The following is a 115343-nucleotide window of genomic DNA, read 5'->3' on the forward strand; positions in this document are numbered from 1 at the left end:
TCGGTGTATCGTATATCTTGATTTTGAGGACCCCAATAATGAATAAAAAATATGGGGGTATTGGAGGACGGAAAGAATCCCTGTTTAACAAAGCCAAAACTTGCAAAAGCAATAACGGTGATAAGTACCAATGATATTAAGGTAACCCATCTAAACCTCAACGCTTTATGTAATATGTGCAAGAACCCTTTTTGAATTCCACTGAGGCTCTGCTGCGTACCCACAACCTTTTCGGATTTGTAAACATAGCCGCCCAGCACAGGCACAACAGTTACGGCTAATACCCAGCTCAACAAGAGTGACACTAATACCACCACAAATAGTGAATATAAGAATTCACCAGTGGCATCATCAGATAAACCGATCCCAGAAAACGCGGCAATACCAATAACCGTAGCCCCAAGCAAAGGCCATTGGGTGCGCTTTACAACGTAACTTGCGGCATCTTCAGGTTTAGTCGCGCCTCTAATTTTCAGCATCATACCTTCAGCCACTACAATAGCGTTGTCGACCAACATCCCCATTGCAATGACCATAGCGCCTAGTGAAATGCGCTGTAGCTGAATTCCCATCAGCCACATTATCATCACAGTACCTAACACGGTGATAACAAGTACTGAACTCACTACCGTTGCTGAACGCCAGCCCATAAACAACCAAAGAGTCAAGCTTACAACTACCACTGACATAATAAGATTGGTAATAAACCCACCAACAGAATCATCCACGATTTTGGCTTGGTCATAGATGGGTGTCAGTGTCATTCCCAGCGGCAGTTCATCGAGCAAACCATCTACGGTTTTGCGTACATGTTGCCCAACCTCTACGATATTCACACCATCAATAGCAGATACCGCAAGTGTGATGGCTTCGCTGCCTTGATAACGGATCATTGAAGGTTGGATTTCAGCTGGTTCTAATTCTAACCTTGCAATATCTTTAATACGCACGGAACGATTAGTACCAGGTATGACTAAAGACAAGTTACTGAGCTCTTCAAGTCGATCCGCTGGATTCTCCACAAGAAGTCGAATTTTCTTGCCGTCCACTTGAATACGGCCACTATTGAAGGGTTTTAAGTTATCTTCAAACAGACTGATGATGTCTGGAAAGCTCATCCCTAATCCGGCAATAAGATAAGGGTCGATATAAGCAACGACTTGTTCTTGCATTACACCATTCACTTCCACTTTTGCCACACCTTCAGTGGTCAACAATTGTCTGCGAATAATGCGGGCAAATTCGCGCATTTCAAAAGGCGTAAAATCTGGCGCAACCAAGGCATAATATAAACCGTATACATCACCAAAATCATCGAACACCTGAGGTTCTTGCGCACCAACAGGTAGTGAACCGCTCATGTCACCTAGTCGTTTTCTTAACTCATCCCAAATTTGCGGTAACATTTTGCTGTCATAGTGACGTTGCACTTCAACCGTAATTTCAGACTGTCCAGGCGAAGAAATAGAGGTCAATCGATACAACTGAGACATCTGCTGTATTGCTATTTCAAGGGGCTCTGTGACCTCTTCTTCAACTCGTTGAGCACTTGCTCCGGGAAATGCAGTAATGACTTTGACTTGTTTAATAGTAAACGCAGGATTTTCAAGACGTCCAATTTCAGACAGCGCAATTAAACCACCTAAAATGAAGACTACAATAAACAGCCAGATATTGACTGGCGTGCGCATAGCATAGCGAGCAATATCCATATTATTTTTCTCCGTGGTAGGGTTCGACCTTCATACCCGCCTTCACCAATGTAGCCCCAGCCGAAATAACAAAATCATGCTCATTTAGTTCACCATCAACGACCACTGTAGCGTCCTCGATGCTGTGCACATTGACCTGCACTTTTTCAACAGTTTGGGATTCAGCGACATAACGCCATACAAAAAAGCCATCAGCGTCATTGCCGACAAGCGCTCTGAATGGGATAAGCAAACTACCACTGTTATTCGGCGTTTCCACTGTCACATTTACCATCGCTCTTGCGCCGGGAGTTACCTGAATTTGATTTTGACCTTCCAATGCGAACACGGCTTGGTAGGTTTGCGTAACCGCATCAGGCTGAGTGGAATGCTCTACGTAGACTAAGTCGTACCACTTATCCGGATTACCAAGTATCGACGCCTGCGCTTTAATTATTTTGCGTCCTTCATTGGCCGATAACACACGTTCTGGAACATTAATATTAAAATAGATACGGGATACATCTTGCAGTTGAGCTAAGGATTGACCGGCTGTGACAAAACTATTGTTATCAATTAAACGGTTCGCAACCAGCGCGTCAAATGGCGCACGTAACTTAGTGTATTCAAGATCTTGTAGTGCGTTGGACAAATCGATTTCAGCCAACTCGTATTCTGTTTTTGCATCATCTAGATTACTTTGGGATACCAGCTTTTTATCAAACATTGACTCAATTCGACTCAACTCTCGATCGGCCTGTTGCAGTCGAGTTTGTTGCTCTTTTACTCTTCTTTCAAAGGGTTTTGGATCTAAACTAGCAAGCAAATGTCCTTTTTCAACATTTTCCCCGGTAACAATATCTGTTTGAATTAAGCGCCCGGTAACTTCAAAACTCAAGTCGATGGTTTTCACTGGCGAGACGACGGCAGGAAACGTAGATTGGTTTTGAATGGATGCCGATATAACTGGAGTCAGTTTCACCACGCGGGGTTTTTCGGGCTGAAATTGTTGTTGGCTTTCTTCACCACAAGCACTCAGCAACACCACTGAAAGCGCTAATAAAAAACGGGCAGGCAGTGCACGTAAAAATAATCTCATTGCAGGAACTTCTCTATTTAATATAACTGATCGGAACTATTGATAAATGCATAGCTTAAAAGTAAACTACTCGGTGTAGTTTACATTATCAATTAGTTGAAAGTAAACTACAAATGTATGATGCATATTTGAAAATAGTAATATTGTTAAAGTAAGTTGCAGAGGTTTATGAAGACAGCAAAAAAAAGCCGTAGTGAAATAAAACGTGAAGCAATTGTGGAAGCTGCCAAAAGCGCCTTTCAAGAGTTTGGCGTACAAGCTACAAGCATGGACCGGCTTGCTGAGATTGCCGGTGTGTCGAAACGGACTGTATATAATCATTTTGCCACTAAAGCCGAATTAGTCATGCATCTGTTAACTGATAAGTGGGAAACATCATTTCTCAAAAGCGCTGTGGTTTATCAGCCAGATAAGCCGATGTATGAGCAATTTGTGAAATTAGTTGAAGAACAAGTGAACTCGATGAGCGACGAACAACACATAGAATTAGTTCGTGTTGCCATAGGAAGCTTTTTTTATGAACAAGACACCCTAAAAAAAGGAATCGACAGGCTTGTTAGCTTGGAGACTGCTGTTCACCGTTTTATTAAAGCTGCCGTAAAAGACAATACACTGATTATCAAAGACATAAATTTTGCAGTTGATCAATTAAACGACTTAGTCAAAGGACGGTGTTTCTGGCCCTTGGTGTTTAAGTTACAATCGCAACTTAGCGAAGATGAAAAACGTTTTGTAATAGAGCAAACCGTCGACATTTTTTTAGATCATTATTCAAGCTCACGACAGCAAGCTCAATAACAATGAAAAATTTTGCAAGCCTTACTAAACAGCTACTAGCCTTAACACTAATCATCTCGTTTCAGACTTTTGCACATCAACATGCAGGCATGGCCGAAACACCCCAATCTTCCGCATTTGAACTTATCGTTTTAGGCGATAGTGGTGGCATTGAGGATGGTAATTTAAGTGCATTTTTATTACGTTCACTCAATAGTTCTCACTATGTCGCGTTAGATGCAGGGACAATAGTGAACGGTATTAATCAAAGTGTTCAACAAAACGCTTTCGCTGACTTACCTATTAAGCAAAATGACAACTGGACAACAGCGGGAACCATTTTAAGAGAACATGTTAAGGGTTACTTAATCAGCCATGCCCACCTTGATCATATAAATGGCATGTTGGTCGCATCCCCCGAAGACACGAGTAAAAATATCTATGGGTTGGCATCGGTGAACAATATGATTGGCGAAACCTACTTTAACGGTAAAGCTTGGGCGAATTTCACCGATCGTGGTATTCCACCAATGTTGAACAAATACCATGTTGTTGATCTGCCTGTTGGCAAACCCATAAACATTGAAGACACAGATCTTGTGGTAACCGCCTTTAGTCTTAGCCACCCTGTTGAATCCAGTGCATTTGTAATTGAAAATGGCAGTGATATGTTTGTGTATTTTGGTGATACCGGACCCGATGTTGTAGAGAAACAGGGTAAACTCGAAGCAATTTGGACATACCTTGCAAAGCAAATAAAGCATAAACAATTGCGCGGTATGGTAATTGAAGTATCTTTTGAAAATGAACGTCCACACAACTTATTATTTGGCCACCTAACCCCGAAATTGTTAATCCAAGAGTTACATAATTTTGCCTCCAAAATTGATGGCGAAACGCCGCTAAACAACCTTAAAGTGGTGATTAGTCATATTAAGTATACTCTGGCTAAAGGTGTCAATCCTCGTCATAACATCAAACAACAACTCGATGAAGCAAATGACTTAGGCTTGGAAATTATCATTCCTCATCAGGGGCAAAAACTGCTGTTTTAATTTTTCAGAGCCGCTGAGTAGTTATTTACTGAGTGATTTGACTGCTGAGATTTGCGCTGTACTAAAGTACTAAGGCGAAATTTCAAACAAGCCCCTAAGCTACGTTTACATTTTTTTAACAAAAAAGGTAAACACATGTTATTAAAAAATATTCGAATCCTGAATGGATTATTTTGGCTTACATTAATCTTGTCCTCAGGTGCAAATGCCGGTAGTTGGCAAAATAATCAATCTGTAGGTGGGTTTAGTCAGGTACATATCTATACCCCCGATAGCATCTCTTCCGTGGGTCAAGGACGAGCATTGTTGTTAGTTTTGCATGGCTGCACTCAGTCAATAGATACTTATTTAAATGCAAACTTGGAACAAGCAGCTGAGGCTTATGGAATGGTAGTTGCTGTGCCCAACGCCATGAATAAAGCAGGTTTTGGTTGCTGGTCATATTGGCAAGGGACCAAGTCAAGAACAGCCGCTGATTATCAAAACCTAATTAATCTAGCCACAGCATTGCGCAGTGACCCTACTTATAACATTGATGATGATCAGGTATATATTTCAGGACTTTCTTCAGGGGCATCATTTGCGAATACGACAGCGTGTTTAGCCCCAGATATTTTTGCAGGAATGGGGATTAGCGCGGGCCCCAGTATTGGCACGAGTTCCAGTGGCGCACTAGGAAGTTGCGAGTCGGCCAATGTAGCCAGTCGCTGCCAAACTTATGCTGGCGCTTTTGCTTCTCATTTCGATACACAGATTGCGTCAATAGCACATGGAGATGCTGACACCACGGTTGACACCTGTTACAACCAACAAAATGCACAAGGAATGGCCGCTGTTTATGGCGTACAACAAATCCCTAGCAGCCAACAGATTACCCTAGCCGGCAGAACCGCCGATGAAACTTTATGGCAAGACAACCGGGTTTCAATGTTGTGGTTAAATGGGGTTGACCACTCTTGGTCTGGAGGCCAAGGAGCGAGTGGCTCTTATATCAGTGGCGCAGGCATTAACTATGCGATGTATTTAGGACAATTTTTTGCTGACAACAATCAGCGAGTAAGCCGCAATTTAGCGCCTGTGGTAGATTCCTTAAATACTCAGGAAAATAGCGGAACAATTCTGATTACCGGCACAGTCAGTGACCCTGATGGACAGGTAATACAGGTTGATTTCGAGATAGAAGATTCGGTTGGGAATAATTATTCTAGCAGTACTCAAACCTTCTCTAATAACAGCTTTTCTATTTCAAGCGCAAGCCTTGCAGATGAGCTATATCTGGTGACGGCCGTTGCGACAGATAACCTAGGAGCGCAATCTGAGGCGACTTCGAGTACCGTTAGAATTGGACCTGCGCCCCCCGCTACAGCTCCTGTTTTAACTGAAATTATTGCCACTGTGAATAATCAATGCGCCACGGTTTCTGGCAAAGTGGTAGACGTTAATCAGAATTTAAGTAGTGTAATTGTCAGCTTCTCAACTGGAAATGAAACGGCTCAATTGCAAGGGAACACCTTTAGTGCTCAGGCATGCAGTTTAGCCGGAGGTCAGCAAAGTGCCACTATTGTGGCCACCGATTCTACAAACTTACAAGCAACGGATACTGTCAGTTTCAGCATTGATGCTGGCCAAACAGCCACATTAGATCAACATATAAACGCTGGCCGATTAAACTACACAAATTATGCAAATTGCTATTTAGAATACAGTACCAATGCATTTAAACTTAATGAAATAACCGCTTCAGCACAGCAATGTCAGTGGCAAGATGATGACGCCAGTTGTACTGGACCAGTTCAGGCATGCAGTACTTCAAATGATGATGGCGGTGGCAATAATGATGGCGGTGGAAATGGTGACGACGAACCAACTTGTGAGCAATTCACTACTTACAATTATTACCATAAGACTGCAGGCAGGGCTTATAGCTCAGGTAATCCGTACGCACCTAGCTATTTTGCGCAAGGTAGCGATGAAGCACTGACTGGCTCTACATGGGGAAATACCAGTTTATACAGCATAGATGCACAGAACTGGCATCTGGGTTCTTGTCCTCAGTAGTCATTTACATAAAAAACTGTCGCTGAGCCTTTCGCTCACCGACAGTTTAGTTTGATGCAAAGCGATGGCTACTTACAAAGTTTGGCGCTTTTCAGATCTAGGAAAAAAGACTGAGCAACTTTTACTGTTTCGATTGGACGTTCAATATTAATATAGTGACCGCCACTTTCAAAAGTAACTAACTTGGTTAAACACGCATTAGGTAAAGCATCAATAAATGCACTAGCGGTTTTTGTATCTAACGCTTTATTTGCCGTTCCCCACATTATCAAGCTTGGGGCTTTTACATGGGATAAGACTCTTTGCGGATCGCCTTTTTCATAAAGTTTAAAGGTTGCGATGGATGTTTTATCGCGCTCTTGAATATTCAAAAAGTCCAATTTCCGTTGTACAAATTCAGGCGTAACTTTACTTTTGTCATTAATATAGTTGTCGTAAAAAGAGACTATGTCATCTTTTTCAACCACCGGTGAGTACATAAAGATACTAGTACGTTTGGGTTTTTCACCCGGAGTTTTTGGTTTTCTTTTAACTGCATTAGCGGTCTGAATACCTGCAGAATTGATAAGTACCATGGACGTTACTCTATCGGTGCGGGTTGCGGCATATCGAAAAACAACCATGCCACCATAAGAGATACCAGCTATGCCAAATTTCTCTGCGCCAACATGGTCCATTAAGCTATCAATCAGGGTGTGGGTGCGATCAACGGAATAGTTACCATTAGCAATATTGCCCGACAAACCAAATCCAGGAATATCAAAACGAACTACACGGAAACCAGATTTCAATAGCTCCTGCGTCCAAACATCCCAATCAAATAAATCGCCTAATGTTCCGTGGACAAGCAGTATAACGGGGCCTTTTCCTTCGTCTTTGTAATGAACATTGATACCGTCCAAATCAACAAATTTCGAGTTACTATCAGCATACTTTGCTCTAACATCATCCATGGATAGCGTGCGAGTTGTATGAGTTTCAGTTGCGTTTTCATCACTGTGACTAAATGCAGAGGGTATATTGACTAAGTACAAGGTGGCACTTAGTACTGCGACTATTATCTTGTTGCTAATTTCCATTTATTATTCCTCTTTTATTCTTTTGATAGCTCAAATTTACCTGTCCTTGTTATCGAAAACCCTGTGGTTTGAATACTTGGGGGCTGGGTAATATGCTTTTATCGCCTATGAAATAGTGCTCTATTTGATAGCCTAAGAGCTTAACTTAACTGCAGAAAACCACCCATGCATTAACAAATGTCAATAATCAGATTTTTTTGATGTTAAATCAGTATATAAGCACCAAAAAATGCGTTTATTTAAGCTTGTTGTTGAATGATTTGACAGTTATCAAATTATTCAAGATATAAGAGTGATATACCTAGGTAATCACTCGTATCGTTAAACTAGAACTGCTGACAGGAGTATATAAAATGTTTTTTCCCCCCCACAAACAACGGATATTTAATCGGCTGTTATTTGCACTAACGATACTGTTCTCATTGTGTACACAGGTTCTAGCGCTTGAAGCGCAGACAACAACATTAAAAGTAAATGATAGAGACGTTTCCGTTTGGAAGTGGCAGGCTAAAGGCGAACAAAAAGGAGTAATACTATTTTCTCATGGCGCATTGTCTGCCCCTTGGAAATATGATCCGTTAATCGAACCATGGATAGAACAAGGTTTCACTGTGTATAGTGCATTACATATGGATTCAACAGATCACCCTTTGCGTGACAAATTTGAACGCAGTATGTCTTGGCGAGCTCGACTTGAAGACATGCAATTATTGGCTGATACCTATGGCGGTGATCGTTATATTGCCGCAGGTCATAGCTATGGCGCATTAACTGCGTTAGTAAAAGGTGGCGTAAACGCTACTATTCCAGACGGCATGAATGCATCACAAGCAGACCCTCGTGTGGCATTGGTATTAGCCTATTCTCCTCCACCAGCGATGCCTGGATTAATTGATAAACAAGGTTTTTCTGGCTTAGCCGTCCCAGCTTTAATTCAAACCGGCACTAATGACATTCCAATGGGTGCCTCGTTAGACTGGTCAGCGCATCTTGATGCTTATGAGATGGCGGCATCGACAAACGACCATTACGCACTGGTGCTAGATGATGTGGATCACTATTTTGGAGGTGCCATTTGTCGTCCAGAGTTACCTGGTCCAAAACAACTAGCCGAACTTACGCAAGTCAGTAAAATTTCTGAATTAATGATTAATGGCTACTTTTTCGCACAATCTGACGGGATAGAGCAACTAACCTCATTACTTTCTACTGAAGGACCCACTGCCCTAAGCAGAAAATAGAACAAATCAAAATAAAAGCCTGATTTTTATCATCTAAATCAGGCTTCCATACACTCAATATCGTTTATTGTTCACTTAAAATCACTTCTCGAATCCAAAAACCTAGTTAGCAAGCAATACCCCAACACAGATTTACCAGATGAAAGTGTTTCAACATTGATATTTGTCATTGCGTGAAAAACAACGCCCGCTACTCTAGTTCGCAAATATCCATCGTTACAAATATGCATGGCGTGTTTAGCGAGTTAACACCAGATAGCAATAAACCAGATAAATTAAAAACCTGAGTTTAGTAAACTTGAGGGAATGAAAAGATGACTCATCTTTTAGCTGTTGACATTTCTGACAACAAGGATGATTTAAACGCCATAGCAACAGTACGAGAAACGCTTTGTGTATAAGGTGGCCAAATTTCACTATCCAATCACGGTGACAGTATTGACGAAATTGAAGCCCGTTGCATAGAAGAAATCCATCTTCGAGCATCTATTACGCCTGCATTCCAACACGCTTAAAGTTAGGTAACGAAAAGATAAAATCAAATCAAGCATGGCTGCAAAACCGGCGGTTGGTTTCAGTCATTTAAATGCAAATTGCCAGTAAACGAAATCCGGAGAATAGATTAAATGGTTAAACAAGATAACCCTAAAACCCTTTACGACAAACTTTGGGAACGTCGCTGTATAACGACTTCTGAAGATGGCATGTCGTTGATATACATAGACAGGCACATAGTACATGAGGTTTCCTCAGCCCAGGCTTTTGAAGGATTGCGCGCAGCAAACCGGCAACCATGGCGTCGTGACTCAGTTATTGCTACACCAGATCATAATGTACCTACCACTGGTCGCGAAGAAGGCATCGAAGGTATTGCCGATGACATATCGCGAATCCAAGTAAAAACCCTTGATGATAACTGCCATGACTTCAATATTCAGCAATTTGATCTTAAGGATATACGTCAAGGAATAGTGCATGTCATCTCGCCAGAACAAGGGCTAACACTGCCTGGCATGACAATAGTCTGTGGCGATTCTCACACCGCAACTCATGGTGCATTTGCCGCATTGGGAGTGGGTATAGGTACGTCCGAAGTCGAGCACGTATTAGCCACCCAATGTTTACTGCAACGCAAAGCCAAAAATATGCTGGTAGAAGTAAACGGTGAACTGCATCCTGGTGTTACTGCCAAAGACGTTGTGCTTTATGTTATTGGTAAAATAGGCACTGCCGCTGGCACTGGATTTACCATAGAGTTTGCTGGTTCAACCATCCGCGGCTTAAGCATGGAAGGCCGCATGACAGTATGCAACATGGCCATCGAAGCTGGCGCTCGAGCGGGACTAGTTGCTTATGATCAGGTTACCGAGGATTACATTGAAGATCGTCCTTTTGCGCCTAAAAACGAACAATGGCAAGAAGCGACGACTATGTGGCGAGAATTGCATAGTGATGCAGATGCCAAATTTGATGTGGAATTTCAATTTAATGCGCAAGATATAAAACCGCAAGTAAGTTGGGGAACGTCACCAGAGATGGTGATATCTGTGGATCAGTTAATCCCCAACCCAAACCTGTTCAAAGGGAAATCTGAAGACTATCAAAAAGCCCTTGATTACATGGGATTAAGCGCCGGACAACCAATAACTGATATTAACTTAGATCGTGTTTTTATTGGTTCTTGTACCAACTCTCGCATCGAAGATATTCGCGCTGTTGCGCAAGTAGTTGAAGGTAAGCAGGTTGCCAAAACAATCAAACAAGCTTTGGTGGTACCTGGATCTGGTTTAGTCAAACAACAAGCTGAAGCTGAAGGTTTAGACAAAATCATTCTGGCTGCCGGTTTCGAATGGCGTGAGCCTGGCTGTTCTATGTGCTTAGCGATGAATGCCGATCGTTTAATGACGGGAGAACATTGCGCTTCTACCTCAAATCGTAATTTTGAGGGACGTCAAGGCAGTGGTGGACGAACCCACCTTGTAAGCCCGTCGATGGCTGCGGCTGCAGCTATTGCTGGTCATTTTGTCGATATCACTGAAGGTGGAGTCCAATAATGGAAAAATTCTTATCTCACACAGGTACTGTTTTACCTTTTGATCGCAGCAACGTCGATACTGATGCAATCCTGCCAAAACAATATTTAAAGTCGATTAGTAAATTTGGCTTTGGCGATTGGTTATTTGATGATTTACGTTATTTAGATCCTGGTGATGTCAGGACAGACACTAAAACCCGCAGACCTAACCCAGACTTTGTTTTGAACAACCCTCTATATACTGATGCCAGCATTCTTATTGCGCGGGAAAACTTTGGTTGTGGTTCAAGCAGAGAGCACGCAGTTTGGGCGTTAAAAGGTTATGGAATCAAGGCGGTAATTGCGCCTAGCTTCGCTGACATCTTCTATAACAACTGTTTCAAAAACGGCGTATTACCCGTTGTTTTACCTTCAGATGTAGTTGATAAGTTATTCAAGCTAACGGCACAACATGACGCAATTCAACTTACTGTTGACTTAGAAAATTGTAAAGTGAGTTATGGAACTGAGCACAGTTGGTCATTTACTGTTGATGAATCTAGACGCCAAAATTTGTTACAAGGGCACGATGAAATATCAATAACCCTGCTGCAAAAAGGTGCCATCCAAGGTTTTGAAGACCAATTGAAAACCACTGAAAAATGGTTGTTTAGCAACTAACAACAATCAATTAACCTAGCGTCTAACACAGATGCTAGGGCAATTAAAAAAGCGGATATTGAAACATCAATATCCGCTTTCTGATTTACTACAGAGTGTAAATTAACACTACAAAACGGCGCACACCGTTTTCCACTCCAAATAGTTATCCATGGCTTGCTTGCCGCTGTCACGACCATAACCAGAGTTTTTCATTCCACCGATAGGCATCGCTGGGTCAAACATAGAATGGGTATTAATCCAAACGGTTCCGGCTTGTATCTGACGAGACAAACGATGAGCAGTCGATAAATTTTCAGTCCAAACACTCGCTGCTAAACCATATTCATTGTCATTACTCCACTGCAACGCTTCGTTAATGTCATCATAAGGTTCTGCAACAATTACCGGACCAAAGACTTCTTGGCAATGAATAGGACTGGTGGTGCTTGTACCTGTAACCACAGTGGGCTGTATAAATGTCCCAGCACTGCCGAAACGTTCACCACCGGTTAAAATAGTCGCACCTTCAGCTTTCGCCCCTTTAATATACTGCTCAATTTTTTGCGCTTGTTGAGCAGAAACAACAGGTCCCATTTGCGTATCTTGGTTTAACCCATGCCCTACTTTCAAACCTGCTCCATAAGCTGCAATACCTTCAACAACTTTGTCGAAAATAGAACGATGGATATAGGTTCGCGAATTCGCCACACACACTTGACCGCCATTGAAAAAGATACCATTGGCAATGCCTGGAATAGCTAAATCTAAGTCAGCATCTGGGAGTACAATGGCTGGCGATTTACCACCTAGCTCTAGCGTAACACGGGTTAAATTTTGCTTACTGGCTTCGACTATTGCGCGACCAGTAGCTGTTGAACCTGTAAAAGCCACTTTATCCACACCCGCATGACTGGCTAACACACTTCCACACTGCGCACCGTCACCGGTCACAACATTCATTACCCCAGGTGGTACGCCCGCTTCAGTAATTAACTCGGCCAAACGTAATGCTGTGAGCGAAGTTAGTTCTGCGGGTTTATGCACTATGGTGCAGCCTGCGGCGAGCGCTGGAGCTAACTTCATGGCAGTAAGAATTAACGGTGAATTCCAAGGGGTAATGGCAGCGACCACTCCCACAGGTTCGCGCACAGTCCAGGCATGAACTTGTTTACCTTCAGGTTGGTAATTCACTGATGGGTTCAACGTATTGCCATCAAGGGTCAGTGCTTGTCCGGCAAAAAAGCGAAACTGTCCCGCGACAGCTGGCACTTCCGCCCAACGTGCCACAAACCATGGCTTACCTTGGTCAAGCACCTCTAATTCGCATAATTCATCCATATGCAGATCAACTAAATCAGCGATACGATTTAGAATCATGCTGCGTTCCATAGGTGTCATCGTTGCCCAAGGACCCTTTAATGCTTGTTGTGCAGCGGCGACCGCATTATCCACATCAGCCTGATTCGCATTGGCGATGCGCGCTATGATTTTACCCGTAGCAGGATCGCAGGTTTCTAAATACTGGCCACTTTTAGGCGAGCAATACTCTCCGTTAATGAACAGCTGCTTATCAGGTGTTGTCGCAAGTAAATCGCGTACTGCTTGAGTTTGCGGTTCTGGAATAACGCCGTCGTTTAGTATTGCATTCGTCATAAAAGGCTCCTTATTGGATTTCAGTTCGACTTATATTTGACCAGGAATATGATGTTCTTGCTGATGTTCTAAATACCAATCAGCAATCTCTTCTCGTGTCGTCCACCAAACATCAGGTAAGGTTTTTGCGTATTCAATAAACTCTCGAATCGCTCTAATCCGATAAGCTCGACCGGTAACATGAGGGTGTAATCCAACGTTCATGATACGAGCCTGAGTTGCACCTTCTTTATACAGTACATTCAATTCTTCAATCAAAATATCTCTATACTCGTCGGTAGTGTGTCCACGGCGAGTTATGATAGTGAAATCATTGATTTCATTAGAGTAAGGAACTGACACTATTGGGCCGTTATCAGTGCGGATCATAAAGGGTTGATCATCGTTCATAATGTCGCAATAAAACTTGTAGCCTTCTTTAGCAAGAATAGCTGGCGTATTTAGCGTACCGCGCAATGACGACGACAACCAACCAACCGGACGTCTACCAACATATTGTTCAAACATATCGATTGAACGAGAGATAACTTCTTGCTCTTTTTCTGGCTGATGTGCGAAATTAGTAAGTAATTCACCTTGCTCGTAGTTATGGGTAATCAATTCCCACCCACGATCTAAACAAGCTTGCACCATAGCAGCACGACGCTCAAAAGTGACTGCATTAGTCGTACAACTGGCTTTTACTTTAAGTTCATCAAATAGCTCGTATAAACGCCATATGCCAACACGCTGACCGTATTCACGCCAGCTGAAATTTGGAAAATCAGGAATATTACCAGGCAAAGTATCCGGCAATACTGCTGGACCACCAGCATAGTAAGGCTCGTCGGTGTCCTTAGTCAGATCCCATGTTTCAAGATTGAAGGTTAAAATCAAAGCGACTTTTTTACCATCGGGCCATTTTAATTGACCACGTTCGCTAATTGGTACGTAATCATACTCCATCTTAAAACTCCTCTAACAAACGTCCAAAACCGCTAACCTTGTCGGTTATGCCGTATGCACGTAATGCATGCCAATAAGTGGACGTATTAATCGCAATAACTGGTTTACCTAATTCAAGTTCTAATTTAGGCGCAAGTCTTGCCATACAAAGGTTAGTACCAACTTGTATAATTGCATCAACATCATCGCTATCAAGTTTCTTCACAGTATCGCGAGACATTGAAAACGGTGTTTCAGCAATACTCAACCAGCTAGGACGTTGTAACGGAATATCACGCACAGTTTCGTATCCGTAATCGCTCAAATAGTTTTCAACTTCTTTGTTTGCAACTGGGAAATAAGGCGATAAAAAGGCTACCTTTTTAATTCCACCAATAGCTTCCATCGCAGCAATAAGTGACTCTGACCCCATTGAAATTCTTAAGCCTGAAAACGTTTCAATGCGTTTTTTCCAGGCTTCTGCGCCTTTAGCACCACCATAAAAAGTCACCGCAGACATACCCATAACTAAGTAGTCAGGTGCACAAGTTAATACGCCTCTTACCGCTTCCTCGGTACCTTCATCAATCATCTTGGTGCCGGCCATAAAACTATCATTTGAAACAGCTTTTGCATTTTCAATTACGATACGGCTGTAGTGATTTGTGACACCAGCAGGGCGCATTTCATCAAATTCAGGTTGCACAATTGTATTAGTCGAAGGACCTAATACGCCAAATTTAGCTCTGTATCCAAGTGCGTCTTTCATTATTTTTCCTATTTGATTTTGTTAGCTTCTTCAAGACTGGTAAACATGGCTTGTCGTCTCAGAAAAGCTAAGCGTTTTTCGTCGTCATTGCAGATATCGTGCATTTCTTGTAAACGCATCGCATGGTTCTCTTCAGGACTATGCTCTAACAGCTTTTTGTTTTGCATCGTCTGCGCTTGAATAAAACTATGGGTTACTGGACGACGTTGAGCGTCATATAATTCAAAATTAGCGTCATCATGACCTTCGGTAAGGTTTAACTTGATTTTGTCGGCTAAATTCCAACCGTCATGAATACCGCTATTCATGCCAAAACCACCTAGTGGATTGTTCATATGACAAGCATCACCGACCAAACATACTCGTCCGTGATTGAATTTTTTAGCTACCCGTTGATGTACCCGGTAAATGGTTCTATGTTCAGTCTCAACATCATCACGACCGATTAAATCTCGGAATACCTGGTTTTTCTTCTCATCAGACAATAAGTACTCGTCTGGTTGATCTTCACTAGCAGGTACCAAAATTCGCCAAACACTTGGCACACGTAGCAGTACCATCCATTCTTTTGGATCGGACACGTAACTAACGTAAGCAAGGTTATCGATGTAGTCTTTTAACTCAACTTTTGTAGATAGGGTTAAGAACTTTTCAGGGTAGGTAAAGCCTTCAAATTCAACGCCTAACCATTTGCGAATAATTGAATTACCACCGTCCGCGGCGACCAAATATTTGGCTTTTACTTTTTCAATCGAAAAAGGCCCTTCTAGTGCCACTTCAACCCCATCGTCGGTCTGTTCGAAGTGGACCACTCGGTGACTAAATCGAACTTCAGCTTTAGGATGATTATTTAATTTTTCGGCAACCATACTGGCTAGTACATGTTGTTCGCACTGCAAGCGGTAAGGGAATTTTTCCTTACCTTCTAATTCAGATAAATCAAATTCAACAACCTCTCCGGTTGCCCGTTCACGGAAATGATAAATCGGCGCTTTCAGTCCTCGTTCGATTAGTTCGTCGGCCATGCCTAGCTCATCAAGCATTTCTAAAGTAGGCGGATGGAAGGTCGATGCGCGCAAATCAACAGCACAATTAGGGCCGGCTTCACACAACATGACATCAAACCCCATACTTGCTAGACGATATGCGGTAACCGTCCCTACAGGGCCTGCACCTGCCACAATAATCTGTGTAGATTTCATATTAATTTCACCTTTATTCAAAAAGAGTAAGTGCTTACATCAAACACCACATCAAAGACATTTAGATGTTGAGTGTTTAAGCGTTATAAAGGGACAATGTGGTTCTCACATTGTCCTAACCTTTCCAGATGATTTTTCTATAATTCGTACGATACACTCAATCGCCACGTCATCGGGTCGGCCATAAAACGAGGTTGAATCAAACTAAAGCCAAAGCCGGTAAACGCGTATTTTTCATTACCAAGGTTTTTACCCGATAAAGTGAATTTCCAGCGTTCATAGGCGTAAGCCGCGTAAGCATCGATTAATGTTACTGGCTCTATATGACCAATCTCTGAGTTATCTGCTGTTGAATAATAATCATCACGATGATTAACATTCGTGCCTAACATTAAGGTTCCGTCACCAATGTCTTGTGTATAGTCCAATCCTGCTGCATATTGAAACTCAAACACATTGGTCATTTTGTTGCCGACCAAGCCACCGTTTGACGAAACGCCATTAACACTGACAGCGGTATATTCGCTATCTTGGGAAACACCGTTAGCCCATAAATTCAAATTAGAGGTTAAACGAACATTAAGTTCGACCTCGATACCCTTATGCTCGGCATCGTAATTTTCAGTAATAAATGAACCAAATTCGTCTACAGATTGTTGTTGTAAACTAGAATATTCATTGAAAAATCCGGCGACATTGATACGTAAACGGTTGTTCCACCATTCACTTTTCAAACCCGCTTCATAAGCATCCATCACTTGCATCTCAAAGGGCGTATTAAGACCTTCTGGTGTAGACGCCAAACTATTGTATCCGCCAGCTTTGAAGCCTTCGGTGTAACTTGTGTAAAGCAACAAGTCGTCGTTGGCTTGATAGTTTAAGGCCACTTTAGGCGTGAATTTTTTGAAGGTATCCTCACGGTTTACCGGACTTGTTTCTAGGGTAGCGTCAAGGGATTTTTCATCTCGGGTATAACGGGCACCAACAATCAAACCAAGTTTGTCTGTTAAGTTGACATTAGCCTGACCGAATACCGCATAACTTTTTGTATCTATGTCAAAATCGCCATAGGAAGGGGCGAAGAAAACCGTTGAATTGACAATTTGTTCGCCTGATTCGTTAAAATAATACAAACCGGCAATATAACTTACTCGGTTTTCCCAAGCCTCGCCCTGCAATTGTAACTCTTGGCTAAAACTGTTTTGATCACTGACGGAATCCCGTGAAAATAATTCCACGTAACCATCACCTTCTATGCCTAACAACGCATTTGCCACACCGCCACTGAACCCAGTAGACCAATCATTCTGCAACTTTGACCATGAGGTAACCGATAACAGCTTCATGGAATCACTGATTTGTTTGGTTAGATGGACACTGGTACCATATTGTTTATCTTCAGTTGAGGATTCAAAAGGCGATAAAACCGTATCGAATTCGCCAGAGGTAAAGGGTATTTGGTCGTATTCATTATCAACTTGAAAAGGGTCAAGGGAGGATGCATATAGGCCGTCACTTTCATAATTGGTATAAAAGTACTTCCACCTTGCGGTGTACGTTTCACCTTCATAAAATAAGTCGCCCTGGAAACCTGCGTAGTCTTCTTCACCAACCTCTTTATCTAATGTTGCATTATACTGGCGGCCACCATCGCGCTTGCGCAGCATGCCTGTAATACCACCGCGCAGCTTTTCGTCATCACTTAGCGGGCCACTGATACTAAATTTGTCATATATTTCGTTCCAGCTACCAATCCCTACTTCGTTTTTAAAGCGGAATAAATCATCTGGTACCCGGGAAATAATTTTCAGGGCACCTGACGAGCTGTTACGTCCGTAAAGTGTTCCTTGCGGCCCACGAAGTACTTCAATGCGTTCTAGTTCTAGGGATTCAATGAAAGACGCCGCAGATCGAGGTTGATAAACATCATCAATGTAGATACCCACTTCTGGCTCAGAAGTAATAAGTGCACCATCGGTCACCCCTCCACCACGAATAAAAGGCGTAATCCCGGCGCTACCACCAGTAACCCCCTTAATCATGACATTGGGCATAACCTGACTTAGATCTTTTGTATTATCAATTTGTAGTCGTTCAATATCTTCGGGACCCAGTGCGGAAATGGAAACAGGAGAGCTTTGGATACTTTCCTCTTTCCGCTGTGCCGTCACCGTAATCTTTTCTAGGCTTAAATCAGAGGTTTGACTGTCTTGCCCAAAAGCGACACCTGAGGAAGCTAAAACACCCCCCAAGGCCATTTTAATCATGAGGCTTATGTTCGCTTTTTTCATAGTGCTTTCTCCGAAGTTACATTATTATTAGTAAGATTTTATGTGTATATCTTCTGCTATTTTCTAAACTAAACTTCACCCTTACTCAGACAAGAAGGGGTAAATTCGTATGACTCTGCACTGCAAACACAAGTGTTTGATGTATATGGGATTACAGCTAAACTTAATCAGATATAATCGCGCCAAGATGGATTTAATCTACCGTTAACTCACTCACTTCACTATGACAATTGTCAATATTTGCGCACTAATATTCGGATTTCTGCAACTGCTGAAATAAGCGCTTTTTACTGAATCGGGCAAGTCTGGAAGTCTGTGAACATTTTCGGTTAGGACAAAAGAACGGCCGAAGTAAACCGACATTGATCGCAAACTTATTCACAGGTTGCCTGTGAAAAAAAACGTCTAGGATTAAGAGCATGCTGGCTTAATACTTTTTGTGCATGCTCTAACTTAAAAGCAGGACCAGTGGCATACACATCAGCATTGTGCATTTGGGGTTGCATACCCAACATAACATCTTGCGCTTCACCCAATTGACCAGACCAAGCGGGACAAGCTGAAGACAACGTGCGAATAAATCGAATATCACTATCCATTTGCGCTACATCAAAATAGAAATCTTCTGGCTGTTGACCTTGCCAAATCACGGTAATACTTGCAGCTTGCTTGTCTTTTGCTAAATTTGCATGGGCTTCTAGCATGGCTGTAATAGCAGCAATACCAGCCCCAAACGCTAGAAAGAACAGATCTCGATGGGCAGTATCACGCAAGAAGTGGGTACCTTTAGGTCCTTCAAGTTTAAGAAGGTCTTTGACTTTGGCTTGAAGAAACCAATATTGATGCATAGGATCTAGTTCATTGTGCGCAATATGTAGTTCTATTTTTTGCTGCTCTACACTCGCTTTACTCAACCAATAGCTGCTTGATAGTCCCTCTGATGTAAATACATCCACGTATTGCCCAGCTAGATACATAAATTTAACTATCAATGGTAGCTGTAAAGTTACCATTAACATTGTCGGGCTCAACAACTCAATTGCATCAATCGCACAGGGAATCGAACAAACTTTAGGAATGATTACTTGAGTAAGATTACCGGCATCAATTTCAATATCAGTCAACGCGGTATGGCAACATGAGAGTATCCAATTGTCATCTCTGTCTTGCTGTAAAAGTTGCTCTGCACGATACGCAGAAGTTTCGCCGGAAAGTAATTGCACCTTACAAAAACCACAGCGACCAGAACGGCAACTGTGATTAATCGGATAGCCAGCATTGATACTGGCATCAAGAATTGTTTCGCCACTATTTTGCTGGAAACTAGTTCCATTTATTGTACTAATTTTCATAGTTGCAACTTCATGCAGAAACACATTGTGAAATCAATTAATATTGTGCTGTGGCCATCTGAAACCCCTTCGGCAATCCAGCTTCAGGTGTAAAGCCATACAAATCAACTTCAACAGGTAAACTGTCACGCAGAATTTTTCGAGCTAACAATAAACGCTGATAGTTGATTCCTGTTTTTAATCCCATACCCTCAAGTAGAAAAACCAAGTCTTCAGTGATTATGTTACCTGAAGCACCGGGAGCAAATGGGCATCCGCCGATTCCTGCCATTGAAGAATCTATGGTTTTTAAGCCGACCTCGAGGGCGGTCATCACATTAGCGAGTCCCTGACCACGAGTATTGTGCAAATGAATACCTGTAAGTCTGTCTTTGCCCACTAGCTCCCAAATCCCGAGAGTTAATCGCTTCACTTGATTTGGGGTACCGAAGCCTGTGGTATCCGATAAGCCCACTTCGTCACAACCAGCTTCAATTAATTTCTCAGCCATCTCGAAAACTTTAGACTCAGGTACATTTCCTTCTAAAGTGCAACCAAAGGCAGTAGATAATCCACCTTCCAATATCGGTTTTTGCGGATTATCTGATTGATTAATCAATTCTCGAATTTTTGCAACTTCTTGAATTACTTGAGCGTGTGTCCGGCGTACATTTTTTAAACTATGGGTTTCAGACACCGACAAAGGAATAGTTATTTTATGTGCACCGGCTTTTATTGCATCTTGAGCTCCCCGATAGTTCGGGACCAACACAGCCACATTTAAGCCCGGAATTGTGCGCGCATGAGCGACTATTTCAGCGGTATCAGCTAACTGAGGAAGAATACTCGCTGGTACGAATGAACCGACTTCAATTTCAGGAATGCCAGCCGCGGCTAACGCACTAACCCAGCGTTTTTTATCATTAGTAGACATAATTGGTTTGATACTTTGCAAACCATCTCGTGGGCCTACTTCACTAATTTCCACATCTATATCTGGATTCATAACATAACACCGACAAAATAAAGATATAAATATATATCATTCGGTCTTTTTCTTCAAATAAATTAGTCTTGGTTCATTTTAAGCCATTAACAAAGCATAATTTGTGCACCTCAACGAAATCCTAAGGATATGATTTAGATAAATTTATTTAAGTTTAATATGATTATGTTGGAAGAATCAGTTAGCTTGTTGAACTATGCCTGCAGATGGACACCTAACTTTTCGATTCTAGTTTTATCGCTGGTTTAATCTCTTGAACACATTGCTTTATTGTTATATTAATAGTACTTTACTAATTAGGTTTAGCATGCGACCAATAGATTTATAGTGTCAGGTTGAAACTGAATATCACTAACAAACACGCATACTAGCTCAGTTGAATAGACTTTTTTGGAGACGAAGAGTGAATAGCAGAAGTGATATATCACAGGTTTTAGAAAGCTTAGTAAAATTTGTTGGTCAAGAACACGTTTTAACCGATTCCTATTCTTGTAGTCTCTATGCGCAAGATGTTTTTACTAAAGAAAAACCTGCTATTGCCGTTGTTCAGCCAGGCTCTACTAGCGAATTAGCTGACGTTGTTAAAACAGCTACAGCACACAAATATATCACTATCCCCCGCGGTGGAGGTATGTCGTACACCAGTGGATATGTGCCGCAACAAGACAATTCTATCATTATTGATATGAGTAGAATGTCTAAAGTGCTAGAAATAAATGAACAGGATATGTACGTCACAGTTGAGTGTGGATGTACATGGAAAGCGCTTTATGAAGCATTGAAAGGTACCGGTTTGCGTACTCCATGCTGGGGAACATTGTCAGGAATTTACGCTACAGTAGGTGGCGGGTTATCACAAAATGGTATGTTTTGGGGATCCGGTCACTTTGGAGCTATAGGTGACTCTGTTATCAGTATCGAAGTCGTACTTGCTGACGGTTCAATAGTAGAAACCGGATCAGCAGCTCAAGTCAATGGCACTCCTTTTTTCCGCCATTTTGGACCAGATTTAACTGGCTTATTTGTTGGCGATACTGGCTCGTTAGGATTTAAAACACGGGCAACATTTCGCTTAATGCCCGAATTAACTGCCAGAGAATACATTTCGATGGACTTTAAGAGTTCGGATGATGCATTAACTACGATGAGTGAAATTTCTCGTCGTGGTTTAGCCATGGAATGTTTCGGATTCGATCCGTTTTTGCAAGCGCAGCGCAAACAACGGGAGAGTTTAGCCTCTGATGCTAAAGCACTAGTTGGTTTTATGAAATCAGCAGGGTCTATTGGCCAAGCCATCAAACAAGGATCTAAGATAGCGTTTGCTGGCAGAGGTTTTATGGATGATGTTGATTTTTCAATACATGCATTTGTAGAAGAGCGTTCACCACAAGCGGCAAAACAATGTCTTGATGATATCCGCGCCATTGTGAAAAAAAATAACGGTAAAGAGATTGAAAATACGATTCCCAAAATCCTCCGAGCGAACCCTTTTGGTCCAGTAAATAATATGGTCGGCCCAAATGGTGAGCGTTGGGTACCCGTTCATGGTCAATTCCCTCACTCAAAAGTCATCCCTGCGTTTAATGCTGCTGAAGCCATTTTTACTAGTCACAAAGCTGAAATGGAACGATTGAATATTGGTGTTGGTTATTTATTTGCGGTTATTTCTACCAATGCATTCGTCATTGAGCCGGTATTTTTTTGGCAAGACTGTCTCAACGAATTGCACGAAAAAAGCGTAGAGTCGGCCCATTATAATAAATTGAAAAAGTTTGACGAAAACATCGAAGCCCGTGACGCCGTTACCAAGATAAAAAAAGAAATAGCGGCAAAATTCAGTGAGATGGGTGGTGTGCATTTCCAAATAGGAAAGAGTTATGCCTATAAAGAAGGTCTGAAACCAACAGCTTTACAACTCATTGAACGTATCAAAAGGCTAGTTGATCCCGAGCGACTTGTTAATCCAGGCTCTTTAGGATTATAACTTCCCTTTTATTAGGCTAAATGCAGTGCGCAAGCATCCGCGAAAGGAACAGAATACAATGACAAATAGCGTTAAAATGTTAGATGGAAATGCAATCCCCAAATTGGGTTTGGGTGTATGGCAGGCCAGTAACGAACAGGTTGTAAGCGCCATTCACGCTGCTTTCGATGCGGGTTATCGCTTAATTGACACAGCTTCTGTTTATGAAAATGAAAGTGGTGTTGGCACTGCCATCAAGTCGAGTAATTTAGCCAGAGAAGACATTTTTGTTACCAGCAAGTTATGGAACAAAGATCAGGGTAATGTCCAAAAAGCCCTTGAGAAAAGTTTAACGCTTCTAGAACTAGATTATTTAGATTGTTATCTGATCCATTGGCCCGCACCTTCTTTAGGTCAATATACCAATGCATGGAAAGAGTTAATTAAAGCGCAACACAGCGGTTTGATAAAATCCATTGGGGTGAGCAACTTTTTACCTGAACATATCGACACTCTCATCCAGCAAACCGGCATCACACCAGTAATAAACCAAATCGAAAAACATCCCCTATTTAGCCAACAATCCTTATCTAAATGGTGCACTGAACGGGATATATTGGTCCAAGCATGGAGTCCTTTAGCACAAGGTGGTGAAGGTATTTTTGAGCGTCCAGAAGTGATGGCCATCGCAGCAGCGCATCAAAAGTCTCCAGCACAGGTAGTATTGCGTTGGCACATACAGAAAAACACCTTAGTCATACCTAAGTCTGTTACTCCATCTCGTATTGCTGAAAATATTGATGTTTTCGATTTCGTTTTGACTCCGGATGAACTCAAAACAATAGATGCGTTAGATAAAAACCAGCGACTCGGACCAGATCCACTCGACTTCGTTTAAGCAGAACCTAATACCTAAAACACAATGACTAACATTGGAAATAATATGAATAAACATTATCCATGGCTAATCGCCTCTATTGCATGTATCGCGTTACTTGTTAGTAACGGTATGGGCATTTCCGGTTTATCTGTTTTTGATGAATCCCTAATAAAAGAATTCGGATGGAGCCGAGGAGAACTAAAGTTCAGAGATATGGTGACCTTTGCCACTAGTGCTTTATTAGCTCCCTTCGGTGGCATGATAATCGACAAGATAGGTGCTAAACGTGCGTTACTTATGGGTTGGGTATTATTAGCCACAGCTTATTTTTCATATAGCCAAATAGATTCATTGCAAGGATTGTATGTCGTCCACGCATTACTAGGCTTAGTATTGATTCTATGTGGTCTTAATCCTGCGGTTATTTTAGTTTCCAATTGGTTTACCTCAAAACGTGGCGCGGCCATTGGTATTACCTTAGTTGGCACTAGTTTAGGAGGTGTTTTATTCCCTCAATACGGTTTATATATGAACGAATTGTTCGGATGGCGAGAAACCATGCAATGGGCCGTCGCATTTCCTTTAACTATGTTGATTGTAGTCGCAGTTTTAGTAAAAGATCGCCCTTCACAGATGAAGCAGAAAGCCAACCAAACAGCGGAGCAAAGCAAACCTCAACCATTAACAGGTATGAGCTATATAGACGCTCTTCGCACCCGCACTTTTTGGGCACTTACTTTAGTTGCCATGACCACCTTTTATACGGTCTTAGGTGTTCAAGCTCATCTATTCCTATATATGCGTGATTTGGGGTTTGAAACTAGCACTGCCGCAAACGCAATTAGTTTATTTTTTATGTGCGCGTTGATTGGTAAATTTGTTTTTGGCTTTGTCGCTGACCACATACATTTCAAAAAGGTTTTCATTGGTAATATTGCGATAATGTTGACCGGGTCGTTATTATTAGCATTGATGAATAAAGCTGTTTTGTGGGAAGCAATCGTATTGTTCGGCCTAGGCTGGGGCGGCGTGTACACGACCATTCAATTGTCTGCAGTTAATTGTTTTGGATTAAAATCAGCAGGTAAAATACTAGGGACAATTACCGTATTAGATTGCTTAGGCGGCGGATTAGGTATTTGGCTTACCGGGGTATTTTATGGAATGAACTCAAGCTACGATTTAGCTTTTTGGGTATTCTTTGGACTTATTTTGATAGCCATTCCGTGTATTACCCAAGTAAAAGAAACTGCCTATACTAAATTAAGTAAAACGGCTGCTTAGCCAACGATATTGAGCTAAGGCCTTAACGTATTTTGTTAGGGTCTTGGCGCCCTCCCCCTTCTCTGATTGATTACATCTTTTTCATCCCACTTGGTTTCTCTTAATACAATTTTGCTACTTTTAAACTAGCACCTTCCTGCAAACATCTTGGAAAATGCTAATAATATTAAGTATTTACCGCAGTTCAACAGGTTTAGATAAATTAAAACACAAAAATCACTTGGTTTTTGACATTTGTTAAGGCGGCGAAAATTCAAGCTGCTTATGCTGGTAGCACATAAGCACAAAGGTTGCGAGTGTCGGTTAACTTTTAAATGTTACAGGTTATTTAAAAAACACAAAAATCACAAAAGAACGTTTCATTTTTCGTAAAAGTTAATCGCTGCCTAGATAAACACTAAAAAAGGAATGGTTATGATCAACTCTAAATTACGCAAATACGTGTATATTGCGGGAACCGCATTCGCGTTATCTCCAATTGCTACAACGCTGGTACACGCTCAAGATGCTGGCGCAGAAACTGAGGTTAACAGTAATTCACTGGAAAGAATTACGGTTAGTGCGCGTAAAACAGATGAATCCATTATAGAAGTACCTCTTTCAATCCAAGCATTTACTAGTGCAGATTTAAAAGAGAAAGGAATTGCAGACATAGAGACCTTAGCTAATTTTGCCCCTAATTTGGATTTCCAAAACGTGGGTAACTCCCAACCAGGTAGATATAATCCAGGTATTCGCTTTAGAGGAATGGATATCGCTATTACCACACCGACCACACAAACAGGTGGTTTCTTGGTAGACGGTGTTGCCATGCTCGGCGGTGCAAGTTCAGTTTCATTTAGTGATATCGCACAGGTAGAGGTAATCCGTGGGCCACAACCAGTCTATTTTGGCCGTGGTACTTTTGGTGGTGCAATTAATTACACTACAGTCACCCCAACTAGTGATTTTAATGGTGGCGTTTCGGTTAACTACAGTCCTACATTTGGTAGCCAAGAGCTAGAAGGTTATGTAGAAGGTGAAGTTATTGAAAATTTAAATGCTCGCCTAACTGCATTTTCTCGTAAACAAGGGGCCCCTTTTACAGCCAATGATGGCGGTGAACTTGGAGAAGAAAAAACCACAGGTGTTTCGTTAATAGTGTCATTTACACCAACTGATGACTTAAGTATAAAAACACGCTTTGCCTATTCCGAAGATGATGATGGCGCGACAAGTGGTACATTTGTGCCTTTCTCTATTTATAACAATATTTCAGCTGGTGATGGAATTACTATTCCAACCAACAACGGCATTCAGGATGTTACCTTTACCCAGCCTTGGCTTACTGGTTCCCTACCAACAATAGATGTGAGCAACAACGCAACGTTTTACGACCTTGTAGTTGCAGGGCAACCAATGTTTGACCAAATACTTGCCGACGGCACTTACAATACCTTAGATTTACTAAACCAACGCCCCGACTCAGGCGATACTCCAAGCCTTAATAAAATTGGCCTAGCTGCTGAGTTAGTGGTCTTTTCATTAGATGCTGAATACCTAATCTCAGATGACTATACCTTGTCAATATTAGCTGGCTACAATAAAAGAGATACCACGCAAATTCGTGATAGCGACCAAACAGACAGTGAAGCTTGGATAACGGCAACTTGGTTAGAATTAGAGTCTTGGTCAACCGAAGCGCGTTTCACATTCGATAATGCAGGCAAGTTGCGTTGGATGGTAGGTGTAAGTAAATCAGAAATTGACCAAATGGGCGACGTTGACGGCGGTTGGAATGTATTTAACGGTTTGTTTGGTGGTCTAGAATTTGGTTATGGTTCAAGCTCACTTGATGCTACCAACATTGCTTCTACGGGCGTTTTTGGTGCCATTGAATATGATTTTACTGACGAATTTACAGCAGTATTTGAAGGTCGCTATCAAGAAGACACCTCAATTACCCGTGGTGGTGTAAGCGAAGCAACGTTAACTGATGCAGTTGAACAAGACTACGACGCTTTTTTACCTCGAGTGAGCCTTCAATACAAACCAAATGCTGATACCAATGTATTCCTTACTTATTCAGAAGCGCTATTGCCTGGTTCGTATAATGCGCAACTTGACTCTATAGACCAAGACGACGCGGCAGCATTCCTAGCAGAAAACCCGAATGTACAAAAGACCACAGGTGAAGAAAGTTTAGCCAGTTATGAGCTAGGCTTAAAACAGGCTGTATTAGATGGCAGCGTGTGGTACTCATTAGTCGCATTTTATCAAGAATGGGAAGGAATGAAGTCTTCTGGTTTATATACATTTTTTGGTGCAAGTACGGGAACCCCTTATTTCTTAAACCCAACAATGGAAGGTTCAAGTACACAGCAAGGTATCGAAGCTGAAGGTCGTTGGCAGGTTAGCCAAAACCTAAATGTTCAATTTGCTTATGGTTATACAGAATCTGAATACGATAGTTACTACAGTAACTCGTTCCGTAGTGTATTAGGCTTGCCATACGGTACTTTCCTCGAAACTGCTGGCAACACGCTCCCTCGTTCACCAAAACACAGTGGTGCAATAGGTGTTAGCTGGAAAGATACGTTAAATAGCGAGTGGGATTATTCTGCACGTGCAGATTTAACCTACAGAGGTAAAACCTATACTGACGAGCTCAATTTGACCACAATTGATTCATACTCACTATTGAGTCTCTCTTTGGGATTCCAACATGAAAGTGGTATCGATGTAGAACTGTACTGTAAAAACTGCACAGACGAGGATGGTTGGGCAACTGGACGTCGAAACACTGACTTCAGTGCTATCCCTAACTTCTTCACTTCACAAGGTGCGGTAGTTGACCCTATCATGCCAAGAGAAGTTGGCGTTAAAGTCGCTTACGCATTTTAATTTGTAATTGGTTATTCGAGGGCGCCTAATCTAGGCGCCTTTTTTTATTGCATCACTTAACACACTCATTGGCTTAATTATGTTACTAACTCTGCCCCCAACTATGCGCTTATTGCATAAAACGACTAAATCTTTAGCCCCCATACTAGTTTGTAAAATATTGGCTGGCACTATGTTGCTTGGTACGGCAATCACTAGCTATGCAGAAGATTTAAAATCTGTGCCATTTTGGACTGTCCAACAGGGCCATTGGCTTAGTGAAAATACCTACATGGATGGTAAATTTAATACTAAGATAAAACACTACGGCACTATCTTCTCTATTGATGTGAATGCAACAGAGGCCAGTATAACGGAAAGGAAATTCTACCCACCTGGTTATTTTCCAGGTAGCGCCGTTGGGCTCGAAATACCCGAATCAATGGGTGTACAACTGGTGCAAATTAGCAAAGCCCATTCTGTCAATAATCTGCAAGCACCTGGCAGTGTGGTCTTCTCCCCTCTCAATGCCTATAGAGCTGGAACAGAAGACAAAATACAACCGGTTACGCAAAATAGTGCTCTTTTTACCTCAACCAATAAATCAACTAAGCAACTCGCTTACCAAATGCTAATCTCTTTACCCAATCCCAATACGCGTATTGTGGTTAATTTAGGACTTAATCCAGAAGATAAAATATATGAACTCGGGCCATTGCGGGGCGTTTCTGTATTTTCGGCAGTTCGAATTCAACACGCTGAGATAGAAAAACAACAAAAGTTATTACGCCAGCGCTACAACACCGGTGTTGTGGTGACAACCGATGAGCAAGGAAAATATAAAGCAACATGGTTAGAAAACCAGTAAGTAGCTGTATACCTCCTAGCTTGTAAATGGCAATAAAGCATCAACCAGCACTTACTATTGGCGCACCTTAGTGGATGAATAGCAGGCATTAAAAAAGGCTTTAACATAAAATGTTAAAGCCTTCTGACTATCTGAAGTGACATACCTTAGAAAGGTTTAGTCGCTCCCAAGAAGCCTACACCAGCAATAATGATCCAATATAGATATGCTAAATAGCGAGAGATTCGAATCGAGTTCTCAAGTTCAGCTTCTAAAGCGTCATCTTGTTTTTCAGCTAGTTGTCTGAAAATAGTTGTCCATTGGCGCATAACAAATCTTAGGTACAAACCAATACACAACAAAACAGAAAACAATAAAATCTTTACTGAGAACCATCGCATTCCTTCTACCGCAATAAAAGGACCGTTTCCTGATAGAGAAGAAATAGCACAGATAGCGATTACAGGAATAAATATATAACGTAGCTTTTCGTCTATTTTTGTCAGCATCACACCACGATCCGTTTCGCGGAAGAAAAAAGCCGTCCAACAAAGTGCCAACCAAAGCGCAAAAACAGACCAAACTGCTACCAGTGCCCAACCACCATAGGGCTGTATTCCCCAGATATTTCCCATGTGGAAACCAAGGGGAAATAATAATAAAATGCCTGTTCTAGCGAGTATATCTATGCGATATGCGGTTTCTAAATGTCGTTTCCTTTCGTCCATAGATAACTTTCTATTAACGACGTTAAACGAGATTTGGAATACCCCCCACTCACCACCTAACCAGTAAACCATTGCAATAATATGTGCCCATTTTAGAACGGAAAGTTCTACGATACCCATTTGTTAACTCCTCTTTTAAGCTGAGTTTACAATACAGTGAGAATTTGTACCGTCCTTAACAAAAATCAAAATTGCTAAAGAAAACCCAAAAACAGCTATAAATACATTTCAAATTCGAGGGCCATCAATGATTATCGATGACAGATGTCTTATATGACAATTATCAAAGTACCTTGCAGCTAAACAAACTAAACTAATATCAAATTACATTGTCAGTCGAAGTTGACTGCATATTTGCTGATAAGAAGAGAAAACATGATCAATACAATCGTTCAATTAAGTGAAACGCCTGTAGGCGTGCCAAAACCATCTGATTTTAAATTAGCGACAGCTGAAGTAGCTAATTTGCAAAACGATGAGGTGCTGTGCCAGATTATGTATTTGTCGTTAGACCCTTATATGCGCAGTCAAATATCAGGATTACATATTTCCGGTTCGGTATTGCCAGGAACAATGATGAACGGTGAAACAGTAGCACGTGTCATCGATAGCAAATCTAATGAGTTTAAAAAGGGTGATATCGTACGAGGTTTTGGAGGCTGGCAGCAATATGCAGTTTTACCGGCTAAAGCGCTCACTAAATTGCCTGCAGATGCCTCGTCTTATTCTGCTTATTTATCTGCTTTAGGTTCTACAGGTTTAACAGCTTACGCTGCTTTAATTCTTAAAGGTGCCCCCAAACAAGGTGACACAGTAGTTATTCCGGCAGCAACTGGTGGAGTAGGTTCTACAGCCGCTCAGCTTGCCAAAATATACGGATGCAAAGTTATCGGCATCGCCGGCGGCGAAGAAAAATGCCGCTTGGCCGTTGAAAAACTGGGCTACGATGCTTGTATTGACCGCAAAAATGAAAATGTCGCAGAGAAATTGAAAGAGTACTGCCCTGACGGTGTAGATATTTATTTAGATTTAGTGGGTGGTGAAACATTAAATATCGTTTCAACCCAATTGGCCATAGGCGCTCGGGTTATTCTGTGTGGCATCATGTCTGAAGTGAATAAAACCGAGCGTTCTGGTGGCCCTATGCCAGCAATGTGGATAAAAAGCCGGGCTACTGTATATGGCTTTGTGGTTTATGATTTTGAAGGACAACGAGCCGAGTTCATCAAAGAATGTCAATCATACATCGACGATAAACGATTAGTGTTGTTTGAAGAGATTACTACAGGCATTGAAAATGCGCCCGACGCTTTCTGTCGACTAATGAACGGTAAAAATATCGGTAAAGTTATAGTCAAAGTTTCAGAATAGAAGGGGTAGGTCATGACAGCAGTGAAAAGACACTATATTGATTTACCCAACGGCCAAATTCACTTTGTTGTGGCTGGTCAAGGACAGCCTGTTTTCTTATTGCATCAATCGCCAATGAGCAGCGCTGAGTGGGATGACATCATCCCACTACTTGCCAAGGACTTTATGATAATTGCACCAGATATGCCTGGACACGGTCAATCTTATGATCCAGATTATCCGATGCAAATAGAGGATTTTACCGATGTAACCGTACAGTTTATCGAAAAACTCGGATTTGAGTCGGTAATGTTAGTTGGCAATCATTCAGGTGCTGCCCTTGCCACCTCAATTGCCACTCGATATCCAAATAAGGTGTCTAAGTTAATCATTTCCTGCGAAATGCTGGCATCTAAGGAACAAATTCACGCGTTTATCGAAGCATTGAAAAAGAAGCCTTTGAGCCGAGAAATTCCTATGGATTCAGAAGGACAGTTCATTGCCGACGCTTGGAAACGCTATCAAATGCTCGCACCTACAAGTTCATTAGAAACCCGTTATAAGCCCTTTATAATTGGCCAGGCTGGACGATTGCGCCCCTACGATATACATCATTGTGTCTTAGAGTGGATGGAAAAAGAAGATTGGATGAGCCGCATTGAATGCCCTACGTTGGTATTCGGGGCAGAAAACGATTTATTTTACTCTGAACAAGAGCTTGAAAAAGCCTTAGAGCGCATTAAACAGTGTGAAATAACCACCATTAGTAATGCGGGAGCCCTTAGCACTTTTGAAAATCCGCAACAAATGGGTAAAAAGTTTCGGGCTTTTCTGAACCACTAATTATCCCTCAACTATCGACAGGGCTATAAATAGCCCTACTGACTATTCCGGCCCACCTTTGTGGGCATAACTAATTCAGCGTCACAAACAAAAAACCTCAGAGGTATTGATGAAAATACAACTGAGGTTTTATCCAACGCTGATAATAATTAATATCAGCTTGTTAGGTGATTACCAATTAAGAGTAATACGGGTCTTTCATTGGACCTAGAGACTTAGAACGTACTGGCTGCAATGGCGCAGGATCTTGCGTTCCAGGATAATCTGGCCCCCAGTTTACAGGGTCACCGTGCATTTCCATTTTCGCATTATCAGTATACCAATCAACCAAACGACCATCACAACGTAGTAACCAAGTAGCGCCTTCAGGACCCGCTTTAAAGTCACCATGACGAATCAACGGAGGACGGAAGAAGTAAACACCTGGCCACTGTTCACCGAAGTTGAATTCAAATGTTCCCTGAAGAGTATAGGCTTCTTCATATACTGGGTGATGAGCCAATGGATGCTCAACCCAATCTGGCTTAGCTTTAATTAAACGGGTATAAAAGTCGGTTTTTTCATCACGGAACAATAATTTAATGAACAAACCTGGTACCGGTGTACCACCAGCAGAGAAATCCATAGGGCTACCAATTTCAACAGGAACCCAATCCATCAAATTACTGTGCTTAACAACTAGTTTTTGGTCTTCGCGAACGCCTTCTTTATCTGCACTGGCTTCTTCAAATTCCCAAGTACCAAATTCGCGGAAGTACAAAATTTCTGTACCTGGTTTAACTTCAATTGCCGGACACAATACACCAGGAGGAGTACACCAGTAGCCACCTTCGATAAGAACTTCATCACCAATTTTCACTTCACCACCGAGGACATACCATTCGGTTTGTGCCACATGAACACCAGCGGGACGAGCCCAGTAGGTGTCGAACAAAATCTTGGCTGATACTGAACCATCTTCTTCGTCATAAGAAAGGTTGCGTTGTCTAGCTTCGCCTTCGGTAGCACCTTTTAATTCTGAAGGATGCCAAATCAAGTCCTTTTCGTCGATCATTTCTACATGAGGTCTCATGATTTCTCCAATTAGTTATAGTTAAAATTATAGTTTTAAAGGGCTACAATTACTTCAGTCCTTTAGTAATTTTGTTCCACTAATTCATTACAATATTAGCGAAACAACGTAAATTTAGAAGTCAACGATTTTGATGCCACAGCTTCTACCATCAAACATCGATTGCAGAGCATCAGGGGCAGATTCCAACCCTTTAAAAACATCTTCTGTTGGTTTGAGTTGACCAGATTTGTACCAGTCAATGAGTTCCTTTTCGGCCGCAGGGAATTGATTAAAGTAGTCCCATACAAAAAAGCCTTCCATCCGCGCTCTTTTGTAAATCACGTTGTAATAATAACGAGGACCTGGCAATGGCGGCTCTTGATATTCGGTAGAAATCATTCCACAAATTACGGCTCGACCTTTTAGCGCAATATTTTTTAGTGCAAGGTCGAGAATATCGCCACCGACATTATCAAAATAAACATCTATGCCTGTTGGACAATATTGTTTAAATTTAGCGTCAATATCGTCATTTTTATAATCTATCGTTTCGTCAACACCAACAAACTCTTTTAGCCATTGGCACTTATCTTTGCCGCCAGCGATACCAACAACTTTGCAGCCTTTAATTTTAGCAATTTGGCAAACGATTGAACCAACACCACCAGCTGCAGAAGAAACTACAACCGTCTCCCCTTTTTGAGGTTTACCAATATCTAGCAAACCAAAATAGGCAGAAAATGCGGATGAGCCTAAGATACCTAAATGAAGATACTGGGGTTGTTGTGGGTTATCGACTTTTTGTAAGGTTTTAACTAACAATTCACCGATATCGCCGCTTTGAACCGAATAGTCTTGCCACCCTGTAGAGCAAGCTACAACATCACCGACTTTATAGTCTTTGTTTTTAGACACTAATATTTCGCCGACACCACGTCCTCGCATGACATCGCCTATCTCGATTGGCTCATGAAAGCGGCTCTCTTCACCCATTAGATAAGCTCGTTGCGCCGGAGAAAAACCCAATGCAGAGGTTTTCACCAAAAATTCACCTTCACCCGGCTCTGGAATCGGTGTTTCTTTGATCTCAAATAGTTCAGAAGTGACTGCTTCACCCTGACGAATATTTCGACTCAAACAAAGTTGCCTATTTAATGTCATTGGTTCGTCCTCAATTGCTTTACAAAGAACCGTTATTTGTATTCAAAGTTTAATAAAGCGAATTCGCTTCAATGAAATAACCGTTCGATTAATCTGTTGACTGTTGATATGGTCTGTTTGCAAAAATGCAGGCTAACTGAATATGCTCTCGCAAATTCAAAGTGTCGAAACGTCGAATTATCGTCACTCTTGAGTATTGACCGATAATTTAGGGTAAATCTTTAACGCAGGTCTATCGTAAAAATGTTTTCTGTGAAAGCCCGTATTCATACAGTAATTGGATAATAGCGTTCAGTCGATGGGTATTAAAATGATAATTGTCAATAAACGAAGAATTAAATCTAATTTTTCGACAAATTGTAATAAAAAACAATAAAGAAATACTAAACGAATATAAGCATTTTTTGCTAAAGCATTAATTTTAAAGAGATTAACGATCAGATGATTGTTTAATATGCAACGACCAAATGAAAAGGTATAATGACTTACGTATAATTCTTTTGTGAGTTAAACACCGTTTAAAATACACGACAGCTTAAGGAAAGAAATTTGTCTAAGTTAACTATTATTAAAACACTTAAACAGTATAGCCAACACATTGGCTTAGAATGGAATGGACCTACTCCCCTGTATCACAAGTTGTACAGTTTATTGAAAGACCAAATCGTCGATGGCACCATCAGTTACGGGGCTCAATTACCCACAGAGCAAGAGCTGGGTGAAGCTTTTAAATTGTCTAGAATAACTGTAAAGCGCGCCATGGATGAGTTAGCTGCAGAAAAATTAGTGGAACGTCGTCGTGGACGTGGCACTTCGGTTACCTATAAATATAAACCTAAACCAGCCAAATCTCCGTTAGTGGGGTTACTCGAAAATATCGAAACCATGGGTCGACATACGCTATCTCGAACCATCGAAATTTCACAAACTGTACCACCAGCTGATATTCGTGAAGCGCTTGATTTAAAAGATGGTGAAACAGCCTGTCGCTTGCTTCGTGTTAGGTTAACAGAAGACGAAAAAGTACCTTATGCATACTACATAAGCTGGACTTTGACGCCAGCGAGTACCTTTAATGCAGAGGCATTAAACAATCACACACGGATCGAATTACTCAGACAAATCGGTATCGATATTTCACGTATTGATCAGATAATTAGTGCTGAGGTGGCTAGTCCCGAAGTTGCTAGGGAGCTCAATATTCGTGAAGGAAGTCCATTGTTAGTACTTGAGCGTCGTTCTTATGATAGCAATGACAAACTCGTCGACATTCTGTATTGCCGATATAACCCGTCTATTTTCCAATATCAAATGACGATGGATTTAGATGGCTATAAAGAAAATGCACAATAGTTCTACATTAGGAATGGTTGTTGCTGACAGCCATTTGAACAAGGTATCGTTAACCACGATATAGTTGTGAAGAGTAGCGCCAAGCTAATCGAAATTAACTTGGCGCTTTTTTACTTTAAGATTTTTTAACAGGTGCTGGGGTTTGTTCGTTAGCGTAATGCTCTAAACTAGACCAGCTAGGCTCTACCCATTTGGTTGGAGCTGAAAAGTACTTAGGATAGTGTTTTTTCGCATAGGCCAAGACCTTTGGAGAAACCATATCCATGTTGTCATAACAGCCCATGATACAATTATAATAAGCATGACCTTCTGCCTGACCCATCAACATCCACGGTAACCATGGGGTAATTCGGTTCCAACTACCAGAAAACAGTAAACTGGTTACTTTAGGATCTGCTAAGTCTTCTTTATCAAATACATATGTGAACATCTCAGAAACGCGATTCATTTCACCTGATGATTCACGTGGCCATTTGTCTGGTTGTAGTGCATTTTTATAAAACAAATGCGTACTATTTTGCAGCATGACTTTATCATCGCCTACTTCAGTCCAAGGTAAAATCATTGGAATGTCAGGCATCTCAACTTTTTTATTCAAACCGCCGTATGAAGGTGGTTTTGGATAGAAGGGGCCAATTTTAAAGTTGAACGGGTCATTGGCGATATGCACCACTTTAACCGTTTCATCAGTATATGGATTTTCCCACTCTTCTAAGACTTCACCAGTTTTTAAATCGGTATAAAAACCAACTTCACGGAGTAATTTTTCATATACGCCAGTTCCAGTGTCTTTCAGTCTTGCAAAAGAGAAACCTTCAAAACCACATAGTTCGCGATTTTTTTCACCTTTTCTAACACCAATAACCGTACCGCGATACCAACCAAACTTCTCTTTACCGAAGTCCATATCACCCATGATTCGCGCCAAGGCGTCACGGTTCCAATAGTTGTCGCTATATTTAAGGGTATCACTATCTTTGGGCAATTTAGCTTTTACACTCGGATCTATAGTAATGGCTTGAGCTCTGCCAACGGCCAAACCAAGACCAGCAGTTGCTACACCAGCGCCAATAAGATTCTTTGCTGTTTTGCTTAAAAATTCTCGACGAGAATTACTCTCTTCGATTTCATTGTCTTTCTTATCACTTTGCATATTTATCTCCGCATTTAATAATTAAGTCGCTTCTGCCAACAAACTTCATAATCTAGAGTGAAGTTCTGATCACGCTTTCAAGCATTGATCTGGTTATTTGTTACTTAAGTGCCTTGCTTCACACAATACTGACCTGCCCTCGCCGTAAGGTTTAATCGCCTCAGCGGCAGAACAGATTGGATATTTACTCACCTAAATGATTTTGAGTTAATCAATCTTGCCACTAGCGATATCATCAATAACTTGATCAAATCGACTTTTACTATCTCTGGCTTTTAGTTCAGCAGATTCTTGATTCATAACACTGAAAAGATTACCTAGGAACACCTGACGCCTAGCTTCACGCTGTTCAAGTGTGGCTTGATCTGGCGTGTATTTCTCAACATCATCAGCACTAATCTGGTTCTTTTCTATGGCTAGCTTTTCCAAGGTATCAAGACGATCCCTTGTAGCTGAAAGTTCTTGTGCAAGAACCATCACCATATGCATTAAATAGTCAGATTCTGGAGCTGCGTAAAAATTTGGGCGTTTGCCTTTAATAATTTTATTTTGATTCATGTTTTCACCTTTTAGACTTTATTATTGGGTCGTGTGTAGAGTTAACGTTAGACAGCTTTTTGCGCTATCAACACTTCCCAACCACCACCAGGTGCATACTCTCCAGCCGTAAACTCTCGATCCGCCAGCTCCTGCGCTTTTTCTTCAGAATAGGACTCACTTTGCGCCATTAATTCCATAATAGCCATTGGTGCTGTATCAAACTTAATGTCTTCTCGCTTAAATCCAGCTTCAACTGCTGTAGCAATTTGATCGGTATTTCGCATAGCCGTCCAAAACGGCTCGTTGTTGTACCAAGTTTCGTTATCTAAGATAAGTTGAGTGTAAACGTCCATATCATCAAATGGCGGTAAATCAGCGTGGATCATAATTCCACCAGGCTTAAGCAAACGCATACATTCTTTGAATATCTTAGGCATGGCATTTTTGGAAGTTTCATGCAGTAAAATGTGAGAGACAATCAAGTCAAAACTCTCATCTGGATAATCGGTTTTTTCAGCATTAGCAAGCTTAAAATGAACCGGCAATCCTAACCCTTCAGCACGGTAATGGCCGTAGGTGACACAGGCTTCAGATACATCAATAGCGTGTACTTCAGCCTCTGGAAATAATTCAGCAAAAGGTAATGTTGAGTGACCAATTGTGCAGCCCATATCCAAAATACTTGTGGGGTTAAAGTCTGGATAATTACGCTTTATATAGTTACAAACCGACCTTCCCATGTCGTCATTGTTTGGGCCCATATAACCTAGGGCGTAAATATAAACGCCTCTGTCATACAGTGCGCCACTATATAACTTGCTTACATCTTTAGGTCCACAATATCCCCCAGGCATACAATGAATATCCAATTCAGAAATATATTTAGGAACAACGAAACCTTCATCAATTTTTAACGAACCGCCCGCTTTGGGTAAATTTTTCGCTTTCTCTTCTAAGTCATCCATTCTCTGTTCAATGCCATCAATTACTGAAAACCACTGTAATTCTTGACTGGAGCGATTCACGCTTAAATAGGTTTTAAAAATGGGGTCATCGGCGAAAGCTTGTCTTGCTTCTTTGAAATCTTGAGGATCACGCTTATGGGTTTTGTTAAACTTTGCGATAGCGCGAGTTTGATAGGTATTTTGTACCAAAGGTAATATGTCTTGCTGGATATACCCCTTTAAACTTTTCACAAACTCTTGACGAGCACGATCGTCGGCATCACCAACAACCAGCATTGGATGTTCATTCTGTTGAAATGTATTCAGTAAATTCGATGACATAATTTTTCTTCCACATGTCTAATGTTTAAATATATTGGTATCAAAGCAAATGCCGTGATTGAAAATTTATTGTAAATTGACCCAACTTTAAGATGACGCACACTTGTTCCAATCGAGTTAGACAAATAAAAGTCTGTTAAGCATCAAATGACCAAACTGATAAAATCAAGTAATAAACTAAAGTGATGCAAAGTACGCTGCTAGATCCGTTATTTCTTTGTCATTTAACGGCTTTGCTAACAAGTTCATCATCGGATCTTTACGTTCACCACTACGAAAAAGTTTTAGTTGATTTTCCATATATGGACCGTGCTGACCTGCTAAATTCGGCCAAATAGGGCCATAACTAATACCAGCACTGCCATGACAACCAACACACCCATCTTTAATTGCGAGCTTTTTTCCAGCTTCGACATCACCAGCTAAGGCGTCTAAAGAGGGGACTAACGCAATCAATAACACTAGGATGACTTTAAATTTTATCTGCATATCAAACTCCAACATTTACTCATTCGGTATTCATTATTTTCTAAAAATCGAAATTGGTTTATACCAAACGAGATAAAATCTCCTGCGTGACGCGCTCACTTGATTCAAGCGCACCTTCCATACCTGATGACCACTGAGCAGTATGCTCGCCTGCAAAGTGGAGGTTGCCAGCCGGTTTAGCCATAGATTCGCTATAACGACTAACCTGACCAGGATGCCAAACGGCAAAAGAACCTTTTGACATAGGCTGTTGCTGCCAAGAATTCACTTTAACGAACCGCACTGATCCTTTTGCCTCAGGTAATGCTCTGTAAAATTCTTTTTGGATTAATGCGCTGGCTTCGGAAATCGACATTTTGTCTAAGGCCTCAACGGATTGACCATTTATCCAAACCGTAAGGTTGGTGATACGCCCCACCTGACTAGGGTCGGTTGCCATAACACGCTCAATGACAGTGTCAGCCCATACATTTGGTAATATGCCTGAGCCTTCCCAGAACGGTTTTTCAACTTCGAAATAGGCTTGATACACCTGACTGTAAACAAGCTTATTAATTGCTTCATTTTGCAGGGCTGGTAGACCAGGAATAGATACGTCTCGCAATGTAGAAAACGGTAAAGAGCTAATCACATAACTTGCTTGATGTTGGGAGCCATCGGCACAAGTCACATGCATTTTATTGCCTTTTTGAACAATCGATGTAACCACTTTATTCTTTAAAACTGGAGCTTTAATTGCTTTCGCCATAGCTTCAGGTAAACGCTGATTGCCATTTGCAACCATTCTCACACCACCGGGAGTTTGCATTGATTGATACAGTAATCTGTTAGTCCGATGTTGAAATAGTAATGAAGTATCTTCTAAGGTACGGCCGTAGTTATTAGTGCGTCCGATAATATCAATGGCTTCGGGAGAAAAACCTTTTTCAGCTAATAGGTTAGCCACCGGAACATCCAATCCAAAATTAGCTTTTTTGAGCCAATCATCAGGAGAACTTAAAGGCGGTCTTCCCAATACAGTTAACAACGCTCTATCTGGCGGTAATGAACGGTACTTTTCGGGAAAAGGATTATATTTTGAGGTTGGCCAATCAGTTGGCAAGACTCTTTGACCTTTGACAAAGAAAGTTTGTCTTATAGGCTCGTTGCCTAACATAAAGTCGACTTGATTTAATGGAACGCCTAGACGCAAAGCCGTGTATAAAGTACGTCCATAATTAGAACCAATTGTTTGACCACCAGCCTCTGGTTTGCCCGGCACATCATCTAAGGTGAATAAGCGACCACCAATTCTATCCCGGCCTTCTAAAACAGTAACGGATAGTCCCGCTTGCTCTAACAAATGGGCAGAATTCAAACCTGATAAACCTGCTCCAATGATTATAACATCGGTTTTTCCATTTCCCCATGAAAGCGGCGGAAACATCGCGGCTCCAGCCAATGTGGCAGTGGATTGGAGAAATCGTCTTCGGTTCAACTTCATATCAAATATCCTATATATGATTGGAGCGTGCTAATTGGTTTTTCAACATAGTTAGCTTGAGCCTATCCCAGGGTTTTGCGACTAGCATTGATATTTGTCAATACAAAAAGAAAAAGATTAAATCGAATTAGACAGGAGTTTTTGATGATTTTAAAAGAGCGCTGGGCGTGTCCTTGCCCAAAATGACAGTCACATTTAATGAACTAGCATTCAGCCAATTCGCTTAACGCAGGTAAATTCAAAATTTGTAGGTGATTTAGTTTGGGGAAAGCGACCAAACCGTCGGATTTTAACTTAGCCAAACAACGACTCACCGTTTCTATGGTTAACCCCAAATAGTCAGCCATATCTTGACGGGACATATACAATTCAATGCGATCAACACGGGCACCGGGTAATCGTTCTAATAATTGCATGAACAAGAAACATAATCGTTCTAGCGCTTTTTTCTGACCTAAAACATAAAGTTGTTCCATCACTCTAGAAAATATGGCCGATTTAATCTGTTCCATATTTTGCTTAAGGTGACCGCCTTCTTCACTAAGGCTATTTAGTTTTTTGCGACTGAATTTGTATAGTTCAACTTTGGTTAAGCAGCGAACCGCACAATCATAATTTATTGAATGGGTTAATCCAATGAAATCACCGGGAAATAAAAAACCAATGATTTGTCGTCTGCCATTACTGAAGATTCGCTCAATCGCTACAGTTCCGGAGATCACGTTATAAACAAAATCAGCAGGCGTATCTTGGCGAAATAAATACTCGCCTTCATCGCACTTGGATTGTTCAGCATAGGAATCCAAACGGTCCAATTCATTAGGTGTCATGCCATGAAATAACAGGCAATCGTTAAGCACTGTATTGGTATAAGTAGGACGTATATGTTTAGGTATAAATATTGTTGACATATCATTATTCCTTTTTAACAAGATAATTACATGAATTTTGATTACTAGCAAGTACTTAGCTGCATTTTTGATCAGCAACTTTTAAAGCAAACAGCATACCAAAATCCTGATTTTTGATATTTATCAATATTTTTCAAAGACTTATTTGGCAGTTTTAGTTCAGATAATGAACAAATGATATATCATTAGTATTAAATTTAGTTTATTTGGTACATAATGATGCATAGCGTTTACCTATTTTGGTAACTTATTCTGAGTACGTATTATTAACAAGCGGATTAAGCTCAGGAGGGATATGGGCAATTACACAGCAAAATTGGTCAATTCATCAGCGAACCAACACATTGTGTTTGTCCGATTTCTTGTCTTTGACATTTGTCATGGCTGATTTAACTAAAGCATGCAAAATAGTTAAGGGGGAGTTCTGTTCACCAGCGTTGTGAAAATATAAGTAGTAAGTGAAGCATTCCATCAGTTGCGTAAACAAAGTTGTAGTTTGGCAAAATCAGGTTAGTTTCCGTCTTTAGATGTGTTTGATTCTCGACTACCGACAAATTGGTCTTCTCACTCAGATCAGTGTTAGTTAGATAATTTTTTTAATCACTACCAATCATCAACAGCCCACAAAGCGATAGGGCGCAAGATATAGACAGTAAGTTAAACAGCGCAGCTTAAAACCATGGAGTTAACAGGCGGTGCATTAACATTACAGTAATAAAGGAGTCACCCATGACGAGTACCGTCGAGTTTATTACCGCAAATAAGATTATTTGTAACATTGGAGCTATTGAGCAAATCGCTGAGCATTGTCGCGCCCTTGGCATTAAACAGCCTCTTATCGTCACCGATCCTGGATTGGTAAAAGCGGGCCTAGTTACCCATATAACCGCGCCTTTAAACAAAGCCGGAATCACCGCCGTAATTTATAGTGATATTCAGGCAGATCCACCAGAATCATTGGTATTGTCTGCTGCAGAATTTGCAAAACAACTTCATGTAGACGGGGTAATAGGCTTTGGTGGAGGTAGCAGTTTAGACGTCGCTAAACTACTTGCTGTGTTGGTAAACTCGAAGCAGCCTTTGAAGGATATGTACGGGTTGGACAAAATTAGAGATAAACGTTTACCGCTAATTTTACTTCCTACTACTGCTGGGACAGGATCGGAAGTTACTCCCATCTCAATTATAACTACCGGAGAAACCACAAAATCCGGTGTCGTTTCGCCCTCTTTATTACCTGACATAGCGATTTTGGATGCCACCTTAACAGTAGGGCTTCCACCGGCAATTACAGCTGCTACTGGTATCGATGCCATGGTGCATGCAATAGAAGCTTTTACCGGAAAAATTAAGAAAAACCCTTATTCAGACATGTTAGCAAAAGAAGCGTTGCGCCTAATGTCGCAAAACTTGTTAGAAGCAGTGAATAATGGCAGTAACCTAGAAGCTCGTTCAAACATGCTGCTAGGCGCACTAATGGCAGGACAAGCTTTTGCCAACTCACCAGTGGCAGCGGTCCATGCCCTAGCCTACCCATTAGGCGGTAATTACCATATTCCCCATGGCCTGAGTAACTCATTGGTTTTACCCCACGTGTTACGTTTTAACGCACCTGTAGCGGCCGATTTGTATGCTGAACTGCTGCCTAGTGTCACCTCGGGGCAAAATCATCAAACCGGTCAAAAAGGCTGTGATGCATTCATTAATGTCATCGACAATTTAATTACTGACGTTAGCTTGCCCAAAAGTTTACAGGCATTAAATGTTCCCCGTGAAGACCTAGGAATGTTGGCCGACGAAGCGATGCAACAGCAAAGACTACTAGTTAATAATCCCCGCGAGGTGACTCGCGAAAATGCCCTCGACATATACGAATCGGCCTATTGAAAATGCAATAAACAGCAACGTTGTTTTAGTTCGAGATTTTATTAAATATTAATGGAGAAAAGTTAAAAAATGGCTAGTCCAATACTGAGAGAAAAATTAGACAAAGGTGAATTTATATTTGCCCCTGGAATTCAAGACATGATCACAGCGGTAGTTGCGAACAAGGTTGGATTTGAAGTAGTTTATGGCACTGGCTACTGGTTAACAGCTTCAGCTTATGGCATAGCCGACGCTGGAATAGTAAGTTACACTCAGATGGTTGACCGTATGCGTACTCTTGTTAAAACCAGTAATGCAGCGGTAATGGCCGATGCAGACACAGGTTTTGGCGGATTATTAAACGTACATCACACTGTCCGTGGTTACGAAGAAGCGGGCGTTTCTGCCATCCAAATCGAAGACCAAGAGTTTCCAAAAAAATGCGGTCACACGCCTAATCGCAAAGTGGTTCCTTGCGCTGACATGGTCGAAAAAATAAAGGTTGCTGTTGACGCTCGTACTGACAGAAACATGTTAATCATAGCTCGAACAGACGCCCGTCAAGCCGAAGGTCTAGACGCTGCTATCGCCAGAGCTCAAGCCTATTACGAGGCTGGTGCAGACGTCCTTTTTGTTGAAGCATTGGAAACCAAAGAAGAAATGCGTAGAGCTTGTAAAGAAGTTGGCGGTCCAATGTTTGCAAATATGTCAAATGGTGGCTTCACGCCTATTTTGACCGTTGAAGAAATGAAAGAGGTGGGATATGCCATTGCTATCGCCCCTTCATTAACCAGTTTAGCGGCAGCCAATGCAGTAGAAAAATCGCTGATTGCAATGAAAGAACAAGGTAGCGCTGAACCAGAAGGCGTGCCAATCAACGACTTCAGCGAATTCTGTTCTTTAATAGGATTCGAAGATGTATGGGCTTTTGAAAAGAAATGGGCAAAATAAACAAGGTAGAGAAAGAGTAATTACATGACTATTAGTGAAGATATTGATCAAAATTACGCAAATGTATACGGCAACAAAGTAGGCTATGGTAAAAAACCAGCGTTACTGCTGATTGACTTTGTAGAAGCCTATTATGATAAATCTTGCGAACTGTATGCCGATGTTGAAGATGCGTTAGCATCCGCGCAACGGGTTCTAGAAGCCGCTCGAAAAGCCGGCATTTTAGTTATCTATACAAACGTTGTTTATCATAAATCTGGGGTAAACGGCGGAGCCTTTTTTAAGAAAGCTAAACCTTTACGATATTTAACAGAAGGTTCGCCTATGGGTGCTTGGGCAGGAACATTGAAACCTACCGAAGACGAGTTGGTTATATCCAAACAATACCCAAGTGCTTTTTTTGGTACATCCTTAAGTTCTACCTTAGCGGCTTATGGTGCAGACAGCGTGATATTAACAGGCTTAACAACCAGTGGTTGCGTACGTGCTAGTTGTGTTGATGCTTGTTCACATGGCTTTATACCGATAATAGTAGAAGAAGCTTGTGGTGATCGTCATGAAGATCCACACAAGGCTAACTTGTTTGACATGAACGCAAAATATGGCGATGTTGTTAGTGAGGCAGATATCATAACTTACCTGCAATCTTTGACCGCATAAAAGCGCTAGTGCAATAAAAAAGTCAATCAACTAAGGTTGATTGACTTTTTTAGTTAAAGCGACTTACCTGCTCTTAACCCCATCTAATTTTGCAAATACAACCAACTATGTTGTTTGCGTACTTGCTGCTCAAATGCACTAATTTCTTTTTCATGTTGCAGAGTGACACCAATACTGTCTAAACCATTTAGCAGCATTTCTTTGCTACCCGTCTCTATATCAAATTCAAATTTTAGACCTTGGGGGCTTTCAACTTTTTGCTCCTGCAAATCTATTTTAAGCTTTAAATGTTGCGGATCTTGTTGAGTTTCAGCAGATAACTGCATGACAGCTTCGTTACTAAGCACAACAGGTAGTATGCCGTTGCGCATACAATTCTGGTAAAAAATAGCGCCAAAGCTAGGAGCAATAATGGCCCGTATACCATATTCAGCCAAAGCCCAAACCGCATGTTCACGTGATGAACCACAGCCAAAATTGTTACCCGCTAGCAACACTGTGGTATTAGCGTATTCTGGTTTATTTAAGATGAAGTCGGGGTTGAGTTCGCGAGAATCGGGCATCACATAACGCCAAGAAGCAAATAGCCCCTCACCCAAGCCCTTTTTAGATACTCGACGCATTTCCCTACTCGGAATAATGGCATCAGTATCAATATTGATTCTTAATAATGGCGCGGCAATACCACAGTGAGTTGTAAATGCTTTCATCGATCACTCCTTGGAACCGCACGCGGATCGGTAATACAACCGTATATGGCACTGGCGGCCACGGTTTCTGGACTGGCTAAATGGGTACGAGTCTCTGGACCTTGGCGAGATTCAAAATTACGATTACTCGTAGATAAAACCCGTTGTTGTTTACCAAAGTGCTCCCCCCCAGCATAGAAGCACATGGAACATCCACTTTCTCTCCACTCAAAACCTGCATCTAAGAAAACCTGATGTAAACCTTCACGCTCGGCAGCCGCTTTTACTTGCTGCGAACCGGGAACACAAATGGCTTTCACATGAGTAGCCACTTTTTTACCTGCTAAAATAGCTGCAGCTTTACGAAGATCTTCAATTCGCGAATTGGTACATGAACCGATAAATGCGCAATCTATCTTGAGGCCGAGCAACTTATCGCCTGACTTTAAGTCTTGATAAGCTAGAGCACGTGTTGCCGCTGTGCGTGCATCTTCAGAAGCTAAGGTATTTAATTCAGGAACGGTTTGGCTGATACCACAAGCATGTTGTGGGCTTGTACCCCAAGTGATGGTAGGTTCAATATCTGCAACGTCTATTTTAATTTCAGTATCGAACAAGGCATCCTCATCGGTGCGCAGATTATGCCAATATTCTACAGCAGTGTCCCATTGCTCGCCTTTAGGCGCATAAGGGCGACCTTGTAAATAGTCGATGGTTTTTTGATCCGGTGCTACTAAACCTGTAAATGCCGCAAACTCTACAGCCATATTACATAGAGTCATTCTCGCTTCTATCGACAGGGCTTCTACTGCAGGACCAGCAAATTCTATTGCATGACCAGCGCCACCGTGGGCACCAAATTTACTGATAAGGTGGAGAATCATATCTTTGGCTGTGACACTTGAATTCAGTTCGCCTTCAAACCAAACCCGCATCAATTTGGGTTTATTAATACGTAGAGTTTGAGTCGCCATTGCATGTTCAGCTTCAGAAGAACCAATCCCCCAAGCAGCCGCACCTAAAGCACCTTGAGTACAGGTGTGACTATCCGGGCAAACTAGGGTTAAACCTGGTTGTACGATACCCAATTCTGGACTAATGACATGGGCGATACCTTGTCGTTCATCACCTATGTCAAATAAGGTAATGCCCGCGGCTTTGGCTTCTTTACGTGTAGCTTGAATAAAGTCTTTCCCTGAAGGCATGACAGTTTCATCACCACGACCTGGAAATGTATCGACAATATGATCCATGGTGCAAAAAACTTGGTCTGGATGACGAACTTTTCGTCCAGTTTCGGCCAAACTTTGCAACGCAATAGAACCTGTTCTTTCGTGTAAAAAGACTCGGTCAATGTAAACTAAGTAAGTCCCATCAGGTAATTGTTTAACCTGATGAGCATCCCATATCTTCTGAAAAAGTGTTTTGGACATTATTATCTCTTGTCTCAAGGATAAGGAGGGTTCTAACGCCCCTACAAATTATTGCTGTGCTTGCCAGCTCTGGTAAATATCACTCGCGCTAGCACTCCAAACTCCATCTTTACTACTGATGTATTCAAGTACTTTCTCGAAGCAAGCAATACGGTGGGGTTGACCCAACATCCATGGATGTATATTCAATGCTAATAGACGCCCACCTTGTGTTTCGGCTTCACTTAACAACAGGTCACATGCATCTTGAATTTGCTCAACATAGCTATCTTCACTGTGCAGATTGTTTTGCAAAATAAAAAAATCATCCAGTTCATTAGATAAAGGCATGTTGCTGAGTTGACCAGTTTCAGTTCTAAAGGCATAGGGCAACTCATCGTTAACCCAATCGCACATGTAGTCGATACCATTTTGCTGCAATAACTCAGGGGTATTTTCTGATTGCAAGCGACCAGGACTTAACCAGCCTTTCACCGGCTGCTCAAAGCGCTCACGTAAAGTTTGCACACTTTTAGCAACCCAACTTGCTTCATCGTTTGGCGAAACTTCGCCATGATGCAACATGTCCATCTGCCAACCATGGGCAATGACTTCATTACCTCGCTCTTTAATGACATCCATCAAATAAGGTGCGCGTTCAACCATGGCGCCATTAATCGCGATAGTTGGTTTGATATTAAATTTATCTAATGCTTTGAAGATTCGAAATATACCGACGCGATTACCGTAATCACGCAAACTAAAGTGGCGTAAATCTGGATAAGGCATTTTCATACCACCAGGCACGGCAACTGGGTTTGCACCCTGGTTCAAAGGAAAAAACTGGACGTTGATATTTACCCAAAGCGCTAGTTTTTTGTTATTTGGCCAGACAATAGGTTTACGCTCTGTCAGCATCGACCAATCATATAAATCGTGGTCCATTCCGTAATGTCGTTTGGGATATTGAAGATAAGAATCATCTAGACTCATGATTATTTCCCTCCTTGCTTGGCAGCTATATCAGCGACACTATCGTCATAACAATGCTGCATGTAATAACTTGCTATTTCGCGCCCAGTAGCTACCCAAACATCACTGTGTCCGGTGATGTATTCCAAGGCTTCTTCGTAGGCTTTTAGACGATGTGGGCAACTCACTTGATAGTTGTGAGTTGGAATACACATGATGGTTCCACTCTCTTCGCCTTCTTGGTACAAACGGTCAAAATTTGCTTTGAGCATTTTTCCATATTGACGAGGTGTAACTTTATTAGATACGTAAGCAATGGTGTCATTCATCTCTAATGAATAGGGAATTGACACAAACTTTTTACCAGAACGAGTATGGATAGGAGTTGGTTGATCATCATGAAATAAATCACAAGTGTAAAAGCCGGCATCATCGCCAAATAATTCCGTTCCCACTTCGGCAAACAAGTCAATAGTATGGTCACTGTGCGATAGTGCTGGGGCTAAGTAACCAGCACATTTCTGTCCGGTATGTTTATAGATGGTTTCAATTGAGTCGCGGATCATTTCTCGTTCCTGCTCCACGCTCATTCCATAAGTATAACGAGTGTTATAGATACCATGACTGAAAAACTCCCAGTCCCGTTCTTTACACAGGCTAATAATCTCAGGATGGTGATCACATAATGCGGTAGATAATGATATGGATCCGCGCACACCATATTTATCCAGAAGCTGCATTTGACGCATATGACCCACACGATTACCGTAATCACGAATACCATATCCGGCAATGGCAGGATAAGGTTGCGGCCAAGCCTTACGAGATGGATTTGCAGGTGGATCTAGCTCATAAAACTCAATATTGGGTGCTACCCAAAATGCGACTTTAGCGCCATTTGGCCAAGTGATTTTAGGACGTTTGTGATAAGGCCAATAATCATAGTAACCGGGATCTGTATGCATTAAAAAAACTCCTTCTACTATTTTTCTAACCAGTCATATACTTCTTGTACGGCTAATACATCAGCATATTTCAATGATAAATCGGTAAGGTTAGCGAAGTGATAGCTTTCATGTTTGTCAGCAACACACTCGATCGGCACTATAGTGCGATATCCGCGTGACAAACTATCTACCGCAGCGGCTCTGATGCAACCAGAAGTTGAACCACCGGTTAATATAACGGTATCCACTTGGTGCCATACGCATAGGCTTTGCAGTTGAGTTTCAAAAAACGGAGAAGGCATTTTTTTACAGTAAAAAACATCTTTTTTACGGTCGACTTGCAAACGGTCATCAAGCTCTGAGCGCTCACTATCAAATTTAATATTCTGTAAACTATCGGGAGTATCTGTGCGGGTTCCCCAGATACCAGCATCTTCACCAGAATCCATATATGCCACATTAGTCCAAACAACAGGCCAACCCAATGCACGGAATTTTTCCGCAAGTTTATTGACATATTCAAGCTGTCGCGGGTCTGTCTCGTAGGCAGTTTTAAAAAGATCGGTTCGAGTGTAGGCCTTTTGCAAATCTATATTGACCAAAATAGCCTTATTTCCAAAACCAAAACGCTTTCGGGCTGGATTAGCCTGAACCTCCGCAAAAATCTGACGGGCCGTTTTTTCAGATAATTCCATAGTCGCTCCTATTTGCCTAAACTTAACTATATGTTTGATTCTAACTCAGGGTGTGACTCGTTTTCGGTCACAACCAAATGATATATCAGCATATCTTTTATGCGTAAGTATTGATACTTTTATGTACCCTTAAACACTCTTATGATTCACAAAAAATGAATCTTGAACATCTCCACTAAGCACTAACTTAAGAGTGTTTGCATAAAACCAAAAAGAGTAAAAAAAAGGGCTAAAACGCCCTTTAAAACAACCACATTTCGGAGTAGGTTGAAAACTTTTATTAATCAGTGGTAAGGGCTTTTACTACTTTTAAATCAATTAATTCTGCTATTTGTTTATCACTGTATCCGGCGTCTTTAAGCACCCGAATGGTATCTTCGCCTTCTTTTGGTAAATCATGATGTAGAACAGTACGTTTACCATCTAATTCAATCGGTAAAGAAGGCAGGTTAGCGATACCTTGGGGTGTTGTAACCGGTAGTAATCCACCACTATTAAGGTGCGGATCATTAAACAAATCAGAGGGAGTATTGATTGGCGCAAAGGGAATACCCGCACGCTCTAGACGGTCCATCAGGGTTTGCTTATCTAAGCCACTAAACAATTCCTTGATTACCGGAATAATTCTATCTTTCTGCTTCACCCTATCATTGTTTTTATCTAGGCTGCTGTCTGCTGCAAATTCGTGTAGTTCAAATTCTTTACAAAAGTGTTTCCACAAAGTGTCACTGACAACCCCAACAAAAACACGTTCGTCATTTTTACAATTGAAAATTTCGTAGATTGACCAAGCACTTCTGCGCACAGACATAGGAGGGGGAGCTTCACCTAGCACCACTTCTTGGGCCATATGCTGACCAACAAAATATGCGGTAGTCTCAAATAATGAACTAGTAACGTGACGACCTTTACCGCTCGTATGGCGTTCATGCAAAGCAGAAAGAATGCCGATAACACCAAACATACCGCCAGTGATATCAATAACAGAAGAGCCAGCCCGCATAGGCTTGTCAGGAAGACCTGTCATATAAGCCAGTCCACCCATCATTTGCGTCACTTCATCCAACGCAGTACGATTTTCATATGGGCCGGTTAAAAAGCCTTTTAATGAACAATAAATAAGTCTTGGATTCAGTTGACTCATTGCTGCATAACCAAACCCAAGCTTTTCCATCGCACCAGGTCTGAAGTTTTCAATCAACACATCCGCTTCGCGAATTAAGTTTAACGCAACCTCTTTACCTTCTGCTGATTTGAGATCTATACACACACTGCGCTTATTGCGGTTATACATGGGAAAGTAACCAGCACCCGAACCTTTTAGGCGGCGCGTTTTATCACCTTCAATAGGCTCTATTTTTGTCACCACTGCACCTAAATCTGCTAGTACCACACCAGTAGCAGGCCCCATAACCATATGTGTAAATTCTACGACTTTGAGGTCTTCAAGTGGGTATGAATTTCCTGATGACATAAATAATAATCCTGTAATAAAGGGTAGGCCAAATGCCCTAATGAGCATATGTTATAGCTTTATACCTTTTATATCAAGAAATTCTACTCATGAGCTAAAATAATGATGAGTTTTAATTACTTAAGTTCTAAAAACATTGATATAAAAGGACAATTTCACTGCAAAGCGAAAAATCTGAAGCCAAGTTGTTATGGTTTTATTTTAAAGACGCGTAATAAGCTGCTAATGCTTTAATATCTTTGTCGCTTAATCCTTTAGCCATTGCCGCCATCGTCGGTTCTTTACGCTCACCATTACGGAATGCTTTAAGTTGCTTTTCTAGATAAGCGGATTTTTGCCCAGCCAAATTTGGCCAAATAGGACTGAGGCTGATACCAGCACTACCATGGCAACTAGCGCAAATCATCGATTTCGTTTTACCCACCGATATTAACGCATCAGCGGCAAAGGTTTGCGTGACAAAAACCATGCTTGATATCGCTATCAAAAAGTAACGTATTTTGAGCATATTCAAATTTCACCTGTATCAATAAATAAGGATTTCGTTATCAATTCTAATTTAACAATGGATAACCCTTTTTTTCATGAGGTAAGATGAAGGATGTAACAACCAAATAACCTCAATCAGTTATTTCAATATACGTTGTATAACCAGGTGCTACATTGACTAAAATCAAAACTGCACACGGCATTCAAATTAATTAAAAATAACCAATAAAAACAAAATATTAGAGAAAAACAGAAGATTAAGGCGTGGTTAAATTTAGTATGATTGTCCCGTTAATTAGGAAAAAACTTTGAAATATAAATATGCAAAGTGAAATGAAAATGGCAAGCCATACTTTATTAAGTGACTGCTTAAAGGGGCTACAGGTTTTTCGCTAATACGCCATCTACTACCAGCGCAGCAATGGCCATCGACGCGGTCAGCCCCGGTGATTCTATACCGTACAGATTAACTAAACCTGCAATACCATGTTGTGATTCAGTCTGAATCATAAAATCTCTTGCCTCTTCACCTTTCCCATGGAGTTTAGGACGAATTCCAGCATATGAAGGCGCTAGAGAACCGTCTTTAAGGTTAGGCCAGTATTTTCTAATTTGCTGATAAAACCCATCGGCTCTAGCAGGATCGACCTTGTAATCCAATTCATTGACCCACTCGACATCAGGACCAAAACGGACTGAATTACCTAAATCTAATGTGGAATGCACTCCTAAACCAGCACTTTCAGGAACAGGATAAATAAGGTGGCTAAACGGCGCTTTGCCAGACAAGGCGTAATAGTTTCCTTTTGCATAATGAATAGCAGGCACGCTACTTTGCGGTAAACCCTCAAAACATCTAGCAATTTTCTGGGCGTGTAAACCTGCGCAATTAATTAAGTACTTTGCGTTAATTTGTATGTTTTGGTCGCCACCAATATCCAGTAGAATTGAATTGTCAGTACATTTAGCTGAACCCAATTCCGCCCCTAGTGCTACCGCGCCACCAGCACTTTCCAACTCACCTTGTAAATTTAACATAAATCCATGACTGTCTATAATGCCCGTTGAAGGCGAAAACAATGCACCGTAACAGGCAAGTTCAGGCTCTAAAGCTAAGGCTTTTTGTCTGCTGTAAAATTCAAGATCTGACACATTATTGGCACGTGCGTTTTGTTGAATTTCAGTTAGCTTTTGCAACTGAAGTTCAGATGTAGCGACAATCAGTTTGCCACATCTTTTATAGGCAATATTGCGTTCCTCGCAATACGCATAAAGCATTTTATTCCCCTGAACACAAAGCCGAGCTTTAAGAGAATTAGGCTGATAATAAATACCAGCATGTATTACTTCGCTATTGCGAGAGCTAATTCCTGTGCCGATTTGAGATTGACTTTCAATGACAATAGTTTCCACACCTTTTTGAGCCATTTCTCGTGCAACAGCTAAGCCAACGACGCCAGCGCCGACAACAATACACTCTACAGACTCGGCCATTTAATCACTCCTAGGCGCATAAATAAGGGGATGGGGAAGTTAAACATTACAGAGATTTCTTAGTCTCAGCCAGCGAACAGCTTTTGAAAACGCTTACATGCTTAGAATTCGATGAATTGTTATAACTTATCGCTTTTTTTTTTGAATGAGTAGTAAGTTGATCTAGTTTTTCCTTTTCAGACCCATTAGTGTTAGGGAGTCTAACTTTAATAACAAAGTTAGCTTAAATACAAAAATAATAATAAAAATATAAAACCCTACGGAAAAATAGTTCATGAATACTGAAAAACTAACCAAATATTTAGACAACAACGGCATTCTTGATGCCACGGAAATTATTCATAATCCATCCTATGAGTTTCTGTTTGAAGAAGAGACAAAAAGTGATTTAGTTGGTTATGAAAAAGGTATTGAAACAGAACTCGGTGCAGTGTCTGTCGACACTGGTATATTTACCGGTCGCTCACCAAAAGATAAATACATCGTTCGCGATGACACCACTAAAGATACGGTATGGTGGTCTGATCAAGGCACAAATGATAACAAACCGATTAGCACTGAAGTATGGCAAGAGCTAAAACAAACGGTTACTCAACAGTTAAGCAGTAAAAGACTGTTTGTTGTGGATACCTTTTGTGGTGCAAATGCAGATACCCGTTTGAAAGTGCGGTTTGTGACCGAAGTGGCATGGCAAGCACACTTTGTGAAGAATATGTTTATACGTCCAACAGAACAAGAACTTGAAGGTTTTGAACCTGACTTTCTAGTTCTGAACGGTTCTAAAACGGTGAATAAAAAGTGGCAGGAACACGGCTTAAATTCAGAGAATTTTGTCGCCTTTAACCTCACTGAAAAAGTCCAAATTATCGGCGGTACATGGTACGGCGGCGAAATGAAAAAAGGTATGTTCTCAATGATGAATTACTTTTTGCCGCTCAAAGGTATTGCTTCCATGCATTGCAGCGCGAATGTGGGTAAAGATGACGATGTGGCAATTTTCTTCGGTTTATCAGGTACAGGAAAAACCACACTATCGACAGATCCACACAGAAAACTCATTGGCGATGACGAACATGGTTGGGATGACAACGGTATCTTCAATTTTGAAGGTGGTTGTTATGCGAAAACGATTAATTTGAGCAAAGAACAAGAGCCGGAAATCTATGCTGCAATACGTCGTAATGCGTTGTTGGAAAATGTGTCTGTAGACAGTAATGGCAAAATCGATTTTGACGATAACTCAAAAACTGAAAATACCCGAGTCTCTTATCCCATTGATCACATAGAAAACATTGTCCAACCTATTTCTAAAGCCGGTCATGCAACTAAAGTTATCTTCTTAACCGCTGATGCTTTTGGTGTGCTTCCTCCTGTTGCTAAGTTAACCCCTCAACAAGCTGAGTACTACTTTTTGTCTGGATTTACAGCCAAATTAGCAGGTACAGAACGAGGAATTACAGAGCCGACACCAACGTTTTCGAGCTGTTTTGGTGCGGCTTTCTTAAGTCTTCATCCAACAAAATACGCAGCAGTTTTGCGTAAACGAATGCACGCAGTGGGTGCCGAAGCATACTTGGTAAATACTGGCTGGAACGGCACGGGAAAACGTATTTCCATTAAAGCTACTCGCGCGATTATAGATGCCATTTTAGACGGTTCAATTAATCAAGCGGAAATGAACACACTTCCAATCTTTAATTTGTCGGTACCTAAACACTTACATGATGTTGAAGACAATATTTTGGATCCTCGTGACACTTATGAACAAGCCGAACAATGGACTGAAAAGGCCACTAATTTAGCAACTTTGTTCACTAAGAACTTTGTGAAGTTTACTGATAACGATGAAGGAAAGGAAATTTCTAATTCTGGACCAAAATTATAAAGTGAACGAAAACTGCTCAACAACATTTTGAGATCAGTAAAAATGAGCAGCAATTTGCATAAGTCAAATTGCTGCTTTTAATTTTCTACTCATAACTGGGGTTGACCGCATTAACAGTAAGAAAGGGCCTTTCTCTAATTCAACTCGATAACAGATAAACGTTCAATAAGTTTGGGTTCGAAAACGCGCTGAATTTCTCTATTTGACTCTTTATAAACATATTTCAAAACCCATTGAGCCGCCATTTTCCCCATTTCTAATACTGGGTTATCAATAGTGGTTAATTTGGGAAACATATGTTTTGCAAATAACACATCATCAAAACCAATCACGGATAAATCTTCTGGCAGCACCAAACCATGCTCTCTAGCACAACTCATTGCACCGGATGCCATTTCATCATTTGAACAGGCTAATGCACTAAAATGTTCACCTGAATTGAGTAAATAATTCATCCCTGCGATACCACCGGTCTCAAGATAATCACCTACATAATGGAGTTTTTCATTAAACACCACGCCATACTCTTGCAACGCTCTTTTGTGACCAATTAAACGCTGCTTAGTATCTTCTTTATAAGTAGGACCGCTAATGTAGGCGATGTCTCTATGTCCTTTTTTCAACAAAGTCTGTGCGGCCATATAACCACCAGCTTGGTTATTAACAATAAAACACTGATCTTGCATGCTTTCGACGACGCGGTTCATAATTAAAATGGGGAGTTTGCTTTTGTTTAGCTCAATTAAATATTCATCAGAGATGGCTTCAGAGTGCACAATCAAGGCATCACATTGACGACTGATCAGAAAATCAATACCGTCTTTCTCTTCCGCCTCTTCATCATGACCGGCAGAAATAATCACGTGTTTACCAGCGGCTCTTAGCTCTGTTTCCACGCCGCTCATCATCTGTCCAAAAAATGAGCTATTAAGGTTAGAAACCAAAAGACCAATGCTATTTGCTTTATTTGATGCGAGTGAACGAGCGAAATTATTTGGCACATAGCCAAGCTCTTTCATGGCATGCATTACTTTGTCACTAGTGCTTTGTCTGACTTTCACATTGCCGTTCATGACTCTGGAAACCGTTGCCAAAGACACCCCAGCATGTTTTGCTACTTCGTAAATCGTTGCCATAAATTTTTGCTAATATTCGCCCTGAGACTAGAGGATAGCTAGCCTACTATACAATCGCCACCTTGTAATGAATAATTATGCGGCATTACAAAACATCCGATGTGTGTAAAGTTTAGGGCAATCAGGCAAGGATACTACTGATTAGAAAAAACTACGCCAATGCTCTTTGCCCCTTGAGTTCTAGAGTAATTTTTTTCTGTTGTTTATCGGTAAGGGGATAAAACAACATCAAAATTGCAGCAGCTATACCAAAAAATCCAGGTATCCAGCTCATCAACAATTTAATACCAGGTAAGCTATCTGCAACTGTCGTTTGGTCCATACCGTCGTAGCCATAACTAGACAATACTACCAGCACTAATGCTCCTGCGAACCCTCCGCCAGTTTTCTGCACAAATGTACCTGCAGAATAGACTAAACCCGTTGCTCTTCGTCCGTTTTTCCATTCAGAATAATCAGCGGAATCCCCTAACATCGAAAAGAACAAAGTAGGAAAAATAGCTGCAAAGAATTCTGCGGAACAACCTAGCACAAACACTAAGGTGACATTTCCTTCAGGCACCCAGTAAAAGCAAATAGTTAGTATACTGCCAATAACTAATGAACCAATAAACAGTACTCTACGACCAAAAACACGAGCGAGAAACGATGTGCTTAATGCACCAAAAATAGATACCACTAACAGGGCTACGAAGAATTGACCTGTCATCAATTCATCACCAATAACGTACTTAAAGTAATAGGCAATCACACCGTATTTGATGCCATTAAACATCATGGTTAAAAAGCCCATACCTAACAAGATTAACCAAGGTTTATTAGTTATCAGGTCAATCATATCCTGTTGAGTCGAGCTAATTTGCTCTCTGGGTTTGGCCAGAAAGCGGTTTATTAGTATCCAAGTCCCAACAATAACAACCGCAAATATCACACCGGTTAATACGTTACGGTAATAGAAAAACAGACTAATACTCATCAAAGGTAATAAAATAAACGGCAGATTTTTAGTCAGATCCCACAGCTCAGTTTTCAACCCTGAGGTGTTATTGACTGCAGGTTTCACTCGCTCTTTAGTGGATAAAAACGTAAAGACCATTAACGCAACCAATATTCCAGCAAACAGATACATCGTTGATTGATAACCCTGTACATCATTACCTTGGCCAAATAAGTCGACGAAATACGGTAAAAACCCCATAACCAGCAAACCACCAAAGAATGCGCCGGCGAAGCGATACGCAGATAAACTGGTCCGTTCAACATCACATTCGGTCATCACTCCCATTAAAGCCGAATAAGGCACATTATTGAGGGTATAACAGAGTGTTAAGCCGATATAAGTGACATAGGCGTAGATTAGCTTGTTACTCGCTGACCATTCTGGTGTGGTAAAACATAGCACCATGAATAGGCCAAGTAATGGCGTAGAAAATAAAATCCACGGTCTGAACTTGCCCCACCGAGTATCTGTGCGATCGGCAATCATCCCCATAATGATATCGGTTATACCATCAGATAGTCTGACCACGAGGAACAACAATGCGGCCGCTGCGGCAGTCAAACCGAACGTATCAGTATAAAAAACAGCTAAATAAGCAAGCGCCCCGCGCCAGACTAAATTAGCGGCGGCATCCCCCATGGCGTAACCGACTTTTTCAATTATTGGCAGTTTGGTTATTTCGCTTTGCATCATTTACTTTGCTACCTACTAGTAATCAGTTGTTTATAGGCAAGTCCACTGTCTTTAATAGTGCGACTCTGGGTAAGATAGTCAACATACACAATACCAAACCGCTTCTCGTAACCTTCTGCCCACTCAAAGTTATCCATCAAACTCCAGGCGAAATAACCGGCGATATCAACACCCTGCTGGGAGGCGTCATCAACAGCATTGAGATGTGATTGAAAGTAGTCAATTCTGTCTTGATCATTCACTCTGCCGTGTTTAATTTCATCCTGCATCGCCGCACCATTTTCAGTGATGTAAACTGGTGGCAGTGTATAACGTTGATGAAGAGATATTAAGAGCTCAGAAAGTGCTTTAGGGTAAACTTCCCACCCCATGTCAGTAGTGACTACACCTTTAGGTTGAAGCTCTTCATACCAGCCTTTGCCATCGCTGCGATATTTTAGTCTGGTATAAAAATTTACTCCTAAGAAATCTAAGCGCTGGCTAATCAAGTCCATATCGCCCGGTAAAATATCAGGTCGGTTTTGTGGTTCAATTAGCTCAACCACATCTGGATAGAGCCCTTCCATAACGGGTCGCATGTACCACTGATTAATATAATCATCGGCTATTTTCGCTGCCTTTATATCTTCAGCCACCTGAGTCTCTGGATAGCAGGGGGTGAAATTAAGTACAATTCCAGCCTTAGTATCGGGACAATTTCGACGCAATGCGCGTATGCCAAGACCGTGAGCTAACAGTAAATGATGGGCTGACTTCCTACCGTTTGCTTGTCCCCTTTTACCCGGTGCGTGCACACCATTTTCATAACCTAGGTAAGCTGAACAAAATGGTTCGTTTAAGGTAGCGTACGCGTATACTCGGTCTCCCAAAGCTTTAGCAACTAAATTCACGTAATGCTCGAAATGAAATGCGGTTTCACGATTCAGCCAACCACCCTTTTCTTCTAAGTGCTGAGGCAAATCCCAATGATATAAAGTGACAAAGGGTTTGATGTTGCGCTTAACTAACTCTTCCACCAAATCAATGTAAAACTGCATCCCTTTATCGTTTAGAGAACCGTCTTTTTTGACCACCCTAGGCCAAGAGATGGAAAATCGATAGGCATCCACGCCTAAAGAGTCAATCAACTCCACATCTTCGCGCCAAAACTTAACATGCTCACATGCCACCAGCCCGTTAGAAGCATCGGAGATTTTACCGGGTGTAGCACAAAAAGTGTCCCAAATTGATTCTAATCTGCTGTCCGCTGCTCCTTCAATTTGGAAAGAAGACGTTGCTACACCGAACACGAAGTCATGGTCCAGTAATTTTGATGAAGATGGTAAGGAAAGGTTGCTCATGATTTGATAATTACTAATTCTGTTAATGGTTAATCGGTATCTTTTTGATGGTCAACAAAGTGTTAAGCGCGAAAACTATAACGAAAACCACCCAAATGAAAGCGCTTACATTTAGAGGTTAGTTGGATTCGCAATAAAAAGCAATGCTTAACGTTAAAAAAATGTAAATGCTGGAATTATTCTATCCCCAATACCTGTTTTGTTGATTTTTACTACAAACTCATCATCGTTAATTGGGTGGGCTACAATATTGTTGAATAAAACGTTGATGACTAGGTAATTGGGAAACCGCCTTAGATATTGATTGTTCCAGTGAAGATAAGAACTTTTCTAACTCCATCGCCGGCATTCCCTGAACACTGGGATGGTATTGTTTCGGCTCAATCCCTTGACCAAGCATAACTTGTGTCCAAGAATCGACTCTAAACAATTCACCATCGGCTTGAAATGCATGGGCGTGATCGGTAAACAGCCGTATTCGATGAGCCAGACTCTCTGGCACCTCCATGCTTTTACAATGTCGCCAAAATTCGCTGTCTTGCCGTTGAGTAACATGATAGTGCAAGACGATGAAATCGCGGATTTTTTCGATCTCGTCGGTGGCTTGTTGATTGTATTCATCAATTACCGAATCGGATATTTCCCCACATGGGAAAAGCCTGAGTAAGCGAATAATGCCCATCATAATGAGATGAATACTGGTTGATTCCAAAGGCTCCACAAAACCGCTAGCCAAACCAAGGGCTAGACAGTTTTTATTCCAATGTTTACGACGCCTACCTGTGCGATATTTTATCACTCTGGGCTCGGTAATAACCTCGCCCTCAATATTCGATAAGAGATACTCTTTAGCTTGTTCATCAGTCATGTACTTGCTGCAATAAACAATGCCATTTCCAACCCTATGTTGTAATGGAATCCGCCATTGCCAGCCACTGTGATGAGCAATAGAACGAGTGATTGGAGATACTTCCCCTACCGACTTAGTTTGTACCGCAATCGCACTATCACAAGGTAACCAATGCGACCAATCTTCATAACCCGTATGTAACGCTTGCTCGATTAGCAAACCTCGAAAGCCGGTACAATCAATAAATAAATCGCCCTCGACTAACTGTCCTGAATCCAATTTTAAGCTAGTGATAAAACCGTTTTTGGGGTCTTTATTTACTGCGGCAATTTTTCCTTCTATCCTTTTCACTCCTCGAAATTCGCTAAACTTACGCAAATAAGCGGCATATTTACTGGAATCTAAGTGGTATGCATAATTGATAGATGACTTATCTGAAAGCGCAAATTTATTGGCCTTAGCAGCTTCCAATTCAAAACAGTATTTACCAAAGTCCTTTGCAACGCCCTGTTCTTTTCCGTATAGCCAGAAGTGATGAAATGGAGCAATAAAGCTTTCTTTACCTGTCATACCGAATGAATGAATATAGCTATCTCCTTGCTTACCCCAATTATCAAATTGAATGCCTAGCTTAAAGGTAGCTGACGTTTCTGCCATAAACTGAGACTCATCAATGCCCAACAGTTTATTGAATACTCGCATGGGCGGAATAGTTGCCTCACCGACGCCAACGGTACCGATTTCTTCAGACTCCACCAAGGTCACATTGATGACGGAAGGCATCTGTTTAGCCAATGCTGCGGCAGCTATCCAACCAGCGGTTCCACCGCCAGCAATAACCACATTTTTGATTTTTCTGTTCACCTTCTGCTCACCTTTGCGATCCATTTATCGATTTAGTTTATTGATTAACATGGCACGAAGTTGGCGTGACATCATTTCATTCATGGGCGCTAAAAAACCATGGGCTTCAGGCGGTAAATGCGCTGTAGGTTGCTCACCCTCACCAAAAATATAGTAATCAAATATATGCTTCCAACCTGCCTTTTCATGTGCCGGTTTATCGCGAAGACTTAGCATCGCGTGGTACAACACATTCATCGCAGCCCCCATATACTTTTCCGCATTACTCCACCAATAATTGACTAACACATTATATGGGCTTAGCGCCTCGACTTGATGCCACCACATACTCGGAATATAGATACCATCGCCCGGTTCTAATTCCGCGACTTGTCCGTGGGCTAATGCTTGTTTAATTTTCGGGTATTTTTCATAATCAGGATTGTGCAAATCCACCATAGTAATCGCCGGGCCACCTGGTGTAGGAGCTAAGGGGCCGGGATATAAGTTCGCAATTTGATCCGGTGGGAAAGTAATAAAACGCCGTTTTCCGGTGACAACGCAAGCAATATTGTCAGAAGCATCGTAGTGACAGCGAGCAATTGACTTGTTGCCAATCCAAATACTGGGTATCGGGGGTTCGGTCGCATGCTGTTTTTGGATAACAGGAATATGCAAATCATTGTCAGCGCGAAGTCCAGGGAAATTCAAATCAATAACATTTGATGCAATGTAATATCCTGGTGGGCGCTGATCGTAAAGATGTTCCATTATAAGGTCGAGCACCTCATCTACTTGTGCCCGTTTAGACTCATAATTTAACTCAGTTGCATTTTCATTGTAGGCGTACTTCCCTTCTATATCAGGATTGCCAAAGTAAGCAAATACTGACTTACCATTATAAAACGACTTTAAATAGTCAACGCTTTTTTGCGCAGATTCCAAACCTACTTCCACCAGCTTCCAATGCTTAACCACACCTTTAAGTACTACAGGGTGGCTATACTGATGAATATCATTAGGCACCTCCCCTGACTGACAATTTTCAATAACTTCAGTTTGTTTGGTGATGTTTAACATAGGTACTCTAAGCTCTGCTTATTAAGCAAATGTGGCGTTTTTACGCTGAATCAATTTTCTAATATTAGTAACAGATGCCACTGCCGCGTACGCAAACTGTAAATATCCCGATTGATTAAGCTCAAAAAGTTGCTCTGCTGACAGCGCTCTTAGTTTCTCCTCATTAATCGTAAAATTTCCAGATACTTTGCACTTTTCGCCGTTGTTTAAATCAAATTCGATATTAACCGGCTCAATCAACTCGCAACTTAGGAAACTATTAAACATTGCATCTTGGATTGCCATGCCCTCGTGAATAGACTGCAATCGGGTAGCGATATGATTCAAATAAGGACTGTTACCGCCATGCTCGAGAAATAATGGCTGCCCTTTGTCGGTGGACACCTTGGGATGTTGCATATCAATGTGTATAACCGGAGACGGATCTGAATGGGGATCTTGTTGCTGAAAACCGATTAAAAAAGGCCCTCGTTCAATCATAGCTGGTATGTAGCTAGCGTCCCAACCTGAAGGAGTTGTATCGCTTAGGAAAAGGTTTTCATCTTTTTGCAAACCAAGCATAACAACACATTGATATTTACCCGTCTGTTGGTCTAATTGGAAAAAGATTGGATATTCTTTTTGTAATTCAACAAATTCTAGTGGGAAAACCAATACGCTGGCTACATCGTCGGCAAACTCTTTAGCATAATGCGCAAGCACCTTAGTATCTTTATGCTGCACATTATTCAAAAGCACATGTTTGGCCATTGTATTTCCTCAATAATTTTTTGCTCGTTGGTTATTTCAAACCAGTAAATTAAAAATGAAAATATTCATATTTAATTGAACAAAATAAGAAGTGTCAGTGTGCTACATCTTCAAATCCTATTCAAATATTTACAAAAACAAAAGCCGCAATAAACAGCGGCTTATGGACGATGGCAAACACCACCACTGGTGTTGTTTGCCGTTTCATACCGCCTTAGAACTTGTAACGAGCCCCCATTTGATAGCGTGCACCTAAATCGGTTGCATACCATAATTGCGTTTCGTTTCGTGCGTGTTCACGGATGTCTTCTTCAGTTATATTCAAACCTTCAAAGAACACTGTGAATTGGTCGTTAATATCGTAGCTAACGTTTACATCAAGTTGAGTATAAGACTCCACATAACGCGGGTTATTAGAACTACCTTTATTCACTTCTGCCAAGTATTTATCACGCCAGTTAAGGGCAACACGTGCTTGGAAACCATCTTTTTCGTACATAGCCACTAAGTTAGCCGTATCACTCAAACCCACTAAAGCAAATTGCGACTGGTTAGGATCCGCTTCGTTATCAAAGCCCACATCTCCGCGTACAAACGTATAGTTAGCCTGCACACCAAAGCCGGTATCACCAAAGAAGTGTTGTACCGCAAATTCAGCGCCATAAATTTTGGCTGCTCGGTTATTGTCTGGTGTATTAGTACGGAAAATGACTTCAGGATCATCCTCATTTGCGACCAAATCCCAACCTTCGGTTTCGGCTAACTGTTGAATTTGTTCTGGCGAACCAGTGTAATCATCAGCTCCACCAGGGAAGGCTTCTGGTTGACTTAGCAATACCATCATGGCGTAAAGTGATGTGTCATCAAGTGCAATACCGCGGTCGGCTAGCGCTTGAACGGCAGCCTCGGCACGGGGACCGCCAGTTACATCACGAATACCTAGTAGTGGTTGGTCAACTTGACGGCTACCTAAGAAATTAACCACATCTTTTTGGAACAAACCGGCTGAAACATAACTTGTTTCATCGTAGTACCATTCCAATGATAAATCGACGTTAGACGACTCCAAAGGTAATAAGGCAGGATTTGACGCATCCGCTGTTGGTTGCGCACCCAACAATGTTGAACCACCACCGCCAGCAAAGTTTGAAGCAGATACACCTAAACTTCCAAACCCTGCTCGAGCAATTGTTTTGCTATATGAGAAGCGACCGATTAAATCATCTTTAATCTCAAGTTTTAAATCCAGGCTCGGTAATAAAAAGTCATAGTCACTTTCTGCCGTAACATAACTGGTTTCTGAACCATCCACATATGACACTACGTCATTATTGTCTTCCCATTGAAAGTAGTTACGACTAATTAATGAAGTCGAAGTCACGTCTGTAGTTTCATAACGCACACCGGTTAAGATGCTAAATGGCATTTCTCCGATTTCACCTTCTAAGGCGACTTGAACGTAAGCGGCTAAGGAATCTTCTTGTATCGTATCGTCGAATGACAATGCGTCCTCGGTTCCAGCTGGAATACCAGGATAAAGAGCTTCTGCTGCAGTATACAAATCAGGCGCGTTAGCAATGAAACCATAACCACCAGAGTTTGTGGTAAAGTCGTCAAACTCACCCGGCAAATCAAACGGTTGAATCAAGTCACCGAATTCACCAGGGTTAGCGACCCCCCAATTACCCAAAGCAATGTTGTTGCCGGCAGTTTGAAATGAGCGAGATTCCATTTCACGAGCTTCCACACCAAAATCAAAATGACCGCTGTCTAGGAAGTAAGTAGCGTCAAGTTTATACTGGGTGATTTTAGACTCTTGGCTGGCGTTTCTAATGCGAGCAATCGACGAACCTACATCACCGGCATCCACTTGCCCGTTATTGTTTGCACCTCGAATGCTGTCGTCATATACATTAGTGTAGGTAGGCAAGTCACCATCCCAAAACCATTCTCTTGAGGTCACTGTTGGCGCCCCTAAACCTACCGCCAGTTCGCCGGAACCTCTTGGACCTGTCCCCCGACTATGCATCGTTGAGTCGTGCGCATCAAACATGATTTTAAAATCATCATTAACATTGTATTCAAAGTTCACACCAATCGAATCTAGTGTATTCGTCTGTTCACGCCACTGTTGCTCGTACCCTTCATCTACACCTCCAGCATAGGTTTCAGATATATAGATGGGTGTTTTCACAGCAGAATTATCGAACTCTACCGTCCCGGTATTTGTACCGATTTGCAGCCAGTTACCAATTTCACCACGTTGCTCAACAATTTCGTTTTCAGCAAAGGTGTAGTCTAATGACGCTTTAAAGTCATCCGTTGGTGCAAACTGCAATGTTAGCTGCATATTGTCGCGAGTTCTTTGGGTATTTGAAAATGCATAACGGATGTCATTGGGACGCGCATAAAGCTGTCCCTGCTCTGGAGCATTAACATAGTTTGCTGTGGTGTTGTTATTCCACATTCTATCCGGATCGGCGATATCATCCCAATAGTCAATATTCCAGTTATTCACAGTGGCGCCGGTATAACCTGAATCACGTTCTTGATGCACAGCAGACAAACTCACACCAAATGTTTTCTCATCATTAGCGTAGCTTACAATAGTAGATAATTCAGGGGTAAGATCATCACCAGTACGGTTGGTAGTATCGTGTACCGCTTTTGCGCCGACAGTAGCCACAAAACCTTCTTGATCAAGTGGTTTAGCGGTGATTATATTAATGGTTGCACCAATTCCACCAGTTGCAATGTTCGCTTTACCTGTTTTGTATACTTCTACAGCTCTGATACTTTCCGATGCTAGGTTTGCAAAATCGAATGAGCGCGTGTTTCCACTTTTAGTTGTACCATCCGCACCTGAGCCTGCACCATAGGTTATTGCTGCAGGCATTGTTCTACCGTTTAAGGTAATCATGTTGTTTCCACCCGCAAAACCGCGGACAGTAACTTCAGAGCCTTCGCCATTAGTACGACTGATCGAAACACCGGTTATACGTTGCAGCGATTCTGCTAAGTTGGTGTCAGGGAATTTACCGATATCTTCAGCAGAAATAGCGTCAACTACACCAGCTGACGAGCGTTTTATGGCCGCAGCCTCTTGTAAACTTCCCCGTAAACCTGTTACTTGGATAACCTCTAAGTCTTCAGCTTCTTGTGCAGCTAGTGGTGCGCACAGTGAAGCCCCTAAAACGAGCGAAAGGCTCGTTGCTAGATGGGTTTTTGCAAACCTTGTTTTAGTCATGTTGTTTTCTCCCAAAAACTACCTTGATTGTACTCATTACTACATTTTTCACCCGCGCACGTCCTGCTTATGCCACCCTAAGGTTGTAAAATTATTGTAATAACAAGCAAAATGTAAGCGCTTTCATTAGAATAGAGCACGAAAATGTGGTCGTCAACTAATAATCATCGAAAATGAAACTTTTATTAACTATTTATTTACACCCTCCAAATTCACCGCTTTACGATGCTTTACTGAAAACCTTTAAACAAAAGGCTTAGCGGCTAACCTGACAATGAAAGGTAGGTCCTAAAAAAGATAGGGGCAATTGAATTAGCATTATGAAAACCGCTATACGCTTAACCAAATATTAACAATTAAGAAATCAAAGACTGTTTGCGCGCTACCAAAGATGCTCTAAGTGCTTGTTAATTATTTGTTCTAGATAATTTTAATACGTAGAGAGCGGATTCAATAATAACGATATCAATACCCGCGCGGTTCGAATTTCCGTTGAGCAAAACTTGTTATTAAACTGACCTAGATCAATGTGACCTTATGAATTACTGATTAAATACAATTCAAAGATTCACATATAAGGGGAAACCATGATGACGAATTCAAAAGTAATGACGTTACTCAAAGTGGTGATAATCTCGGGATTATGTTTAATTATGTTAGGGATTTATTTACATCTTTTTAGTCAAACAATTGATGAGATGGGAATAGACGGAATCATCATCAGTGCAGCCTGTGTGGCAGTGGGAATGATTATGTCACTTCCAACTAAAATGATTATTACCTTTATTTTAGTCAAGCGTGAGTCCGAACAAACAGAGCGCGTCTTGGATAACAGAATATAGCCCCGTTATTTTAAAAATAATTTATTAATCGAAATTATTGACTAAATATCAATCAATATTATACTGTACAAAAACACAGTACAATATTGAGAGGATGTTATGACACGAGAATTAATTAATTTACACGATTCAATATGTGAATCCACTCGCAGTGAAATACAGCAACAAAGAATTGAACAAAAGAATAAAGATAGGGCCGTCCGAGACCAACAATTTGATAGCCTTATCAGGCGTTTGGATAATCTAAGAATGCTAGCGAAATCGAAAAATAAAAACCATAGCACCGAACGCAGAATTCAAACTAGTTTTGCTTTTTAAGTGTTTCCTTTAGCGAGTATTAAAGGCTTACCTGAAAAGTTATTTTGATTAGATTTTGCAGAGCTGGATTAACCAGCTCTCAGGTTTTCAATACGTTTTTCCAATGGCGGATGACTTGAAAATAGCTTTTGTATTTTTCCTGCATTAATCGCAAAAGCAGCCATTTCGTCAGGCATATCAGGGGTTCCCTGAAAACTTTTCAATTTAGCTAGGGCCGCAATCATATTTGCCCTACCCGCGAGTTTCGCACCACCTTCATCTGCTCTAAACTCTCTATATCGAGAAAACCACATCACTAACATCATCGCTAAAAAGCCGAGAATAATTTCAGCAATAATAGAGACGATCCAAAAAGCCGGACCATGACCTCTTTCAACCTTAAAAACCACTCGATCAACGACATGCCCAATGACTCTAGATAGAAAAACGACAAAAGTGTTCACCACACCTTGAATTAGGGTCATAGTGACCATGTCACCATTAGCGACGTGACTCACTTCGTGAGCCAGTACTGCCTCAACTTCATTTTTGTTCATATGTGAAAGAAGCCCAGTACTAACTGCGACTAACGCATTGTTGCGATTCCAGCCTGTCGCAAATGCATTAGGAGATTGACTATTAAAAAGTCCAACTTCAGGCATTCCAATACCCGCCATTTCAGCTTGCCGCCTTACCGTATCTACAAGCCATCGCTGAGTCGTATCTACTGGTTGTTCAATAACATGAACCCCCATTGAGCGTTTGGCCATAAACTTGGAAAGAAACAAAGAAATAAAGGCCCCGCTAAAGCCAATAACTCCAGCATAAATCATTAGCGCAGTTAGGTCTAAATCAACCCCATTTTCTGCCAGTAACCCTTGAAACCCCAAAAGACTAAATGTCACGCTCAATAACGCTATGATGGCTATATTTGTACCTAAAAACAGAAATATTCTTAACATTTACGGCTCCTTTTTTCGGTTTAAAACGAACACTGCTTAGATAGAAATATTAATAATTATAAAAAGCAATCAAACAAGTTCATTTGCATAGTTCAATATGGGTCTTGAAAAAAATTGTGCAATAGAATAATTGCACTTTTTAGCGCTAATTTACGTAAAATATCGATAAGTTTTCTTTGAAACAACTTATCAGCCGTGTAATCTTAGAAAGTTTATCAATGTATTTACGGTTGAAATGATGATTTTGCTGAGTTGAAATCGGCAAAATAGGGTTAAATCCGTAAAATAAGTAGTTTTTGAGTGAAGATAGATGGCAATTGCAAAGTAAATTGTTGTTCAGTATCAATAACTCGCTATAATTTGTTATTCTTTGGTGAGTGACAAAATTTAAATTTAGATCGTTGGAGATTATTGTGAAATTAAAAGCGTTGTTGAGCGTGTTAGTTGGAAGTTTGTTGATGTTTGCCGTACAAGCGCAAAACATGTCTGAGGAAGATATCAAATCCCGTATTGCGCCAGTTGGTTCTGTGCATGTTGCGGGTGCTAAAGCAGACTCGGCTGCAGCTTCAGGTCCTCGTTCTGGTGAAGACATATATAATACCGCTTGTTTCGCTTGCCATGCATCAGGTGTGTTAAATGCTCCTAAACTGCATGATGCCGCTGATTGGTCACCGCGATTGGAAAAAGGAATCGACGAAGTATTGCATAACGCACTCAATGGACTTGGTTCTATGCCTCCACGAGGAACCTGTGGCGATTGTTCAGATGACGATATAAAAGCAGCAATAGAATTCATGATAGAAGGTGTCTGATTTTAGTTAGTTTCGCTGGTATAAGGTTCTTTATGATCAATCATTTATTGGATTAAATTAATTGACTGAAGACTTAAATGCAGGACAGTTAACAGTTGAGGAATTGCGAGAACTAATTCCTCAGCTTCAGCAGTTAACAGAAAAATATAAGCGCTCTGAGCATATCCAAAGAGCGCTTTTTGACATCTCAGAGTTAGCTGGTTCTATCAGCGAACTTTCACGCCTGTATGTAGCAATTCACGAAATCATTGGGCAATTCATGAATGCTCAAAACTTTTTTGTAGCCCTTTACGAAAAAGATGATGAGTTTGTGGAGTTCCCGTATTTCGTCGACCAGTTTGATGAAAGCGTAATCAAGCAAATTCCCGCGAAAGATTTACTCGGTGGTATCGCTGGCTATATTCTCAAAAGCGGCCAACATTTGGTTTTAACCGAAGAAAACTTCGAAAAAGAATCCAAAGAACGTAATTTCAAAGCAATTGGTAAAACGCCTGTAGATTTAATTGGTGTGCCTCTCAAGCGCGGCAATCGGGTTATCGGCGCTATGGTAGTTCAAAGCTACGACAAAGCGGTTCGATACGTTAAAGATGAATTAGATTTATTGCTGTTCGTATCTCAGCACATTGTTAATGCACTCGATAGAGTTAAAAGTCGAGAGCTGACAGAACAAACGATTCGCGAGAGAACAAAACAATTACGCGAAATCAACGATGAGCTTCAAGAAGAGATATTAGAGCGTCAAAAAGTTGAATCTTTACAACAAGCACTTTTTGAAATTTCTGAAATAGCAGCTTCTGTTGAAGGGGAGATGTCTGATTTCTATGCTAGTTTGCATGACATTCTAGCCCGCTTATTGAGTGCTCCTAACTGTTATGTTGCAATTATTGATGAAAAACAAAGCTCGCTGGAATTTCCATATTACAGTGATGAAATAAATGATGTTGTCAATTCAAGGCCATTAAGTAATGGACTCACCGAATTTGTATTGCGTTCAGGCAAAGCAGAATTAATCGATCCAGATCGGGTTAATGATTTAGCCGCTCAAAACGAGTTAGATCAAAAAACTGCAGATAACATGCTAAAGCATACCAATTCTTGGATAGGCTCTCCTTTGTATGTGGATGGTGTTATTTCCGGCGTCATTGCAGTTCAAACCTATGGAAAAGACAGCAAATACACCCTTAAAGATTTGGAACTATTAAAGTTCGTTTCACACCATATTGCGGTAGCTATAGAACGTAAAAGAGCTGCAGAGTCGATTCAAAAATATAATATGCAGTTAAGCCGAAAAGTGCGAGAACGCACTGACGAGTTACATCAAACCAATTTGTATTTAAAGAAACAAATTGAAGAACGCAAAGACATAGAATTAAAGTTAATCCACGATGCCCACCATGACGCGCTCACCAACCTGCCCAATAGAGTCATGTTTAACAGTCGATTAGAATTAGCTGTTGCAAACAAAAATCGTTACCCTGAACATCAGTTTGCTGTGCTTTTTATCGACTTAGATAGGTTCAAGCAAATTAATGACAGCTTGGGTCACCATGCTGGTGATATGTTCTTAGTTGAAGTTGCCAAACGCATCAGTAAATGCATACGTGCCCACGACCTATTAGCTCGGCTAGGAGGCGATGAGTTTGTTATTCTGCTTGATAGCTTCGACGATTTTAATGATGTGGAAGAGGTTGCCAATCGGATTATTCAAACACTTGCAATTCCCTTTCAATTCGACAACAAAGAAATGTATTCAGGGGCGAGTATTGGAATAGCAAATATTGAACAAGGATATAAAACAGCAGACGAATTGATTCGCGACGCAGATGCAGCTATGTACCAAGCAAAAGCACTGGGACGTGGACGCTTTGTCCTATTCGATACCAGTATGCGTCAAAAACTATTGGAAGAACTCGAATTAGAAAATGAGTTTCGTAAAACCCTCAATAACCAACATTTTGATTCTCAAGTTCAAGCGATTGTAAATTTCCAAACTAATAGGATCCTCTATCACGAGTTTTTTGTGCGTTGGATTCATCCTACAATAGGTAAAATAAAGCGGGAACAGTTCTGGAAGGTAGCCCAATCGAGTGGATTGACCGTAGAAATTGATAACTTTATGCTGGATCAGGCCATTAAGGTTTTGCAACATTGGCGCACATTAGGTGAGTCTGAAGCGACTCAAAAGATAGCAATTAACTTGTCAATTAGTCATCTTTCACAAAGTCGCCTAGTAAACCAAATAATTGAACGGGTTAAATCTGCGCAAATTGATCCATCGAATTTAGTGTTTGAGTTTGATGAAAACGAACTAAATCATCGCAGCCAGTTTATGTTACCAGCGATTAAAAAGCTTAAACGTTCCGGGGTAATTTTGGTTTTAGATAACTTTGGAAGTGGTCTTGCTTCTTTAAGTTATTTATACAGCTACCCATTTGATTACGTAAAAATTGATCATAAATTCGTTAAATCGATAACTCGCTCAAAACGCAATTACAATTTGATTCGTTCTGTATTAGCCATATCAAGTCAGTTGTCATTTAAACTGATAGCGGAAGGCATTGAAAATGAAGATCAGTACAATGCACTAGTCGAGGCGGGCTGCACCTTAGGCCAAGGTCATTATATACAATCACCCATCAGTATGACGGCGATTTTGGCACAAGATTCACTTCCCACTAGATAGAATGTTTCTCAAATTTGCTATTCCAGTTTGACCTTTTTGCTGGCGCACTTCTGCACTGTCTTTTACTTTTTTATGTTCCCAAACAATATCATCTTGAGGCAACTCGTAAAGAAAACGACTTGGTTCAGGTTGAATCACCTCACCAAATTGACGACGTTCTTTGCTTAAGGTAAAAAACAACTCCTTCTGTGCTCGAGTAATACCAACGTAAGTCAATCGTCGCTCTTCTTCGATATTGTTTTCATCGATGCTACTTTGATGCGGTAATAGTCCTTCTTCCATACCAACCATGAAAACATAAGGAAATTCCAATCCTTTAGACGCATGTAAAGTCATAAGTTGTACCTGATCTGACTCCTCTGCGTCTTCGTTACGTTCCATCATATCTCGTAAAATCAACCGATTAACAACCTCTTGCAGGGTCATCGGTGGGTCCAGTTCATTGCCTTCGAGCATATCGCTTATCCAACCGAAAAGCGTACTGATATTTGCCATTGCCATTTCAGCTGCTTTGGGACTAGTGCTAGACTCGTAAAGCCATTCTTCGTACTGCATAGCTTTGATCATGCCCCGAATGGCAGCAATACCATCACCACGAACGGCGTTGTCAGAAGCTTCAACAATCCAGCGACTAAAGGCCTCGATATTCTGCTGGGCTTTGCCGCTTAAAACGCTGTGTAATTGCGGATGACACGCGGCCTCAAAAATAGAGCATCCTAACTGATTGGCAAAGCTACCTAACTTTTCCAAGGAAACACGGCCAATTCCACGGGTAGGAGTGTTAATCACTCTAAGCAGCGCATTGTCGTCATCTTGATTAACTAATAGTCGTAAGTAAGCCATCAGGTCTTTGACCTCAGTGCGACCAAAGAACGACATTCCGCCATTGATTTTGTAAGGGATTCGATTACTCATCAATATCTTTTCAAACAACCGAGATTGATGATTGCCACGATACAAAATCGCATAATCTTTAAATTGGGTATTCTTCATAAACTTATGAGCAAGCAGTTCAGCAACAACCCGTTCTGCTTCATGCTCTTCATTCTTTGCAATCAGCACTTTAAGCGGCTCACCGTACCCTAATTCTGAAAACAACTTTTTTTCGAACACATGAGGGTTGTTTTGAATGAGAATATTCGCGCTATGAAGTATTCGCCCTGAAGAACGATAGTTTTGTTCCAGTTTTACTAGTTTCAAGCTGGGAAAATCTTGCTGCAAAAGCACTAAGTTTTGCGGTCTGGCTCCGCGCCACGAGTAAATGGATTGGTCATCGTCCCCTACCACAGTAAACCTTGCCCGTTCCCCAACTAACAATCTAACCAGCTCGTACTGACTCGTATTGGTATCTTGGTATTCATCAACCAGCAAGTATTTAATTTTGTTTTGCCATTTTTGCCGAACGGTTTCATTATTTTGTAAAAGCAAGGTAGGCATCAAGATTAAATCATCAAAATCTAGTGCGTTGTAGGCTCTAAGATGTGTTTGATATTCATGATAAACTTTCGCAAATTCCACTTCTCCGGGCGACAATGCACGCTTTTGCAACTGTTCAGGCAAGATTAGATCATTTTTCCAATTTGAAATACACGACTGCAACAAGCTCAATTGCTCTTTATCACCATCAAGAGAGTCTTCGGTTAGATCTTTTAGCAAGGCCATGGTGTCTTTGTCGTCAAATAATGAGAATCCAGGTTTGATCCCTAAACTACGAAACTCCGACTTGATGATATTCAGACCCATGGTATGGAAGGTAGAAACTTTGAGACCGCGAGCGTCTTTTTTGCCCATAGTTTGGGCCACACGCTCTTTCATTTCTCTGGCGGCTTTATTGGTGAAAGTTACCGCGGCAATTTGACGAGCAGGAATACCACACTGTTGAACCAAGTATGCGATTTTATTTGTAATTACCCGAGTTTTACCACTGCCCGCCCCAGCGAGCACTAAGCATGGGCCTGAGATAAATTTGACTGCTTGATTTTGACCGTCGTTGAGTTTCATGGGTGTATCTTTAAAAAATGGCCGGGAATTGTAAAAAATTAACGACCGAATAGCTAGCATCGTTATATCAATTCAGGACTTTTACTACAAATGCAGTAAGTTCAACATTCGTCTGTTACAATCATATTTTTATTTGGAGGCTCTATCCATGTTGGATCCGAAAAAACTGGAAGATATCGCAAAACAAATAACTGATTCGATTCCCCCTGGTGTGAAAACCATGGCTGAAGGAGCGGAGGCAAAAGTAAAACAGGTTCTTCAATCTCAGTTGAGCCGCCTAGACTTCGTAAGCAGGGAAGAGTTTGATGTACAAAGTCAGGTGCTGATTCGCACACGAGAAAAACTCGAAGCCTTAGAAGTTAGACTAGATAAGTTGGAAAATCCAAGTCCTTCAACTGAAAAGACTAACTAAATTCGGTTTTCGAACGACTATAACCAATAGTGACAAAGCATTCCAATTGCTACGCCCATACCTGCGTAATGGTTGTTTAAAAATGCTTTAAAACAATTCGCTCTGTTTCTATCCTTAATTAGATACTGTTGGTAAACAAAAAATCCTGCCATGGCCAAAAGCGAAATATACATTGGCCATGTCATGTTTAAATAGTAAGCCACAAATCCCAGCAACAGCAAAGTGACTATTTGGGTGATACCCACAGCAAGTTTGTCGGCCTGACCAAATAGCACGGCTGTGGACTTAACCCCAATTTTTAGATCATCATCTCGGTCGACCATCGCATATTCAGTGTCATAACCCACAGTCCAGATCACGTTTATCAAAAAAAGTAACCAAGCAATCCAATTGAGATGTTCGTTGATCGCCATGAAAGCCATTGGAATTGACCAACTAAAAGCAGCACCTAACACCACTTGAGGAAGGTTGGTAAAACGCTTCATAAACGGATAGATAATCGCTAACGCTAACGCCCCAAACGACAAAAGAATTGTTTGATAGTTGAGGGTTAAAACCAATAAAAGAGAAATAAGTACTAACCCGGCAAACAGTAACAAGGCTTCTTTTTCAGATACTTCTCCACTGACTAATGGCCGTGATTTAGTACGTTCAACTTTGCCATCCACATGCCGGTCCGCATAATCATTGATAACACATCCAGCACTGCGCATCGCAAAGACACCAATAACAAAAACAATAACTATCTGTATTGGTGGATTGCCTTGGGCAGCGATGAGCAATGCCCAGACCGTCGGCCACAACAATAAATAGCTACCTATTGGCTTATCCATACGGGCCAATCTGATCAATGCGTGAACTTTACTATTCCCCATATTTAGCCTTGTTTAGAGTAAGCTGGACAATCAGGAAGAAATATCTCTGCGACCATCAACTGTAGTTGCTTAAAATCAAACACCGAGCGACGTCCCCACAATGGACGCTGCGCTGAAATTGCTAGCAAATCAGAAAAGTGACGCGTATCGGGTAACTTTAACAGCTGAAATGGACTGCGTACAAACCGACTATCATTGAAGATAATTTTTCCCAATGGTTGATTTCCCAACTCGACTAAATCCATTTCACAAAGTTGTTGCGGCAAAATCGAACGAGCAAACACCCAAGGCTGGCCATTACCACATAAAATCACTTCTCTAACTTGCCATTGAGTGTCATTTACTAACAGAGAACCTGAACGAAGTTGGGTCAATTCCTCAAGCTCTGGCTGCATCTGCCGTTGACCTATTAATTCAAGCTTAAAATCCGCACAGTGTGATTGCAATCGTTCAGTAAGTGAGCCGGTATCTAAAAGCCAATTTTTTAGATAGGGATCGCTAACAGTAAGATCGTCTGCTGACAACCAATTTGCTGGGATTGAAACGGGAAATTGAGTTTGCTGAATCAAAATTGCGCTAAGTCCATGAAAATATGACGCTATCATACCAATAGCTGCTAACATACTGAAGATAATAGGTTGATAAGATTTATCGCCAAAGTGTAAAGATTATAATCTTCAGTTTGTAATAGGCAAATTGGTTAAATTAATTCTCTACAATTGCTAAACTAAAGACATTTGAATTGGCACTTAATAAAGCCATTAAAATTCGCATTTAAATAATTCGAGATAACAATATGAAATCTGTGCTTTTTGCGTTCATTCTAGCGATTACTTCAAGTCAATTTATTGGAACCGCCCACGGCCAATCAAATTTCGCTTATTATGGATTAGAGCCAGATATCGTTACTAACTTTTTAGGCTCCAACGCGAACAATTTAGGTTTTGTCCGCACGACTATAGAGCTAATGTTGGAAGATGCGGATTATATTGAAGCTGTTGAGCACCATTCGCCACTATTAAGAGCGACAGTCATAGACATACTCGGCAGACAACCAAAAGACAAAGTAAAATCTCTTACCGGCAGAGAAGACTTCCGCAGAAGCAGCCTTGAACGACTTAGAGAGTTAATGGAAAAAGAAACGGGGAAACCGATGATAAAAGACATCATCATCACTAAATTTATTGTGCAAGGCGGATAGCTAGCCTGTTGTAAGTTAGTTTTTACTGTGGTTTTTTTGAGTGAAGTAAACGTAGCACCAAGCAATTGCGCATCCGCATACCAAGCCTAAAGTATGAGCGGTATTGGCAACCGAAACCCATAATACATCGATGTACCCTAAGACCAACCAGACTAACGAAAAACCAATAATGTAGTTAGGTAATGCGAGCCCCCATTGTGGACGCAGCCAGCCGCACCACCACACAAAACCAATAATTCCATATACCACACCAGACAAACCACCAAAATCAGGACCTGACATCAGTAATTGACCAATATTAGGAATAATTGCAGTTATCAAAAAGACTAACAGTAAGGTGCTAGAACCAAACTTCTTCTCAATTTCCTTGCCGGCTAACCACCACCAAAGCAGATTAAAAATAATGTGCATTTCGTCAAAGTGAATAAATGCAGGCGTAATAGCTCTCCACCATTCCCCTGTTTCAATCAGTAAAGACCAGGGCAATAACATCAGGTTCTCTCTGACCCAAATGAAGCCACCCGCGATAGAACCCAAATAAACCAGAATACATATGCCCATTATCAGCCACATGAACGGGGTTTGTTGGAACATACTCCAACGCAGTTTGGGGAATACTGATTTTTGTCTAGAACGTAAGAGTTGTTGCTCTAATTCCCAAGCGTGTTTCTGATACTTAGGATCTGTCGGGTTATCGACAAATTCCTTAACAATAAACGCGGCTTCTTGAAGGCAGGCAGGATCGTCAAGTAAAACTTGATGGTTTAAGTCTCCTTCTGCATAAGCATAACTAGCTGGGATATTCTGGCTAATTAAGTAAGTAACCAACAACATTGCAGGACTTTCATGGCCAAAGCTAACTAACTCGAGAGATTTACTCACAATTTTAGTCTGCTTCCTGAGAAACGAAAGGCATGGCAGCCTTCCAAGCTTCAAAACCACCATCCATGCTATAAACTTGCTCGAAGCCCTGATGAATCAAAAATTGAGCCGCTTGTTGGCTACTAATACCATGATAACAACAAACAATAACCGGGGTTTCGAATTCAGTTTCTGACATAAACTGCTGCAAACTACCATTGGTTAAATGCACCGCACCTTCAATATGACCAGCCGCAAATGACTGTTCATCTCGAATGTCTACTAGTTGCGCTTTTTTGTCTAACAAAAGAGCTTGTGTTTGTTCTACGGAAATATGTTCGAACTGCTCCAAATCGCCCCCTATTTACTATTGTTTAGTTAACGACTACCAATTTAATATCACTTTACCAGATTGTCCCGACTCCATAGCATCAAAGCCTTGTTGGAAGTCGTCGATAGAAAACTGATGGGTAATAATAGGATCTAAGTTCAATCCTGACTGCAAGAGACTAGCCATTTTATACCAAGTTTCAAACATTTCACGGCCATAAACACCTTTAATGGTTAAACCTTTGAAAATCACTTGGTTCCAGTCTATTGCCACATCTTTAGGTGGAATGCCCAACATGGCAACTTTACCACCATTATTCATTTTAGCCAGCATATCTCGTAATGCAGAGGGGACGCCTGACATTTCTAAACCAACATCAAAGCCTTCGGTCATCCCTAATTCAAGCATCACATCTTGCAAATTTTGAGTGGCGACATTTACCGTGCGAGTTGCGCCCATTTTGTTAGCCAAATCTAAGCGATAATCGTTGATGTCGGTGATAACCACATACCTAGCACCAGCATGCTTTGCCACAGCTGCAGCCATAATACCAATAGGACCAGCCCCGGTGATCAATACATCTTCGCCAACCAAGTCAAATGACAAAGCAGTGTGAACTGCATTGCCAAAAGGGTCAAAAATCGACGCTAGCTCATCGCTGATATTGTCGGGAATTTTAAATGCATTAAACGCAGGAATCACCAGGTACTCAGCAAAAGCCCCTGGGCGATTTACACCAACACCTTCGGTATTGCGACACAAGTGGCGTCTACCAGCACGACAGTTTCGACAGTGCCCGCAAGTTATGTGTCCTTCACCAGAGACCCGATCCCCTATGTTAAAACCTCTGACTTCCTGACCAATTTCAACCACTACGCCAACATATTCATGACCTACAATCATCGGCACAGGAATGGTATTTTGTGACCATTCGTCCCATTGATAAATATGCATGTCTGTGCCACATATTGCGGTTTTATTGATTTTAATTAGTAGATCATTGTGACCAACTTCAGGGACAGGAGCATCGTTCATCCATATCCCTTTTTCGGGGTATAATTTCGCAAGTGATTTCATGAGATCACCTTCAATTCACGACCGACATCGATAAAAGCATCGATTGCACGATCAACCTGCTCGATTGAGTGAGCGGCAGACATTTGCGTGCGAATTCGCGCTTGCCCTTTTGGTACAACAGGAAAAGAGAAGCCAACCACATAAATGCCTCGTTCTAACATCTTGTCAGCCATTTCACTGGCTAGCTTCGCGTCACCTAACATCACCGGAATAATTGCATGGTCTTTGCCTGACAAGGTAAAACCGGCACTTTCCATACGGCTTCTAAAATGTTTAGCATTTCGGTTAAGTTGCTGGCGTAATTCATGCCCTTGCTCCAGCATCGAAAATACTTTCAATGACGCGGCAACAATTGGAGGTGCAACAGAATTAGAAAACAAATATGGTCGAGAGCGTTGACGCAACCATTCGACGACTTCTTTTTTACCTGATGTGTAACCACCTGATGCACCGCCAAGCGCTTTACCAAGAGTACCGGTAATGATATCTACCCGCCCCATAACATCATTGTATTCATGGCTACCGCGTCCGTTTTCACCGACAAACCCAGTAGCATGACAATCATCGACCATTACCATGGCATCGTATTTGTCAGCTAAGTCGCAAATACTATGCAAATCGGCTATCACACCATCCATCGAGAAAACGCCATCGGTGGCAATTAATTTAAAACGTGCGCCATCTTTTTCGGCTTGAATCAATTGCTCTTCCAACGCTTGCATGTCGTTATTCGCATAACGATATCGCTTGGCTTTACATAGACGAACACCGTCAATAATACTGGCATGATTCAAAGCATCAGAGATAATGGCATCTTCAGGACCCATAATAGTCTCAAACAAACCGCCATTAGCATCAAAACATGATGGATATAAAATGGTGTCCTGCATTCCCAAAAAAGCACTGATTTTTTGCTCTAACTGCTTATGGATATCTTGGGTTCCACAGATAAAGCGCACCGAGGCCATACCAAATCCATGCTCATCTAAACCGTCTTTAGCGGCGGCAATTAACGCCTCATGATTGGCTAATCCTAAATAATTATTAGCACAAAAATTAAGTACATGTTCACCGCTTTGAACAACTATATCAGCGCTCTGGGCTGAAGTAATTACACGCTCGGATTTATACAAGCCATCTTGTTTGACTTGCTCAATTTGCTGATTGAGATGTTGGTAGAATGATTGACTCATATTGCCCCCAATGAATTAGATGGCGCTATATTAAAAGAAATTTTCGCTAGGTAATACGTTGTGCCACTGCTTTGGCACTAATTATAGGACATGTTGAGGTGTAAGGATTTAATTACACACGGAATTTAGCACAGAAGGCGAAGTGGACATGGCAGTCACAATCGCAATCTTTGCACGCAATTAATGCGACTGACCGTATTGCCAAATTCCATTTTTACAGTACTTTTGTAACTCTTCGAACAACAAATCTTCGGGGATAGGTTTTGCAATATAGAAACCTTGCGCCATGTTGCAATCAAACTGTTTGAGTAAATCAATCTGCAATTGTTCTTCTATCCCTTCGGCAATTACTTTCATTTTTAAGTTTTGCACCATGGACACAGTCGCCGCCACTATCTGCCTATCGGCATCATTGGATAACATACCGTCAATAAACGCGCGGTCTATTTTAATAAAATTCGCGGGCATTGTTTTCAAGTAACTTAAGGAAGAATAGCCGGTGCCAAAATCATCAATAGAAATTAAGAAGCCTTTATCAATTAACCTTTGCATAATCTCGTTGGTACGCTGGATATCAGACACTAAGGTTCTCTCGGTCAATTCCAATTCGATTAAGCTGGGTTTCAACCCAGAACTTTTTATTTTTTCCTCTAAATAGGGGACTAAATCGGGATCAAGAAATTGAATACCGGCCAAATTGATTGCTATTTTTAAATCGGGATATCCTTGTTGTTTAAACGTTTGCAGCAAACTAAACGCATTTTCAATACACCAATATCCAAGGGTCAACATAAACTCAGTGTTTTCTAGGATAGGGATGAAATCGCCCGGTGAAATAGGTCCCCTGTCAGGGTGGTTCCAGCGCAACAAGGCTTCAAACCCCACAAGACGTCCAGTTTTTAGCTCTATCTGGGGTTGTAAGGAAAAACTAAAATTATCGTTTATAAGAGCAATTCGGGCCTCATCTTCTAGGGCTACTTTATCTATGGCATTTTTCGACATAGATTCGATATATAGCTTGATACAGTTACCGCCATCGTTCTTCGCGTGGTACATAGCAATGTCTGCACAACGAATCAGTTCATTGACGTTAGTTTCTGCCGATGATGTGTGAGCAAAGCCGACACTGGTTGATACATAAAAACGCAATTGCGCCACGTTTATCGGCGCTCTAAAGCGATCCAGAAGTTTCTCGGCAACTTTGATGGCACTTTTGATATCCTCTACATTGTTCAATAAAATTGCAAATTCATCACCACCTAGTCGACAAACGATGCCATTTTCATCTAATGCACTTTGGAAACGAGCTGCAGCCTCTCTTAATAATTCATCACCAATTGTATGCCCATAACTATCATTTACTTTTTTAAAGTCATCTAAGTCGAACATCATTAACACGACAAACTTTTCACTCTCGACTAACTTTGCCACCGCCTCTTTAGTTTTACTCACCAACATATTCCGGTTGGGTAGATTAGTTAGCTGGTCATACATAGCCATTTTTTCTAATTCATTGGCTTTGGTTAAAACTTCATTATCAAGTTGCTCAAGGCGATCAGCCAGTTTATTAGCGGAGGCATTTAGGGTGTCCAGCTCATCTTTAAAATAATGTGTAGTCACTCTGTTTCGGAGTCTAAATTGTTGATACTCCCGCAACGCTAACAGCGGCAAGCGTTCGCTGAAATCAATTAAGCGCTGACGTACGCTGTTGGTAATCAAATAGAATAACAACATGGCCAGCACAAACACCACAGATGCAGTGATCAGTATAGTTTGTTGGTAAGCCCGGTGGGCTAACATCATTGGCGTAATATCGTATGCTGCCAAAATATAATCATCATCGGCATTTACAGTCGACATTGGAATAACCACAGCAAAATAATGTTTATTGTTGATATTTAACTGGGCTCCTTCAACGGTAAGTTTATCAATGGTTAGCTTTGCCGGAAACGAATCAATTAAGGGTTCAAATAAGTCAAAATGTTTAACCGCCAATGGTTCTCTTATTCGGAAATCCCGAGCATATTTAGCCTCAGTTTTATTAGACACATAAACTAATGCAAGGGTGGCATCTGTAGACTGATTAAGAAATGCTAGTGTATCAATTAGACTTAGACTCAATGTAATGACTGCTACACTTCCATCTGCCTGAAACAGAGGAATAGACAAAATCTGTGAACACTGAGGTACACAAAATGTGCTTTCTTTAGGTGACTGATTTTCAAAAACATACTCCGTATTTTTCAGAATATGCGGTGGTATATCCGATTCAGAGGAATACATTAGGTTTTTTTGGCTATCGAAAAGCCAACCTTCTTCCACTTGCATGTTCAATTGCAAAAACTCAAAACGAGAAGATAAGGTTTTAGCTAGTGCTTGAATCGGTTCAGGCTCGTTCTGATGTAACTGAACCAACATCTCAACCCAAGACTCAATGCGGGCGCCAAATATCTTGTTTAATAGCAGATATTGACTTTGATTTTGATGCTTGATTTCTTGTTGTTTGAGTATGAAGTCCTGATTGGTTTTTTGTAACCAAAGAAAGGACATAGATATTCCCAAAACCAATAAAAAAACCAGCAACAGTAGGAGCATTTTGTTGGTAAGGCTAAGAAAAGACTTCATGTTAGAACCAATGGGCTAATTGAACACCCCAAATATTCCAATATTTGTGGTCGTTCTGGATCGTATTGGGCATAAAAACAGGAGCTAAACGCCCAGTGCCTTTGACACGATGAAATTCGGCTTGGACTTGCCAATTTTCTGAAAAAGTCCAGCTAGTCCCTAAGGTGAATTGATCTTGATAGCCAAAGTACGCTGGCACAATGCCACCAGATAGCGCCGACCTAGCTTCACCACTTCGATCCTTGCGATCTAAATCAAAAATGTCCAATCTTGCAGTTAAGCTAATGTCTTTACTTACATTGTAACGACCTTGAATATACCCCCCCTCACCGTGGGAGTCGTTATTGAACCCCAAATAAACTAGGTTGCTATAGATACTCCGTTCCCTGAATAATTCCATAGCTAACTGCCAATTTTGAGTCTCATAAGTGCCCTGAAGCATAAAACGTTGGATTTGTGCGTCACCATCAAAAAATGCATCATTTTCGCCACTATTATACTTAAATTTGGAATCCAACAATCCGACGCTAAACTTCACAGCTTGGTTGTGCCAAACGAAATTCCCTTGATGCACAAACTTTTGTTCAATGTCTCCTGTGGCAATCTCTGCAATCAAATTCTTAGTTTGTTCCTGACTGATGGGCGAGCTTCCATAACTCCAATTGAATTCCCAGTCTCCCAAAGTATTTGATGTGTTGGCAACTAACGCCACACCATCAACTCCAAGGGCCACATCTCTGAAGGCGTCAAAATAGATGGACTGAGGTAGAATGATGGTTGGTCTAGTATGGGGTACATCCCGAGTGGATGAGTACAACCAATGATAGTTTTTCACTCTGCCTAAATGCACGTTGACCTGCCAATCTAGTGTACTAATAGCGCGCCAATCTAGAAATAAATAGTCAACTCGGAATCCCTCAGGATAACGATTACCCCCGTTTAAATAAACGACCTGTCCCGCAACTCTAAAGTTGGAATCTAAAGTATAAGATCCATTGAGACCTATCTCTGTCAGTTTCAAGGTGACGTCGCCTTCGTCATCAATGTAATTAGAGTTTTGTGCCTGAATCACTCCTTGAGCAATAAAGCCACGCCAATTAAAGTTGTCTGAACTACTCGCGCTAAACGAAAAAGCGGATAAGGTAAAACCAAATAGAGCTAGCAAATTTACCGATAATTTCATCTGCTATTCTCCTATTACTTTTATTTTTTTGACTTTCTCGGTGCTGCTAACATCGAGTACATAACCTATGGCACCGGGGGTAGAGCGGAGTTTTTTAAGCATTTCTTTGGTACTTTTCAGCTCTTTGGGTTTATCTCCTAATCCAGAATAAGCTAACTTATTCCACAGTCTTTCTATTTGGTAAGGGAACATTTTAAGGACATCTTTACAAAGTGCTTGATGGGCTGGATTATCGGTTTTTAGTACAAACACAGATATAGGCTGTCCATCAGGCCAGACAGTTTGTCGCATCGAAAATATTTTGCGCAATTGAGCGGGGGTCAGTTCTTCCGTTTTTACATCACTGTTAACTAAAACACTGATTGACCTATCCTCTGCCAGAGTTGCAGTTGATAATATGGTCAATAAAATAAAAGTGACCTGAGCCAGTCTACTTAACAATCCTTTCACCTTTCCTCTAAACAGGATTTCTCCTGAGAAATTAAGATTAGTTTATCTTTTTAGAACTTGCGCATGCTTTTTTGAGTTAATATTAGTTTCGTTTACTGTTTTCAGTCACTTTGGCTAAAAAACGACCTTTAAACGCGATTATTCGACTTTTACTAATCATATGCCGACAGAGTATAATAATTACCAGCATGACTCAATCACCCTCTCAACAGTCTTCATTTTTAAATTCTACGAAGCTAGTTTGTAGCCGCTGGCTGTACTCATTAACTTTATCGTTGGTTATTCCTATTTTATTTATACATTGGTTAGTCAATTTTAGTTTGCGCAAAAAACAATTTAATTTACATCGTTTAAGCCGTTTCTCGATTTACACCAAAGCTGTAAAGGGATCGGAGATATTAATTCACTGTGTTTCAGTGGGCGAAGTCGCTGTAGCTGCTAGTTTAATTGAAAAATTATTTCGCGAAGATCCAAACCTAAACGTAACAGTCACGACCACTACCCCTACAGGGGCAGCTAATGTGAAAAATCTTTTAGGTGAGAAAGTGCAGCATTTATATTTACCTTTTGATTTGGGATGGATGATGAAACGAATGTTAAACAAAATTCGTCCAAAACAAGTTTTGGTGGTAGAAGTTGAATTGTGGCCGAATATGATAAGGCAATGTGTGAAAGGTCAAATTCCGGTAATTTTGGTCAACGGCAGAATGACCGATCGCTCTGTTCGCGGATATCAAAAAATGGCTGCGTTGATCAGTCCAATGATGCAATCCATCAAACACGTTTGTGCCCAATCAGAAAGAGATTACCGAAATTACCTTAGCCTGGGCATCCCCGCAGATAAACTGACGATTACCGGCAATATTAAATTTGAATTGGAAAATACTATTAGTGGTGCAGCTGAACCCTTAGTCACGAAATTTAAGCATGAAAAGCGAAAAATACTTATTGCTGGAAGTACCCACGATCCAGAAGAGCAAATTTTAGTTGAAGCCACTAAGTCTCTTATCAAACAGTTTCCTGAATTACTGTTAATGATAGTTCCGCGCCATCCTCAGCGTTTTGATAAAGTTTATGAGTTGCTCAGCGGCTCTGGATTAAGCGTCTCCAGAACGTCTCAAACAAACAAGAGTGTGCGCCATACCGACATTGTTTTAGTTGACCAAATGGGTGTTTTAACCGACCTATATCATTATGCTGATTTTGCGTTCATCGGTGGTAGCATTGCAGCGAAAGGCGGACACAATCCACTGGAAGCGGCAGTGGCTGCAATCCCCACAATGATGGGAAACCACATTCACAATAACCCTGCTATATGTGAATCTTTAAAACAAAGCGGTAATCTATTCTTAGTCACTACTAGCCAAGATATTGTTGATTTAGTTAGTCATTGGCTTGTTGACGATAAAGCGCGTATTTCCGCCGGCCAGAAGGGTTACGATGTTATAAAATCCAATAGAGGAGCGCTGCAAAAAACCATTGAACTAATAAATACTCATCGGCCTTGAGCAGATAACAGCCTGTCAATTTGCTCAACAACCTTTTCCACTTCAATTAACTTCATCAAATCTTGACCTTTTGCCCGGGTTCCCCAAGGAAGCTGCTGCCAAGTTTTACCGGTTTGTTGCAAAATAACCTGGTCGTAAACTGAAACCACATATTGCAAACTTAAATATGGCCCCGTCCGGCGAGGATTACTGTGTGCATACAGGCCAATTACGTCAGTGCCAACAGTAGTCGCCATATGGGCTGGCCCAGTATCAGGAGCAATCACAAATTTCGCGAACTTAAGCACTGCTAGCATTTGTTTTAGCGAGGTTTTACCAATCAAATTTGTAACTTTATGCTTACTATGAGTTTCAATTTGCTGACCTAAACTTTTATCTAAATCAGCTGGACCTCCGCACAAAACAACGTTAATCCCTTTTTCAGTTAAATAATCCGCTATGCTCGCATATCGCTCCGGTAACCAGTTTCTTTCCGCTTTACTGGCAGCGGGGCTGATTACCACATAGGATTTAAGCTCTGCTTGCAGATCTTTAGCCAACTTTTGCTCGTCATCAGCAAGTGGAATGGACCAACTCACGTTGTTAGGTGAAGGCACATTTATGCTATCAGCAAACCCCATAAAGCCCTCTAAAACATGGGCGTGCTGCTGTGCGGCTATGCGCCGATTAGCAAACAACCAATGTAATTCTTTGCTTCGAGCCCAATCAAAGCCTATTTTCGTTGTAGCATTGATTAATCTCGCCGCCCAGTTGGCACGAAATGCCACCTGCATTAAAAACAAGGCATCAAACTTTTCTCCATTCAAATCATCTTTGAGTTTGACATAGGCATCTTTTCCCATTTTTTTATCAAAAATGATGAAACGTACATTTGGCATACCTTTCAATAATTGATACTCAATCTTGCCAATGATCCAAGTAATTTGGATGTTAGGAGCATGTTTAACAATTCGGTCTACCATAGCTGCGGCATGGCAAACATCACCAATCGCTGATAGACGCAGAAGACAGAGTTTTTGGACATTCACAATAGTAGGTTCGATTGCTGCTGTAATATGTGTCCAATTTCATTACAATTCATACCATTACACAAGGGCGAATCAGAATTTATATGACAGATGCAGAGCAAACCAATAAAAAAGGAGAAATAATCTACTTTGATCCGTGTTTTTTGCCTAATTGTCAGTCTGATTACTTTTCACCAATATTTTGGCAGCAAAAAAATGCGATTATCGGCTCAGCAGTTGGTCGCGGTACAACACACTTTATTCAAACCGAACAACATGAATTGGTGCTCAGACATTATCGTCGTGGTGGTTTGATTGGTAAATTGCTCAGCGATCAATATTTATATTTAGGCCTTGAGTCTACTCGCGCATTTCAAGAATATAATTTATTGGCAAAGATGAACGCTATGGGTTTGCCTGCCCCCACTCCGGTTGCCTATCGCATTATTAAAAAGGGCATCTATTATCAAGCCGATTTGCTCACTGTTAAAATTGCAAATGCCCAAGATATTCATCATGTTTTGCAAAATCGGGCGTTATCTGAACAAGAATGGAAAAACATCGGGAAAACCATTGCTCAATTCCACCAGCAACAGATTTATCATCACGACTTAAATATCCACAACATCATGCTCGATGATGCTGGTAAAATCTGGTTGATTGATTTCGATAAGTGCGCAGAAAAAGCCGGGGAGTCGTGGAAACAGAGTAATTTAGAACGACTTCTGAGATCGCTTAATAAAGAGACAAATAAAATCGATAATTACAACTTTCAACAAAGCGATTGGCTATTTTTGCAAGCCGGCTATAAAAACCACTAATTTCACAATCACTCGCTTACTTCTTCCTGTTATTTTTATTCACAAAATGCAATTCGTGTAATTTCGCTTCTTTTAAAAAGCCATACATTGCTGAAATATAGGCATGAACGAGCCCTCGACGACCGGAAAGAAACATTCGTTCAATAAAATAAGCTTTTACAAACATCAGAGGGAACACCAAAAACAATTTTAGCCAAGAAGGCTTTTTGCCTTTATTAAACTTTTCTTGGGCTTTCAAAGAAGAGTATTTATTCTGCTTTTCCATGAGCACTTCAGTGCTTTGATATCCATAATGTATGACCAAGCCTGACATATCTTGTTGTTTCGCGCTTTTACTTACCTTTACGTTTTCATGCACTAAGCGATCGGTTGGAAATTGGACTTTATGTTTGTTGTAGAGCCTAACGATAGAGCGTTTTTTCGAATTGGCGGACATTGGTAATTGCCAAAATATATCTTCAAAATACAATCGATAGGCATCCGCACTTTTTTCATCCACTACCGATTGAATCCGACTAACATATTCAGAGCTAAGAATCTCATCACCATCAACATTTAGTACCCAGTCGTTACGGCATAAAGACATTGCGTAGGACTTTTGTTTAGCAAACCCCAACCAATCTTGGTGATACACTTTGGCACCATATTGTTTAGCGATTTCAACCGTATTGTCAGTACTGCCTGAATCGACAAGTATAATCTCATCAAAATTTCGAAGGTTCTCTAACACTTGGTTAAGGTACTTTTCTTCGTTGAGGGTAATAATAAAAACGCTAATGGGTGTATGAGACATGACGATTAATCTTCTTCGGTTGAGTCAGGTTGTTGATTGACTGCCCACAAAGCGGCGTATTTATGAAAAGCATACTGCCCTAAAATTATCGCCATTAAAAATCCACGTTTTCCGTCCAAAAAACCCAATCGAAAAATATATTGCTGAATGAAGTCGACAAAGAATCGCAGTACAGCAAAGCTCAAAGACGATTTTTTATTTTTCTTAGCTTTATCACCGGCACCTAAAACCGCATATTTCAGGTGTTTTTCTTGAACATGATAATAATCTCGCCAACTATAATGAAGTAACGGCGATTTCAATATGCGGACTTTTTCTACCGGCATTTCTAAAGATTCATGTACACTTCGATGTTTGAAATTAGCGCCCTCTTTGAGAAATAGCTTACCTTGCGGCGATGCATAACGACCGTGTTTGAGGGTTTTGCCGAATAAAAAGGTGTGCCAAGGAAATTTGATAAAAGTAGCATCTAGGTTAGGTTCGCTTAGCACATCATCAATTTCTTGTTTGAGCTCTTCGGTAATAACCTCATCAGCATCAATATTCAGCACCCAATCATGTTCACAATAGGTAAGAGCACGATTACGCTGTGCGCCAAATCCTGGCCAATCGGTCTGATAGACCTTGTCCGTGTATTTTTTGACCAGTTCTACTGTGTTATCTGTACTGCCAGAATCGAGCACTACCAGTTGGTCAACCCAACCCGCTAGGGGCTTTAAACTTGCTTCAATTCTGTCAGCTTCATTACATACGATCATGAAACAGGATATTTTGCGTCTAGTCATTGGCGGCTCTTATTCATTCGAATTTCTAATAGTTACAGGCTGTATTTAATTTCAGAAAAAACTGTAAAGTCGTTTTCAGAGTCCTGCTGATTCACCTTACTTGCATCAAGAACAGCGCCTAGCTTGACTTGCCAGTGTCCCCACACAGTTTGATAATATCCGCTTAGCTGAGTAATTTTTTCAGTAAGTCCGACTTGCTCTACATCAGCACCAGCATCGTCAATTTTAATATAACGAATGGCGGCTTCGAACACATCACCATCGGCAAAGTGTTTTAGAATACCTAAGGATGTCATACGTGCATCGGTTTGGCGATCTTCGCCCAGTTCTCGGGTGTAATAACGATACCCAGAGGAATAGGTGCCACTTTCATAATAGCAATGGGTTACGTCTACAATGGCGTCGTCGCAAGATACGTTGGTATCGCTATTTTCTAGGTAGACTTTTGCATCCCACAGGTAACTAGATATACCAACACTGCGAGCTTGGTTACTGACGTTAAATTCACTGGAGTCTCCTTCATCTACATATTGACCGTAGATACTGACTGGATGTTGTAGAACGCGAAATGTGTATTTAGCATCAAGGCCTGCTAAATGACTGCCGATATGAGTTTCCATAGATGGCTCACATTCATCAGCACCATCAGAACAACGTTTTTGAAAAGTAAGCACTCTGAAAAAGTCATTCATTCGGTCTGGTTGGCCATCACCACCCCATACAGCTAACCAAGAAAGGCCGACTTCTAGTCCTGGAATGGGACGGGAGGTAAAGCGGCTAGCCCATATTTTTGCATCGGGTACATCACGGCTATCTTCTAACTGTCCAACCTGCGCAGTGGCGTACCAAGGACCCAAGAATGACAACCAGTTAGAATCAGACTTTGAGGTTCGAGAGCGAGATAATGCCAATGTGGGTATTGGACGTGCATTGTTGGATAATATTAAGCTATTGCCGTGAGATGGTCCCCACCACTGATCGATAGAGCCTAAACGAAGATTCCAATCACCAAGTTGGTATGCCAAATAACTTTGATCTAAATTCTGCTCGCCATTAGGCTCAAAATTGACTGATAGTTTCCCAGCCAATCTTCCTACTCGCGTTTCAGAATTAATATTGAGACGTCCCTTTTCCCCCTGCTGACCATCAAAACTGGCATAACGGGTGCGTTCAGTCGCACCGTATGCGGTCACCGACGAAAATGTATCTTTATGCTTTTGCAGCACTAAATAGTGTTTTAAGCGATTCGCTGCGATGGCTGCAGACGGATGCATAGAGGCAGTATCAAGCTGCGATAGCTGCTCCGAGATGCCTTTCCAAGGAATAGGAAAAGTCGTGGTAACGCTATCTAAATAACCAAATTCACTGAGTATTTGCACATCATAATGCAATTGCGGATCTGTGGTACCAACCCAAGGAGATGCGGAACTCTGTCCAGAAAAAATTAAAAACAATAAGCAAAACTGAATGCACTTAGGCACTAAAAACGCTCCATAATATAAGTAACCTTAACGCCAGTTAAGTACCAACAAAGCTAATAAGTGAAAAATCACCGGTATATTCTGTTAGTTGATGAATACTCATCATAAACTCTGATGATGAGTTAGGGCTATTCACCCTTGGATTTATGCTTAGGTCTATTATAAGCTGTGTGCTTTAATTATTGAACTTCATTGAGTTGTTAATATGCACACAAAAGCCATTTATCCAGGCACATTCGATCCTATCACTAATGGCCACGCTGACCTAATTGAAAGAGCCGCGAGAATGTTCTCAACGGTGACAGTGGCTATTGCTGCGAATCCAAGTAAAGAACCTCTTTTTACCTTAGAAGAGCGAGTTGATTTAATAAAGCAAGTTACATCTCACTTGGAAAACGTGAATGTTGTCGGCTTCACTGGGCTTTTGGCAGATTTTGCGGATAGTTTAGATACATCGATTTTAATCCGTGGTTTGCGAGCAGTTTCAGATTTTGAATATGAATTCCAGTTAGCAAACATGAATAGACGGTTAAATCCAAAGTTAGAAAGTGTATTTTTAACACCCGCCGAAGAAAATTCATTTATCTCTTCAACATTAGTCAAAGAAGTGGCTAAACATCGCGGTAAAGTGGATGGCTTTTGTCACCCCGTTGTGCAAAAAGCCTTGACTGAAAAGTTCCACAAAGACGCTTAATAGATTGTAGGCGGATGCGTTAGCCCCGCCGCTCTAACCTTGTCCATTTTTGTCAACAATCCATGGCCTAAAGGCCATGCTACATGAGAAATGTCTGTTGTAGGCGGGTGTTTTAACCCCGTGCAATTGTGCGACCTTCTATGGCCTAAAGGCCATGCTACAACTTAACGCTGGCAGGTGGGGCAATAGAAGGTATTACGTTGCCCGATAACCACTGATTTGAGTGGCGTTTCACAACTCACACATGGTTGTTTAGCGCGACCATAAACCCGTAATTCTTGGGCAAAGTACCCAGGACTACCGTCGGCTTGGGCGAAATCTTTCAAGGTAGTTCCACCTTGTTCAATGGCCTTGGACAAAACGTCTTTAATAATGGGGGTTAACGCAAAATAACGCTTTTTACTGACTTTCCCCGCATGACGCCGCGGATCTATTCCAGCCAAAAATAATGATTCATTTGCATAAATATTTCCCACCCCAACAACAACTTTGTTATCCATGATAAAGCTCTTCACAGGCACCAGCTTTCCCCGTGACATATCAACAAGCCGCTGAGCGTCAAAGTCATCGGTGAGTGGCTCAGGTCCAAGATTACTAAATAATGCATGAGACTCTTGCTGCTTATCTAACCATAAACACGCGCCAAATCGACGGGCATCATTGAGACGTAAACACAATCCATCAGTTAATTGAATATCCACATGATCATGCTTTTGCAAGGGTGTATTAGTAGGAATAACCCGCAACCGCCCTGACATTCCTAAATGCAGAATTATGCTGCCTGCATGAGTATCAATTAACAGGTACTTAGCACGACGGCGAATATTTTCGATTACCAAGCCATGAGTTAAATGCACTTCATCGGGTATCGGCCAACGAAGTTGTTTATGACGAACAACGACTTGGCTAATGGTCTTGCCAATCATATGGGGAGAAATACCTAGGCGGCTCACTTCAACTTCGGGTAACTCAGGCATTAATAAGTCTCTAGTAGCAATGTTGTAATGGGTATATCGCGAATCTCAAATAACTGTTGTTGATGTAACACCAAGGTATTATCACCATCTTCGTAAAGCTGAAATACACGACCACTATTTTCTCCTGCCAACCAAGCAATGGCTATTTTTGGCATTTGTTGCGGAAGATCACCCTCGAAGGGTGTCATTTTTGCAGTTTCCCAATTTTTCGCTATCGCTAACATCTGCGCTTCGGTGATTTTTTCAGATGGCCTAGCTCGCCAACCTTGGCCAATTCGCTCCATGGTCACTATGGGCATTTGCAAAGTCATCAATTTAGAACCGCTTGGAAGCATGCTGGCTTGCAGCTCGCCATCATCCCCACCGGTGAGAATATTATTGGTGGAGTTGAATAAAAAAATCATTAACAACATGCTGATGATAATGACATTGTTCCAAGCTTTTCGTGATAAACGCATTTTTAACCTGAATTGAGGATAAGTAGAATCAATAAAGAATGAATTATAGCGATTATTCAAAAGTTATGAACAAATAGTTAAATAACGCAAAAAACCCGGCATAAACCGGGTTTTTCGGGAGACAAAAACAAGCAGGTTTACTTGATTTTGGCTTCCTTGAACATAACGTGTTGGCGAATTTTAGGATCAAACTTTTTGATCTCCATTTTGCCAGGCATGTTACGTTTATTTTTGTCAGTGGTGTAGTAGTAGCCAGTACCCGCTGAAGAAACTAATTTAATTTTATCACGCATGGTCGGGCTCCTTAAATTTTCTCGCCACGGGCACGAATATCAGTAAGAACTGAATCAATACCTTTTTTATCGATGATACGCATGCCTTTTGGCGTTAGGCGTAATTTAACGAAACGGTTTTCACTTTCAACCCAAAAACGGTGGGTTTGAAGATTTGGCAAAAAGCGACGACGGGTCGCATTTTTCGCGTGAGAGCGGTTGTTTCCTACCGCTGGGCGCTTACCAGTTACTTGACATACTCTGGACATCGTATTTGTCTCCAAAACAACTTTTAACAATTAGCTTCGCTATATTTAAGAAAAGCAATAAATCACACTAAACGCATAGCGGTAGTGACAAGAGGGCGCATTTTATACAGCATATAACCGTCACGATCAAGGCTTTTGTGTGAAAAAGATCTTATCTTTACTCAGTTGCAAGCCAGCTTACAACCCTAGTTACATGGGATATCCGGTGCTTTGCCACTCAATATGGTTTATCCCCGCCTATTGTAACTCGATAGCCAGAACGCGTTTCAGGGAAGTAATCCCAAACCGCAAAATGTTGGGTACATCGATTATCCCATAACGCAATTGAGTGAGGCTGCCAGCTAAAACGCACTTGGAAATTGGGATCTTTTGCCAGTTCAAATAACATTTTAAGAATGCCATCGCTTTCGGTTTTCGATAGACCCACAATTCGAGTAGTGTAAGAAGCGTTGACAAAAATGCCTTTTCTTCCGGTCACCGGATGGGTTCTTACAATTGGATGGCGGCTACATGGATAGGCCGTACCATAATCACCATAGATACTGTGATAGACAGGATTTGCGTCATGTTCGGCTTCGAGTCCACTTAAATAGTCTTGCATGGCTGGAGATAACGAATCGTATGCTGCGTACATCGATGAGAACAGCGTATCGCCACCAATTGATGGCAGAGTATGTAAATACAACATCGAGCCCATAGGAGGCTCTGGGTTGCAACTCAGGTCAGAGTGCCAATTATCGCCTGCCACATATTTGGACTCTTTATCTGCATGTATCGCCACAATATCTTTGTACCCTTCAATGCTTGGTGCTCCTGGATGCACAATAAGATCACCAAAAACTTGCCCGACTTCTCGATGTTGGTCGTGACTCAATGGTTGGTCACGAAAGAAGATAACTTGATGATCCATCAATGCTTGATTTAAATCCGCACGCTGTTGTTCAGATAATGGTTGAGTTAAATCCACATTTCCGATAATCGCCCCAATATTTTTTGTCATTGGCGTGACAGTGATGCTGCTCATGTAATTACCTTTAAGTTGAATACGATTGTGCTTACATACCGTATTGATAGGTTTTGTAATCTGCCACTTGGCTATTTCTAACTGCGCTCAACGCCTTAGCATATTCGGTTAACAAATTAATAGAATGCTGTAATCGACTACGAATATAAATGTCATCTTGGTTTTCAGGTGGATTTGTATCATTCATACAAAGCTTTACGTTGCGCACGATAATATGATCAGGTATCCAACAAATTCTATTATTTTTGTAACTGCTAATGCGCAATTCTGCCACCGGTAAATATCCCCCGACGGAAGCAGATATTGCGACTATCAAACCGGGTTTATTGGCCATTTCTGCGGCGCTACTGAATAAGAAAAAGTTTTTTAAACAACTAGGTACCATTCCATGCCAATCAGGAGTGAGAACAATAAATCCATCGCAACTTTGTAATTCTTTAGCAATGGGTTGCCAGGCTGTTTGTAAACTACCTTGTTTTTCATACCAAAAGCTATCATCGAAATTAGCCAGGGGCTGTTTACCTAAGTCTAATAAAAAAGTGTTCACATCTTGCGAGTTTAACGTTTGTTGAATATATAAACCCACTTTACTGGTTTGCGATTTAACCCGTTGGCTACCGCAGATAATACCTATTTTCATATTTACGTCTTCATTAGCTATGTTTAAGTTAAATTTAAACAAGCCATGCCACAAGTTCTTGATTTTTTACGCCCGATAAATTGTGTTTGCCAAAAGAGTTGCGCTAATTTCGCATTGCATCAGTGCAGTTGCGCACAAGCCTGGTGCATTGGACCATCATCCCCCCGAAATAAAGCAAACCCAAAGACGTCTTTTTACAACTTGTTTGACGGATACGTCCAAGATACGCCGCTATGAAATTTTTATACTAGAGCCAGTTTGGGAAGTAATCAGTTTCTGTTTCAAAGAGACTGTATCGATATTCTCTTCAACAAAAATACTAAACAAGTATAAAAATAGCATTGGGAAATAGCGCATGATGAAAAAAGTATTCGACGAAGAGTTTTTTGCCAGTTTGGCCAGCTCCACATTAGAAGTTGAGCAAGCGGAAACGTTACCTCCAGAATGTTATTCTGATCAAGCATTTTTTGAATTCGAAAAAGAAGCTTTATTTAACCACGAGTGGCTGTGTGTTGGGCGTGAATCGTTGATTCCCAAAGTCGGTGATTTTTTCACTGTCACTCACGTCAACGAACCTTTGATTATATGTAGAGATAGAACCCAAGAAATTCATGCTTTGTCGGCGGTGTGTCAACATAGAGCAATGTTAGTGGCTGAGGGCCACGGTAACGCACAGGCCTTCTTGTGTCCTTATCATCACTGGGGTTATCGTTTAGATGGCACTTTGTCAGGAGCTCCTGCAATGAATAAGACCTGTGACTTTAGTCGTGATGATATTGCATTGCCAAAACTAAAAGTTGAAGTCTGGTTAGGCTTTATTTTTGTTAATTTTGACCTAAATGCAGCGCCATTGGCATCAAGATTAACCGAAGTCACTAAATATCTAAAAAATTACGACTTGGAAAAAGCCGAAGGCCCCAGACCCATGACGCCAGAGAAATACAACTGGAACTGGAAAGTGATGATGGAAAACAATAATGACGGATATCATGCAACCAAACTTCACAAAGGTCCCCTGCACGACTTTATTCCTAGCGAAAAGTCAGTTTTTCCAGAAATGCCTGCAGGTGAAGCAGGTTATGTTAGATTAAATGGAACCAATCACCCTGACGCAGCTTTTAATCCACTGCAAAAAGCGATATTACCAATTTTTCCTAATTTAACTGACGAAGACCGCCACCAAGCGGTGTTTGCCAACTTGCCGCCAACTCTATCTTTGGTGATGACTAGCGACATGATTATTTACTTAATCTTGCATGCAGAATCCGCTGACAGTCATAGTATGACCATTGGCTACTTGGTTGCTCCTGGAGCAATGAAAGATCCTTTGTTTGAAGACAAAATAGATTTTAATATGAAAGCTGCCATGGAAATTACAGAGCAGGACTTGCATGTCGATAGATTAGTACAAGTTGGCTTAACCTCTAGATTCGCTCCCAGAGGCCGCTATTCTTGGCAAGAAAAGGCACAACAACTATTAAATGAATGGTTAGTAGAGCGTTATCAATCTTGTTGGGACAAGTCTAAACAGATCATTCCGATTAAACAGAGTGCTTAATTAATATCGTAATTTCTACAGTACGCAAAAATAAATTTCGTCATATGCCATGCAAATGGTATATGACTTTTTGGTAGGTAAAATCCATGCAAAATCAATCTGATAATCAATCAACGAACACCATGCCATCGATTTTTTTCGGTCATGGCAGTCCAGGTAACATTCTTGAAGACAATGAAGCAACAAGAATGTGGCAACGTCTAGGGCAAGAGTTCCCAGCCCCAAAAGGCATAATATGTATTTCAGCCCATTGGTACACTCAAGGTGTGGGCGTTACTTCGATGCTTAAACCTCGCACGATTCACGACTTTGGGGGCTTTCCACCAGCCATGTATGAAATGCAATATCCAGCCCCAGGATCACCGGAATTAGCTGAAAAGTTGGTCTCCATTTTATCTGAAGAAGGCGCGGCACTGGATGACAGTTGGGGATTTGACCACGGCGCTTGGTGCGTCTTAGCTAAAGTCTACCCCAAAGCCAATATTCCCGTAGTGCAACTCTCGATTAATCGTCAACAAACACCAGAGTTTCATTTTAGAATAGGTCAAAAGCTTGCGCAACTTCGCCAGCAAGGATACTTGATAATGGGAAGTGGCAATATAGTACACAACTTACCAGCCATGGATTGGGGTGGTCGCAATAGAACCTATGCTTGGGCGAAACGTTTTGGTGATGCGATGCGTACTGCGATTGTCGAGAATACCCCCGAAAAAGTAGTGCAGTACACTGCCCTTGGTGCAGATGCCAATGAGTCAGTTCCGAGTCCAGATCACTTTTTGCCGATACTTTATGTATTGGGCGCACGCTTGCCTGACGATAAATTGCGCTTTGAAACTGCTTACGTTGAATACGGCTCATTAGATATGACGACGGTAGTATTTAGCTAAAAGGTTATTTCACACAACTAAGCTGGCGTAAACAGTCAAGTAATAAACCTCCTCAGCCCTTAATCTGGAAAAATACTATTTCCATTAAGACAAACTAAATAATTGAAAGGAGAGTTTATGTCACTGTTGAAAACTGACGATTTGTCAGAACAGGATCGTTGTCAAGCAAGCGCTATGCACACCTTAAAAGCCACAGTGGAAAACTGTCATTGGGGTTACTTTTCTGCAACCGAAGCGCCAGCATTAAAGGTGAAAAGTGGTGATATCATTCAGGCGGAAGCCATAACCCATCATGCTGGCGATGCGCCTGACTTGATGATGGATGATAGTCTCAAAGCCATATGGGACGGCATTCCAGAAGCAGACAGAAACCCTGGTGTCCACCTAATGACAGGACCAATATTTGTCGAAGGTGCTCAACCTGGTGATATCCTAGAGGTTCGTTATTTGTCGATGCGTCCGCGCTTTTCTTATGGTTCAAACTTAGCAGCTAACTGGGGACACTTATATGATGAATTCGAACAAAAAGAACGAGTCACCATTTACCGTTTAGACATGGCGAGTATGCAAGCTCATGGTCACTATGCTTATGACTTTAAGGGAAAATATTTAACGCCTGGAACGATAACTAAGTGTCCTGAATGTGAACGAGAAACGACTTTAAATGGCGTCCGAGTGCCTGTTCGCCCTCACTTAGGCACTGCTGGAGTGGCACCGGATGTCAGTGGCAGAGTGAGCACTATTCCACCTGGTAAACATGGTGGTAACATTGATAACTGGCGGATTGGTGCAGGTTCTACCATGTATTATCCGGTGCAGGTAGAAGGTGGATTATTTTCTATTGGCGACCCCCACGTATCACAAGGTGATGGTGAAATCAGTGGCACTGCAATTGAAGCCTCATTGGATGTCACCATGCAAATCATTGTGCGCAAAGACTTTGTATTCCCTTCCCCGCTGTTAGAAACACCAAATTATTTTGTGGTACATGGCTTTGACGAAGATCTCAATGTCGCTATGAAAAATGCCTCAATCGATATGCTTGAATTGCTTTCAGAACATCGAGGTTTGAGCCGCGACGACGCCTACTCTTTGATGAGTGTTGCCAGTGATTTCGGGGTAACTCAAGTGGTAGATAGTGTACAGGGTGTTCACGTTAAAATACCACGTAGTATCGTAGACACCGGTGAGCCTGATTCAGACTAAAGGCTGTTGAATCCTCACACTGAACGCATACTCTTTGAGCGTGCGTTTTTTATAATCATTCTCATTTCATGCTTTGCTTCACAACTCCCCTGCTGTGGTATGTAACTTGCTTTGCTACCTAACCTTAAAGAAAAAGTTTTCCTAGTAACACCAATCCGTTACGTAAAAATACAAATTGCTATCCGTGCAGTCACGAGAATTTGAAGAGAGAAAATTATGCTTAGTCGAAGTTGGGAATATTCCACCGATGCCCATTCTAAAATTGAACGACTTCCTAGTTGGCAGGGGGCGTTAGAAAAACTCGGTTTATTTTGTGAATATAAGGGCAAGTTAGAGGATTTTTATGCTGTGATGCATAATTTAACCACGCCTAACGGGATTGAATTCACTCGAATTAGTTCGGCATCGCAGAATATTATTGCTAAAAAAGAAAATACCAATAATGGTGTTTGGGTTGCTTTCCCCCTCGAAGGGCGAATGACAATTAGAGAGGGGAATCGGTCTTTTGAGGTTTTACCTGGTGATATTGTATTTGGCGCTATGGGTTCCAAAACCTCACTAACCTTACATTCTGATTTCAGACAATTATTCGTGACCGTACCAAATATCGCATTCAATGCACGTTTAATCGCTCCTCTTCCTTCACACATGCTGCATTTACCGGGGCATTCAGGTCCTGCTCAAACATTAGCCGCGATGCTAGTTTCAGTGGCTAATAATTTGGAAAAAATGACTGAAGATCAGCTACGTCCACTAGAAATGGCTATTCCTGAATTTCTAATCGCAGCGCTATTTCCAGAAGCAGATACCCGCTCTCTCGGCGGTTCGGCTGGAGTAAAAGCCGCTTTATTACATCGAATTTGCCAAAGTATAGAAGTCCGACTATCCAATCCAGATTTGAACTTAAATGAAGTAGCCAGTGAACATAAAGTGTCTCCCCGATACTTGCAGAAATTATTTGAATCGGTAGATCAGAGCTTCAGCCGCTACATTCGAAATCGGCGTTTAGAGCGCTGTAAAGATGACTTCGATAGTCCAGTGCATGCGCAATTATCTATTTCTGAAATTTGTTTCCGCTGGGGATTTAACGATTCAGCTTATTTTAGTCGTTCTTTTCGTGATTACGTAAAAATGTCTCCCAGAGAATATCGTAAACGTTCTAAACAGAAGGCCGCGAAAGAGCATGAATTAAAGCAGAGCAGAGGCCGCCCCATAGGTGTGAGTACCACCGAAAACCGCGAAGACACCGGCAATAAGCCTCAAGTTGATGTGGCGGCAATGGCCAAACAGTCGCAAGCGCTTAAATTAGCCCAAGACAAAGCATCTTCGGTTCATCATTACATTCCAGTCAATAAAGATACTATTCACTGGGGCTTTTTCGACCGTGAACTGACTCCAGTGCTGTATATGAATTCCCATGAAAAGGTAACAATAGAGACCCTCACCCACCACGCCTACGACGACTATGAACGGATGATAAAAGATGATCCCGGTGCCGAGAGTGTTTTTAAATGGACATCTAAACAGAAAAATGTTGATCGCAGAGGTGCAGGTCCCATGGATGCCTCCATTTACGGTCGAGGCGCGGGGGAAGGATTTGGAGTCCACGTTTGTACTGGCCCCATATACATAAATGAAGCCATGCCTGGGGATGTAATCGAGCTACGAATATTAGATATTCATACTCGACACAATCACAGTGACCAGTTCAAAGGCCGCAGTTTTGGCTCTAACGCCGCTACTTTCTGGGGATTTCATTACAATGATTTGCTCACTGAACCTAAGCCTAGAGAAGTGGTTACTATCTACGAAATTGACGAATCAGACAAACCCAGCTGTGCGCACGCTGTGTATAATTATCGTTGGATACCGCAAACAGATCCATTTGGGGTTACCCATGAGCGCATAGATTATCCAGGTGTACCAGTTGACCATAGTAAGACCCAAAAAAACTTCGACATTTTACAAAATGTAGAAATACCTCTTAGGCCACATTTTGGTACTATTGGGTTAGCACCTAATCATGCTGACTTGGTCGATTCTGTTCCACCATCTAATCAAGGTGGCAATTTAGACAATTGGCGTTTAGGCAAAGGCTCCAGAGTATTTTTACCTGTGGCCGTTAAGGGAGGTATACTGTCAGTGGGTGATCCTCATGCGAGTCAAGGAGACTCTGAGCTATGCGGAACGGCGATAGAGTGCTCATTAACGGGAGAATTCCAAGTTATTTTGCACAAACAAGCCGACTTACCCGGACAATATTTTGATATGGACTTCCCGTTAATCGAAACTGACGATGAATGGGTTGTTTTAGGGTTCAGTCACCCTAATTATTTAAAAGAACTGGGCAGCAATGCCCAAAGTGAAATTTATAACCAATCAACAATTGACTTGGCTATGCGAGACGCGTTTAGAAAAGCGCGTCGATTTTTAATGAATTCGCAAAACCTAAGTGAAGATGAAGCTATTTCGTTATTGTCTGTTGCTGTGGACTTTGGCGTGACTCAGGTGGTTGATGGTAATTGGGGAGTGCATGCAGCTATCCCGAAAGGAATATTCACGAATTTGGCTGAAAACACAGATTAGGTTGATAAATTTACCAACGTTAAAAGGATAAAGCGTCGAGTTACACAAATAGTCAAGTACTTAGACGGATAACTACAAAAGTGATGACACGTAAGTTGTTAGTGTAATACCCAGCAGCAAAAACGAAAATAAAAACAGAAGGGTTCACACTATGTTCAAATTGAATAAGCTCTTTAAATCAGTTTCGTTAGCTGTAGTTGCGATGCATGGCGCTAGCACTGAGTTAATGGCACAAGAGTTAACAACACAAAATGAAGAAAATTTAGACTCTATCGAGGTGGTATCAGTAGTCGCAAAAAGAGATATTGCGGGCTTTCTTGAGAATCAACCCAGCGGCTTATTGTTCGGCTTCGAGAAGTCATTACTCGAAACGCCTCGTTCGGCAACATTCGTCAGTGATGAAACATTGAAGGCATTTGGGGTAACTACTGTAGATGATCTTACTGCTGTAGCTCCAGGTACATTTACCGCTTCTTTCTACGGTGTAGAGGGTGCTTTAAATGTGAGGGGAACATTGGCAGAGACCTATTTCCATGGCTTTAAACGCATTGAAAACCGCGGTACTTATCAAACTCCAATCGGCTCAACATCCAGAGTTGATATTCTTCGAGGTCCTCCTACGGCTAATTTTGGTCCAGGTAAAATTGGTGGCTTGCTTAACCTTGAACCGAAAACAGCCAGATTAAGTCAAAGTGGAGGCTACTTGCCAGAAACGGTTGGTGAAGTACAACTGACCCTAGGTTCATACGACAAAAAGAATTTAAGCTTCCAATTTGGTGTACCTGTTAATGTGGGTGACGCAGAAGGCGGCATTTATACCTATGTTGAAATAGAAGATTCAGGTAGTTATTACGACGGTATTGAGCCAGAGCATCAAATGCTGCAAGTAACTGCAGACTTTGAGTTAAGCAATAACTGGACATTAGTTGCTGGCCTAATGGCATATAATGCCGAAGGCTACGTGCAAACTCCTGGATGGAATCGTGTAACCCAAGAATTAATTGATAATGGGACTTATATTACCGGCCGTGATACGGATTTAGTGGATACCAATGGTAATGGTCAAATGGAATGGGCGGAACTATCTGCACAAGATCCTACCTACTTTGCCAAATTGACGTCTTATCCAGACTTTTATTTATATGCTGATGCGAACGTCGCAGCTTTAGATAGCAATGTAGGCACCACACAATTATCTCGTCACAATGTGTATACAAGTGACAGCGACTTTTCTGATACATCAACCTTTACTGGATTTGTCGATCTTATCAAGACCTATGACGATGACAGCCAACTAAAACTGCAACTATTTGCTGATTACTTAGATAATCAACGTTTTGTTAGTTATGGGTTCCCCGCAGATTATTTAGCCAAAACAGCGGAGCTTCGTGTTTCATATATCAGTGCCTTTGGCAGCAGTAGTGACGCAATTCAAGGTTCCTATAACGTAGGTGTAAGCAGCCGTTATTATGATGCGCGTAGAAAAGAATCCTATAATGGTGGTCAAATTGCCATCAACCGCAGAGATATTTCTGTAGGTGCGATGCCAAACGACATTATTGGCTCTCCATTTAACTCTGATTTTTTCTGGGACTTAGATACCCAATCAAAATGGAGCTATAACTCTGCGTTTGCGATGGTCGACTTAACCGCAATGGATATTTGGAATTTGTCATTAAGTGGTCGCTACGATTACTACGACGTCGAGTCTACTGAGAATGGCGATCCTACCTATTCTTACGCGACAGAAACCTACGCTGAAGATACAGACGGTGAGTTTACCTTCAGTGCGATGTTGTTATTAGACCTAGAGTCGGGTATTCGACCTTATATAAGCTACGCAGAATCTTCAGCCATCGAGTTTAGTCAAGCAGGTGACGTATCACCGGACTTGATTGCGAATGGCGAGTGGTTATCTGACGGCGAATTGCTCGAAGGCGGTGTTAAACTCGAATTATTCGAAGGCATTGTCACCGGCTCTATCTCTGGCTATCGACAAGAAAGAACCGAGTTGAGCACTGTCGGGGGAAGCACCGTTAGCCGCACTCGAAGTGAAGGTACTGAATTGGAACTGCGTATTCTAGCCAGTGAAAATTTAAGTTTTAGCATTACCAGTAACAAACAAAAAACCGAATACATTGACGGCTTTGCCGGTTATTACATTGTTAATCCGCGAGATATTGGCTTGAACGATATCGATAACTATGGCATCTCGGTGGCAGCATTGAGCTTTGCTAGCAGCATGTATGCAGCAACGGGTAGCGACTACTACTTAGGAGAGTTAGAAGATACGCGCATACCGGATGCAGTCACTAGTATCTATGCGACTTATGCCAGTGAAGCAGGAGTTTTTGACAGTATTGGTTCAACTTGGGGGGTACGATACGTATCAGAATCCTCCGGCTTGGTAGAAAATTCTGTTAAGTATCCAAGCTATTTGACTGTGCAGGGTTCGTTCTTCGCTCACTATGGTGATTGGTCGTTGATGTTGAATATAGACAATGTATTTGACGAAACCTACTTTACATCACTACAGGATTTATACGGAGACGTGGCCGTATTACCTGGTAAGGGACGTGAATGGCGAGCAACAGTCAATTACGCTTTTTAAATAGAAATATCTGTGTGCAGCTGAAAAATTGTTGTATTCACACTGCACACTTTGAGGATCATTATGGGTAAGTTAAGCGCTGACAAACAAGCATGGTTTGTTTTATGCACCTTCAGTTTAAGCTTTTTTGTCGTCACCGCCGCAACCTTTACTTCACTGGGCGTTATTCTACCAGCAATGGTCACTGAGTTAGGTTGGGATTGGACCACAGCAGGCCTAGGATTTACTTTTCTGGGCGTGGCTTGCGGGCTAAGTGGGTACTTACCTACAGTGACAATTAGAAGATGGGGTGTTGCCACTACGCTGATTATTGGTCTATTGCTATTGGCGGTTGGTTTTGTTGTTTTGTTTTTAACAACGGAACCTATAACTTACTTTTTAGGATGCATTCTCACTGGCACTGGATATACCTTTGTAGGTTCAGTACCAGGTACTTATATCATCACTCACTTTTTCAAAAGACGTTCAACGGCCTTCGGTTTTTATTATACCGTAGGCGGTCTAGGTGGCGTGGTTGGACCCATTGTTGTTTGGATGGCAACCAATGTGCTAGGAAACTGGCGGCTGCATTGGCTGGTTATGCTGGCAGCAATTGTAATCTCAGTAGGGCTAATGCTGCTATCGCTGTTATTCACGGACGCCAATCGATTAAGAACACCTCCTAAACAAGAAAAAGTGGATACCGAAAAACAACGGGTTTACGAAACCGAACAAACTTGGACATTTAAACAAGCGGTTCGCACCCCTCAATACATTTTACTACTCGTAGCGTATTCCACAGTGTTATTTGTGGGAATTACAGTCAACAGCTTCTCGGTAGCACATATGACTGAAGTGGGAATCACTTTCGCTTTAGCCAGTACTTTGTTGTCCGCAGAAGCTTTCTGTAATGCTATTTCCCGTGTCGTTGGCGGCTTTATCGGTGAGTTTTTTGATCCAAAAGTAATGCTTCAAGTTGCACTACTTCTATTGGCCGGCGGAATGTTTGCCTTAAGTTTTGGTCAAACATTAGTGACCTTAGGTTTCTTCGCCTTTGCCATAGGTTTTGGATTTGGTCTTACCTTCCTATCCTGCACAGTTTTACTTGTAAGATACTTTGGAACCGGACCTTATTTACCTCTATTTTCATTAATGAACATTGGTGCAACTATCGCATCTGCAGCACCAATAATTAGTGGTCGTATGCGCGATGTATCAGGTACCTTTGTACCGCCTTTCGTAATGATTGGTATATTGCCCATGCTGGTTTTAGTTGGCATTGCATTCATGCGTCCGCCAAGACTAAATCAGAAAAAAGTAACCGAAACGCCCCCATCTGACCCATCAATTAATAATATGCTTGCCGCTAAAGTAGCCAGCAAATAGTTGTTATTCAGGAGTTTATAATATGACGACCAACACTAAAGAATTTGGCGTGTTTTTACCGATCGCAAATGGCGGTTGGATTGTTTCAGAAAACACCCCCACACTCGATGCTTCATATCAGCAAAATAAAACTGCCGCAGTGATTGCTGACAGTTACAAAATGGATTTCATTATGTCGATGGCAAAGTGGCGTGGTTATGGCGGTAAAACTGAGCATTGGGGAACGTCATTAGAATCAATCACCATGATGGCTGGGTTAGCGGAAGCGACTAATCACGCCAAAATTATTGCCACTGTGCATACTTTAATGATGAATCCTGGAGCGGTAGCCAAAATGATGAGCACCCTCGACCAGATTTCCGGTGGCCGTGCCGGTTTAAATATTGTTTCAGGTTCTTTCAGAGATGAGCTTAACCAAATGGGCGCGTGGCGTGATGATATCGACCATGACGAACGTTATGTTTATGCCCAAGAGTGGAGTGACTTAGTTCATAAACTCTGGCAAGAAGATCATGTGGATTACGATGGTAAATACTTCAAGTTTGAAGATTGTGTGTCACAGCCTAAACCCCAAAACAAACCATTCACGGTTTGTGCAGGCCAATCAGAACGCGGTTTGCGCTTTTCAGTAAAAAATACTGATGCATGTTTCGTGGGCGGAAAGGACGATGAAGAAACCTTAAAAATTACTCGTATGGCACGCAAGATTGCCGATGAGCTTGATACGCCAGTGAAATGTTTTTGTATGGCAACGCTTATCATTGAGGACACTGAAGAAGAAGCTCAAGCCAAAGCTGACTATTATCGCGAGGGTAAAGATCTAGGCGCAATTGAAGGCATGATGCGTTCTTACGGAATTGACCCAGCTTTAAAAGATAACGCCATGGTAATTCGTGCTCAAGGTGCATTTATGAGTCGCGAGATCGTAGGCACTGTAGAGTCAGTGAAAAAGCAGCTTATCGAAATGATTGATAACACTGAAATGGACGGTGTCATGGTGATTTTTGATGATTACGAAAAAGGGCTGCACAAATTTGGCAAAGATATTTTACCCGCGGTAAGAGCCCATTATGGCTGATTCTGATTTAACAGAGCTTCAGCCTGATTGGATAGCACCTGCTCGAACCGCGTTGTGCATCGTCGATGTGCAAAACGACTTCGCCAGTCCAGACGGCCTTTTAGGCCAGTTTGGACTGGACATGAGTGTGCTGCAACCCGCTATTGAAAATATCAAAAAGCTAGTTGCCAGTGCTCGTTCAAAGGGTATCGCGGTTATCTTTGTTGGCTTAAAAACCACTGAACAAGATGACTCTCCTGCTTGGCAAGAATGGATGACCAGACAAGGCAGAGATGCTAAAGCAGAAAGCGCAATCTGCCGTGCAGATACCTCAGGTATGGATTTTTATGGTATTCAGCCTCAAGACGGTGATGTGGTAATTTATAAAACACGTTATAGCGCTTTTTTTAATACCCAACTGGATGAGGTGTTAACACAAAAGCAGTTAGATACGTTGGTGTTTTGTGGCGTTACTACTGAATGTTGTGTTGAGTCTAGCGTTCGAGATGCTTTTCACCATGATTACCATGCCATTGTTGTGACTGATGGTTGCGGCGCATACGAACCAGAGTTGCACGACGCTAGCCTGCGAGCGATGGCGATAAACTTCGCTTTACTAAGCGATACCCAATCTATTCTTAAACGTTGGGAGGCAGCATGACCAGCCCATTGTACCCATCTGATACACAAGTAAATTACTCTGTTACAGATGAAGATGTTGCAGCAATTAAAGCCGCCATCGACATCCAAGAAATAACTGAACTGGCGCTAACCCTTGGTAATATTCCTAGCCAATCTGGCTATGAAGCAGAATCGGGTAAATTTGTGTTTGACTGGTTACAAACAAATGGTTTCAAAGCCCGTCAATGTGGCGCGACACCAGAGCGCCAAAACATCATCGGTGAATATGGCGGTAAAGGTGTTGGTAAAAATTTGTTGTTTACCGCCCATCTTGATACCGAAAGCCCCAGCGATGACCCGCATATAAATCAACATAAATTTTCACAAAAAACCTTAGATAATCCCGAATGGAACAAGTGTTGGTTGGAAGATGGTAAATTTCACGGCTTTCCTATTAGTAATGATCGCGGCCCTATGAGTTGTTTTTTAATTGCCGCTAAAGCATTAAAACAAGCCGGTTTCGAATTAGCGGGTAAGTTATATTTAACGGCTTGCCCGGGAGAAATTGGTCCTGAGCCAATGGAACACTGGCAGGGCGTGGACTATATGGGCAAAGATATAGGTGCACACTACCTATTTCATCATGGAGGCGTAATAGCAGATTATGCCATCGCTGCAGAAGGTTGTGACTGGGGCGTTACATGGCAAGGAAATGGTTATGCGTTGTATCGTATTCAGTTGTTCGGCGAGGGGGTATTTACACCAATATTGGAAGCTCCTGTAGAAACGAACAAACATCCAAATCCGATATACAAATTAGGCGCTGTGATTGATGCCTTACATGGCTGGTCACAACAATATGAAGCTGAAAATAAATATGTGACTACAGGTGGAGTGTCTGTCCCTAAAGTACAAATTGATTCTATTAAAGCCGGTTCGCCATTGACCTTTGGTGCCGGTACAGATGTTTGCTCAGTGTATATCGAAGTGGGCCTTACCGCTCAACAAACAGCGGCGCAACCATACCACCAGCTAAAGCAACTAATGGCATCTTTAGATGTTGATGATTACGACATAGAACCAATGGTTGTTAGAAATGGTTTCGAGGCAGATGCGCAAGCCGTAGCGCCATTAGTCAAGTCGCTGTGCGACGCCACTAAGGCAACCAAAAATGAACCAATTGAACTTGCCCATCCCGCTTATTCAAGCATGTGGCGTGACCACAATGTATTTAATATGCAGCGGATTCCGGCCGTAACTTCCGGTATGCCCAGATGGCGCGCCACTCCACAAGATTTAGTAGACAGTGCATTAATTTATGCATTAACTGCTTTGTCGGTGTGTGGCAAACGTGAATCTTAAAATGAGTGAGCCAAATTATGAATAAGTCATTAGCTAAAACGTCAAAAGAATTAACCATAGAGCATTTAAAGGGCGACTTTGGTGCGCAAATAGTCGATGTAGACTTACCATCAGCAGACCAAGAAACCTTGACCAAAGTAGTCGCGGCGTTTCATCAACATGGCGCAATTTTATTACGCAATCAAACAATGGAGCCCGATGACCTAATGCGTTTTATTAACGCTTTTGGTGAGCCGGAGCTGCATACTCAAACCAAATTTTGTTTACCTAACTATCCGCATATTTTTAAAATTTCTAATATGCTTGACAAAAATGGTGAACCCATTGGCGCACATAACGACGGTTTAGGCTGGCACACTGATTATTCTTACAAAGAAGAACCGGTAATGTGCACTATGCTCTACGCGGTTACCGTTCCTGATGAAGGGGGCGACACCCTGTTAGCTGACCAAGTGGCTGCCTATGAAGATTTACCAGAAGAGCAAAAAGCACGATTAGATCCGTTAAAAATTCATCATTCATTGGTGCATTTTATTCAAAATCGTGAATTCAATAGCTATGAAATTACCGATGAATTGCGTCGCGAAAACCCTGATGTCATTCATCCAATGATCCGCGTCCACCCCGCCGATGGCCGTAAGGCATTGTGGGTTAGTACAGGTACGGTAAAGCATATTCTAGGCATGGAAGATGACGAAGCCATGGCTTTGGTCGATGAGCTAGTTGAATACATTACCCAACCTAAGTATGTGTATGCCCACAAGTGGCAGAAAGGCGACGTGTTAATGTGGGACAACCGTTGCACATTGCATACAGGCACCGTTTACGATGATAAAAAATATCAACGTATGGCACATCGATTATGGGTCAAAGGTGAAAAACCGATTTCAGTAGGTGACCTGTAGACTGGTATTTATGCCAGTGCAAATTAAATGGATTTCAGGGGCTAGAGCCCCTGCGACACAACACCTGTAGACTGGCATTTATGCCAGTGGAAATTAAATGGATTTCAGGGGCTAGAACCCCTGCTACACAACACCTGTTGACTGGCATTTATGTCAGTGGAAATTAAACGGATTTCAAGGGCTAGAGCCCCTGCTACACAAAACCTGTAGACTGGTATTTATGCCAGTGCAAATTAAACGGATTTCAGGGACTAGAACCCCTGCTACACAACACCTGTAGACTGGCATTTATGTCAGTGGAAATTAAACGGATTTCAGGGGCTAAAGCCCCTGTTACAATTATTCTTGGGTAAAATGAGCAGGTATCTGAGGTGCATCACCACCTTTTACCCACAATATAATTTCATTACCCCAAGGATCTTGAAAGGCTGCGTTAATACCATTAAATTCAGCCCAAAAATGATCCTTCCATAAAATACTTGCACCTCGAGACTCTGCACGGGCTAAAATGTCGTCAATATTGTCATCATCACTGACTAAAATCCAAACTCTAGGCTTACGCCCTTCGGTGGATATAGAGCGGGGCTCAACGCCATCAGGACTGGGATGAGGACGGGCATTTTCAGCTTTATGTATGCCAAGGTGAAAGTTTCCAATCGTGGTTTCATTGCCTTCACTGTCGTGCATAACACCACCGGGAACCATGCGATGATAAACCCCCATTGGACGAGGGTCATTTTCCCAACCAAACACCTCGGCGTAAAACTCACCAGCAGCAGCGGGATCATCAGCGCTGAGATCAACAAAAATAAGGGTATTGGGGTAAGTCATTATACTATCCTGTGTTTTACATGAATTTACACCTATGATGAATTATTCCTTTACCAATACTTTCATTCATATGCCTTTTTAATTGATTTTATGCATCTGATTGCCTTATACCAATCCCCGTTCAGCAAAAGACACGCAGTCACCATCGCCGACAATAATATGATCCAGTACAGTGACATCAATCAACTCTAAGGCGTGTTTGATACGTTGAGTAATATGTTGATCTGCTTGACTAGGCTCTGCGATGCCCGACGGGTGGTTGTGACTTAATATAATTGCCGCTGCATTACACTCTAAGGCTTGTTGAACAATGACTCGAGGGTAAACACTTGCTGCGTTAATCGTCCCAAAAAACAGTTTTTTGAAGGTAATAAGACGATGTTGGCTGTCGAGCATTAATACCGCAAAGACCTCGTTAGGTTCGTCACGTAGTTGACTCAGCAGATACTGTTTAGTGCGATTGGCGCTATCAAATGTGTGTGTTCGCGTGAGTGATTGAGCAAAATAGCGTTTCGACATTTCCAAAGTCGCTTGTAACTGCACATATTTCACTTCGCCCAAACCTTTACCCAAGCAAAATTGGCTTTTACTGGCATTCAGTAAACTGCGCAAAGAGCCAAACTGAGTGAGTAATTCACGAGCTAAATCAACAGCACTGCTTCCTTGTACTCCAGTTCTCAAAAAAATAGCGAGAAGTTCTGCGTCTGAAAGAGCTTCACTGCCCATGGATAGGAGCTTTTCTCTTGGCCGCTCCATTTTTGGCCATTCTGATAGTTTCATGCATCCGTGCCTGAATTAGGGTTAAAATTACTAGCAATTAGTCGTATATCACTAATTAAACCTAGCAAATGATCGCCGATCAGGCCAATATTAAGTCATATCAAGTACCTAAGTGTTTTGTCTAACCTTTATATTAGGTAAAATGCAGCACAGATTTTTAGTGAATATTTAGACACATGGCCATTCAAAAGCACAAGGTTTTACTCGGAATTACAGGTGGCATTGCCGCTTATAAAACCCCAGATTTAATACGCAAACTAACCGTCAAGGACGCTGAGGTACGAGCAGTATTAACCGCTTCAGCCGAACATTTTGTTAGTCCTTTAGCATTGCAAGCAGTATCAGGCAATCCGGTTTCTAGCGATTTACTCGATCCGGCTGCAGAAGCAGCTATGGGTCATATAGAGTTGGCGAAATGGGCTGATAGCATTCTTATCGCCCCTGCCACCGCAAACTTTATTGCTAAACTTGCCCATGGCATGGCCGACGATTTGTTGTCGACGTTATGCTTGGCCAGTACTGCTGAGGTATATATTTCTCCTGCCATGAATCAGCAAATGTGGAAGGCTGATGCTACGCAGAAGAACCTTTCCATCTTGTCCAATCGTGGGGTCACTATTATTCCACCCGACTCAGGTGAGCAAGCTTGTGGCGATATTGGGCAAGGACGTATGCCTGAACCTCAGTACTTGGCAGACCTAATCACCCAACCCAAGCCGCCTCAATGCTTGACTGGCAAAAAAATAGTGATTACGGCAGGACCGACCCGAGAAGCAATTGATCCCGTGCGTTACATCAGCAACCACAGCTCGGGCAAAATGGGTTATGCACTAGCCAATGCGGCAATAGCCATGGGTGCTGAAGTGACTTTGGTGAGTGGCCCAGTAAATTTAAGCGCTCCTAACAAAGCGAACCTGATTAATGTTGAAAGTGCGCAACAAATGCATGATGCCGTTATGGGAAATATACAAAGCGCGGATATTTTCATTGGCTGTGCAGCCGTAGCCGACTATCGTCCTTTAGAAGCGGTAAATCAAAAAATCAAGAAGAACAATCAAGAGTTGACCCTTACTTTTACTAAAAACCCTGATATTCTTGCAGATGTCGCAAAACAACAACGGTCAGTGTTCACTGTCGGCTTCGCTGCCGAAACACAAGACGTTAGTCGTTATGCAAAAGAAAAGCTGGAGCGTAAACAGCTTGATATGATCGCTGCTAATGATGTTTCAAATAGCAACATTGGATTCAATAGTGATCAAAATGCTTTGACGGTTTTTTGGAAAGAGGGTGAAAAATCTCTCGATGTTGCCGATAAAAAGCAACTTGCTTTTAAATTGATGCAATTAGTATCTGAAAAATATAGAAATAAACATGCAACAAAATAACTCTAAGAATAATAATATGGTCCTACAGACAGGGAGACATGATTAATGCCCGCGATTAAACGTCCAAACCGCAGAGCGCAAATTCTGCAATGTCTAGCAAGTATGCTAGAAAACAACCCTGGACAGCGTATCACTACGGCTAAATTGGCAACAGAAGTAGGCGTGTCAGAGGCTGCTTTATACCGCCACTTTCCCAGTAAAGCACGGATGTTTGAAGGTTTAATTGAGTTTATCGAAGAAACCTTGTTTTCACGTATCAATAAAATTATTAATGAAGAAAAAGATAGCGCTGTGCGTATTCAATTGATTATTCATTTGATTTTAGGTTTCTCAGAAAAAAATCCAGGTATTACCCGCATTTTGAACGGTGATGCCTTAATGGGAGAGCAGGAACGTTTACGTGGCAGAATTGCACAGATTTTTGAGCGCCTTGAAACGCAAATAAAACAGGTTTTAAGAGAACGTAAACTTCGTGAAGGAAAATCATTACCTGCGGATGAAGGTGTGATTGCAAATATGCTGATCTGCTATACCGACGGTCGTATTAATTTGTTTATCCGTAGTGATTTCAAACGCCGCCCCACCGAAGATTTTAAAGAAACTTGGCAGTTCATCAACAAACAGTTTTTTTCTTAAATTCGTTTCGATAATATAATCCGGTTGCTGATGTTTATTCAATCTGGAAACCGGACATCAGTCAGGGGCTAAAGCCCCTGCTACAATTTATACCCGCAGAAAATCGAACATAGCTCAAAGGCTAAAGCCCCTGCTACAATTTGTACCCGCAAAAAATCGAACATAGCGCAAAGGCTAAAGCTCCTAATACAATGTCTTGACACAATCTAATTCTCGACTAACCTATAAAGAACATATGTTCTTTTTTATTTAAGCGAATTTGATATGCCTCGTAAGGCCCTATACAACGTTGAAGAGGTGCTTGAACAAGCAATTGCGGTCTTCTTGGAGCATGGTTATCATGGTGCTGCAATGGACGAAATTATCGCCAGAACCGATTTCAACCGACGTGGATTCTATATTGAATTCGGTTCTAAACAGCAGTTTTTATATATTGTGCTAGCCCATTATCAAGAGCAGCATTTATCCAAAGCGTTTTCACACCTAGAACACAACCAAGGTATGCTTTCTATTCAAGGTTTTTTCTCAGCTTATATTGATTTGGTTAGAGGTCGAGGCTGTTTGTTAATCAATATTATTACTGAATTAGGCTTCGATGACCTCAAGATCCGAGATATTGGTCGGCATTATCTGGATCGTCTCCAGATTGACTTTATTGGTTGTTTGGAAAAAGCCCAAAAGCTAGGAGAAGTTAGGCAGGATATCAATATTGAGTCCACCGGTTTACAGTTATGCAGTTACGTACAAGGATTTGCCGTTAATGGGATTTTAGCCGGTGACACTGATGAACTAATGTTGGCTACTCAGGCCATTTTAGGGCCACTGAAACCTTAATTAAATAGCCTAGTCTTCTCACTTCTGGTTTTCATATTTAATAACCTATATGGTTTTATCAATAGCCTTCGAATTTCACTTGGCGATTGTCTCAGTTGTCGTTAGAATTCATGCCCGTTTTGATATCTAAAAGTGAGTAAGATGACAACTAAAAATCCTTTATTTAGGGTACAGTTTGTTAGTAATGGCGAACGTTATGAAGTTTATGTGCGTGAAGTCAGTCAAGGCAGTATGTTTGGATTTGTGGAGATAGGTGATTTTGTCTGGGATACCCACACAACGCTGGTATTAGACCCGAGCCACGAAAAATTAAAAACCGAATTTGCTGATGTAAAACACACTTATATACCTATGCACAGCGTGTTAAGAATTGACGAAGTGAAGAAACAAGGTACGGCAAAAATTACTGAATTGTCAGATAAAGTAACGGCATTTCCGAGTCCGATTTACACACCTAAAAATTAGTACTTTTCCGTACAGCACCTAACATACCGTCAATTACAGTTTCAGTACGTTTTGTATTGGAGCCGTTTTGCCTTAAGCTGTAACTATAATAATTAGGAAAAAGTCCAACATGCATATAGTTTTGAACAGAGTATCGATATTTTTCTTGCTGTTTCTATGTCTTCCAGTTACCGCATCTGAACAGCAAAAATTACTTCAATTGATGGATGATATTTGGCAATACGAGCTATCTATATCACCTGTTTACGCAAGCTCTCAAGGAGTACATGACTTCGATGACAAACTTGCCGATATTTCGCCTGATGGGCTCGCCAAACAAAACTCTCAATTCAAAAAATTCTTAAACCAACTAGACCAAATAGATAAACAGCAGTTAGCTCGAACAGATCAAATTAATTTGCTGATGCAGCGTTATCGGGTGCAAAATTATGTTGATGAATATCATTTCAACGCACATTATGTGCCGTTAACGTCGGAGTACGGTTTTCATAGTGCAATGGCTGGACTCCCCCGTTCGAGTCGCTTCGCGGATCTAAAAGACTACCAAAATTATCTCACTCGACTTCGTTTAATCCCCGCTTATTTTGCGCAACAAATTGCGTGGATGAAAAAAGGGATGGAAGTGGGAATGGTTCAACCCAAAACGGTTATGCTGGGGTTTGAAAAGTCGGTTGAGAGTTTTTTTAACGGCCAGGTAGAAGAAAATACATTTTACAGCCCCTTCCTAAAAATCGATGATATCAATGTTTCTGAGGCACAAAAACGTGCATTAATAATAGAAGCGAAGCAAGTTATCAAACAAGATGTTATGGGTGCTTATCAACACTTTTACGATTTTTTAGTCACCGATTATATTCCTAAAGCAAAGTCAGATGTGGCTTCTAAATCTTGGCCTAACGGCGAACAGATGTACCAAAATCGCGCCCAATATTATACCACTACAGATCTTTCAGTGGATGAAATCCATCAACTGGGATTAACAGAAGTAGCGCGTATACGAGCCCAAATGCAGAGCATTGTGGATGAATTAGAGTTCCAAGGTAGTATTAATGAATTTATCCAATTCTTACGTACCGACCCGCAATTTTATGCAAAAACGCCAGTTGAACTGTTGAAACACGCATCTTACGTAGCTAAACGCATGGATGCGCAGTTGCCTAAGCTGTTTTACAAGCTACCTCGTACTCCTTACGGCGTAGCCCCCGTTCCTGATGCCATTGCACCGAAATACACCACAGGCAGATATGTATCACCAAGGCGTGACGATGAACCTGGTTATTACTGGGTAAACACCTACGCATTAGATAAACGACCTTTATATGCAATCCCTGCACTGACAATGCATGAAGCGGTTCCGGGCCATCATTTACAAATCTCACTTGCATCAGAGATGAGTGATTTACCAAATGTACGTCGTTACACTTACATCTCAGCTTTTGGTGAAGGCTGGGGCTTGTACTCTGAGTTTCTGGGCAAAGAAGTGGGAATTTATCAAACACCCTACGAAGAATTTGGTCGCTTGAGTTATGAAATGTGGCGAGCGTGCCGTTTGGTGGTTGATACCGGTATGCACATAAAAGGTTGGTCGCGACAGCGCGCTTTAGATTATATGCTAGAGAATACAGCGCTTTCAGAACACAACGTGACCACTGAAATCGACCGTTATATCTCTTGGCCAGCACAGGCGCTAGCCTATAAAATTGGCGAGTTAGAGATTAAAAAATTACGCGCTGAAGCTGAAGAAGCCCTTGGTGATAAGTTTGATTTACGTGCATTTCATGATGCAGTGTTGGAGTACGGCTCTATCCCACTGTCTGTACTTAGAGAAAATATTGCTTTATTTATTGAACAACAGAAAAAGTCATAATTTGTAAAATATGCAGAGCTTCAATGCTCTGCAATCTATTTTTAATTAAAGTTCGTTACACTCTTTAAGCAAATAAGCGAACTCTTCTGCATTCACGGGCATAATAGACAAACGATGGCCTTTTTGAACCAGACCAATTTGTTGTATCTGCGGCATCGCCTTTATGCTTTTTAAGCTCAGGATTTGATTGAATTTTTTAACCAATTTAACATCTACCATATACCATCTAGGCTGCTCAGGATCTGATTTCGGATCATAGTATTTTGACTCTGGGTCAAACTGAGTATGATCCGGATAAGCGCCCTTCACCACTTCGGCCAAACCTGCTATTCCGACATTT

At 41.4% G+C, this 115343-nt stretch carries 100 protein-coding genes (2 of these 100 only partly in view); 42 read left to right on the forward strand and 58 right to left on the reverse strand.

Annotated elements, in window-relative coordinates; genetic code table 11:
• Positions 1–1712, reverse strand: the 5' portion of a protein-coding gene (locus KO530_RS15175) for an efflux RND transporter permease subunit (RefSeq protein ID WP_216049295.1). It extends 1327 nt beyond the left edge of the window; 1712 of the gene's 3039 nt are visible here — the first part of the coding sequence; the start codon lies at positions 1710–1712; the stop codon falls past the left edge of the window.
• A 1-nt stretch (position 1713) separates the two neighbouring features.
• Positions 1714–2790, reverse strand: a complete 1077-nt coding sequence (locus KO530_RS15180; protein WP_216049296.1) for an efflux RND transporter periplasmic adaptor subunit — start codon at positions 2788–2790, stop codon at positions 1714–1716.
• A gap of 168 nt (positions 2791–2958) precedes the next feature.
• On the opposite strand from KO530_RS15180, the gene KO530_RS15185 reads away from it, so the two are divergent.
• The 3 genes from KO530_RS15185 to KO530_RS15195 all read left to right on the forward strand — a co-directional run bounded on the left by KO530_RS15185 (position 2959) and on the right by KO530_RS15195 (position 6680).
• The gene (locus tag KO530_RS15185) at positions 2959–3588 is read left to right on the forward strand and encodes a TetR/AcrR family transcriptional regulator (protein WP_216049297.1); all 630 of its coding nucleotides are present in this window, start codon (positions 2959–2961) and stop codon (positions 3586–3588) included.
• A 2-nt stretch (positions 3589–3590) separates the two neighbouring features.
• On the forward strand, positions 3591–4622 hold the full coding sequence (locus KO530_RS15190; protein ID WP_216049298.1) for an MBL fold metallo-hydrolase: 1032 nt from the start codon (positions 3591–3593) through the stop codon (positions 4620–4622).
• 135 nt (positions 4623–4757) lie between these two features.
• The gene (locus tag KO530_RS15195; protein ID WP_216049299.1) at positions 4758–6680 is read left to right on the forward strand and encodes an extracellular catalytic domain type 1 short-chain-length polyhydroxyalkanoate depolymerase; all 1923 of its coding nucleotides are present in this window, start codon (positions 4758–4760) and stop codon (positions 6678–6680) included.
• A 68-nt stretch (positions 6681–6748) separates the two neighbouring features.
• Here KO530_RS15195 and KO530_RS15200 read toward each other — a convergent pair whose 3' ends face one another.
• Positions 6749–7759 carry an alpha/beta fold hydrolase gene (locus KO530_RS15200; protein WP_216049300.1) on the reverse strand — a complete coding sequence of 337 codons (1011 nt, stop codon included), beginning with the start codon at positions 7757–7759 and terminating at the stop codon, positions 6749–6751.
• 353 nt (positions 7760–8112) lie between these two features.
• Between KO530_RS15200 and KO530_RS15205 the strand changes: the two genes are divergently transcribed.
• The 3 genes from KO530_RS15205 (at position 8113) to leuD (KO530_RS15215) (ending at position 11695) form a co-directional block, all read left to right on the forward strand.
• The gene (locus KO530_RS15205; protein ID WP_216049301.1) at positions 8113–9000 is read left to right on the forward strand and encodes an alpha/beta hydrolase family protein; all 888 of its coding nucleotides are present in this window, start codon (positions 8113–8115) and stop codon (positions 8998–9000) included.
• Between the two features lie 626 nt (positions 9001–9626).
• Positions 9627–11054 carry a 3-isopropylmalate dehydratase large subunit gene (leuC, locus tag KO530_RS15210; RefSeq protein WP_216049302.1) on the forward strand — a complete coding sequence of 476 codons (1428 nt, stop codon included), beginning with the start codon at positions 9627–9629 and terminating at the stop codon, positions 11052–11054.
• On the forward strand, positions 11054–11695 hold the full coding sequence (gene leuD, locus KO530_RS15215; RefSeq protein ID WP_216049303.1) for a 3-isopropylmalate dehydratase small subunit: 642 nt from the start codon (positions 11054–11056) through the stop codon (positions 11693–11695). Before leuC (KO530_RS15210) ends, leuD (KO530_RS15215) begins: the two co-directional genes overlap by 1 nt.
• Positions 11696–11803: 108 nt before the next feature.
• Here leuD (KO530_RS15215) and KO530_RS15220 read toward each other — a convergent pair whose 3' ends face one another.
• From KO530_RS15220 to KO530_RS15250, 7 genes are all read right to left on the reverse strand, one after another.
• A complete protein-coding gene (locus KO530_RS15220; protein WP_216049304.1) occupies positions 11804–13330 on the reverse strand; it encodes an aldehyde dehydrogenase family protein in 1527 nt (508 codons plus the stop codon).
• 30 nt (positions 13331–13360) lie between these two features.
• The gene (locus KO530_RS15225) at positions 13361–14275 is read right to left on the reverse strand and encodes a polysaccharide deacetylase family protein (protein ID WP_216049305.1); all 915 of its coding nucleotides are present in this window, start codon (positions 14273–14275) and stop codon (positions 13361–13363) included.
• Between the two features lies 1 nt (position 14276).
• Positions 14277–15023, reverse strand: coding sequence for a maleate cis-trans isomerase family protein (locus KO530_RS15230; RefSeq protein ID WP_216049306.1), 747 nt, complete (start codon positions 15021–15023; stop codon positions 14277–14279).
• Between the two features lie 8 nt (positions 15024–15031).
• Positions 15032–16225: an FAD-dependent oxidoreductase gene (locus tag KO530_RS15235; protein ID WP_216049307.1), complete on the reverse strand. Its 1194-nt coding sequence runs from the start codon at positions 16223–16225 to the stop codon at positions 15032–15034.
• Between the two features lie 137 nt (positions 16226–16362).
• Positions 16363–18516 (reverse strand): TonB-dependent receptor, encoded by a 2154-nt coding sequence (locus tag KO530_RS15240; protein WP_216049308.1) that lies wholly within the window; start codon positions 18514–18516, stop codon positions 16363–16365.
• A 374-nt stretch (positions 18517–18890) separates the two neighbouring features.
• On the reverse strand, positions 18891–19868 hold the full coding sequence (locus KO530_RS15245; RefSeq protein ID WP_216049309.1) for a 2Fe-2S iron-sulfur cluster-binding protein: 978 nt from the start codon (positions 19866–19868) through the stop codon (positions 18891–18893).
• Positions 19869–19905: 37 nt separating this feature from the next.
• Positions 19906–20853, reverse strand: coding sequence for a hydroxymethylglutaryl-CoA lyase (locus KO530_RS15250; RefSeq protein ID WP_216049310.1), 948 nt, complete (start codon positions 20851–20853; stop codon positions 19906–19908).
• A gap of 403 nt (positions 20854–21256) precedes the next feature.
• Here KO530_RS15250 and KO530_RS15255 point away from each other — a divergent pair, with 403 nt between their 5' ends.
• The 5 genes from KO530_RS15255 (at position 21257) to KO530_RS15275 (ending at position 28710) form a co-directional block, all read left to right on the forward strand.
• Positions 21257–22837 carry an FAD-binding oxidoreductase gene (locus tag KO530_RS15255; protein WP_216049311.1) on the forward strand — a complete coding sequence of 527 codons (1581 nt, stop codon included), beginning with the start codon at positions 21257–21259 and terminating at the stop codon, positions 22835–22837.
• Positions 22838–22895: 58 nt separating this feature from the next.
• Entirely contained in the window at positions 22896–23714 is an 819-nt protein-coding gene (locus tag KO530_RS15260; protein ID WP_252729300.1) for an aldo/keto reductase, read from the forward strand.
• A gap of 45 nt (positions 23715–23759) precedes the next feature.
• Positions 23760–24980, forward strand: a complete 1221-nt coding sequence (locus KO530_RS15265) for an MFS transporter (RefSeq protein WP_216049312.1) — start codon at positions 23760–23762, stop codon at positions 24978–24980.
• Positions 24981–25394: 414 nt separating this feature from the next.
• On the forward strand, positions 25395–27863 hold the full coding sequence (locus KO530_RS15270) for a TonB-dependent receptor (RefSeq protein WP_216049313.1): 2469 nt from the start codon (positions 25395–25397) through the stop codon (positions 27861–27863).
• 79 nt (positions 27864–27942) lie between these two features.
• The gene (locus tag KO530_RS15275; protein ID WP_216049314.1) at positions 27943–28710 is read left to right on the forward strand and encodes a hypothetical protein; all 768 of its coding nucleotides are present in this window, start codon (positions 27943–27945) and stop codon (positions 28708–28710) included.
• 146 nt (positions 28711–28856) lie between these two features.
• Here KO530_RS15275 and KO530_RS15280 read toward each other — a convergent pair whose 3' ends face one another.
• Positions 28857–29537 carry a hypothetical protein gene (locus tag KO530_RS15280; RefSeq protein ID WP_216049315.1) on the reverse strand — a complete coding sequence of 227 codons (681 nt, stop codon included), beginning with the start codon at positions 29535–29537 and terminating at the stop codon, positions 28857–28859.
• 255 nt (positions 29538–29792) lie between these two features.
• Here KO530_RS15280 and KO530_RS15285 point away from each other — a divergent pair, with 255 nt between their 5' ends.
• Both KO530_RS15285 and KO530_RS15290 read left to right on the forward strand, forming a co-directional pair.
• Positions 29793–30788, forward strand: coding sequence for an NADP-dependent oxidoreductase (locus tag KO530_RS15285; protein WP_216049316.1), 996 nt, complete (start codon positions 29793–29795; stop codon positions 30786–30788).
• A 12-nt stretch (positions 30789–30800) separates the two neighbouring features.
• On the forward strand, positions 30801–31610 hold the full coding sequence (locus KO530_RS15290; protein ID WP_216049317.1) for an alpha/beta fold hydrolase: 810 nt from the start codon (positions 30801–30803) through the stop codon (positions 31608–31610).
• Positions 31611–31788: 178 nt separating this feature from the next.
• On the opposite strand, the gene KO530_RS15295 is transcribed toward KO530_RS15290, so the two are convergent.
• Positions 31789–32682: a DUF4437 domain-containing protein gene (locus tag KO530_RS15295; RefSeq protein ID WP_216049318.1), complete on the reverse strand. Its 894-nt coding sequence runs from the start codon at positions 32680–32682 to the stop codon at positions 31789–31791.
• A 114-nt stretch (positions 32683–32796) separates the two neighbouring features.
• Positions 32797–33825 carry an NADP-dependent oxidoreductase gene (locus KO530_RS15300; protein WP_216049319.1) on the reverse strand — a complete coding sequence of 343 codons (1029 nt, stop codon included), beginning with the start codon at positions 33823–33825 and terminating at the stop codon, positions 32797–32799.
• Positions 33826–34374: 549 nt separating this feature from the next.
• Between KO530_RS15300 and KO530_RS15305 the strand changes: the two genes are divergently transcribed.
• Positions 34375–35178 carry a GntR family transcriptional regulator gene (locus tag KO530_RS15305; RefSeq protein WP_252729301.1) on the forward strand — a complete coding sequence of 268 codons (804 nt, stop codon included), beginning with the start codon at positions 34375–34377 and terminating at the stop codon, positions 35176–35178.
• Between the two features lie 115 nt (positions 35179–35293).
• Here KO530_RS15305 and KO530_RS15310 read toward each other — a convergent pair whose 3' ends face one another.
• The 6 genes from KO530_RS15310 to KO530_RS15335 all read right to left on the reverse strand — a co-directional run bounded on the left by KO530_RS15310 (position 35294) and on the right by KO530_RS15335 (position 41040).
• Positions 35294–36331 (reverse strand): DUF1838 family protein, encoded by a 1038-nt coding sequence (locus tag KO530_RS15310; RefSeq protein WP_216049320.1) that lies wholly within the window; start codon positions 36329–36331, stop codon positions 35294–35296.
• Positions 36332–36538: 207 nt separating this feature from the next.
• Entirely contained in the window at positions 36539–36889 is a 351-nt protein-coding gene (locus tag KO530_RS15315) for a hypothetical protein (RefSeq protein ID WP_216049321.1), read from the reverse strand.
• A 47-nt stretch (positions 36890–36936) separates the two neighbouring features.
• Positions 36937–38157, reverse strand: coding sequence for a class I SAM-dependent methyltransferase (locus tag KO530_RS15320; RefSeq protein WP_216049322.1), 1221 nt, complete (start codon positions 38155–38157; stop codon positions 36937–36939).
• 177 nt (positions 38158–38334) lie between these two features.
• Entirely contained in the window at positions 38335–38646 is a 312-nt protein-coding gene (locus tag KO530_RS15325; RefSeq protein ID WP_216049323.1) for a c-type cytochrome, read from the reverse strand.
• A 58-nt stretch (positions 38647–38704) separates the two neighbouring features.
• The gene (locus tag KO530_RS15330; protein WP_216049324.1) at positions 38705–40129 is read right to left on the reverse strand and encodes a flavin monoamine oxidase family protein; all 1425 of its coding nucleotides are present in this window, start codon (positions 40127–40129) and stop codon (positions 38705–38707) included.
• Between the two features lie 203 nt (positions 40130–40332).
• Positions 40333–41040 carry a Crp/Fnr family transcriptional regulator gene (locus KO530_RS15335; RefSeq protein WP_216049325.1) on the reverse strand — a complete coding sequence of 236 codons (708 nt, stop codon included), beginning with the start codon at positions 41038–41040 and terminating at the stop codon, positions 40333–40335.
• 729 nt (positions 41041–41769) lie between these two features.
• Between KO530_RS15335 and KO530_RS15340 the strand changes: the two genes are divergently transcribed.
• From KO530_RS15340 to KO530_RS15350, 3 genes are all read left to right on the forward strand, one after another.
• Positions 41770–42927: an iron-containing alcohol dehydrogenase gene (locus KO530_RS15340; RefSeq protein WP_216049326.1), complete on the forward strand. Its 1158-nt coding sequence runs from the start codon at positions 41770–41772 to the stop codon at positions 42925–42927.
• Between the two features lie 69 nt (positions 42928–42996).
• Positions 42997–43857 (forward strand): isocitrate lyase/PEP mutase family protein, encoded by an 861-nt coding sequence (locus KO530_RS15345; protein WP_216049327.1) that lies wholly within the window; start codon positions 42997–42999, stop codon positions 43855–43857.
• 24 nt (positions 43858–43881) lie between these two features.
• Positions 43882–44517: an isochorismatase family protein gene (locus KO530_RS15350; RefSeq protein ID WP_216049328.1), complete on the forward strand. Its 636-nt coding sequence runs from the start codon at positions 43882–43884 to the stop codon at positions 44515–44517.
• Positions 44518–44600: 83 nt separating this feature from the next.
• Here KO530_RS15350 and leuD (KO530_RS15355) read toward each other — a convergent pair whose 3' ends face one another.
• The 8 genes from leuD (KO530_RS15355) to KO530_RS15390 all read right to left on the reverse strand — a co-directional run bounded on the left by leuD (KO530_RS15355) (position 44601) and on the right by KO530_RS15390 (position 52689).
• Entirely contained in the window at positions 44601–45227 is a 627-nt protein-coding gene (gene leuD / locus KO530_RS15355) for a 3-isopropylmalate dehydratase small subunit (RefSeq protein ID WP_216049329.1), read from the reverse strand.
• Positions 45224–46639, reverse strand: coding sequence for a 3-isopropylmalate dehydratase large subunit (leuC, locus tag KO530_RS15360; protein ID WP_216049330.1), 1416 nt, complete (start codon positions 46637–46639; stop codon positions 45224–45226). Before leuC (KO530_RS15360) ends, leuD (KO530_RS15355) begins: the two co-directional genes overlap by 4 nt.
• A 48-nt stretch (positions 46640–46687) precedes the next feature.
• Positions 46688–47611, reverse strand: a complete 924-nt coding sequence (locus KO530_RS15365; protein ID WP_216049331.1) for a polysaccharide deacetylase family protein — start codon at positions 47609–47611, stop codon at positions 46688–46690.
• Positions 47612–47613: 2 nt separating this feature from the next.
• A complete protein-coding gene (locus KO530_RS15370) occupies positions 47614–48555 on the reverse strand; it encodes a polysaccharide deacetylase family protein (RefSeq protein ID WP_216049332.1) in 942 nt (313 codons plus the stop codon).
• Positions 48556–48572: 17 nt separating this feature from the next.
• Positions 48573–49232 (reverse strand): isochorismatase family protein, encoded by a 660-nt coding sequence (locus KO530_RS15375; protein ID WP_216049333.1) that lies wholly within the window; start codon positions 49230–49232, stop codon positions 48573–48575.
• Positions 49233–49512: 280 nt separating this feature from the next.
• Positions 49513–50706: a CaiB/BaiF CoA transferase family protein gene (locus tag KO530_RS15380; RefSeq protein WP_216049334.1), complete on the reverse strand. Its 1194-nt coding sequence runs from the start codon at positions 50704–50706 to the stop codon at positions 49513–49515.
• A gap of 196 nt (positions 50707–50902) precedes the next feature.
• Positions 50903–51214, reverse strand: a complete 312-nt coding sequence (locus KO530_RS15385) for a c-type cytochrome (RefSeq protein ID WP_216049335.1) — start codon at positions 51212–51214, stop codon at positions 50903–50905.
• Between the two features lie 359 nt (positions 51215–51573).
• Positions 51574–52689, reverse strand: a complete 1116-nt coding sequence (locus KO530_RS15390; RefSeq protein ID WP_216049336.1) for an NAD(P)/FAD-dependent oxidoreductase — start codon at positions 52687–52689, stop codon at positions 51574–51576.
• Between the two features lie 274 nt (positions 52690–52963).
• Here KO530_RS15390 and pckA point away from each other — a divergent pair, with 274 nt between their 5' ends.
• Positions 52964–54574, forward strand: a complete 1611-nt coding sequence (gene pckA, locus KO530_RS15395) for a phosphoenolpyruvate carboxykinase (ATP) (protein WP_216049337.1) — start codon at positions 52964–52966, stop codon at positions 54572–54574.
• 134 nt (positions 54575–54708) lie between these two features.
• Here pckA and KO530_RS15400 read toward each other — a convergent pair whose 3' ends face one another.
• From KO530_RS15400 to KO530_RS15430, 7 genes are all read right to left on the reverse strand, one after another.
• Positions 54709–55710 carry a LacI family DNA-binding transcriptional regulator gene (locus KO530_RS15400; protein WP_216049338.1) on the reverse strand — a complete coding sequence of 334 codons (1002 nt, stop codon included), beginning with the start codon at positions 55708–55710 and terminating at the stop codon, positions 54709–54711.
• 151 nt (positions 55711–55861) lie between these two features.
• Entirely contained in the window at positions 55862–57388 is a 1527-nt protein-coding gene (locus KO530_RS15405; protein ID WP_216049412.1) for an MFS transporter, read from the reverse strand.
• A 23-nt stretch (positions 57389–57411) separates the two neighbouring features.
• A complete protein-coding gene (locus KO530_RS15410; RefSeq protein ID WP_216049339.1) occupies positions 57412–58743 on the reverse strand; it encodes a GH1 family beta-glucosidase in 1332 nt (443 codons plus the stop codon).
• Between the two features lie 229 nt (positions 58744–58972).
• Positions 58973–60457, reverse strand: a complete 1485-nt coding sequence (locus KO530_RS15415) for a tryptophan halogenase family protein (protein WP_436792305.1) — start codon at positions 60455–60457, stop codon at positions 58973–58975.
• A 24-nt stretch (positions 60458–60481) separates the two neighbouring features.
• Positions 60482–61516, reverse strand: a complete 1035-nt coding sequence (locus KO530_RS15420) for a cupin-like domain-containing protein (protein ID WP_216049341.1) — start codon at positions 61514–61516, stop codon at positions 60482–60484.
• A gap of 21 nt (positions 61517–61537) precedes the next feature.
• On the reverse strand, positions 61538–62266 hold the full coding sequence (locus KO530_RS15425; protein ID WP_216049342.1) for a SapC family protein: 729 nt from the start codon (positions 62264–62266) through the stop codon (positions 61538–61540).
• 214 nt (positions 62267–62480) lie between these two features.
• Entirely contained in the window at positions 62481–65513 is a 3033-nt protein-coding gene (locus tag KO530_RS15430; protein ID WP_216049343.1) for a TonB-dependent receptor, read from the reverse strand.
• A gap of 590 nt (positions 65514–66103) precedes the next feature.
• Here KO530_RS15430 and KO530_RS15435 point away from each other — a divergent pair.
• Entirely contained in the window at positions 66104–66355 is a 252-nt protein-coding gene (locus KO530_RS15435) for a hypothetical protein (RefSeq protein WP_216049413.1), read from the forward strand.
• Positions 66356–66454: 99 nt separating this feature from the next.
• Entirely contained in the window at positions 66455–66673 is a 219-nt protein-coding gene (locus KO530_RS15440; protein WP_216049344.1) for a hypothetical protein, read from the forward strand.
• A 68-nt stretch (positions 66674–66741) separates the two neighbouring features.
• On the opposite strand, the gene htpX is transcribed toward KO530_RS15440, so the two are convergent.
• On the reverse strand, positions 66742–67614 hold the full coding sequence (htpX, locus tag KO530_RS15445) for a protease HtpX (RefSeq protein WP_216049345.1): 873 nt from the start codon (positions 67612–67614) through the stop codon (positions 66742–66744).
• Positions 67615–68027: 413 nt separating this feature from the next.
• Between htpX and KO530_RS15450 the strand changes: the two genes are divergently transcribed.
• Both KO530_RS15450 and KO530_RS15455 read left to right on the forward strand, forming a co-directional pair.
• Complete coding sequence (locus KO530_RS15450) at positions 68028–68426, forward strand: c-type cytochrome (protein WP_216049346.1); 399 nt, start codon at positions 68028–68030, stop codon at positions 68424–68426.
• Positions 68427–68487: 61 nt separating this feature from the next.
• A complete protein-coding gene (locus KO530_RS15455) occupies positions 68488–71109 on the forward strand; it encodes a bifunctional diguanylate cyclase/phosphodiesterase (RefSeq protein ID WP_216049347.1) in 2622 nt (873 codons plus the stop codon).
• Here the strand turns inward: KO530_RS15455 and rep are convergent.
• Positions 71092–73110: a DNA helicase Rep gene (gene rep / locus KO530_RS15460; RefSeq protein WP_216049348.1), complete on the reverse strand. Its 2019-nt coding sequence runs from the start codon at positions 73108–73110 to the stop codon at positions 71092–71094. The genes KO530_RS15455 and rep overlap by 18 nt on opposite strands.
• 148 nt (positions 73111–73258) lie before the next feature.
• On the opposite strand from rep, the gene ubiK reads away from it, so the two are divergent.
• Complete coding sequence (gene ubiK / locus KO530_RS15465; RefSeq protein ID WP_216049349.1) at positions 73259–73522, forward strand: ubiquinone biosynthesis accessory factor UbiK; 264 nt, start codon at positions 73259–73261, stop codon at positions 73520–73522.
• Between the two features lie 17 nt (positions 73523–73539).
• Here the strand turns inward: ubiK and ubiA are convergent, their stop codons facing one another.
• Both ubiA and KO530_RS15475 read right to left on the reverse strand, forming a co-directional pair.
• A complete protein-coding gene (ubiA, locus tag KO530_RS15470; RefSeq protein WP_216049350.1) occupies positions 73540–74397 on the reverse strand; it encodes a 4-hydroxybenzoate octaprenyltransferase in 858 nt (285 codons plus the stop codon).
• A 2-nt stretch (positions 74398–74399) separates the two neighbouring features.
• A complete protein-coding gene (locus KO530_RS15475) occupies positions 74400–75002 on the reverse strand; it encodes a chorismate--pyruvate lyase family protein (protein ID WP_216049351.1) in 603 nt (200 codons plus the stop codon).
• 191 nt (positions 75003–75193) lie between these two features.
• Between KO530_RS15475 and KO530_RS15480 the strand changes: the two genes are divergently transcribed.
• Positions 75194–75598: a flagellar basal body-associated protein FliL gene (locus KO530_RS15480; protein WP_216049352.1), complete on the forward strand. Its 405-nt coding sequence runs from the start codon at positions 75194–75196 to the stop codon at positions 75596–75598.
• A 15-nt stretch (positions 75599–75613) separates the two neighbouring features.
• Here the strand turns inward: KO530_RS15480 and glpG are convergent, their stop codons facing one another.
• The 7 genes from glpG to KO530_RS15515 form a co-directional block, all read right to left on the reverse strand.
• A complete protein-coding gene (glpG, locus tag KO530_RS15485) occupies positions 75614–76480 on the reverse strand; it encodes a rhomboid family intramembrane serine protease GlpG (RefSeq protein ID WP_216049353.1) in 867 nt (288 codons plus the stop codon).
• 4 nt (positions 76481–76484) lie between these two features.
• On the reverse strand, positions 76485–76811 hold the full coding sequence (gene glpE / locus KO530_RS15490) for a thiosulfate sulfurtransferase GlpE (protein ID WP_216049354.1): 327 nt from the start codon (positions 76809–76811) through the stop codon (positions 76485–76487).
• Between the two features lie 33 nt (positions 76812–76844).
• Positions 76845–77867 carry an L-threonine 3-dehydrogenase gene (gene tdh / locus KO530_RS15495; protein WP_216049355.1) on the reverse strand — a complete coding sequence of 341 codons (1023 nt, stop codon included), beginning with the start codon at positions 77865–77867 and terminating at the stop codon, positions 76845–76847.
• Positions 77864–79060, reverse strand: coding sequence for a glycine C-acetyltransferase (gene kbl / locus KO530_RS15500; RefSeq protein WP_216049356.1), 1197 nt, complete (start codon positions 79058–79060; stop codon positions 77864–77866). Before kbl ends, tdh begins: the two co-directional genes overlap by 4 nt.
• A gap of 180 nt (positions 79061–79240) precedes the next feature.
• Positions 79241–81610, reverse strand: coding sequence for a putative bifunctional diguanylate cyclase/phosphodiesterase (locus KO530_RS15505; RefSeq protein WP_216049357.1), 2370 nt, complete (start codon positions 81608–81610; stop codon positions 79241–79243).
• Between the two features lie 76 nt (positions 81611–81686).
• Positions 81687–82868 (reverse strand): TonB-dependent receptor, encoded by a 1182-nt coding sequence (locus tag KO530_RS15510; RefSeq protein WP_216049358.1) that lies wholly within the window; start codon positions 82866–82868, stop codon positions 81687–81689.
• Between the two features lie 3 nt (positions 82869–82871).
• Positions 82872–83309, reverse strand: a complete 438-nt coding sequence (locus KO530_RS15515) for a hypothetical protein (protein ID WP_216049359.1) — start codon at positions 83307–83309, stop codon at positions 82872–82874.
• A 197-nt stretch (positions 83310–83506) separates the two neighbouring features.
• Here KO530_RS15515 and KO530_RS15520 point away from each other — a divergent pair, with 197 nt between their 5' ends.
• On the forward strand, positions 83507–84826 hold the full coding sequence (locus KO530_RS15520) for a 3-deoxy-D-manno-octulosonic acid transferase (RefSeq protein WP_252729302.1): 1320 nt from the start codon (positions 83507–83509) through the stop codon (positions 84824–84826).
• Here the strand turns inward: KO530_RS15520 and KO530_RS15525 are convergent.
• Positions 84814–85854, reverse strand: a complete 1041-nt coding sequence (locus KO530_RS15525) for a glycosyltransferase family 9 protein (RefSeq protein WP_303500095.1) — start codon at positions 85852–85854, stop codon at positions 84814–84816. The genes KO530_RS15520 and KO530_RS15525 overlap by 13 nt on opposite strands.
• 83 nt (positions 85855–85937) lie before the next feature.
• On the opposite strand from KO530_RS15525, the gene KO530_RS15530 reads away from it, so the two are divergent.
• Entirely contained in the window at positions 85938–86654 is a 717-nt protein-coding gene (locus KO530_RS15530; protein WP_252729303.1) for a 3-deoxy-D-manno-octulosonic acid kinase, read from the forward strand.
• A gap of 16 nt (positions 86655–86670) precedes the next feature.
• Here the strand turns inward: KO530_RS15530 and KO530_RS15535 are convergent, their stop codons facing one another.
• The 3 genes from KO530_RS15535 to KO530_RS15545 are packed head-to-tail and all read right to left on the reverse strand — an operon-like array spanning position 86671 to position 89713.
• A complete protein-coding gene (locus KO530_RS15535) occupies positions 86671–87447 on the reverse strand; it encodes a glycosyltransferase family 2 protein (protein WP_216049361.1) in 777 nt (258 codons plus the stop codon).
• A 5-nt stretch (positions 87448–87452) separates the two neighbouring features.
• Positions 87453–88232 carry a glycosyltransferase family 2 protein gene (locus tag KO530_RS15540; protein WP_252729304.1) on the reverse strand — a complete coding sequence of 260 codons (780 nt, stop codon included), beginning with the start codon at positions 88230–88232 and terminating at the stop codon, positions 87453–87455.
• Between the two features lie 32 nt (positions 88233–88264).
• On the reverse strand, positions 88265–89713 hold the full coding sequence (locus KO530_RS15545) for a capsule assembly Wzi family protein (protein WP_216049362.1): 1449 nt from the start codon (positions 89711–89713) through the stop codon (positions 88265–88267).
• A 205-nt stretch (positions 89714–89918) separates the two neighbouring features.
• On the opposite strand from KO530_RS15545, the gene coaD reads away from it, so the two are divergent.
• Positions 89919–90407 (forward strand): pantetheine-phosphate adenylyltransferase, encoded by a 489-nt coding sequence (coaD, locus tag KO530_RS15550; RefSeq protein ID WP_216049363.1) that lies wholly within the window; start codon positions 89919–89921, stop codon positions 90405–90407.
• A 164-nt stretch (positions 90408–90571) separates the two neighbouring features.
• On the opposite strand, the gene mutM is transcribed toward coaD, so the two are convergent.
• The 6 genes from mutM to KO530_RS15580 form a co-directional block, all read right to left on the reverse strand.
• Complete coding sequence (gene mutM, locus KO530_RS15555) at positions 90572–91384, reverse strand: bifunctional DNA-formamidopyrimidine glycosylase/DNA-(apurinic or apyrimidinic site) lyase (RefSeq protein WP_216049364.1); 813 nt, start codon at positions 91382–91384, stop codon at positions 90572–90574.
• Positions 91384–91842, reverse strand: coding sequence for a hypothetical protein (locus KO530_RS15560; RefSeq protein ID WP_216049365.1), 459 nt, complete (start codon positions 91840–91842; stop codon positions 91384–91386). Before KO530_RS15560 ends, mutM begins: the two co-directional genes overlap by 1 nt.
• 137 nt (positions 91843–91979) lie before the next feature.
• Positions 91980–92135, reverse strand: coding sequence for a 50S ribosomal protein L33 (gene rpmG, locus KO530_RS15565; RefSeq protein ID WP_216049366.1), 156 nt, complete (start codon positions 92133–92135; stop codon positions 91980–91982).
• 11 nt (positions 92136–92146) lie between these two features.
• Positions 92147–92383 (reverse strand): 50S ribosomal protein L28, encoded by a 237-nt coding sequence (gene rpmB / locus KO530_RS15570; protein ID WP_008845260.1) that lies wholly within the window; start codon positions 92381–92383, stop codon positions 92147–92149.
• Positions 92384–92600: 217 nt separating this feature from the next.
• Positions 92601–93407 carry a TauD/TfdA dioxygenase family protein gene (locus KO530_RS15575; protein WP_216049367.1) on the reverse strand — a complete coding sequence of 269 codons (807 nt, stop codon included), beginning with the start codon at positions 93405–93407 and terminating at the stop codon, positions 92601–92603.
• A gap of 31 nt (positions 93408–93438) precedes the next feature.
• Positions 93439–94047 carry an NAD(P)H-dependent oxidoreductase gene (locus KO530_RS15580; RefSeq protein ID WP_216049368.1) on the reverse strand — a complete coding sequence of 203 codons (609 nt, stop codon included), beginning with the start codon at positions 94045–94047 and terminating at the stop codon, positions 93439–93441.
• A 355-nt stretch (positions 94048–94402) separates the two neighbouring features.
• Here KO530_RS15580 and KO530_RS15585 point away from each other — a divergent pair, with 355 nt between their 5' ends.
• The 10 genes from KO530_RS15585 (at position 94403) to KO530_RS15630 (ending at position 108205) form a co-directional block, all read left to right on the forward strand.
• Positions 94403–95605 (forward strand): aromatic ring-hydroxylating oxygenase subunit alpha, encoded by a 1203-nt coding sequence (locus KO530_RS15585; RefSeq protein WP_216049369.1) that lies wholly within the window; start codon positions 94403–94405, stop codon positions 95603–95605.
• Positions 95606–95691: 86 nt separating this feature from the next.
• Entirely contained in the window at positions 95692–96492 is an 801-nt protein-coding gene (gene ygiD, locus KO530_RS15590; RefSeq protein WP_216049370.1) for a 4,5-DOPA dioxygenase extradiol, read from the forward strand.
• 117 nt (positions 96493–96609) lie between these two features.
• The gene (locus KO530_RS15595; RefSeq protein WP_216049371.1) at positions 96610–97698 is read left to right on the forward strand and encodes an acetamidase/formamidase family protein; all 1089 of its coding nucleotides are present in this window, start codon (positions 96610–96612) and stop codon (positions 97696–97698) included.
• 216 nt (positions 97699–97914) lie between these two features.
• Positions 97915–100284 carry an acetamidase/formamidase family protein gene (locus KO530_RS15600; protein ID WP_216049372.1) on the forward strand — a complete coding sequence of 790 codons (2370 nt, stop codon included), beginning with the start codon at positions 97915–97917 and terminating at the stop codon, positions 100282–100284.
• Positions 100285–100435: 151 nt separating this feature from the next.
• The gene (locus KO530_RS15605) at positions 100436–102895 is read left to right on the forward strand and encodes a TonB-dependent siderophore receptor (RefSeq protein ID WP_216049373.1); all 2460 of its coding nucleotides are present in this window, start codon (positions 100436–100438) and stop codon (positions 102893–102895) included.
• Positions 102896–102958: 63 nt separating this feature from the next.
• Complete coding sequence (locus KO530_RS15610) at positions 102959–104260, forward strand: MFS transporter (RefSeq protein ID WP_216049374.1); 1302 nt, start codon at positions 102959–102961, stop codon at positions 104258–104260.
• A 22-nt stretch (positions 104261–104282) separates the two neighbouring features.
• Complete coding sequence (locus KO530_RS15615; protein WP_216049375.1) at positions 104283–105338, forward strand: LLM class flavin-dependent oxidoreductase; 1056 nt, start codon at positions 104283–104285, stop codon at positions 105336–105338.
• Positions 105331–105978, forward strand: coding sequence for a cysteine hydrolase family protein (locus KO530_RS15620; RefSeq protein ID WP_216049376.1), 648 nt, complete (start codon positions 105331–105333; stop codon positions 105976–105978). Before KO530_RS15615 ends, KO530_RS15620 begins: the two co-directional genes overlap by 8 nt.
• Positions 105975–107300 (forward strand): hypothetical protein, encoded by a 1326-nt coding sequence (locus tag KO530_RS15625; RefSeq protein WP_216049377.1) that lies wholly within the window; start codon positions 105975–105977, stop codon positions 107298–107300. Before KO530_RS15620 ends, KO530_RS15625 begins: the two co-directional genes overlap by 4 nt.
• Before the next feature lie 17 nt (positions 107301–107317).
• On the forward strand, positions 107318–108205 hold the full coding sequence (locus KO530_RS15630) for a TauD/TfdA dioxygenase family protein (RefSeq protein WP_216049378.1): 888 nt from the start codon (positions 107318–107320) through the stop codon (positions 108203–108205).
• Positions 108206–108544: 339 nt separating this feature from the next.
• Here the strand turns inward: KO530_RS15630 and KO530_RS15635 are convergent, their stop codons facing one another.
• Together KO530_RS15635 and radC are read right to left on the reverse strand one after the other, a co-directional pair.
• Positions 108545–109036, reverse strand: a complete 492-nt coding sequence (locus KO530_RS15635; RefSeq protein WP_216049379.1) for a VOC family protein — start codon at positions 109034–109036, stop codon at positions 108545–108547.
• A gap of 105 nt (positions 109037–109141) precedes the next feature.
• Positions 109142–109816, reverse strand: a complete 675-nt coding sequence (gene radC, locus KO530_RS15640; protein WP_216049380.1) for a RadC family protein — start codon at positions 109814–109816, stop codon at positions 109142–109144.
• 176 nt (positions 109817–109992) lie between these two features.
• On the opposite strand from radC, the gene coaBC reads away from it, so the two are divergent.
• The 5 genes from coaBC (at position 109993) to KO530_RS15665 (ending at position 115003) form a co-directional block, all read left to right on the forward strand.
• The gene (coaBC, locus tag KO530_RS15645) at positions 109993–111201 is read left to right on the forward strand and encodes a bifunctional phosphopantothenoylcysteine decarboxylase/phosphopantothenate--cysteine ligase CoaBC (protein WP_216049381.1); all 1209 of its coding nucleotides are present in this window, start codon (positions 109993–109995) and stop codon (positions 111199–111201) included.
• 45 nt (positions 111202–111246) lie between these two features.
• The gene (gene slmA / locus KO530_RS15650; RefSeq protein WP_216049382.1) at positions 111247–111837 is read left to right on the forward strand and encodes a nucleoid occlusion factor SlmA; all 591 of its coding nucleotides are present in this window, start codon (positions 111247–111249) and stop codon (positions 111835–111837) included.
• Between the two features lie 264 nt (positions 111838–112101).
• Positions 112102–112671: a TetR/AcrR family transcriptional regulator gene (locus KO530_RS15655; RefSeq protein WP_216049383.1), complete on the forward strand. Its 570-nt coding sequence runs from the start codon at positions 112102–112104 to the stop codon at positions 112669–112671.
• 141 nt (positions 112672–112812) lie between these two features.
• Positions 112813–113136, forward strand: coding sequence for a DUF1820 family protein (locus KO530_RS15660; RefSeq protein WP_216049384.1), 324 nt, complete (start codon positions 112813–112815; stop codon positions 113134–113136).
• 109 nt (positions 113137–113245) lie between these two features.
• Positions 113246–115003, forward strand: coding sequence for a DUF885 domain-containing protein (locus KO530_RS15665; protein ID WP_216049385.1), 1758 nt, complete (start codon positions 113246–113248; stop codon positions 115001–115003).
• 45 nt (positions 115004–115048) lie between these two features.
• Here KO530_RS15665 and KO530_RS15670 read toward each other — a convergent pair whose 3' ends face one another.
• Positions 115049–115343: the 3' portion of an EVE domain-containing protein gene (locus KO530_RS15670; RefSeq protein WP_216049386.1), read on the reverse strand. The gene runs 173 nt beyond the window's last position; the window shows 295 of its 468 coding nt (coding positions 174–468); its start codon lies off the right edge, out of view — the gene reads right to left on this strand; its stop codon occupies positions 115049–115051.

The sequence above is a fragment of the Aliiglaciecola lipolytica genome, from assembly GCF_018860635.1.
GTDB lineage: Bacteria > Pseudomonadota > Gammaproteobacteria > Enterobacterales > Alteromonadaceae > Aliiglaciecola > Aliiglaciecola lipolytica_A.

Coding starts and splice junctions, on each gene's coding strand:
- KO530_RS15180 (WP_216049296.1), bottom strand. CDS start 2,790: ATGAGATTATTTTTACGTGCACTGCCTGCCCGTTTTTTATTAGCGCTT.
- KO530_RS15185 (WP_216049297.1), top strand. CDS start 2,959: ATGAAGACAGCAAAAAAAAGCCGTAGTGAAATAAAACGTGAAGCAATT.
- KO530_RS15190 (WP_216049298.1), top strand. CDS start 3,591: ATGAAAAATTTTGCAAGCCTTACTAAACAGCTACTAGCCTTAACACTA.
- KO530_RS15195 (WP_216049299.1), top strand. CDS start 4,758: ATGTTATTAAAAAATATTCGAATCCTGAATGGATTATTTTGGCTTACA.
- KO530_RS15200 (WP_216049300.1), bottom strand. CDS start 7,759: ATGGAAATTAGCAACAAGATAATAGTCGCAGTACTAAGTGCCACCTTG.
- KO530_RS15205 (WP_216049301.1), top strand. CDS start 8,113: ATGTTTTTTCCCCCCCACAAACAACGGATATTTAATCGGCTGTTATTT.
- leuC (WP_216049302.1), top strand. CDS start 9,627: ATGGTTAAACAAGATAACCCTAAAACCCTTTACGACAAACTTTGGGAA.
- leuD (WP_216049303.1), top strand. CDS start 11,054: ATGGAAAAATTCTTATCTCACACAGGTACTGTTTTACCTTTTGATCGC.
- KO530_RS15220 (WP_216049304.1), bottom strand. CDS start 13,330: ATGACGAATGCAATACTAAACGACGGCGTTATTCCAGAACCGCAAACT.
- KO530_RS15225 (WP_216049305.1), bottom strand. CDS start 14,275: ATGGAGTATGATTACGTACCAATTAGCGAACGTGGTCAATTAAAATGG.
- KO530_RS15230 (WP_216049306.1), bottom strand. CDS start 15,023: ATGAAAGACGCACTTGGATACAGAGCTAAATTTGGCGTATTAGGTCCT.
- KO530_RS15235 (WP_216049307.1), bottom strand. CDS start 16,225: ATGAAATCTACACAGATTATTGTGGCAGGTGCAGGCCCTGTAGGGACG.
- KO530_RS15240 (WP_216049308.1), bottom strand. CDS start 18,516: ATGAAAAAAGCGAACATAAGCCTCATGATTAAAATGGCCTTGGGGGGT.
- KO530_RS15245 (WP_216049309.1), bottom strand. CDS start 19,868: ATGAAAATTAGTACAATAAATGGAACTAGTTTCCAGCAAAATAGTGGC.
- KO530_RS15250 (WP_216049310.1), bottom strand. CDS start 20,853: ATGAATCCAGATATAGATGTGGAAATTAGTGAAGTAGGCCCACGAGAT.
- KO530_RS15260 (WP_252729300.1), top strand. CDS start 22,896: ATGACAAATAGCGTTAAAATGTTAGATGGAAATGCAATCCCCAAATTG.
- KO530_RS15265 (WP_216049312.1), top strand. CDS start 23,760: ATGAATAAACATTATCCATGGCTAATCGCCTCTATTGCATGTATCGCG.
- KO530_RS15270 (WP_216049313.1), top strand. CDS start 25,395: ATGATCAACTCTAAATTACGCAAATACGTGTATATTGCGGGAACCGCA.
- KO530_RS15275 (WP_216049314.1), top strand. CDS start 27,943: ATGTTACTAACTCTGCCCCCAACTATGCGCTTATTGCATAAAACGACT.
- KO530_RS15280 (WP_216049315.1), bottom strand. CDS start 29,537: ATGGGTATCGTAGAACTTTCCGTTCTAAAATGGGCACATATTATTGCA.
- KO530_RS15285 (WP_216049316.1), top strand. CDS start 29,793: ATGATCAATACAATCGTTCAATTAAGTGAAACGCCTGTAGGCGTGCCA.
- KO530_RS15290 (WP_216049317.1), top strand. CDS start 30,801: ATGACAGCAGTGAAAAGACACTATATTGATTTACCCAACGGCCAAATT.
- KO530_RS15295 (WP_216049318.1), bottom strand. CDS start 32,682: ATGAGACCTCATGTAGAAATGATCGACGAAAAGGACTTGATTTGGCAT.
- KO530_RS15300 (WP_216049319.1), bottom strand. CDS start 33,825: ATGACATTAAATAGGCAACTTTGTTTGAGTCGAAATATTCGTCAGGGT.
- KO530_RS15310 (WP_216049320.1), bottom strand. CDS start 36,331: ATGCAAAGTGATAAGAAAGACAATGAAATCGAAGAGAGTAATTCTCGT.
- KO530_RS15315 (WP_216049321.1), bottom strand. CDS start 36,889: ATGAATCAAAATAAAATTATTAAAGGCAAACGCCCAAATTTTTACGCA.
- KO530_RS15320 (WP_216049322.1), bottom strand. CDS start 38,157: ATGTCATCGAATTTACTGAATACATTTCAACAGAATGAACATCCAATG.
- KO530_RS15325 (WP_216049323.1), bottom strand. CDS start 38,646: ATGCAGATAAAATTTAAAGTCATCCTAGTGTTATTGATTGCGTTAGTC.
- KO530_RS15330 (WP_216049324.1), bottom strand. CDS start 40,129: ATGAAGTTGAACCGAAGACGATTTCTCCAATCCACTGCCACATTGGCT.
- KO530_RS15335 (WP_216049325.1), bottom strand. CDS start 41,040: ATGTCAACAATATTTATACCTAAACATATACGTCCTACTTATACCAAT.
- KO530_RS15340 (WP_216049326.1), top strand. CDS start 41,770: ATGACGAGTACCGTCGAGTTTATTACCGCAAATAAGATTATTTGTAAC.
- KO530_RS15345 (WP_216049327.1), top strand. CDS start 42,997: ATGGCTAGTCCAATACTGAGAGAAAAATTAGACAAAGGTGAATTTATA.
- KO530_RS15350 (WP_216049328.1), top strand. CDS start 43,882: ATGACTATTAGTGAAGATATTGATCAAAATTACGCAAATGTATACGGC.
- leuD (WP_216049329.1), bottom strand. CDS start 45,227: ATGAAAGCATTTACAACTCACTGTGGTATTGCCGCGCCATTATTAAGA.
- leuC (WP_216049330.1), bottom strand. CDS start 46,639: ATGTCCAAAACACTTTTTCAGAAGATATGGGATGCTCATCAGGTTAAA.
- KO530_RS15365 (WP_216049331.1), bottom strand. CDS start 47,611: ATGAGTCTAGATGATTCTTATCTTCAATATCCCAAACGACATTACGGA.
- KO530_RS15370 (WP_216049332.1), bottom strand. CDS start 48,555: ATGCATACAGATCCCGGTTACTATGATTATTGGCCTTATCACAAACGT.
- KO530_RS15375 (WP_216049333.1), bottom strand. CDS start 49,232: ATGGAATTATCTGAAAAAACGGCCCGTCAGATTTTTGCGGAGGTTCAG.
- KO530_RS15380 (WP_216049334.1), bottom strand. CDS start 50,706: ATGTCATCAGGAAATTCATACCCACTTGAAGACCTCAAAGTCGTAGAA.
- KO530_RS15385 (WP_216049335.1), bottom strand. CDS start 51,214: ATGCTCAAAATACGTTACTTTTTGATAGCGATATCAAGCATGGTTTTT.
- KO530_RS15390 (WP_216049336.1), bottom strand. CDS start 52,689: ATGGCCGAGTCTGTAGAGTGTATTGTTGTCGGCGCTGGCGTCGTTGGC.
- pckA (WP_216049337.1), top strand. CDS start 52,964: ATGAATACTGAAAAACTAACCAAATATTTAGACAACAACGGCATTCTT.
- KO530_RS15400 (WP_216049338.1), bottom strand. CDS start 55,710: ATGGCAACGATTTACGAAGTAGCAAAACATGCTGGGGTGTCTTTGGCA.
- KO530_RS15410 (WP_216049339.1), bottom strand. CDS start 58,743: ATGAGCAACCTTTCCTTACCATCTTCATCAAAATTACTGGACCATGAC.
- KO530_RS15420 (WP_216049341.1), bottom strand. CDS start 61,516: ATGTTAAACATCACCAAACAAACTGAAGTTATTGAAAATTGTCAGTCA.
- KO530_RS15425 (WP_216049342.1), bottom strand. CDS start 62,266: ATGGCCAAACATGTGCTTTTGAATAATGTGCAGCATAAAGATACTAAG.
- KO530_RS15430 (WP_216049343.1), bottom strand. CDS start 65,513: ATGACTAAAACAAGGTTTGCAAAAACCCATCTAGCAACGAGCCTTTCG.
- KO530_RS15435 (WP_216049413.1), top strand. CDS start 66,104: ATGACGAATTCAAAAGTAATGACGTTACTCAAAGTGGTGATAATCTCG.
- KO530_RS15440 (WP_216049344.1), top strand. CDS start 66,455: ATGACACGAGAATTAATTAATTTACACGATTCAATATGTGAATCCACT.
- htpX (WP_216049345.1), bottom strand. CDS start 67,614: ATGTTAAGAATATTTCTGTTTTTAGGTACAAATATAGCCATCATAGCG.
- rep (WP_216049348.1), bottom strand. CDS start 73,110: ATGAAACTCAACGACGGTCAAAATCAAGCAGTCAAATTTATCTCAGGC.
- ubiK (WP_216049349.1), top strand. CDS start 73,259: ATGTTGGATCCGAAAAAACTGGAAGATATCGCAAAACAAATAACTGAT.
- ubiA (WP_216049350.1), bottom strand. CDS start 74,397: ATGGGGAATAGTAAAGTTCACGCATTGATCAGATTGGCCCGTATGGAT.
- KO530_RS15475 (WP_216049351.1), bottom strand. CDS start 75,002: ATGATAGCGTCATATTTTCATGGACTTAGCGCAATTTTGATTCAGCAA.
- KO530_RS15480 (WP_216049352.1), top strand. CDS start 75,194: ATGAAATCTGTGCTTTTTGCGTTCATTCTAGCGATTACTTCAAGTCAA.
- tdh (WP_216049355.1), bottom strand. CDS start 77,867: ATGAAATCACTTGCGAAATTATACCCCGAAAAAGGGATATGGATGAAC.
- kbl (WP_216049356.1), bottom strand. CDS start 79,060: ATGAGTCAATCATTCTACCAACATCTCAATCAGCAAATTGAGCAAGTC.
- KO530_RS15505 (WP_216049357.1), bottom strand. CDS start 81,610: ATGTCCTTTCTTTGGTTACAAAAAACCAATCAGGACTTCATACTCAAA.
- KO530_RS15510 (WP_216049358.1), bottom strand. CDS start 82,868: ATGAAATTATCGGTAAATTTGCTAGCTCTATTTGGTTTTACCTTATCC.
- KO530_RS15520 (WP_252729302.1), top strand. CDS start 83,507: ATGACTCAATCACCCTCTCAACAGTCTTCATTTTTAAATTCTACGAAG.
- KO530_RS15530 (WP_252729303.1), top strand. CDS start 85,938: ATGACAGATGCAGAGCAAACCAATAAAAAAGGAGAAATAATCTACTTT.
- KO530_RS15535 (WP_216049361.1), bottom strand. CDS start 87,447: ATGTCTCATACACCCATTAGCGTTTTTATTATTACCCTCAACGAAGAA.
- KO530_RS15540 (WP_252729304.1), bottom strand. CDS start 88,232: ATGACTAGACGCAAAATATCCTGTTTCATGATCGTATGTAATGAAGCT.
- coaD (WP_216049363.1), top strand. CDS start 89,919: ATGCACACAAAAGCCATTTATCCAGGCACATTCGATCCTATCACTAAT.
- mutM (WP_216049364.1), bottom strand. CDS start 91,384: ATGCCTGAGTTACCCGAAGTTGAAGTGAGCCGCCTAGGTATTTCTCCC.
- KO530_RS15560 (WP_216049365.1), bottom strand. CDS start 91,842: ATGCGTTTATCACGAAAAGCTTGGAACAATGTCATTATCATCAGCATG.
- rpmG (WP_216049366.1), bottom strand. CDS start 92,135: ATGCGTGATAAAATTAAATTAGTTTCTTCAGCGGGTACTGGCTACTAC.
- rpmB (WP_008845260.1), bottom strand. CDS start 92,383: ATGTCCAGAGTATGTCAAGTAACTGGTAAGCGCCCAGCGGTAGGAAAC.
- KO530_RS15575 (WP_216049367.1), bottom strand. CDS start 93,407: ATGAGCAGCATCACTGTCACGCCAATGACAAAAAATATTGGGGCGATT.
- KO530_RS15580 (WP_216049368.1), bottom strand. CDS start 94,047: ATGAAAATAGGTATTATCTGCGGTAGCCAACGGGTTAAATCGCAAACC.
- KO530_RS15585 (WP_216049369.1), top strand. CDS start 94,403: ATGATGAAAAAAGTATTCGACGAAGAGTTTTTTGCCAGTTTGGCCAGC.
- ygiD (WP_216049370.1), top strand. CDS start 95,692: ATGCAAAATCAATCTGATAATCAATCAACGAACACCATGCCATCGATT.
- KO530_RS15595 (WP_216049371.1), top strand. CDS start 96,610: ATGTCACTGTTGAAAACTGACGATTTGTCAGAACAGGATCGTTGTCAA.
- KO530_RS15600 (WP_216049372.1), top strand. CDS start 97,915: ATGCTTAGTCGAAGTTGGGAATATTCCACCGATGCCCATTCTAAAATT.
- KO530_RS15605 (WP_216049373.1), top strand. CDS start 100,436: ATGTTCAAATTGAATAAGCTCTTTAAATCAGTTTCGTTAGCTGTAGTT.
- KO530_RS15610 (WP_216049374.1), top strand. CDS start 102,959: ATGGGTAAGTTAAGCGCTGACAAACAAGCATGGTTTGTTTTATGCACC.
- KO530_RS15615 (WP_216049375.1), top strand. CDS start 104,283: ATGACGACCAACACTAAAGAATTTGGCGTGTTTTTACCGATCGCAAAT.
- KO530_RS15620 (WP_216049376.1), top strand. CDS start 105,331: ATGGCTGATTCTGATTTAACAGAGCTTCAGCCTGATTGGATAGCACCT.
- KO530_RS15625 (WP_216049377.1), top strand. CDS start 105,975: ATGACCAGCCCATTGTACCCATCTGATACACAAGTAAATTACTCTGTT.
- KO530_RS15630 (WP_216049378.1), top strand. CDS start 107,318: ATGAATAAGTCATTAGCTAAAACGTCAAAAGAATTAACCATAGAGCAT.
- KO530_RS15635 (WP_216049379.1), bottom strand. CDS start 109,036: ATGACTTACCCCAATACCCTTATTTTTGTTGATCTCAGCGCTGATGAT.
- radC (WP_216049380.1), bottom strand. CDS start 109,816: ATGAAACTATCAGAATGGCCAAAAATGGAGCGGCCAAGAGAAAAGCTC.
- coaBC (WP_216049381.1), top strand. CDS start 109,993: ATGGCCATTCAAAAGCACAAGGTTTTACTCGGAATTACAGGTGGCATT.
- slmA (WP_216049382.1), top strand. CDS start 111,247: ATGCCCGCGATTAAACGTCCAAACCGCAGAGCGCAAATTCTGCAATGT.
- KO530_RS15655 (WP_216049383.1), top strand. CDS start 112,102: ATGCCTCGTAAGGCCCTATACAACGTTGAAGAGGTGCTTGAACAAGCA.
- KO530_RS15660 (WP_216049384.1), top strand. CDS start 112,813: ATGACAACTAAAAATCCTTTATTTAGGGTACAGTTTGTTAGTAATGGC.
- KO530_RS15665 (WP_216049385.1), top strand. CDS start 113,246: ATGCATATAGTTTTGAACAGAGTATCGATATTTTTCTTGCTGTTTCTA.